Source organism: Pseudomonas sp. PA1(2017), from assembly GCF_001945375.1.
Classification (GTDB): Bacteria; Pseudomonadota; Gammaproteobacteria; order Pseudomonadales; family Pseudomonadaceae; genus Aquipseudomonas.
The window spans coordinates 169,309-255,866 of sequence record NZ_MSXU01000015.1 but is presented as its reverse complement, the minus strand read 5'-3'; the positions used below and the strand labels follow the sequence as shown (position 1 = coordinate 255,866).

71 protein-coding genes and 1 pseudogene (1 of these 72 running past the window's edge) are annotated in these 86,558 nt (G+C 64.5%); 37 read left to right on the top strand and 35 right to left on the bottom strand.

The window, feature by feature from the left end:
• Positions 1–232 precede the first annotated feature (232 nt).
• The 5 genes from BVH01_RS21795 to BVH01_RS21775 form a co-directional block, all read right to left on the bottom strand.
• Positions 233–691 carry a MarR family winged helix-turn-helix transcriptional regulator gene (locus BVH01_RS21795; protein WP_139317901.1) on the bottom strand — a complete coding sequence of 153 codons (459 nt, stop codon included), beginning with the start codon at positions 689–691 and terminating at the stop codon, positions 233–235.
• Positions 692–797: 106 nt separating this feature from the next.
• Positions 798–1,034 (bottom strand): ribosome modulation factor, encoded by a 237-nt coding sequence (gene rmf, locus BVH01_RS21790; RefSeq protein ID WP_075932328.1) that lies wholly within the window; start codon positions 1,032–1,034, stop codon positions 798–800.
• A gap of 126 nt (positions 1,035–1,160) precedes the next feature.
• Positions 1,161–2,741: a glutamate--cysteine ligase gene (gene gshA / locus BVH01_RS21785; protein ID WP_075932327.1), complete on the bottom strand. Its 1,581-nt coding sequence runs from the start codon at positions 2,739–2,741 to the stop codon at positions 1,161–1,163.
• Between the two features lie 354 nt (positions 2,742–3,095).
• Positions 3,096–3,485 carry a PaaI family thioesterase gene (locus BVH01_RS21780; RefSeq protein ID WP_075932326.1) on the bottom strand — a complete coding sequence of 130 codons (390 nt, stop codon included), beginning with the start codon at positions 3,483–3,485 and terminating at the stop codon, positions 3,096–3,098.
• A gap of 3 nt (positions 3,486–3,488) precedes the next feature.
• The gene (locus tag BVH01_RS21775) at positions 3,489–5,816 is read right to left on the bottom strand and encodes a Tex family protein (protein ID WP_075932325.1); all 2,328 of its coding nucleotides are present in this window, start codon (positions 5,814–5,816) and stop codon (positions 3,489–3,491) included.
• Between the two features lie 265 nt (positions 5,817–6,081).
• Between BVH01_RS21775 and ompR the strand changes: the two genes are divergently transcribed.
• From ompR to BVH01_RS21760, 3 genes are all read left to right on the top strand, one after another.
• Entirely contained in the window at positions 6,082–6,819 is a 738-nt protein-coding gene (gene ompR, locus BVH01_RS21770; RefSeq protein ID WP_073267397.1) for a two-component system response regulator OmpR, read from the top strand.
• Between the two features lie 90 nt (positions 6,820–6,909).
• Positions 6,910–8,223: an ATP-binding protein gene (locus tag BVH01_RS21765; RefSeq protein ID WP_075932324.1), complete on the top strand. Its 1,314-nt coding sequence runs from the start codon at positions 6,910–6,912 to the stop codon at positions 8,221–8,223.
• A gap of 90 nt (positions 8,224–8,313) precedes the next feature.
• Entirely contained in the window at positions 8,314–12,102 is a 3,789-nt protein-coding gene (locus tag BVH01_RS21760; RefSeq protein WP_075932323.1) for an EAL domain-containing protein, read from the top strand.
• Between the two features lie 4 nt (positions 12,103–12,106).
• Here the strand turns inward: BVH01_RS21760 and BVH01_RS21755 are convergent, their stop codons facing one another.
• The 4 genes from BVH01_RS21755 to BVH01_RS21740 form a co-directional block, all read right to left on the bottom strand.
• Positions 12,107–13,003: an LD-carboxypeptidase gene (locus tag BVH01_RS21755; RefSeq protein WP_075932322.1), complete on the bottom strand. Its 897-nt coding sequence runs from the start codon at positions 13,001–13,003 to the stop codon at positions 12,107–12,109.
• On the bottom strand, positions 13,000–13,905 hold the full coding sequence (rimK, locus tag BVH01_RS21750) for a 30S ribosomal protein S6--L-glutamate ligase (RefSeq protein ID WP_070884623.1): 906 nt from the start codon (positions 13,903–13,905) through the stop codon (positions 13,000–13,002). The genes BVH01_RS21755 and rimK overlap by 4 nt, the downstream gene beginning before the upstream one ends.
• The gene (locus tag BVH01_RS21745) at positions 13,902–14,336 is read right to left on the bottom strand and encodes an ATP-dependent zinc protease (protein WP_168172937.1); all 435 of its coding nucleotides are present in this window, start codon (positions 14,334–14,336) and stop codon (positions 13,902–13,904) included. Before BVH01_RS21745 ends, rimK begins: the two co-directional genes overlap by 4 nt.
• A gap of 106 nt (positions 14,337–14,442) precedes the next feature.
• Positions 14,443–15,234: an EAL domain-containing protein gene (locus BVH01_RS21740; protein ID WP_075932321.1), complete on the bottom strand. Its 792-nt coding sequence runs from the start codon at positions 15,232–15,234 to the stop codon at positions 14,443–14,445.
• Between the two features lie 90 nt (positions 15,235–15,324).
• On the opposite strand from BVH01_RS21740, the gene BVH01_RS21735 reads away from it, so the two are divergent.
• Positions 15,325–15,750, top strand: coding sequence for an RNA-binding S4 domain-containing protein (locus BVH01_RS21735; protein ID WP_075932320.1), 426 nt, complete (start codon positions 15,325–15,327; stop codon positions 15,748–15,750).
• A gap of 34 nt (positions 15,751–15,784) precedes the next feature.
• Here the strand turns inward: BVH01_RS21735 and BVH01_RS21730 are convergent, their stop codons facing one another.
• Complete coding sequence (locus tag BVH01_RS21730) at positions 15,785–16,576, bottom strand: phosphatase PAP2 family protein (protein WP_075932319.1); 792 nt, start codon at positions 16,574–16,576, stop codon at positions 15,785–15,787.
• Between the two features lie 212 nt (positions 16,577–16,788).
• Between BVH01_RS21730 and hslO the strand changes: the two genes are divergently transcribed.
• The 4 genes from hslO to BVH01_RS21710 all read left to right on the top strand — a co-directional run bounded on the left by hslO (position 16,789) and on the right by BVH01_RS21710 (position 22,919).
• Positions 16,789–17,676, top strand: a complete 888-nt coding sequence (gene hslO, locus BVH01_RS21725; protein WP_075932318.1) for an Hsp33 family molecular chaperone HslO — start codon at positions 16,789–16,791, stop codon at positions 17,674–17,676.
• A 153-nt stretch (positions 17,677–17,829) separates the two neighbouring features.
• Complete coding sequence (locus tag BVH01_RS21720; RefSeq protein ID WP_075932317.1) at positions 17,830–19,371, top strand: phosphoenolpyruvate carboxykinase; 1,542 nt, start codon at positions 17,830–17,832, stop codon at positions 19,369–19,371.
• A 229-nt stretch (positions 19,372–19,600) separates the two neighbouring features.
• The gene (locus BVH01_RS21715) at positions 19,601–21,526 is read left to right on the top strand and encodes an ATP-dependent DNA helicase RecQ (RefSeq protein ID WP_075932316.1); all 1,926 of its coding nucleotides are present in this window, start codon (positions 19,601–19,603) and stop codon (positions 21,524–21,526) included.
• Positions 21,527–21,596: 70 nt separating this feature from the next.
• The gene (locus BVH01_RS21710; protein WP_075932315.1) at positions 21,597–22,919 is read left to right on the top strand and encodes an NTP/NDP exchange transporter; all 1,323 of its coding nucleotides are present in this window, start codon (positions 21,597–21,599) and stop codon (positions 22,917–22,919) included.
• On the opposite strand, the gene BVH01_RS21705 is transcribed toward BVH01_RS21710, so the two are convergent.
• The 15 genes from BVH01_RS21705 to BVH01_RS21635 form a co-directional block, all read right to left on the bottom strand.
• Positions 22,909–23,793: a LysR family transcriptional regulator gene (locus BVH01_RS21705; protein ID WP_075932314.1), complete on the bottom strand. Its 885-nt coding sequence runs from the start codon at positions 23,791–23,793 to the stop codon at positions 22,909–22,911. The genes BVH01_RS21710 and BVH01_RS21705 overlap by 11 nt on opposite strands.
• 57 nt (positions 23,794–23,850) lie before the next feature.
• Entirely contained in the window at positions 23,851–26,637 is a 2,787-nt protein-coding gene (locus tag BVH01_RS21700; RefSeq protein WP_075932313.1) for a hybrid sensor histidine kinase/response regulator, read from the bottom strand.
• Positions 26,638–26,796: 159 nt separating this feature from the next.
• Positions 26,797–28,086 (bottom strand): phosphoribosylamine--glycine ligase, encoded by a 1,290-nt coding sequence (purD, locus tag BVH01_RS21695; protein ID WP_075932312.1) that lies wholly within the window; start codon positions 28,084–28,086, stop codon positions 26,797–26,799.
• A gap of 198 nt (positions 28,087–28,284) precedes the next feature.
• Positions 28,285–29,889 (bottom strand): bifunctional phosphoribosylaminoimidazolecarboxamide formyltransferase/IMP cyclohydrolase, encoded by a 1,605-nt coding sequence (gene purH / locus BVH01_RS21690; protein ID WP_075932311.1) that lies wholly within the window; start codon positions 29,887–29,889, stop codon positions 28,285–28,287.
• A gap of 75 nt (positions 29,890–29,964) precedes the next feature.
• Entirely contained in the window at positions 29,965–30,285 is a 321-nt protein-coding gene (gene fis, locus BVH01_RS21685; protein WP_070884611.1) for a DNA-binding transcriptional regulator Fis, read from the bottom strand.
• Positions 30,282–31,280, bottom strand: coding sequence for a tRNA dihydrouridine synthase DusB (gene dusB, locus BVH01_RS21680; RefSeq protein WP_075932310.1), 999 nt, complete (start codon positions 31,278–31,280; stop codon positions 30,282–30,284). The genes fis and dusB overlap by 4 nt, the downstream gene beginning before the upstream one ends.
• A 201-nt stretch (positions 31,281–31,481) precedes the next feature.
• On the bottom strand, positions 31,482–32,864 hold the full coding sequence (locus BVH01_RS21675; RefSeq protein ID WP_075932309.1) for a DUF3426 domain-containing protein: 1,383 nt from the start codon (positions 32,862–32,864) through the stop codon (positions 31,482–31,484).
• A 115-nt stretch (positions 32,865–32,979) separates the two neighbouring features.
• Entirely contained in the window at positions 32,980–33,858 is an 879-nt protein-coding gene (gene prmA, locus BVH01_RS21670; protein ID WP_075932308.1) for a 50S ribosomal protein L11 methyltransferase, read from the bottom strand.
• 66 nt (positions 33,859–33,924) lie between these two features.
• Positions 33,925–34,611 carry a DUF4272 domain-containing protein gene (locus BVH01_RS21665; protein ID WP_075932307.1) on the bottom strand — a complete coding sequence of 229 codons (687 nt, stop codon included), beginning with the start codon at positions 34,609–34,611 and terminating at the stop codon, positions 33,925–33,927.
• Positions 34,612–34,687: 76 nt separating this feature from the next.
• A complete protein-coding gene (gene accC / locus BVH01_RS21660) occupies positions 34,688–36,043 on the bottom strand; it encodes an acetyl-CoA carboxylase biotin carboxylase subunit (RefSeq protein WP_075932306.1) in 1,356 nt (451 codons plus the stop codon).
• Between the two features lie 17 nt (positions 36,044–36,060).
• Positions 36,061–36,516 carry an acetyl-CoA carboxylase biotin carboxyl carrier protein gene (gene accB, locus BVH01_RS21655; protein WP_075932305.1) on the bottom strand — a complete coding sequence of 152 codons (456 nt, stop codon included), beginning with the start codon at positions 36,514–36,516 and terminating at the stop codon, positions 36,061–36,063.
• A gap of 232 nt (positions 36,517–36,748) precedes the next feature.
• Positions 36,749–37,198, bottom strand: coding sequence for a type II 3-dehydroquinate dehydratase (aroQ, locus tag BVH01_RS21650; protein ID WP_027904932.1), 450 nt, complete (start codon positions 37,196–37,198; stop codon positions 36,749–36,751).
• A gap of 120 nt (positions 37,199–37,318) precedes the next feature.
• Positions 37,319–39,094 carry a protein-disulfide reductase DsbD gene (locus BVH01_RS21645; RefSeq protein ID WP_083659520.1) on the bottom strand — a complete coding sequence of 592 codons (1,776 nt, stop codon included), beginning with the start codon at positions 39,092–39,094 and terminating at the stop codon, positions 37,319–37,321.
• Positions 39,095–39,363: 269 nt separating this feature from the next.
• The gene (locus BVH01_RS21640; protein ID WP_075932304.1) at positions 39,364–41,325 is read right to left on the bottom strand and encodes a methyl-accepting chemotaxis protein; all 1,962 of its coding nucleotides are present in this window, start codon (positions 41,323–41,325) and stop codon (positions 39,364–39,366) included.
• A gap of 157 nt (positions 41,326–41,482) precedes the next feature.
• Positions 41,483–43,096: a PleD family two-component system response regulator gene (locus BVH01_RS21635; RefSeq protein ID WP_075932303.1), complete on the bottom strand. Its 1,614-nt coding sequence runs from the start codon at positions 43,094–43,096 to the stop codon at positions 41,483–41,485.
• 322 nt (positions 43,097–43,418) lie between these two features.
• On the opposite strand from BVH01_RS21635, the gene BVH01_RS21630 reads away from it, so the two are divergent.
• The 8 genes from BVH01_RS21630 to BVH01_RS21595 all read left to right on the top strand — a co-directional run bounded on the left by BVH01_RS21630 (position 43,419) and on the right by BVH01_RS21595 (position 49,620).
• Positions 43,419–44,486: a DUF2333 family protein gene (locus BVH01_RS21630; RefSeq protein WP_075932302.1), complete on the top strand. Its 1,068-nt coding sequence runs from the start codon at positions 43,419–43,421 to the stop codon at positions 44,484–44,486.
• A 3-nt stretch (positions 44,487–44,489) separates the two neighbouring features.
• A complete protein-coding gene (locus tag BVH01_RS21625; RefSeq protein WP_075932301.1) occupies positions 44,490–45,023 on the top strand; it encodes an NUDIX hydrolase in 534 nt (177 codons plus the stop codon).
• A gap of 109 nt (positions 45,024–45,132) precedes the next feature.
• The gene (locus tag BVH01_RS21620; RefSeq protein WP_075932300.1) at positions 45,133–45,504 is read left to right on the top strand and encodes a translation initiation factor Sui1; all 372 of its coding nucleotides are present in this window, start codon (positions 45,133–45,135) and stop codon (positions 45,502–45,504) included.
• Between the two features lie 133 nt (positions 45,505–45,637).
• On the top strand, positions 45,638–47,551 hold the full coding sequence (speA, locus tag BVH01_RS21615) for an arginine decarboxylase (protein WP_075932299.1): 1,914 nt from the start codon (positions 45,638–45,640) through the stop codon (positions 47,549–47,551).
• Positions 47,552–47,602: 51 nt separating this feature from the next.
• Complete coding sequence (locus tag BVH01_RS21610; RefSeq protein WP_075932298.1) at positions 47,603–48,022, top strand: DUF4174 domain-containing protein; 420 nt, start codon at positions 47,603–47,605, stop codon at positions 48,020–48,022.
• 100 nt (positions 48,023–48,122) lie between these two features.
• A complete protein-coding gene (locus BVH01_RS21605; protein WP_075932297.1) occupies positions 48,123–48,572 on the top strand; it encodes a GNAT family N-acetyltransferase in 450 nt (149 codons plus the stop codon).
• On the top strand, positions 48,569–49,192 hold the full coding sequence (locus BVH01_RS21600) for an FMN-dependent NADH-azoreductase (protein WP_075932296.1): 624 nt from the start codon (positions 48,569–48,571) through the stop codon (positions 49,190–49,192). Before BVH01_RS21605 ends, BVH01_RS21600 begins: the two co-directional genes overlap by 4 nt.
• A complete protein-coding gene (locus BVH01_RS21595; protein WP_075932295.1) occupies positions 49,189–49,620 on the top strand; it encodes a carboxymuconolactone decarboxylase family protein in 432 nt (143 codons plus the stop codon). The genes BVH01_RS21600 and BVH01_RS21595 overlap by 4 nt, the downstream gene beginning before the upstream one ends.
• Positions 49,621–49,710: 90 nt before the next feature.
• Here the strand turns inward: BVH01_RS21595 and BVH01_RS21590 are convergent, their stop codons facing one another.
• A complete protein-coding gene (locus BVH01_RS21590; protein ID WP_075932294.1) occupies positions 49,711–50,421 on the bottom strand; it encodes an NUDIX domain-containing protein in 711 nt (236 codons plus the stop codon).
• The gene (locus BVH01_RS21585; protein ID WP_075932293.1) at positions 50,418–50,999 is read right to left on the bottom strand and encodes an adenylyltransferase/cytidyltransferase family protein; all 582 of its coding nucleotides are present in this window, start codon (positions 50,997–50,999) and stop codon (positions 50,418–50,420) included. Before BVH01_RS21585 ends, BVH01_RS21590 begins: the two co-directional genes overlap by 4 nt.
• Positions 51,000–51,098: 99 nt before the next feature.
• Between BVH01_RS21585 and BVH01_RS21580 the strand changes: the two genes are divergently transcribed.
• The 3 genes from BVH01_RS21580 to nadE are packed head-to-tail and all read left to right on the top strand — an operon-like array spanning position 51,099 to position 53,789.
• The gene (locus BVH01_RS21580; protein WP_075932292.1) at positions 51,099–51,752 is read left to right on the top strand and encodes an isochorismatase family protein; all 654 of its coding nucleotides are present in this window, start codon (positions 51,099–51,101) and stop codon (positions 51,750–51,752) included.
• On the top strand, positions 51,745–52,965 hold the full coding sequence (gene pncB, locus BVH01_RS21575; protein WP_075932291.1) for a nicotinate phosphoribosyltransferase: 1,221 nt from the start codon (positions 51,745–51,747) through the stop codon (positions 52,963–52,965). Before BVH01_RS21580 ends, pncB begins: the two co-directional genes overlap by 8 nt.
• Positions 52,962–53,789, top strand: coding sequence for an ammonia-dependent NAD(+) synthetase (gene nadE / locus BVH01_RS21570; protein ID WP_075932290.1), 828 nt, complete (start codon positions 52,962–52,964; stop codon positions 53,787–53,789). Before pncB ends, nadE begins: the two co-directional genes overlap by 4 nt.
• A gap of 21 nt (positions 53,790–53,810) precedes the next feature.
• On the opposite strand, the gene BVH01_RS21565 is transcribed toward nadE, so the two are convergent.
• Positions 53,811–54,740, bottom strand: a complete 930-nt coding sequence (locus tag BVH01_RS21565) for a LysR family transcriptional regulator (protein WP_075932289.1) — start codon at positions 54,738–54,740, stop codon at positions 53,811–53,813.
• Between the two features lie 299 nt (positions 54,741–55,039).
• Between BVH01_RS21565 and BVH01_RS21560 the strand changes: the two are divergent.
• The 4 genes and pseudogenes from BVH01_RS21560 (at position 55,040) to BVH01_RS21545 (ending at position 59,971) form a co-directional block, all read left to right on the top strand.
• Positions 55,040–56,372: pseudogene (locus tag BVH01_RS21560) on the top strand (DUF3100 domain-containing protein).
• A 13-nt stretch (positions 56,373–56,385) separates the two neighbouring features.
• Entirely contained in the window at positions 56,386–57,276 is an 891-nt protein-coding gene (locus BVH01_RS21555) for an NAD(P)-dependent oxidoreductase (RefSeq protein WP_218189122.1), read from the top strand.
• Entirely contained in the window at positions 57,273–58,778 is a 1,506-nt protein-coding gene (locus tag BVH01_RS21550) for an aldehyde dehydrogenase family protein (protein WP_075932288.1), read from the top strand. The genes BVH01_RS21555 and BVH01_RS21550 overlap by 4 nt, the downstream gene beginning before the upstream one ends.
• 20 nt (positions 58,779–58,798) lie before the next feature.
• The gene (locus BVH01_RS21545; RefSeq protein ID WP_139317889.1) at positions 58,799–59,971 is read left to right on the top strand and encodes a M20 aminoacylase family protein; all 1,173 of its coding nucleotides are present in this window, start codon (positions 58,799–58,801) and stop codon (positions 59,969–59,971) included.
• Positions 59,972–60,032: 61 nt separating this feature from the next.
• Here BVH01_RS21545 and BVH01_RS21540 read toward each other — a convergent pair whose 3' ends face one another.
• Positions 60,033–61,376 (bottom strand): MATE family efflux transporter, encoded by a 1,344-nt coding sequence (locus BVH01_RS21540; protein ID WP_075932287.1) that lies wholly within the window; start codon positions 61,374–61,376, stop codon positions 60,033–60,035.
• Positions 61,377–61,522: 146 nt separating this feature from the next.
• Between BVH01_RS21540 and BVH01_RS21535 the strand changes: the two genes are divergently transcribed.
• From BVH01_RS21535 to BVH01_RS21525, 3 genes are all read left to right on the top strand, one after another.
• Entirely contained in the window at positions 61,523–62,026 is a 504-nt protein-coding gene (locus BVH01_RS21535) for an RNA polymerase sigma factor (protein WP_256562819.1), read from the top strand.
• Positions 62,023–62,970, top strand: a complete 948-nt coding sequence (locus BVH01_RS21530) for a FecR domain-containing protein (protein WP_083659519.1) — start codon at positions 62,023–62,025, stop codon at positions 62,968–62,970. The genes BVH01_RS21535 and BVH01_RS21530 overlap by 4 nt, the downstream gene beginning before the upstream one ends.
• 141 nt (positions 62,971–63,111) lie before the next feature.
• Entirely contained in the window at positions 63,112–65,514 is a 2,403-nt protein-coding gene (locus BVH01_RS21525; RefSeq protein ID WP_075932285.1) for a TonB-dependent receptor, read from the top strand.
• 60 nt (positions 65,515–65,574) lie between these two features.
• Here BVH01_RS21525 and BVH01_RS24870 read toward each other — a convergent pair whose 3' ends face one another.
• The 4 genes from BVH01_RS24870 to BVH01_RS21505 all read right to left on the bottom strand — a co-directional run bounded on the left by BVH01_RS24870 (position 65,575) and on the right by BVH01_RS21505 (position 71,813).
• Positions 65,575–67,956: a TonB-dependent siderophore receptor gene (locus BVH01_RS24870; protein WP_083659518.1), complete on the bottom strand. Its 2,382-nt coding sequence runs from the start codon at positions 67,954–67,956 to the stop codon at positions 65,575–65,577.
• Between the two features lie 87 nt (positions 67,957–68,043).
• Complete coding sequence (locus BVH01_RS21515) at positions 68,044–68,973, bottom strand: FecR domain-containing protein (RefSeq protein WP_075932284.1); 930 nt, start codon at positions 68,971–68,973, stop codon at positions 68,044–68,046.
• Positions 68,970–69,524: an RNA polymerase sigma factor gene (locus tag BVH01_RS21510; protein ID WP_218189121.1), complete on the bottom strand. Its 555-nt coding sequence runs from the start codon at positions 69,522–69,524 to the stop codon at positions 68,970–68,972. The genes BVH01_RS21515 and BVH01_RS21510 overlap by 4 nt, the downstream gene beginning before the upstream one ends.
• Positions 69,525–69,638: 114 nt before the next feature.
• Complete coding sequence (locus BVH01_RS21505; RefSeq protein WP_075932283.1) at positions 69,639–71,813, bottom strand: TonB-dependent receptor domain-containing protein; 2,175 nt, start codon at positions 71,811–71,813, stop codon at positions 69,639–69,641.
• A gap of 301 nt (positions 71,814–72,114) precedes the next feature.
• Here BVH01_RS21505 and BVH01_RS21500 point away from each other — a divergent pair, with 301 nt between their 5' ends.
• The 10 genes from BVH01_RS21500 to BVH01_RS21455 all read left to right on the top strand — a co-directional run bounded on the left by BVH01_RS21500 (position 72,115) and on the right by BVH01_RS21455 (position 82,972).
• A complete protein-coding gene (locus BVH01_RS21500; protein ID WP_075932282.1) occupies positions 72,115–73,194 on the top strand; it encodes an ABC transporter substrate-binding protein in 1,080 nt (359 codons plus the stop codon).
• The gene (locus BVH01_RS21495) at positions 73,175–74,170 is read left to right on the top strand and encodes an ABC transporter permease (RefSeq protein ID WP_075932281.1); all 996 of its coding nucleotides are present in this window, start codon (positions 73,175–73,177) and stop codon (positions 74,168–74,170) included. Before BVH01_RS21500 ends, BVH01_RS21495 begins: the two co-directional genes overlap by 20 nt.
• Positions 74,164–74,955, top strand: a complete 792-nt coding sequence (locus BVH01_RS21490; protein WP_075932280.1) for an ABC transporter ATP-binding protein — start codon at positions 74,164–74,166, stop codon at positions 74,953–74,955. The genes BVH01_RS21495 and BVH01_RS21490 overlap by 7 nt, the downstream gene beginning before the upstream one ends.
• A gap of 31 nt (positions 74,956–74,986) precedes the next feature.
• Positions 74,987–75,907: an aliphatic sulfonate ABC transporter substrate-binding protein gene (locus BVH01_RS21485; RefSeq protein ID WP_075932279.1), complete on the top strand. Its 921-nt coding sequence runs from the start codon at positions 74,987–74,989 to the stop codon at positions 75,905–75,907.
• Positions 75,904–77,223, top strand: a complete 1,320-nt coding sequence (locus tag BVH01_RS21480) for an LLM class flavin-dependent oxidoreductase (RefSeq protein ID WP_218189120.1) — start codon at positions 75,904–75,906, stop codon at positions 77,221–77,223. Before BVH01_RS21485 ends, BVH01_RS21480 begins: the two co-directional genes overlap by 4 nt.
• Positions 77,224–77,548: 325 nt before the next feature.
• Positions 77,549–78,994, top strand: coding sequence for a cytochrome ubiquinol oxidase subunit I (locus tag BVH01_RS21475; protein WP_075932278.1), 1,446 nt, complete (start codon positions 77,549–77,551; stop codon positions 78,992–78,994).
• A gap of 2 nt (positions 78,995–78,996) precedes the next feature.
• Positions 78,997–80,004: a cytochrome d ubiquinol oxidase subunit II gene (cydB, locus tag BVH01_RS21470; protein ID WP_075932277.1), complete on the top strand. Its 1,008-nt coding sequence runs from the start codon at positions 78,997–78,999 to the stop codon at positions 80,002–80,004.
• A complete protein-coding gene (locus BVH01_RS21465) occupies positions 80,004–80,150 on the top strand; it encodes a DUF2474 domain-containing protein (protein WP_075932276.1) in 147 nt (48 codons plus the stop codon). Before cydB ends, BVH01_RS21465 begins: the two co-directional genes overlap by 1 nt.
• Before the next feature lie 104 nt (positions 80,151–80,254).
• Positions 80,255–80,635 (top strand): DUF2946 family protein, encoded by a 381-nt coding sequence (locus tag BVH01_RS21460; protein ID WP_075932275.1) that lies wholly within the window; start codon positions 80,255–80,257, stop codon positions 80,633–80,635.
• Positions 80,636–80,857: 222 nt separating this feature from the next.
• Entirely contained in the window at positions 80,858–82,972 is a 2,115-nt protein-coding gene (locus BVH01_RS21455) for a TonB-dependent copper receptor (RefSeq protein ID WP_075932274.1), read from the top strand.
• Positions 82,973–83,016: 44 nt separating this feature from the next.
• Here BVH01_RS21455 and BVH01_RS21450 read toward each other — a convergent pair whose 3' ends face one another.
• On the bottom strand, positions 83,017–83,805 hold the full coding sequence (locus tag BVH01_RS21450; RefSeq protein WP_075932273.1) for a transporter substrate-binding domain-containing protein: 789 nt from the start codon (positions 83,803–83,805) through the stop codon (positions 83,017–83,019).
• Positions 83,806–83,978: 173 nt separating this feature from the next.
• On the bottom strand, positions 83,979–84,932 hold the full coding sequence (locus BVH01_RS24570; protein WP_075932272.1) for a DUF6602 domain-containing protein: 954 nt from the start codon (positions 84,930–84,932) through the stop codon (positions 83,979–83,981).
• 309 nt (positions 84,933–85,241) lie between these two features.
• Here BVH01_RS24570 and BVH01_RS21440 point away from each other — a divergent pair, with 309 nt between their 5' ends.
• A protein-coding gene (locus BVH01_RS21440; RefSeq protein WP_075932271.1) for a TldD/PmbA family protein crosses the window boundary here: on the top strand, positions 85,242–86,558 show its 5' portion. Its footprint extends 126 nt past the window's final position; the window shows 1,317 of its 1,443 coding nt (coding positions 1–1,317); it begins with the start codon at positions 85,242–85,244; the stop codon falls past the right edge of the window.

Sequence of the window (86,558 nt, the reverse complement as noted above, 5' to 3'; positions counted from 1 at the left end):
TGCTCGCGACTCACATCGCTCGGGTAACGGTGCTTTCTCATACCCATAGTGTGCAGGAAAAGATCCGAGACAGGTTCTGAGAACTTGGCCCGTTTTTGTGGGAGCCGCGACCTCGCGGCGAATTAGTCAGGCACCGCCGATAGGCGGTCAGGCTGCAATCGTTTCGCCCCGAGGTCGGGGCTCCCACAGGTTGGTTTGAGTTGCCGCTTCAAGCGGCCTCTACCAAGCCGCCTTAGCCGTTGACCTTATGCAGCAACCGCAGCAGCTGGTTACGTTCGTCGTCGTCAAGGGCGGCGGTAGCCGCTTCGTCGCTGGCCACGGCGATGGCCTTGAGCTGGCCGAGCAGGGCGATGCCTGCCTTGGTGAGGAACACGCCATAGGCGCGCTTGTCCTGCACGCCGCGAACACGCTGGGCCAAGCCACGGCTTTCCAGCTTGTTGAGCAGCGGTACCAATTGTGGCGGCTCGATGGCCAGTTGGCGGGCCAGGTCGGCCTGCATCAGGCCCGGCTCGTTGTCGATGATCACCATCGCGGTGAACTGTGCCGGGCGCAGGTCATGCTGGGCCAGGTTGCCGACCAGGTGCTGGAATACCTTCAGTTGGGCGCGACGCAGCGCATAACCCACCAGGGTGTCCAGCCAGCTGTCAGGCAGCGCGTCACCAGGAGCGCTGGTCGCGGGCGAAGTGTCCATCTGGCTGGAAACGTTGCTCATGGCTTGGCTTCTTCAGTTAAGCGAATTAAGCATTTTGCACCGTGGTGCGCTGGCTGACCAGCGTCGAGGAGGCAGGCGCGTCGACTCAGGCCCGCTTCTTGGCACCAGGTGCACTGCCTGGAGAGCGGTTGAGCTTCTCTGCGCTTAGCCGCCGCTGGCCTTCGCCATCGACCCAGCCGGCCTCCCAGGCAGCAGCAGGAATGCTGTCGGCGAAGGGCAGGGTGTCGGCAGCGTGACCGGCGAGGCCCGCCATATAGCCCTGCTGGTACGCCTTGGTGAGGCTTTCCAGGCTCCAGTGTTGCTTGTTGTCGCGGTGGCTCATGAGAGGGATTCGCAAAGAGGCTTGCAAACCATGCTAGCCAAATCCGTCTGGTCAAACCGGGCCACCTGTCCCGGATTTATGACCATTGGTTTTTTTTGTGACGCAGTCGTCGCGGGCCTGGCCGTTTTACACGGCCAGGGCGAGGATGCTGGCCTGGTAGGCGGCGGCGAAGCTGTCGAAGTCGCCTTCCTCGTGAGCTTCGAGCTCGGCCTGTTCCTGCAGTGAGCGCTGGGCGGCCTGCTCGAATTCGGCTTGCTGCTCGGCGTTCAATGGCTGGCCGCGGAAATGCTCGGCGTGACGCTTGCTCTGGCGCAGGGAAAACGCCGCGAAGCTTTCGCCTTTCTGCAGTTCGGCGAGCACCTGGGCCGACGGCGTCAGGCTGGCATCGTCGATTTTCGCGCGTTGGGCCTGCAGGGCGGCGCCATGGGCGTCCGTCCCCTGGCTGCGGTCGAGCAGCCTGGTGATCGCTTCGATGCCGTCGAGCAGTTCGTGGGCCCAGCTCTGCAGGACCACGGGCGCACCATGGCGCTGCAGGTGCAGGCCAGGACGGCGACCTTCCTTGACCACCTTGAGGAAGTTATCCGAGCAACTGCCGCATTCGCCGTTGCTCAGCTGCGGGCTGTCCTGCAGGGCGCAGTAGAGCAGGAAGGCATCGAGGAAGCGCGACTCGGCGAGGTCGATGCCCATCGGCAGGAACGGATTGATGTCCAGGCAGCGCGCCTCGACGTACTGCACGCCACGGGCCATCAGCGCCTGGATCGGCCGCTCGCCGCTGTAGGTCACGCGCTTCGGGCGAATGTTGGAGTAGTACTCGTTCTCGATCTGCAGCACATTGGTGTTGAGCTGCAGCCACTCGCCGTCCTTCTTGGTGCCGATGTCGACGTAGGGCGGATACGGCGTACCGACGGCCTGGCGCAGGCTGTCGGTGTAGCTGGCCAGGTCGTTGTAGCAGGGCGTCAGCCCGGCTTGGGCCTCGCTCTGGTAACCCAGGTCGCTCATGCGCAGGCTGGTGGCGTAGGGCAGGTACAGGGTGTCGGCGTCCAGCTCCTGGAGCTGGTGCGAGCGGCCGCGCATGAAATTCTTGTCCAGTGCCGGCGAGGCGCCGAACAGGTACATCAGCAGCCAACTGTAGCGGCGGAAGTTGCGGATCAACGCGATGTAGCGCGAGGACTGATAGTCGCGCGCGCTGCGCCCGTCGCCTTCGGCTTCCTGCAGCACGGCCCACAGCTGCTCGGGCAGGGAGAAGTTGTAGTGGATACCGGCGATGCACTGCATGGTCTTGCCGTAACGCAGGGCCAGGCCCTTACGGTACACGTACTTGAGCTGGCCGATATGCGAACTGCCGTATCGGGCGATCGGGATGACCTCTTCTTCGGGCAGCGGGCCTGGCATCGAGGGGCTCCACAGGTACTCGCCGTCCAGCTTGCTGTACACGAAGCGGTGGATGCGATCGAGCTCGGCCAGGGTCTCGCCGGGGTCGACCGCCGTGGCGGTGATGAACTCGAGCAGGGATTCGGAATAGTCCGTGGTGATCTGCCCGTTGGTCAGCGCCGAGCCCAGCGCAGTGGAATGGCCGCTCAGCGCCAGCTGGCCACTTTCATCGACGCGCAGGCATTCACGCTCGATGCCATGCAGGCACTGGGAGAGCAGGGACAGGTTGGCGTGCTCGCCGAGCAGGGCCAGACGGCGGGAGAACAGGTCGCTCAAGATTGCATTCCTTCACGCAGCGGTCGCCCCAATATGGGGGTGGACGCTGGACTCTACAAGGGGCGAATTGCTGACGTTGGTCGTCTGGCGAAAGGGATGTACGTTTTAGCGACACGTGCAGGCAGCTTTCAAGCTCTGCCGCGCGTGACCTGGGCCTCAGAGCCTGTTCACGATCTGTATGCGCATGAGGCGGCAGCTACAAGGCAGGAACAGACGGAGGGTGGATCGGGGCGCGTAACTGACGCTCTTTTCATCCACCGTTGCGATCACGGGGCGGTGGACGGATCGGGCCGCGTAGGTGAAACGTCGTCTACGCGACCCGGTCCACCCTACGAACTGTGCTTGAGTCGGGCCTCAGAGGCAGGCGAAGGTGGCCTGGGCCTTGGCCACCAGCTTGTCGTGCTGGTGCACCTCGGCTTCGATCACCTGGGTGCGGCGGCCAGCGTGGATGACCCAGGCGCGGCAGCTCAGGTCACCTTCGGTGACGCCGCGGATGTAGTTGACCTTGCACTCCAGGGTCACGCTGCTCGGCTCGCCGTCGGTGAGGCTGTGGCTGGCCTGGCCCATGGCAGTGTCGATCAGCGAGAACAGCGCGCCGCCGTGCAGCTTGCCATGAAGGTTGCGCAGGCCATCGTGCATGCTCAGGGCGATGATCGCCTCGCCGGCCTCGGCCTTGACGATCTGCAAGCCGAGCAGGCGCCCGAAGGCGCTGCTTTTGCCGATCTCGTCTGCGGATTGGCTCATCGCTTATTTCCTCAGTTGTTTGGCGTTGGCGAACAGAGAAGCCATGGCGGCATTGGCCGGAGCGGGTTTGTCCTGGCCGGAGTGGCGCTCGCTGCGCGGCGTCTGGCCGCCCTTGCCCGCGCCCTGGCGACCGCCGCCTCGGGGGCCATCGACCTTCTCGCCCGGGGTGTCGCTCATGCGCATCGACAGGGCGATGCGATTGCGCGGGATGTCCACTTCCATGACCTTGACTTTGACCACGTCGCCGGCTTTGACGGCCTCGTGCGGGTCCTTGATGAATTTCTCGGAGAGCGCCGAGATGTGCACCAGGCCGTCCTGGTGTACGCCGATGTCGACGAAGGCGCCGAAGTTGGTCACGTTGGTAACCACGCCTTCCAGGATCATCCCCAATTCGAGGTCTTTGAGGGTTTCCACGCCTTCTTGGAACTCGGCGGTCTTGAACTCGGGGCGTGGGTCGCGGCCGGGTTTTTCCAGCTCGCTGAGGATGTCGCTGACCGTCACCTGGCCGAAGGTCTCGTCTGTGAATTTCTTCGGATCCAGGCGCTTGAGAAAGCCAGCATCGCCGATCAGCGAGCGGATGTCGCGGCCAGTGTCGGCGGCGATGCGCTGCACCAGCGGGTAGGTTTCCGGGTGCACGGCGGAGGCGTCCAGCGGGTTGTCGCCATTCATCACGCGCAGGAAGCCGGCGGCCTGTTCGAAGGTCTTGTCGCCCAGGCGCGGGACCTTCTTCAGGGCGTCACGGGTCTTGAAGGCGCCATGAGCGTCGCGATGGGCGACGATATTCTGCGCAAGGGTCGCGTTGAGGCCAGAAATCCGCGCCAGCAGGGCGCTAGAGGCGGTGTTGACGTCCACGCCCACGGCGTTCACGCAGTCTTCCACCACGGCGTCCAGGCTGCGCGCCAGCTTCAGTTGGGACACATCGTGCTGGTACTGGCCCACGCCAATGGATTTCGGGTCGATCTTCACCAGCTCGGCCAGCGGGTCCTGCAGGCGGCGAGCGATGCTCACTGCGCCGCGCAGGGATACGTCCAGATCGGGGAATTCCCTGGCCGCCAGCTCCGAGGCCGAATACACCGAGGCGCCGGCCTCGCTGACCATGATCTTGGTCATTTTCAGGCCCGGGTACTTCTTGATCAGCTCGATGGCCAGCTTGTCGGTCTCACGGCTAGCGGTGCCATTGCCGATGGCGATCAGGTCGACGCCGTGCTTGGCGCACAGCTTGGCCAGCACGTTGAGGGTGCCGTCCCAGTCATTGCGAGGGGCGTGCGGGTAGACGGTGGCGGTGTCGAGCAGCTTGCCGGTGGCGTCGACCACGGCCACCTTGCAACCGGTGCGCAGGCCCGGGTCGAGGCCCAGGGTCGCGCGCGGGCCTGCGGGTGCGGCCAGCAGCAGATCGTGCAGGTTGCGGGCGAACACGCTGATCGCCTCGTCCTCGGCGCCTTCACGCAGTTCGCCGAGCAGATCGGTTTCCAGGTGGGTGTAGAGCTTGACCTTCCAGGTCCAGCGCACCACTTCCCCCAGCCACTTGTCGCCGGCACGACCCTGGTTGGCGATGCCGAAACGCTCGGCGATCATGCCCTCGCACGGGTGCAGGGTGCCGGGAAGCTCTTCGCCGACCTTGAGACTGGCAGTGAGAATGCCCTCGTTGCGCCCGCGGAAAATCGCCAGGGCGCGGTGCGACGGGGCGCCCTTGAGCTTTTCGTCATGCTCGAAGTAGTCACGGAACTTGGCGCCCTCGGTTTCCTTGCTGGCGATTACCCTGGCGCTCAGGGTGGCGTTGTCCTTGAGGAAGCTGCGCAGGCTGCTGAGCAGGCTGGCGTCTTCGGCGAAGCGTTCCATTAGAATGTACTTGGCGCCTTCGAGCACCGCCTTGGTGTCGGCGAAGCCTTTCTCGGCATCGATGAAGCGCGCCGCTTCGCTCTCCGGGGTCAGGTTCGGGTCATTGAACAGTGCGTCGGCCAGCTCGCCGAGGCCGGCTTCCAGGGCAATCTGGCCCTTGGTGCGGCGCTTCTGCTTATAGGGCAGGTAAAGGTCTTCGAGGCGCGTCTTGGTGTCGGCGAGGTTGATCTCGCGGGTCAGTTCGGGGGTCAGCTTGCCCTGTTCCTCGATGCTGGCGAGGATGCTCGCGCGGCGATCATCGAGTTCGCGCAGATAACGCAGGCGCTCTTCCAGATTGCGCAGCTGGGTATCGTCGAGGCTGCCGGTGACTTCCTTGCGGTAACGGGCGATGAACGGCACGGTGGAACCTTCATCCAGCAGCTGTACGGCGGCGGCGACCTGTTGCGGGCGTACGCCCAGTTCTTCGGCGATACGGTTGTTGATGCTGAGCATAGAAAGAAGAATCCACCTTGAAACGACTAAAACCGGCCTCGCTCGTGATGAGCCGGACTATAAAACGGCGCATTATAGCCACGCCCGCAGGGGCACAGGCCACTCGCCATTGGCGGCTGTCAGACCATGAATCGGCGCGAAGTGCGCGAACGACAGCGAAAAATCTGCTAACAATGGACAATACGTGGTCTACACGGCCTCTGAGCCATAATGCCGCCGGTCAGCCGGACGCAACGCGTCGCGGACTCTCGGTCAAGGAGCCTCTATGAGCAGCACTGCAGTACAACCGGTCGAAGGCGAAAAGATCCTGATTGTCGATGACGACGCCCGTCTGCGTCGCCTGCTCGAGCGTTTCTTCGACGAGCAGGGCTATCGCGTACGCGCCGTGGAGAACGTCGAGCAAATGGACCGCCTGCTATCGCGCGAGCTGTTCAACCTGGTGGTGCTCGACCTGATGCTGCCGGGCGAAGACGGCATGAGCGCCTGCCGTCGCCTGCGCGCCTCCAACAACCAGGTGCCGATCATCATGCTCACCGCCAAGGGCGACGAAGGTAGCCGCATCCAGGGCCTGGAAATCGGTGCCGACGATTACCTGGCCAAGCCGTTCAACCCACGCGAACTGCTGGCCCGCATCAAGGCCGTACTGCGCCGCCAGGCGCCGGTAGTGCCGGGCGCGCCGGGCAGCGAAGACGAGAGCGTCACCTTCGGTGATTACGAGCTGTCCCTGGCCACTCGTGAACTGAAGAAGGGCGACGAGGTGCACATGCTCACCACCGGTGAGTTCGCGGTGCTCAAGGCGCTGGTGCAGCACGCCCGCGAGCCGCTTACCCGCGACAAGCTGATGAATCTGGCCCGCGGTCGTGAGTGGGACGCCCTGGAGCGCTCCATCGACGTGCAGATTTCCCGTCTGCGCCGGCTGATCGAGCCTGATCCGTCCAAGCCGCGCTATATCCAGACCGTCTGGGGCGTGGGGTATGTGTTCGTACCGGACGGCAACAAGTAAAACGGATACATAGCGCTGGAGGGCTGGCGATCGATGCCAGCCCTCGTTCGTTCAGCCCCGCCCTCAGCGTTTTGCCCGGCTCCTGTTTCTATGAAAGCTCCACTCTGGTTTCCGCAAAGTTTCTTCTCGCGCACCCTCTGGCTGGTGCTGATCGTCGTGCTGTTTTCCAAAGCGCTGACCCTCGTTTACCTGATGATGAACGAGGACGTGCTGGTCGACCGTCAATACAGCCACGGCGCCGCGTTGACCCTGCGCGCCTACTGGGCGGCGAATCCCGAGGATCGTGGCGATATCGCCGAGGCTGCCGGCCTCAAGCGGGTGACGCGTGCCGAAGTGCCCGCCAGCGAGGAGCACTGGCCCTACAGCGAGATCTTCCAGCGGCAGATGCAGTCCGAACTCGGCCCCGACACCGAAACCCGCGTACGGGCCAAGAGCCCGCCAGCGCTCTGGGTGCACGCGCCAACGCTGGGTGAAGACTGGATTCGCGTGCCGCTCTACCCGCATCCGTTGCGTGGCCAGCGGATCTGGAGCGTGCTGGGCTGGTTCCTGGGTATCGGCCTGCTGTCCACGGCGGCGGCATGGATCTTCGTGCGTCAGCTCAGCGCGCCACTCAAGCGCCTGGTGATCGCTGCCCGCCAGTTTGGCCAGGGCCGCAGCGTGCGATTGCCGGTCGGCGATACGCCGAGTGAAATGGCCGAGGTGTACCGCGCATTCAACCAGATGGCCGAGGACGTCGAGCAGGCCGGGCGCGAGCGCGAGCTGATGCTCGCCGGGGTGTCCCATGACCTGCGTACGCCGCTGACGCGGTTGAGGCTGTCCCTGGAGTTTCTCGACCATGACTCCGAGCTGACCGATGACATGGTGCGCGATATCGAGGACATGGACGCCATTCTCGATCAGTTCCTGGCCTTCATCCGTGACGGTCGTGACGAGCCTGTCGAAGACCTGGTGCTGCCCGAGCTGATTCGTGAGGTGGTCGCCCCTTACAATCAGAAGAGCGAACAGGTGCGCCTGTTCCTCGAGCCGATTCCGGCCTTTCCGCTGCGCCGGGTGTCGATCAAGCGACTGATCGTCAACCTGATCGAGAACGCCTTGCGTTATGGCGGCAGCCCGGTGGAAATCGTTCTGTCGGTGGCTGGTGACCACAGCGCGCCCTATGTGGTGCTAAGCGTGATGGACCGTGGCGCCGGCATCGATCCGAGCGAGCTGAGCAACATCGTCAACCCGTTCATCCGTGGCGACAGCGCCCGCGGTGGAAAGGGAGCCGGGCTGGGGCTGGCCATCGTCAAGCGCATCGCTTCGCTACATGGCGGTAGCGTGGAACTGCGCAATCGTACAGGTGGTGGGCTGGAGGCCCGTATCTGTCTGCCTCTGGGGTTATTGTTGCCACGCGACGCGGCCTGATTCTCGACTAGGCTGTTAACTCGATGCAGGCACCTGTACAGCCCCGATAGGCTGCTTCATGCTGTGCTGGCATAGCGATATGAGGTTCGTATGCCCCGCACTGCCGAACGCTTGCCGTTCTGGACCTGGTGGCTACCACTGCCGGTCTTTCATCTGGCGACACAGCTATCTCTGATCACCCAGTTCGAGGGTGGGCTGGGTATCCTCTATCTGCCATTCGCCCTCGGGCTGGTACTGGTGCTCTGGTGGGGGCCGCGAGTGCTGTGGGCGCTTTACGCCAATGCGGTGTTGTCCACGCCGCTGTGGGGGCTGGACTGGCACCAGGCGCCCCTGCACGCGGCGCCGGAAACCCTGGGCGTCGCCTGCTGTTACCTGCTGCTGCGCTGGCGGCCGTTCGACGTCGCCCTGCCGGACATCAGCCACGTGTTGCGCTTCATCCTTCTCGGTGTGCTGATACCGGCAGCAGTCACCTGCCTGCTGTTGATCGGCTGCCGGTTGCTGCTCGACGAACTGATCGTGGCGCAGGTACCGCAGTTGGTGCTGACGCTCTGGCTGGTCGACAGCCTCACCGCGCTGGTGATTTCCATCCCCTTGCTGACCTACCTCAGCCCCTGGTTGCGCCGGCGCGGCTGGCTGATGCCGGCCGGGGGCATCGCGTCGCCCCTGTTGCAAGTTCCCATGGCCCTGCGCACGTTGCCCTCGCTATACGTACTGTTGCCGGTGCTGGTATGTCTGCCGGTGCTGCTGGAACTGTTGCCGACACCCTTGAAGATGCCGGCCGTGGGCCTGGTCATGCTGGGGCTGGCGCTGGTCTGGGGGTTTTCCGGGGCGGTGTGCGGGGCCGCGATCAGCGCCATCGCCATCCTGGTGTTGCCCTGGTTTCACGCGGTCACCGCTGGCGGCAGCTGGATCGATCCGCAGCGTGTCGAGCTGCACTTCGGCATCCTGCTGTTCGTCCTGGCGGCGCTGCTGATCGGCCGCAGCCTCACCGACCTGCGCCTGGCCCTCGGCCATAGCGCGGCGGTACAACGCCAGCTGAACCTAGCGCATTCGGCATTGGACGCCAGCCCATTGGGTGTCTTGATTGCAGATGCGCGGCGGGCCGAATTGCCGCTGATCTACTGCAACCCGGCCTTCGAACAGATCACCGGGCGCGAGGCCGATGCAACCCTCGGCCTGAGCCTGTTCGAGCTGCTGCGCGGCGAGAAACGCCACGAAGGCCTGCATGTACTGGAAACCGCGATCCGCCGCGAGGTACCTGGCAACGCGGTGTTGCGCCTGCAGCGCCAGGACGGCGAGGCCTTCTGGGGCGAGGTGATTCTGGCGCCGATGCGCGACGAAGAAGGCGTCAGCCACTTCATCGTCATGCAGCAGGACGTCAGCACCCGCGAGCAACTGGCCCAGGACATGGTGCGCCAGAGCGAGACCCTGCAGCAGCAGAGCCACCTGTTCACCCAGACCGAAAACATCGCCGATCTGGGCGGCTGGTCGCTGAACATGCGCGACATGAGCATGTACTGGAGCGCCGGCTGCTTTGCCATCTACGAGCTGGATCCGAAAAGCGGCGCGCCGTCTTTCGAGGAATCGCTGAACCAGTTCGACGTCTCTGGCCGCGAGCTGATCGGCCGTACCCTGCAGAAAATGTACAAGGGCGACGACCAGTTCGATATCGAGGTGCGTGGCAGTACCGCCAAGGGCCGCACGCGCTGGGTCAGGCTACTTGGCGTGGCCGAGCGCGACGGTGGCGAGCTGGTGCGCATCTATGGCGCCGCTCAGGACATCACTGCGCGGCGCCGTACCGAGCAGCAACTGCGAGAGCGCGATGATCGACTGCGCCTGTTCTTCGAGGCACCGCTGATCGGCATGGCGCTGATCACCCCGACCTTCGGCTGGTCGGAAGTCAACCTCAAACTGTGCAGCATCCTTGGCCTGAGCCGGGAGCAACTGATGGAATCCAGTTGGGCCAGCATCAGCAGCCCCGAGGATCTTGAGGCCGAGCAGCCCCTGCTCGACGACGTGCGCAGCGGTAGTCGCGAGGGCTTCGAGCGCGATCGCAACTTCCTGCGCGCCGACGGCAGCCCGGTGCAGACGCGCCTGCACCTGCGTGCGGTGCGACGCACCAATGGCGGCGTCAGCATGTTCCTGCTGCTGGTCGAGGACATCAGCGCTCGCTACGAAGCTGAGGCCCGCTATCGCACCGTCGTCGAGCATGCGCCCGAGGCAATCATGCTCTACAGCGAAGAGGGCGGCATGGTCGATTTCAACGGCAACGCCCTGCGCCTGTTCGGCTATCGACGTGAAGAACTGCTCAGCCGCCGGCCTTTCGAGCTGAGCCCGGAGGTTCAGGCCGACGGCAGGCCGTCCTCCGAGGCTGCCAAACACTATCTCAAGGCCGCCCTGCGCGGCGAAGTGCCGGTGTTCGAATGGTTGCATCAGGACAGCAGCGGCCGGCAATTCCCTTGCGAGGTGCGCCTGGTGCGGTTGCCGGGCGAGCCGGTGTTGATTCGCTGCAGCGTCACCGATATTTCCGAGCGCCAGCGTTACCAGCGGGAGATCGAGCGCCTGGCCTACAGCGACGAGCTGACCGGCCTGCCAAACCGCCGGCTGATGCTCGACCGCCTGCAGCATGCCATGGATCGTGAGATACGCCAGGGCAGCCTGGGCGCGCTGCTGTTCATCGACCTCGACCATTTCAAGACGGTCAACGACAGCCTCGGCCACCTGGTCGGTGACAGCCTGCTGCGTGAAGTGACTGCCCGCTTGGAAGGGCAACTGCGTACCGAAGACACCCTGGCACGCATGGGCGGTGATGAGTTCGTAGTGCTGCTAGAGGGCCTGGATGCCAATGCCCAGCTGGCGGGCGAGCAGGCTGCGATGGTCGGCGAGCGCCTGCTCAAGAGCCTGGAACGGCCCTGCGTGATCGACGGTCATGAGTTATCCATGAGCGCCAGCATCGGTATCGCCCTGCATCCGTTCGGTGAGCAGAACGCCGCCGATGTGCTCAAGCAGGCCGACACCGCCATGTATCGCGCCAAGCAGGGTGGTCGCAACGCCCTGCATTTCTTCGCGCCCGCCATGCAGGCGGCCATCGACCAGCGCCTGCAGCTTCAGGGCGAGCTGCGCCAGGCGATTGCCCGGGATCAGCTTTACCTGGTGTTCCAGCCGCAACTGCAGCTGGATGATGGCCAGCTGATCGGTGCCGAGGTGCTGGTGCGCTGGGCGCACCCGGAAAAGGGCGAGATCCTGCCGGGCCATTTCATTCCCCTGGCCGAAGAGACAGGCTTGATCCAGGAAATTGGCAATTGGGTGCTCGAGCGTGCCTGCGCCACCCTGCAGGCTTGGCTGGCGGAGCACCCGGACGTGGTGCTGGCGGTGAACCTCAGCCCGCGCGAGCTGCGCAGCCGCGAGTGCGTCGAACGGGTGCGCGGCTGCCTGGAGCGCTACGGCGTGCCGGCCGCGGCCTTGGAGCTGGAACTCACCGAAGGCGTGCTGCTCGAGGACGTCGAGCAGTGCATCGCCAACATGCGCGCGCTCAAGCAACTCGGCGTACGTTTCTCGATCGACGACTTCGGCACCGGCTATTCGTCCCTGACCTATCTCAAGCGCCTGCCGCTGGACCGGCTGAAGATCGACCGCAGTTTCACCCAGGACCTGGGGACCAGCGGCAACGGCAACAATGTCCTGCTGGTGGAAACCATTCTGATGATCGCCCGCAACCTGGGCCTGGAATGCGTGGCCGAGGGCATCGAAACCACCGACCAGCTCGAGCACTTGAAGCGCCTGGGTTGCGAGTTCGGCCAGGGTTATCTGCTGGGCAGGCCAATGGTCGAGGCGGAGTTCCTGAAGCGAATGGGCCCGCCGCGGCAGGCCCGTTCCTGAGCCTTCACCAGCTCAGTTCGTCACCCTGCAAGCGCGCCTTGCGGCCGTACGGCCAGGCGAAGTTGGCGTCGCCGTGGCCGCTGGGCAGCTCGCCATAGAGCGGGATGTCGAAGGGCGGCAGATACTCGCCGATGATTTCCTCGATGCTGTGCTGCACGCCGCGCCGTGGGCAGTCGGTGAAGCTGCCCAGGCACACGGCGGCCGGGCGGCGCTCGGCGAAACTTTCGAACAGCTGCCAGAAGCTGCGCTCCAGGCGGTAGTACGGCTCGCCGACGTCTTCGAGTATCAGGATGGCATCGTTCGGCAGCTGCATGCCCGCAACGGTGCCGCAGCCGCTGGCCAGGGCGGTGAGGTTGCCGCCGACCAGAGGGCCGTTCACGGCAGTTTTCGGGCCGCTGAGGTGGCGTACGGGTAGCGAGTGGCTGCGGTCCTGCAGCAGATCCCACAGCGAGCGCATCGACGCCAGCCGTTCGCGTTGGCCGGCTGGTGCGGACAGGGCCTGCAGGCCGAGCGCGGTGGCCACCGGGCCGTGGATGCCGGGCAGCTCATGGCGAGCGAAGGCGTCGAGCAGCACCGACAGGTCCGAGTAACCGATCAGCGGCCTTGGGCTGGCGCGCTGCAGCAGCGCCCAGTCGATGCCCGGCAGCAGTTGCGCGCTGCCGTAGCCGCCGCGCAGGCACCAGACGGCGTCGATATCCGGCAGGCAGAACGCTTCGTGCAGGTCTTCCAGGCGTTGCGCCGGCGTGCCCGCCAGATAACGATGCCGGGCGCGCACGTGGCGGCCCAGGTGGTAATCGATGCCCTGCACGTCGAGCTGCGCCAGGGTGGCATCGAAGATCTCGTTGGCGATTGCCGAGGCGGGGGCGATCAGGGCCACGCGGCCCTTGAAGGCTGTATTCATCCTTTACCCTTGGTACGTGTCAGGTTGGGGCCGCCGTTCTTTTCCAGGTAGCCGATGATCATCCCGGCAACGTCCTTGCCGGTAGTCACCTCGATGCCTTCCAGGCCGGGCGAGGAGTTCACCTCCATCACCAGCGGGCCGTGGTTGGAGCGCAGGATGTCGACGCCGGCCACCGACAGGCCCATCACCTTGGCGGCGCGAATGGCGGTCATGCGTTCTTCCGGGGTGATCTTGATCAGGCTGGCGGTGCCGCCGCGGTGCAGGTTGGAGCGGAACTCGCCGGGCTTGGCCTGGCGCTTCATCGCCGCGATGACCTTGTCGCCGACCACGAAGCAGCGGATGTCGGCGCCGCCGGCTTCCTTGATGTATTCCTGCACCATGATGTTTTGCTTGAGGCCCATGAAGGCCTCGATCACCGATTCGGCGGCCTTTTCGGTTTCGCACAGCACCACGCCGATGCCCTGGGTGCCTTCGAGCACCTTGATCACCAGTGGCGCGCCGTTGACCATCTGGATCAGGTCGGGAATGTCGTCCGGCGAGTGGGCGAAGCCGGTCACCGGCAGGCCGATGCCGCGCCGCGACAGCAACTGCAGCGAGCGCAGCTTGTCCCGCGAGCGGGCGATGGCCACCGATTCGTTGAGCGGTACCACGCCCATCATCTCGAACTGGCGTAGCACCGCGCAGCCGTAGAAGGTCACCGAGGCGCCGATGCGCGGGATCACCGCGTCGAAGCCTTCCAGCGGTTTACCGCGATAATGGATCTGCGGCTTGTGGCTGGCGATGTTCATGTAGGCGCGCAGGGTATCGATCACCACCATTTCATGGCCGCGCTGTTGCCCGGCTTCGACCAGGCGACGCGTGGAATACAGGCGCGGATTGCGCGACAGCACAGCGATTTTCATTGGGCACCGGTCGGGTCGGGAAGCACGGGTTTGTCTTGTACGTAAGTGAGCGCCGGGTTGACCACCAGTTGGCCGTCGACCAGGGCTTTGGAACCGAGCAACATGCGATAACGCATGGTCTTGCGGCTGGCCAGGGTGAACTCCACCGGCCACTGCAGATCGCCCAGCATCAGGCTGGTACGGATCACGTAGCGGCTCTGGGCCTGGCCGTTGGAACTCTTGATGGTCTTGAGCGCGACCAGGCGCGCCTCGCAGCGATGCCGGCGCTGCACCTGGGTGCCGATGTAGGCGGTGAAGCGCACCCAGCGTTCTCCGTCGCGCTCGAATGGCTGAATGTCGCTGGCGTGCAGGCTCGACGTGCTGGCGCCAGTGTCGATCTTGGCGCGCAGGCCGACGATGCCCAACTCCGGCAGGTTCACCCACTCGCGCAGGCCGATCACGTTGAGGTGGTCGAATGTCTTCAAGAACGCGTTCCGTCTCTACTAGGGCTGGCATCAGGCGCGCATGGTACTGAAAATCCGCCGTGCTGCACGCCTGTCAGTGGGTAATCGTGGCGGATGCCCACGCCGCTTCGGCGACTGTCGGCAAACCCCGGAATTGCGGCCTGGCGAACAGGAAACCCTGCATCAGTTCGATGCCGCTGGCGGCGAGGAAGTCGCGCTCGCCCGGCGTTTCGATCCCTTCGGCTATCACCCTTACACCCAGATCATTACAAATGCTGAGGATGCCGCGCACGATGGCCTGGCGGGCCTTGTCCTGGTCGACGTCGCGGATCAGCGCCATGTCCAGTTTGATCAGGTCGGGCTGGAAATCGGCCAGCAGAGTGAGACCGGAATGGCCGGCGCCGAAATCGTCGATGGCCGTCTTGAACCCGAATTCCTGATACTGGCGCAGGATATTGGTCAGGTGCCTGCTATCGACCATGTGATCGCTTTCCAGGGTCTCGAAAATCAGCCGGTCGAGGGGGAAGTCATGCTGGCGCGCCGCTTCCAGGGTGCTACGAATGCACAGCTCGGGGCGATATACGGCGTTGGGCAGGAAGTTGATCGACAGGTAGCTGGCCATGCCCAGTTGCTTGGCTTCGGCAATGGCCTGGGTGCGGCAGCGCTGGTCGAAACGGTAGCGATTGTCGTCGTTGATGCGCTCGAGCACGGACAGCGCCCCTTCGCCCGCCGGCCCGCGCACCAGCGCCTCATGGGCGAATACCTGGCGGCTGCGGATGTCGATGATCGGCTGGAAGGCGAAATGGAAGTCGAAGTCCAGCTCCGGGCTGCTCTGGCAGCCGCGGCATTTTTCGGGGTGGACGAGATCGCTGGGAAAGTGGGTCACCGCTGCTCCAGAATGAGGATCGCTCGAGCTTGCATGCATGGGACAATGCGTACAGGCTGGAGTGACAATGAATAGTGATGATAGCCAGCAATGAGTGAGGTAAGGGTGGCAAAGCAGGATGCCGATGACAAGGTTCGCTTGGACAAGTGGCTGTGGGCCGCGCGCTTCTACAAGACCCGTGCGCTGGCCAAGGCGGCGATCGAAGGCGGCAAGGTGCATTGCCGGGGCGAGCGCTGCAAGCCAGGCAAGGAACCTAGGGTCGGCGAAGAGTACGTGATCCGTACCGGTTTCGATGAACGCACCGTGGTGGTTCAGGCGCTGTCGGTGGTGCGTCGCGGAGCGCCCGAAGCGCAGACCCTGTACGCCGAAACCGGCGAAAGCATCGTGCGCCGCGAGCTGGCCGCCGAGCAGCGCAAGGCCGGCGCCCTGGGCGTGCAGACCGAAGGGCGGCCGAGCAAGAAGCAGCGCCGGCAGCTGTTCTACCTACGCGGTGGCTCCGGGGAGTGGGTGGAGTAGGGCGGCCTGCTCTGGGCGAGCCGGCCAGCCGTGATCAGCGCCCGCTGATCACGGCGAAGGCGCCGATCACCGGCACGCGGGCCAGAATCCGCATCAATGGTGCCGTCGCCCGCTCGATGGCGGCGCTGGCCCGGTAGGCCAATGGCGTATAGCAACTCCAGGCGATGCCCAGCACACTGAGCAGTACCCCACCGACGAAGGCGTCCGCCCCCCAATGGGCGCCGGCGACGAGCCGCGGCAGCATGCCGAGCACTGCCACCGCCCAGACCAGCAGGCGGCGCCAGCCGCTGACGAAGAAGCTGCAGAACATCGCCCAGATCAACAGCACCGAGGCGTGGTCACCCGGGAAACTGCGCGTGGCGCTGTCCTTCAGGTCCCAGCGCTCTTCCCAGGCAGGGAACATCTCGGTGAGCCGCGCGCTGCCTTCGATCTGCAGCGACGGGCTCGCATGTTGCCAGCCCATGTACTCGACCAGATCGGCAAAGCCCACGCGCATCAGCAACATGACGATCAGCGCGACCAAAAACGCATAGAGGCCGGTGCGCACCTGATTGGCTGGGAATATCAGGCCGGCACGCAGCATGATCGCCAGCATCACCACGCCGACGCCGGCATCCACCGGGCGCATGCTGCCGATCGCCCAGATATGCGCCCACAGGCCGGCGGCGTGCACGGGATCGTTGAGTAGATGGAACAGCCAGACGTCGAACTGATTCCAGTACACGCGGGTGACCGGCCACAGCCAACTGGCGAACAGCACGGCGACGAGCAGGTGGCTGATGAGCAGGGCGCGTGGGCGCCATTGGGCGTTAAGGGCGAGATGCATGATGGCGGCTCGAGGAAAACCGCCGATTCTAGGCAGATGGGTCGCCTCGCTGGGCGCTATCGCCGCTTTGTTCAGCCGGCGTTCAGCCGGCAGGCGGCTGCCGTTCTTCGCCTGCGGCTTGGTCGGCGCCGCGTTTGCGCCTAAAATTGCCGGCCCCCAGCCCAGCGGGTGCGCCCCTGGTCTGTCTTGCATCCTTGAGCAGGCGACTCGTTATGTCCGACTTCACCCAACGCTTTATTTTCGATGACACCGATGTGCGCGGTGAACTGGTCGGGCTGTCCGGCAGCTATCAGCAGGTGCTGGCCAAGCACGACTACCCACGCCCGGTGGCGCAACTGCTCGGTGAGCTGCTGGCTGCCGCCTCCCTGCTGGTCGGTACCCTGAAGTTCGACGGCCTGCTGGTGCTGCAGGTGCGCTCCGAAGGCCCGGTGCCGCTGTTGATGGTGGAGTGTTCCAGCGAAGGTGACGTACGCGGCATCGCCCGTTACGACGCCGAGCGCGTCGCCGAAGGTGACGGCCTGCGCCAGCTGATGCCCGAAGGCGTGATGGCGATGACCGTCGACCCCACGCAGGGCCAGCGTTACCAGGGCATCGTGTCGCTGGACGGCGCCACCCTGGCCGACTGCCTGACCAACTACTTCGCCACCTCCGAGCAACTGGCCACGCGTTTCTGGCTGTGCGCCGATGGCCTGCGCGCCCGTGGCTTCCTGCTCCAGCAACTGCCGCCCGATCGTCTGACCGACGACGAAGAGCGTGCCGCCAGCTGGGAGCACCTGGTGACCCTGGCCGACACCCTGCAGAACGAGGAATTGCTGGGCCTGGACAACGAGACCCTGCTGCATCGCCTGTACCACCAGGAGACGGTTCGCCTGTTCGATCCGCGTGGCATTCGCTTCCGTTGTAGCTGCTCTCGTGAACGCTCGGCCAAAGCGCTGGTCAGTTTAGGGCGGGCCGATGCCGAGCTGCTGCTCAGCGAGCATCATGGCCGCGTGGAAATCGACTGCCAGTTCTGCAACGAACGCTACGGCTTCGACGCCGCCGACATCGCTCAGCTGTTCGCTGGCGGCGGCAGTCAGCAGCCCTCCGACACCCGTCACTGAGGGCTGCCAGCAACGCGCAGGCTGTTCTGATTGGGGGCTGCACCCGCGGCCCGCTTTTCTGGCATAATCCGCGCACTTTTTTAGCTGTAGTCCTGCCCTCTGCATGACTACAAACGTTTGGAAGACTCGGCCGTTCGGCCGACGGGGACTCACATGACGCAAGCCAACAACGCTGTGTACACCGACATCAGCACTGCCCAACTGGTCGAAGAAGCCCTTCGTCGCGGTGAAGGCGAACTGGCGTCCACCGGTGCTCTGGTTGTACGCACCGGCCACCGTACCGGGCGTTCTCCGGTCGACCGCTTCATCGTCGACGAGCCGAGCACTTCGGCCGACATCGGCTGGGGCCCGATCAACCGCAAGTTTCCAGCCGACAAGTTCGATGCGCTGTGGGAGCGCGTTCAGGCGTTCTCCAACGCCCAGGACAGCTTCGTTTCCCACGTTCATGTAGGTTCTGCCGAAGACCACTACCTGCCCGTCAAGATGACCACTGCCACCGCCTGGCAGAACCTCTTCGGCCGCCAGCTGTTCATCGAGCCGACCCAGTACAACCCGTCCGGCAAGCAGGAGTGGCAGGTTCTCAACGTCGCCAACTTCGAGTGCGTGCCTGATCGCGACGGCACCAACTCCGACGGCTGCGTGATCATCAACTTCGCCCAGAAGAAGGTGCTGATCGCCGGCATGCGTTACGCCGGTGAAATGAAGAAAGCCATGTTCAGCGTGCAGAACTTCCTGCTGCCGGCCGCCGACGTGCTGCCGATGCACTGCGCTGCCAACATCGGTGAAGAAGGCGACGTGACCCTGTTCTTCGGTCTGTCCGGCACCGGCAAGACCACCCTGTCCGCCGACGAAAGCCGTTACCTGATCGGTGACGACGAGCACGGCTGGGGTGAGGGCGTGGTGTTCAACATCGAGGGCGGTTGCTATGCCAAGTGCATCGACCTGTCCGAGAAGAACGAGCCGGTGATCTGGAAAGCCATCAAGTTCGGTACCGTGCTGGAAAACGTGGTGCTCGACGAGCAGCGCAAGCCGGATTACACCGACGACAGTCTGACCCAGAACAGCCGCGCCGCCTACCCGCTGGAATTCGTCGAGAAGCGCAGCGAGAAGAACCTCGGTGGCGAGCCGAACGCGGTGATCTTCCTGACCTGCGACCTGACCGGCGTACTGCCGCCAGTGTCGATCCTCAACAACGAGCAGGCGGCCTACCACTTCCTGTCTGGCTACACCGCCCTGGTCGGTTCCACCGAAATGGGTTCGGGCAGCGGCATCAAGTCGACCTTCTCCACCTGCTTCGGCGCGCCGTTCTTCCCGCGCCCGGCTGGCGTCTACGCTGAGCTGCTGATCAAGCGCATCCAGGCCTTCGGCTCCAAGGTCTACCTGGTCAACACCGGCTGGACCGGCGGTGGCTACGGCGTCGGCAAGCGTTTCAACATCCCGACCACCCGTGGCGTGATCGCTGCGATCCAGAGCGGTGCGCTGATCGGTGCCGAAACCGAGCACCTGCCGATCATCAACCTGGATGTGCCGAAGTCGGTACCGGGCGTCGAGACCAACCTGCTCAACCCGCGCAACACCTGGGCTGATCAGAACGCCTACGACGAAGCCGCCAAAGGCCTGGCCAAGCTGTTCATCGACAACTTCACCAAGTTCGACGTGAGCGACGCCATCAAGAAGGCTGGCCCGCAGCTCTAAGCTGACCCGCGCTTGCTGACAAAGCCGCCCTCGGGCGGCTTTGTCGTTTCTGCGCAGCGTGCTTGTGAGGGAGAGTCATCTCGGGTCTCTGGATTGTTCGCCTGGGCGCCTAAGTCCAACCTGCGCCGCTTTGCGTCCCTCCCTCATCGAGCAACACATCCGTCATGACGTAGCCGGCATGGCCGCGTTATGGTTAGCGGCCGTTCAGCAGCCAACCGAGTGACCGTTCATGTCCACCCTCAAGCGCGTCTTCGGTTTCGACCGACTGCGTCCCGGCCAGGAAGCCGTGATCAGCGCCGTGCTCGCCGGTCGTTCGGCAGCGGCGATTTTTCCCACCGGCTCGGGCAAGTCCCTGTGCTACCAGTTGCCAGCCTTGCACCTGCCGCACCTGACGCTGGTGGTTTCGCCTTTGCTGGCGCTGATGCAGGACCAGCTCGCCTTCCTGCACCGCCACGGCATCAACGCGGCCAGCATCGATTCGGCGCAGAGCCGCGAGCAGGTCAGCGAGACCATGGCCAAAGCCAAGGCCGGCGAGCTGAAGATCCTGATGATCTCGGTCGAGCGCCTGAAGAACGAGCGCTTTCGCAACTTCATCGGCGAAGTGCCGATTTCCCTGCTGGTGGTCGATGAGGCCCATTGCATTTCCGAGTGGGGCCATAACTTCCGCCCGGATTATCTGAAACTGCCGGACTATCAGCGCCAGTTCGCCATCTCCCAAGTGCTGCTGCTCACCGCCACGGCGACGCCGCCGGTGATCGCCGACATGCAGAAGAAGTTCGCCATCGCCGCCGACGACGTGGTCACCACCGGTTTCTACCGTCCCAACCTGAATCTGCTGGTCGAGCCGGTGGCCGGCCGCGACAAGCAGCGGCGCCTCGAGCAATGGCTGGGTGCCAAGACTGGCGAGCCGAGCATCGTTTACGTCACCCAGCAGAAGACCGCCGAGCAGGTCGCCGAACAATTGAGCCGGCAGGGCTTGTCCGTCAGCGCCTACCACGCCGGTATGGGCCACGAGATGCGCGAGGCGATCCAGCGTCGTTTCATGGCCGGCGAGCTGAGCTGCATCGTCGCCACCATCGCCTTCGGCATGGGCATCGACAAGCGTGACATCCGCAACGTGGTGCATTTCGATCTGCCCAAGTCGGTGGAAAACTACAGCCAGGAGATCGGTCGTGCCGGCCGCGACGGCGAGGCTTCCGACTGCCTGGTGCTGGCCAACCGCGACAGCCTCAACGTGCTGGAAAATTTCGTGTACGGCGATACGCCAGAGCTGGGCGGTATCGTCCGGGTGCTCGAGGAGATCCGCGGCAACAGCCAGGGTGGGCAGTGGGAAATGACCATCAATGCCCTGAGCGATCACAGCAACATCCGCCAATTGCCGCTCAAGACCCTGCTGGTGCAGCTGGAGTTGCGCGGCATCATCGCGCCGCGCTACGCCTACTTCGCCGAGTATCGCTTCAAGTACCTGGTCGAGCCGGACGCCTTGCTGGCGCGCTTCGAGGGTGAGCGACGGCAGTTCGTCGAGGCCATCTTCAACGCGTCCACCCGGGCCCGCACCTGGTGTACCGTGGATTTCGACGCGCTCTATGGCCAGCATCAGGCCCAGCGCGCGCGGGTGGTCAAGGCGCTGGACTATCTGCAGGAGCGCGGCTGGATCGAGCTGGAAAGCAAACAGATGACCGATGTCTACGCCGTGCTCCAGGCGGACTTCGACGTACAGGGGCTGGCCAGTGAGCTGCATACCTATTTCGTGGCCCAGGAGGGCAGCGAGATCCGACGGATCCAGGCGATGCTCGCGCTGTTCGCCAGTGAGGAGTGCCTGAGCCATCGTCTGGCCCGCTACTTTGGTGACGATCAGGCGCCATCTCGCTGTGGGCATTGCTCGGTGTGCCGCGGTCAGGTCGCCCTCCTGCCCGAACCGCCACCGCTGCCGCCCCTGGCGGAGCATGATCGCAACGCGTTGTGCGCGCCATTCATCGCCGCCCACCAGGCTGCGCGAGGCGGTGAATTGCCTGGTAACGAATGCCTGGCACGCTTTCTCTGCGGCCTCAGCTCGCCACTGTTCACTCGCCTCAAGGCCCGGCAGATCAAGGGTTTCGCCGCGCTGGAGGATTATCCCTACGGCGAGATTCGTGTCTGGCTGGCCGACGCCTGACGGGCCGCGGTTGAGCTAGGCGTGGCGCGGTGAGCCATACTGCAAGGTTTCGAACGCAGGAAGCCACGCCATGACCCTTTCCCTGCCCCAGCGCCTGGCCCGCGCCATCAACGCGCAGCCCGGCGAGCTGGCCGCGGCGCTGGCCGGGTTCGCGCTGTTCTTCTGCCTGTTCAGCGGCTACTTCATGCTGCGGCCGATTCGCGAGTCGATGGGCATACAGGCTGGGGTGGAAAACCTGCAATGGTTGTTCACCGCCACCTTCGTGGTCATGTTGCTGGCGGTACCGCTGTTCGCCTGGCTCAACTCGCGGGTGCCGCGTATCCATTTCATCGACTGGGTCTACGGCTTTTTCTGCTTCAACCTGCTGGGTTTCGCCCTGGCGTTCAGCCTCATGGGCGAGAGTCTTTGGCTGGCGCGGGTGTTCTACGTGTGGATCTCGGTCTACAACCTGTTCGTGGTATCGGTGGCCTGGAGCCTGATGGCCGACGTGTTCGATTCGCCCCAGGCCAAGCGGCTGTTCGCCTTCATCGCCGCCGGCGCCAGCGTCGGCGGCCTCAGTGGCCCGGCGCTGAGCGCGCTGCTGGTCGGCAGCATCGGTGCCAGCGGCCTGGCGTTCCTGGCAGCCGTGCTGTTGGCCGGTGCACTGGCGCTCAAGCATTACCTGATGGCCTGGCGCGAGCGAGCCGGAGCAGGGCGCCCCGGTGCCAGCCAGACGGAAAACCCTCGGCGCCCGGTGGCGGGCAATCCATTCAGCGGCATGACGCGGGTGCTCACATCATCCTACCTGCTGGGTGTCTGCGCCTTCGTCATCCTGCTCGCCACGGTCACCACCTTTCTGTACTTCGAGCAGGCGCGATTGGTGGCCGAGCTGTTTCCTGATCGCGACGAGCAGGTGCGGGTGTTCGGGTTGATCGATTTCGTCGTGCAGGCCGGCGCGCTGCTGGCCCAGCTGTTCATCACCAGCCGCATAGCCCAGCGCCTCGGCGTGCGCACCCTGCTGGCCGCGGTGCCGATGCTGATGTGCGTGGGTTTTCTCACCCTGGCCCTGGCACCGACCTTCGCGGTACTGGCCGGGCTGATGATCGTGCGACGCATCGGCGAATACGCCTTCGTGCGGCCGGGGCGGGAAATGCTCTTCGCACCGCTGGATGCCGAGAGCAAGTACAAGGCCAAGAACTTCATCGATACCGTGGTCTATCGCGGCGGCGACGCGCTCAGCGGCTGGGCCAAGAGCCTGATCGATCTGCTCGGCTACGGTGTGGCGCTGATCGCGGTGATCGGCGCGGTCTGCGCCGCGCTCTGGGGGCTGCTGGGCTGGTACCTGGGTGGTCGCGCCGACCGAGGTGAAACCGATGGGCCGGTGGCCGAACCCGAAGCGGCGGTCAGGCGCTGATCAGCGTGCGCGCTTCGCTGAAGCAGGCCTCGGCCAGCGGCGAGCGGGGCGCGCCACGGCGCATGATCAGGCCCAGCGGGGCCAGGGTGTGGGCGTCCTCGATGGGGGTGAGGATCAGTTCGTTGGTGAACTCGGCCAGGCCGTTCTGCAGCGGCATGATCGAGCAGCACAGGCCGGCGCTGACCGCTTGCAGCAACTGGTGAACGGCATCGGTTTCCAGCTTGGGCAGCGGTGTCATTCCCCGTGAGCGGAAGCTGTGGTCGATGGACTGGCGAAAGTGCATGCCGGCCGACAGCAAACCCAGCGGCAGGTCGATCAGGTTCTCCCAGCGCAGTGTGGTTTCGCTGAACTGGAAATGCCGGCGGTCATACAGCAGGCCCATGCGCGTGGCAGCCAGTTCGAGGCTGTCGAAGTGCTCGCGGTCGAGGCGGTCGAGATACGACAGGCCCAGGTCCAGCTGGTTGCTGCCCAAGCGTTCGAGAATCTGGTCGCTGCTCAGGGCGAACAGCTGAAAGCGCAACCCCGGATGCTGCTCGGCGAACAGGCGCACCAGCTCCATCGGGTCGAAACCCGACAGCGGCACCACGCCCAGGCGCAAGGTGCCGACCAGTTGGCCGCGGCAGGCGGCGGCCTCGGCATACAGGCCATCGTGGGCGGCCATCAAGCTGCGGGCCCAGGCCAATACCCGCTCGCCTTCGGCGGTGAAACCCTCGAAGCGCTGGCCGCGGCGTACCAATTCCAGGCCCAGTTCGTTCTCCAGGTTGCGCAGGCGCATCGACAATGTCGGTTGGGTAACGTGGCAGCGAGCGGCTGCCTGGCCGAAATGGCGGGTTTCGTCGAGGGCGATGAGAAATTTGAGCTGCTTGATATCCATGGGCGCTCTATCGAGGGGGGGCTGGCGCGGGCTGCGTCGAAAATTCTAGCAGCCGGGTCAGGAGGCGACGGTATCGTCCTGTGTCTGGGTGTGGCGTTCACCGACCCAGTACTCGATCAGCTCCCTCAGCTGTGAGAGCTCCACGGGCTTGGCCATGTGGCCGTCCATGCCGACCTGGCGCGCACGCTCCTTGTGTTCGCTGAGAATGTGCGCGGTCAGCGCGACCACCGGCGTGCGCGGGCGGCGCTCGGCAATCTCCCAGGCACGTAGCTGCTCGGTGGCGGAGAAACCGTCCATCACCGGCATCTCGCAATCCATCAGCACCAGGTCGTAGCGCTGGGCTTTCATGGCGATGAGGGCTTCCTCGCCATTGCTCGCCGTGTCCGGCTTAAGGTTGAGCTTGCCGAGCATGCCGCGGATCACTTTGGTGGAAATGCTGTTGTCCTCGGCGACCAGAATGCGGAAATCCTCGGGTACTTCCAGTGCTGCCGGGCTGGCCTGGGCGGGGGCGTCCGGGCCGCGCTGGCGCTGGGCGAGCTCGTCGGCCAGGGTGGCCTTGAGGGTATAGCCGGCCACCGGCTTGGCGAGGATGCGCTTGATGCCGGCGTTGCGCGCGATGATCTTGCTCGGCGCGTGGCTGATGCCGGTGAGCATGATGATCAGGATGTCGTTGTTGAGGCTCGGGTCTTCCTTGATCTTGGCGGCCAATTGCATGCCGCTCATGCCCGGCATGTCCTGGTCGAGCAGCACCACGTCGAAGTACTCGCGCATGTGCGCACGGGTGCGCAGCAGCGCCAGCGCCTCCTTGCCGGACGGCACGCTGCTGACGTTCATGCCCCAGGCGTTGCATTGCTGCAGCAGCACCTTGCGACAGGTGTCGTTGTCGTCCACCACCAGCAGGCGGGTGCCCTGCAGGGTGCCGTCGATATCGGTGCTCGGCTGCTGCAGGCGGGCGTCGTCCAGCGGCAGGGTCAGCCACAGCGTGGAGCCCTGGTTGCCGCCACTCTGAATGCCGAACTCACCGCCCATCAGCAGGATCAGTTGGCGGGCGATGATCAGCCCCAGGCGGCTGCCCAGGCGGGTGGCCGACAGGAAGTCGCGGCTCTGCAGTTCGGTGTTGAGCAGCGCGTCGCGCTCGCTGGCATTGAGCGGGTGTCCGCTGTCCTGCACGGCGAAGCGCAGGCGCGGCTGCTCGCCGCTGGTGTCGAGGGCGACCACCAGGAGGATCTCGCCCTCGGTGGTCTGCTTGAAGGCGTTGTCGAGCAGGCTGAGCAGGATCTGCCGCAGGCGCGTCGGGTCGCCGCTGACGATGCGTGGCACCTGGGGCTGGATGAAGCTGATCAGCTCGATCTTTTGCAGCTCGGCCTTGGCGCGGAAAATGTCCAGGCAGTCCTCGGTCAGTGCATTGAGGTCGAATTGCACGTCATCCAGCTCGATCTGCCCGGATTCCAGCTTGGATATGTCGAGAATCTCGTTGATCAGGTTGAGCAGCTCGTTGCCGGAGCTGTGAATGGTCTGCACGTAATCGCGCTGCTTGGCCGACAGCGGCGTGCCGAGCAGCAGCTCGGTCATGCCCAGCACGCCGTTCATGGGCGTACGGATCTCATGGCTGATCTTGGCCAGGAATTCGGCCTTGGCCTTGAGTTCGGCGTCGTTGGCGGCCAGTGCAGTGCGTGCGCGCGACGCAGCGCGTTGCAACTGGCGCTGGTGCTCGGCCAGGGCGGCGCTGAGCACCACGCCGCTAAGGGTAGCGATGGTGAACACGCCGATGACCAGCCAGCCTGGATCGAGCTGGTCGAAGCCGAACAGAATGGGAATGAACAGGCCGAACCCGACGTTGAACACCACCATGGCCACGACCAGCAGACGCGCCGACTGGTAGCCGTTGTGCCAGTGCACGCCGCTGACCAGCAGCACCGCGAGAGTGCCGAGGAACACCAGCAGGTAGACCAGGGCGCTGTACCAGAGTAGCCCGGTCATGAGGATGGTCAGGCCCAGTAGCAATGTCACCAGAGCGTGGCCCTGCAGGATCAGATTGAGCTTGCTGCGCTGCATCGGCGTGTGGCGGAAGAAACCGAGCACGAAGGCCGACAGGCAGAATGCGGCGATCAATGCACTGGTATCGGCGATCAGCGACTGGTTGTAGCCAAGTCTCGGCACCCAGGCAGCCAGCAGGCCGAGGTTGGCGGCCGCACACACCGCCAGGCCGCCATGCAGGCCAGCGAGCCACAGGCTGCACGCCGAGCGCATGTAGGCGAAGCGGATCAGGTTGTAGACCACCACCAGCAGCAGGGCACCGAGCAGGGCGCCGAACAGGTAGGCCGGCTTCTCCAGGCTGACCAGCTCGGCCTCGTCGATGACCTTGAACCAGGCCATCAGCGGGTGGTTGGAGGTCATCCGGACATAGACTTCCCGTGCCTGCCCGTCGTTGGGCAGCGACATCAGGTAGGCGCGTGAAGGCAGCGGCCTCGAGCTCATTGGCATCGACTCGCCGCTGTGCACGGTCTGCTCGATCAGTGGGCCGTTGAGCAGGTAGTAATCGAGAAACTGTACCCGTGGCGCGAACAGCCACAGCCAGTAGGGTGCCTGGTGCTCAGGTACGTCGAAGCGCAGCCAGACGGCCTTGTCGCTGGGCGGGTAGGTGAAGGCGAGGTCATCGAGGGGCAGGAACTGGTTACGGCGGCTGCGTACGTCATCCAGGTTCAGCTGGGCACTGTCGTCGACGAACACCGACCAACCGGTGGCATAGGGCGTAACCACCCGCTGCGCCGCCGTGCTCGACAGGCAGACGCCGGCCAACAGCAGGCTGACGAGTAGACCTATGGCGATCCTGAGCCGTCGCACGTGGCAATCCCTTTTAGGTTATCCGGCTGAATTATAGCCAGCCGAGGTGGCACAGACTATGAAACTGAGACCCTATCCTGACAGCCAGGCCGCCCTGTTGAGCGGCTGCCTGCGGTATTGCCGATGGGCGGCATCGCGCGATGCCGCCATCTTGTTACATCACTTGTCGCCTTGCTCGCGGGCGATCGCCCGGTAACCGATGTCGTTGCGGTGGAACATGCCGTTCCAGCGGATCTTCGCGGCCAGGCGATAGGCCTGCTGCTGGGCATCCGCCACGCTGGCGCCGATGGCGGTGGCGCACAGGACGCGGCCGCCTGCGGTGACCACCTGGCCGTCCTGCAGGGCGGTGCCGGCGTGGAATACCTTGCCTTCCAGCTGCGCGGCGGCGTCCAGCCCTTCGATCACGTCACCCTTGGCGTAGTCGCCCGGATAACCGCCGGCAGCCAGCACCACGCCGACGGTCGGACGCGGGTCCCAGGTCGCTTCGACCTTGTCCAGCGCCTTGGCCAGTGCGGCTTCGACCAGCAGCACCAGGGAGCTTTCCAGGCGCACCATGATCGGCTGGGTTTCCGGGTCGCCGAAGCGGCAGTTGAACTCGATGACTTTCGGCGCGCCGCTCTTGTCGATCATCAGGCCGGCGTACAGGAAGCCGGTGTAGACGTTGCCTTCGGCCGCCATGCCGCGGACGGTCGGGTAGATGACTTCGTCCATCACTCGCTTGTGCACCTCGGCGGTCACCACCGGAGCCGGCGAGTAGGCGCCCATGCCACCGGTGTTCGGGCCGCTGTCGGCATCGCCAACACGTTTGTGATCCTGGCTGGTGGCCATCGGCAGCACGTTCTGGCCGTCGACCATGACGATGAAGCTGGCCTCCTCGCCGTCGAGGAACTCTTCGATCACAACGCGCGAGCCGGCGTCACCGAAAGCATTGCCGGCGAGCATGTCGCGCACGGCGTCTTCGGCTTCGGCCAGGGTCATGGCGACGATCACGCCCTTGCCTGCAGCCAGGCCGTCGGCCTTGATCACGATCGGTGCGCCTTTCTCGCGCAGGTAGGCCAGGGCCGGCTCGACTTCGGTGAAGTTCTGGTAGTCGGCGGTCGGGATGTTCTGGCGGGCCAGGAAATCCTTGGTGAAGGCCTTGGAGCCTTCCAGCTGGGCCGCGGCAGCGGTCGGGCCGAAGATGTCCAGGTCACGGGAACGGAACAGGTCGACCACGCCTTTCACCAGGGGTGCTTCCGGGCCGACGATGGTCAGCTGCACGTTCTTTTCGGCGAAATCGGCCAGTGCCTGGATGTCCAGTACGTCGATGGCGACGTTCTCGCACTTGGGCTCAAAGGCGGTGCCAGCGTTGCCGGGGGCTACGAATACCTTGGCGATGCGCTTGTCCTGCGCCACTTTCCAGGCCAGGGCGTGTTCACGACCGCCGCTGCCGATGATCAATACATTCATGTCTCTCTCCCGATGGAGGCGGGCCTTGGGCCCGTTTGGTGGATAGGAAAAGCGCTATCCACCCTACAAATTCCGAGGTCGCGATGAAGCCGGTAGATGCTAGGCGCCCCGGGTTTCGACAAGCGGAGTTGCCTATTGGCAATGAGCATTGGCGGAACCCGGGGCAACAACGCAGATGCCGGTTTCAGTGCGGCCGATTTAGTGCCTAAAGTGGCGCATGCCGGTGAAAACCATGGCAATCCCCGCTTCGTCGGCGGCGGCGATCACTTCGTTGTCGCGCATCGAACCGCCGGGCTGGATCACCGCGGTGATGCCGGCCTTGGCGGCATTGTCGATACCGTCGCGGAACGGGAAGAAAGCGTCCGAGGCCATGACCGCGCCCGGCACCGGCAGGCCGGCATGCTCGGCCTTGATGGCGGCGATACGCGCAGAGTTGACGCGGCTCATCTGGCCGGCGCCGACGCCGACGGTCTGGCGATTCTTGGCGTACACGATGGCGTTGGATTTGACGAACTTGGCCACTTTCCAGGCGAAGATCAGGTCATGGATCTCCTGTTCGCTCGGCGCGCGCTGGGTAACGATCTTCAGGTCTTCGGCCTTGATCATGCCGATGTCGCGGCTCTGAACCAGCAAGCCGCCGTTGACGCGCTTGTAATCCCAGCCCGGTGCACGTTCGGTCGGCCATTCGCCGCACGCGAGCAGGCGCACATTGGCCTTGGCGGCAACCACTTCACGGGCGGCGTCGCTGATTCTCGGTGCGATGATCACTTCGACGAACTGGCGCTCGACGATGGCCTTGGCGGTTTCGCCGTCCAGTTCGCGGTTGAAGGCGATGATGCCGCCGAACGCCGATTCGGTGTCGGTGGCGTAGGCCAGGTCGTAGGCCTTGCGGATGCCGCCTTCGTCTTCCGGAACCACGGCGACGCCGCACGGGTTGGCGTGCTTGACGATCACGCAAGCCGGTTTGACGAAGCTCTTCACGCATTCCAGCGCGGCGTCGGTGTCGGCCACGTTGTTGAACGACAGCTCCTTGCCTTGCAACTGCACGGCGGTGGCCACGCAGGCTTCGTCGGCATGCTCGACGTAGAACGCGGCTTTCTGATGCGGGTTCTCGCCGTAGCGCATTTCCTGCGCCTTGATGAACTGGGTGTTGAAGGTGCGCGGGAATTGGCCGCGGTCTTCGGTGGACAGGGTGTCGCGGCCCTGGTCGATGGTGCCCAGGTAGTTGGCGATCATGCCGTCGTAGGCCGCGGTGTGTTCGAAGGCCTTGAGGGCCAGGTCGAAGCGTTGGGCATAGCACAGGCCGCCAAGCTTCAGGGAGTCGATGACCGCGGTGTAGTCGCCGGCGTTGACCACGATGGCCACGTCTTTGTGGTTCTTGGCGGCCGAACGCACCATGGTCGGCCCGCCGATGTCGATGTTCTCGATGGCATCGGCCAGGTCACAGCCGGGCTTGGCGACGGTGGCCGCGAAGGGGTACAGGTTGACCGCTACCAGGTCGATAGGCTTGATGCCGTGCTCGTCCATCACCGCGCCGTCGAGGGCGCGGCGGCCGAGGATGCCGCCATGAATCTTCGGGTGCAGGGTCTTCACCCGGCCGTCCATCATTTCCGGGAAGCCGGTGTAGTCGGCCACTTCCACTGCTGCCACGCCGTTGTCCTTGAGCAGCTTGTAGGTGCCGCCGGTGGAGAGGATTTCCACGTTGAGGGCGACGAGCTCGCGGGCGAATTCGAGGATGCCGGTCTTGTCGGACACGCTGATCAGCGCACGGCGGACGGGGAGGCGGGTGGTCTGGTCGGTCATTACAGGATCCATCAGCAGGGGAATCAGTAAAAAGGGCGGCTCGTCGAGGCCGCCCTTCTTCAGGATTTTGGTGATTTACAGCAGATCGTACTGCTTGAGCTTCTTGCGCAGGGTGCCGCGGTTCAGGCCCAACAGCTCCGAGGCCTTGGTCTGGTTGCCCTTCACGTAGTTCATGACGGTCTCCAGCAGCGGGGCTTCCACTTCGGTGAGCACCAGGTTGTAGACGTCAGTGACGTCTGCGCCCTCAAGGTGAGCGAAGTAGTTGTGCAAGGCTTTCTCGACGCTGCCGCGCAGGGTCTGGCCTTCTTCGCTCGGTGTGTTGAGGTGCTGTTTCAAGCTGGTGTTGTCGCTCACGGGTGCAATCCCACTTCCTAAAGTCTCGTTCATCAGTGTCATGCGGCAGCCTCTTTTTCGTCGTTGTAGCGTTCACCGAAGAACTGGCGAACGCTTGCACATTGCGCCTCCTGGCTGTCCAGACGATTGAACTGGGCACGGAATTCGCGGGCGCCGGGCAGCGTCGCGAGGTACCAGCCCACATGCTTGCGAGCGATGCGCACACCCATGACATCACCGTAGAAGGCGTGCAGGGCGGCCAGGTGCTCGAGCAGAATGCGTTCGATCTCGGCCAGCGCAGGGGCCGGGCAATGGGCTCCGGTGCGCAGGTAATGCTCAATTTCTCTGAAAATCCATGGGCGGCCCTGGGCCGCCCGGCCGATCAGCAGGCCATCGGCACCGGTGGCGGCCAGCACATGGGCGGCCTTTTCCGGTGAATCGATGTCGCCATTGGCCAGTACCGGAATCGATACGGCCTGCTTGATCGCGGCGATGGTGTCGTACTCGGCCTCGCCGGTGTACAGGTCGGCGCGGGTGCGGCCATGCACGGCCAGGGCGACGATGCCGGACTGCTCGGCAATCCGCGCGACCTCGACGCCATTCTTGTTCTGACGGTCCCAGCCGGTGCGAATCTTCAGGGTGACCGGGACGTCCACGGCGGCGACCACCGCTTCGAGAATCGCCTGCACCAGCGGCTGGTCCTTGAGCAGGGCGGAACCAGCCGCCTTGTTGCAGACCTTCTTGGCCGGGCAGCCCATGTTGATGTCGATGATCTGGGCGCCCAGCTGCACATTGGCGCGGGCTGCCTCGGCGAGCATCTGCGGGTCGCCACCGGCGATCTGCACGGAGCGTGGCTCCGGATCGCCGCTGTGGATCATGCGCAGGCTCGACTTGCGCGTGTTCCACAGGCGTACATCGCTGGTGACCATCTCCGAGACCACCATGCCGGCGCCGAGGCGCCGGCACAGTTGCCGGAATGGCTGATCGGTGACGCCGGCCATGGGGGCCAGGATCAGTCGATTGGGCAATGTATAGGGGCCGATGCTTAGCGCCGACATAGGGCTTCCCTGCTCAAGAGACGTGCTGTTGAGACCAGTAGGAGAGTGCGAAAAGGGGGGAGATCATACCCGCTCTGAATGACCGGATAAAGGTGGTTTTGAACAAAATCTGAACAGCTGGGCGGTGGTGCCCCGGCGCATCGGCGGTCGGCCCCGATGCAGACGGCTGCCCGCCGGCTGCCGTCTATCGGCTGCTCGGGGCTACTCCGGCGAGTGGAAGTTGAGGCTGTAGTTCACCGCCCGGGCGCCCGGATCGAGGATGTCCAAGGCGATATGGATCGGCGTCTGCGGCGGCATTTCCGCCTGGCCGGCCAGTTCGCCCGCCAAGTATTCGCTGGGCTTGAAGCGACGACTGGCGATCAGCTGGCCGTTGATGTCCGCGAAACGCATCTCCAGGAGCGGAAATGGCTGGGAGAACGACGCACGATTGTAGAGGATCGCATCCACGACCAGGGCGCCGCTGAATTCCGGGTGGCTGCGTACCACCAGGTTGCTGCTCTTGATCTGGTCGATGTCGACCTTGGAGGGCAAGATGCAGCCGAGGGTCGGGCAGATCTGTTCGAACCAGGGCCGGTATTGATCCTGGCGGGCCAGTTCGGCGTAGTGATAGATCACGTATTGCCCGGCCAGCGCGGCGGCCGCCAGGAGATTGAGCAGGCCCCAGCCGATCCAGCGGCCCCAAGGCTTGCGTGGTGGTCGCCAGTCGAGCTGCAGCGGTTCCTCTTCCAGCTCGAACAGGGCTTCGCCGCGCAGGTTCGGCTCGCTGCGCGGCCGCGCCTTTGCGCCCTTGGGCGCGGGCACTGGCGTTTGCGGCTCATCGTCGTCGAGTGGCGCGGGCTCAGCCAGGTCGTCGCGCTGGGCGCTGAGGCTGAACGCAGGCTCGGGCTCCACTTCCTCGCGGCTTGGCGCAGCAGGCTTCGCGGGGGGGAGGACGTCGCGCAGGCCCGGCGTTCTGGGCAACGGCGGCACGGCCTCGGGGGCTTTGGGCGGCGGTGGTTGGCCGAAATCGATGCTCGGTGTCGTGCGCTCGCCCAGCGGCTCGAGCTCCAGCTTGCTGACGGGCGGGTCGTCGCGCAGCAGGGCTTCGGCCCAGCGTTCGTCTTCGGCAGGCTCGTCGTCGTCCTGATCATCGAAGCGCGGCGTTTGCCGGGTCGGCAGGTCGAGCTCGAGGAATTGGCGTGACAGCTGCTGTTCCTGGGCCTCGAGCTTGGCCAGCTCCTCGTCGAGGTCGAGGTCATCGAGATCGAGGTCGTCGTGGATCCACAGCGTACCGTCTTCGGTCTTGCCCTGCGGCTTGGCAGTGGCAGGCGGCACGGCTGCAATGCTCGGTGCGGGTGCGGGTGCGGGTGCGGGTGCGGGTGCGGGTGCTGGGGGCTTGGGCGTTGCCGCGGGTGCGGGTGTGGCGGGCGCCGCGGCACGCATGTCCGGAATGTGATGGCCCTGCTCGCGCAACTGCCGCGCGGCATTGAATACCTGCAGGCAGGCGCCGCAGCGTACCGAGCCCTGGGCAACGGCGAGCTGGGCCAGGTTCACGCGGAAACTGGTGCTGCAGTTCGGGCATTGGGTCACGAAGCTTTCGGTCATGCGTCATCCGACGGCCGCGGGGCGGCAAAAACGGGGCGATAGTCTACCCCAACAGATTGCAAAAGCAGCATTAAGTGCCGTGCCCCGTCAGCACGGGCACGGCACGGGCGACTGCTTAATGGCGAACGCCGCTGATGCGCACCCAGCCGTCCTGGACGGCGGTCGGGTCGAGGTCGAAGTCGGCGGCGTAGGCGGCGCGCACCTCGTCGGCCTGTTCGGCGAGAATGCCCGACAGCGCCAGGCGGCCGCCTGGCTTGACCAGGCTGGTGATCTGCGGCGCCAGGCTGACCAATGGGCCGGCAAGGATGTTGGCGACCACCACGTCAGCCGGCTCCTGGGGCAGGTCGGCCGGCAGGTAGACGGGAAAGCGCTCGTCGGCGATGCCGTTGCGTTGCGCGTTGTCGCGCGACGCTTCCAGGGCTTGCGGGTCGATGTCGGTGCCGGCCGCCCGCGGCGCGCCGAGCAGCAGGGCGGCGATGGCCAGGATGCCCGAGCCGCAACCGAAATCCAGCACGCTGCAGCCTTCCAGCGGCTGGGCGTCGAGCCACTGCAGGCACAGCGAGGTGGTCGGGTGGGTGCCGGTGCCGAACGCCAGGCCCGGGTCGAGCAGCAGGTTCACGGCGTCCGGCTGCGGCGCCTCGTGCCAGCTCGGCACGATCCACAGGCGCTGGCCGAAACGCATTGGCGCGAAGCCGTCCATCCAGCTGCGCTCCCAGTCCTGGTCCTCGATACGCTCGATCTGGTGTTCTGGCAACGCGCCGTCGGTCAGCAGTTGCAGGTGGGCAACCAGCGCGTCGGCGTCGGTATCGGCCTCGAACAGGGCCAGCAGATGGGTGTGGCTCCACAGCGGCGTGGTGCCCAGGTCGGGCTCGAAGATCGGCTGATCTTCGGCGTCCATGAAAGTGACGGACACCGCGCCGACGTCCAGCAGGGCGTCTTCATAAGTGGGCGCCTGCTCAGGGGTGATGGCGAGGCGCAGTTGTAGCCAGGGCATGGGGGGCTCCGGTGGGGCGGCCGCGAGCGCAGGGCTGGCGGCGGCAGATAATGGTCTCGGGCGGGTTCAGGTGCTGACGTCCGGGTTGTCCCAGTCGTCCTGGCCATCGTTGTCGATGAGCCAGTTTAAGGCCGCGTGACGCTCCATGACTACGCTGGGATTGAGGCCGGCGGGCATCGGCGCCTGCTTGAGGCGGGCGTCCACGCAGGCCCAGTGGTAGCGGTAGATCAGGTCGGCTTCGTCGAGGATGCTGGTGATGTCGCGCAGTTTCGCCTGCGCCATGAACGTGGCGAAATCGGGGTGTTGCGCCACGGCCTGGATGGCGAAGTCGCAATCGATGGCATGGTCGGGGAAATCCAGCTCCTCCACCACGCCCAGCGCCCACAGCAGCACCCAGTAGGCTTCGTACTTCCAGACCATGTTGACGACATCCTGCTCGCTGCCCTCGTTACCGAGAATGCGCGCTTCCTGATGCGTCAGCTCGTCGATGCCGTACTGCTCCAGCAGCTCCTGGCACCACCGGGCGGTGTCCGGCGTGTATTGACCGGCCTGGCGATCGCAGGCGGCCTGGATGGCGACCAGGCAGGCGATGGCGCGGCGGGCGATTTCCTCGGTGCTGCGCACGCGCACCTCGCTGGCATCCTCGATCATCGGCAGGTGCTCGATATAGGGGATGCCGGCTGCCTCGAGGCGGGCGATGGAGGCTTGCTTGCGCGCCTCGGGCGTCAGGCTGGTTTGGGAAGATCCGTTCATGTCACCATCCTTTTTGACGTTGAAATGCAAAAGGGGAGCGGCCTTGGCCGCTCCCCTTCTGTGGTGCCGGACGCGCTCAGTGCTTGTCCATGCCCAGTTTCTTTTCCAGGTAATGGATGTTGATCCCACCCTGGCAGAACCCCTTGTCGCGAACCAGGTCGCGGTGCAGCGGCACGTTGGTCTTGATACCGTCGACGACGATCTCGTCCAGGGCGTTGCGCATGCGGGCCAAGGCCTCGTCGCGGGTCACGCCGTAGGTGATCAGCTTGCCGATCAGCGAGTCGTAGTTCGGCGGTACCGAGTAACCGCTGTACAGGTGCGAGTCGACACGCACACCGAAACCGCCCGGGGCATGGAAGTGCTTCACCTTGCCGGGGCAAGGCATGAAGTTATCCGGGTCTTCGGCGTTGATGCGGCACTCCAGGGCGTGGCCCAGGAGCTTGATGTCTTCCTGCTTGTAGGACAGCTTGTTGCCCGCGGCGATGCTGAGCATCTCCTTGACGATGTCGATGCCGGTGACCATTTCAGTAACCGGGTGCTCGACCTGAACGCGGGTGTTCATCTCGATGAAGTAGAAACGACCGTCTTCATAGAGGAACTCGAAGGTACCGGCACCGCGGTAGCCGATCTCGATGCAGGCATCGACGCAGCGCTTGAGCACTTCGGCGCGGGCCTTCTCGTCGATCAGCGGCGCCGGGGCTTCTTCCAGCACTTTCTGGTGACGGCGCTGCAGCGAGCAGTCGCGGTCGTACAGGTGGATGGCGTTGCCCTGGCCGTCGGACAGCACCTGGACTTCCACGTGACGCGGGTTGCCGAGGAACTTCTCCAGGTAGACCATCGGGTTGCCGAACGCGGCACCGGCTTCGGTGCGGGTCAGCTTGGCCGACTTGATCAGGTCTTCTTCCTTCCACACCACGCGCATGCCGCGACCACCACCGCCGCCAGCGGCCTTGATGATCACCGGGTAGCCGACCTCACGGGCAATGCGCAGGGCTTGAGCTTCGTCTTCCGGCAGCGGGCCGTCGGAGCCAGGAACCACCGGCACGCCGGCCTTGATCATGGCGTCCTTGGCGGACACCTTGTCACCCATCAGGCGGATGGTGTCGGCTTTCGGGCCAATGAAGGCGAACCCGGAGTTTTCCACCTGCTCGGCGAAGTCGGCATTTTCCGCAAGGAAGCCGTAGCCGGGGTGGATGGCGGTGGCACCGGTAACTTCCGCGGCGCTGATGATGGCCGGGATGTTCAGGTACGACAGGTTGCCCGGCGCCGGGCCGATGCACACGGATTCGTCAGCCAGGGCCAGGTGCATCAGCTCGCGGTCGGCAGTGGAGTGCACGGCCACGGTCTTGATGCCCAGCTCCTTGCAGGCACGCAGGATGCGCAGGGCGATCTCGCCGCGGTTGGCGATCAGAACTTTTTCCAGCTTCTGCATTACGGGTTCCCCGTGCATCAGACGATGGTGAACAGCGGTTGATCGTATTCCACCGGCTGGCCGTTCTCGCCCAGGATGGATTCGATCGTGCCGCTGGTTTCGGCCTCGATGTGGTTCATCATCTTCATCGCTTCGACGATGCAGAGGATGTCGCCTTTCTTCACGGTCGAACCGACTTCAACGAAGTTGGCCGAAGTTGGCGAAGCGGCGCGGTAGAAGGTACCGACCATTGGCGAGCGCACCACGGTGCCGTTCAGCTTGGCGGCGGCCGGAGCAGCTTCAGCGGCAGCGGCTACTGGAGCAGCGGCGGCAGCGACCGGAGCGGGCGCCGGTGCGTAGGTCGGTTGTGCGTAAGCCGGTTGCTTGCCATGACGGCTGATGCGTACGGACTCTTCGCCCTCTTTGATTTCCAGCTCGTCGATGCCGGACTCTTCCAGCAGCTCGATCAGTTTTTTGACTTTGCGAATATCCATAGGTGTTCAACTCCCAGTCTGGTCAGGGTCGTTCAAGTTGTGTAAATGAACCGCCGCTTGAGCAGATTATGCGAAAGCTACTGCGCTCGGTCATGCTGCGTTAAAAACCGGCTCGGATGCGAGTCCAATCAAAAAGCTCATTTACAACTCGTAAACTGCGCTTTTTCGCCGCTTTTTGCCTTGCCTGACCTTCGCTCGCTACGCTTTCACATGATCTGTCATGGCGTCGGTTTCAGGTGTTTTTGCTCGCCAGGTTTTCCAGGGCCGCGTCGAGGGCCAGCCGATAACCGCTGGCGCCGAGACCGCAGATCACGCCTACCGCCACGTCGGAGAAGTAGGAGTGGTGCCGGAAAGGCTCGCGCTTGTGCACGTTGGACAGGTGCACTTCGATGAATGGGATGCTCACCGCCAGCAATGCGTCACGTAATGCGACGCTGGTGTGGGTGAAGGCTGCCGGGTTGATGATGATGAAGTCGACGCCCTCGCCGCGGGCGGCGTGGATGCGTTCGATCAGTTCGTACTCGGCGTTGCTCTGCAGGTGCAGCAGATGGTGGCCGGCTTCGCGGGCGCGTTGTTCCAGGTCGAGGTTGATCTGTTCCAGCGTGGTGGCGCCATAGGTGCCTGGCTCTCGGGTGCCGAGCAGGTTCAAATTGGGGCCGTGCAAAACCAGCAGGGTCGACATGATCCGGGCTTCCTTCTTTTTAGCTGCGCGGACTCTGCCAGAAGTGCCGTAGGGCTGTCCAGTTTTTGGGAGTAGTCAGCACGATCCGTGCAGGGTTGGCCGAATATGTGACCGAATTGCCTAGAATCGTTCTCGCGCGCTTCGCAGACGCTCGGAAAAGCCCTGTGCATCGATTTCCCCGACTACCCGCAATTCCTGCATTTCCTGCCCGTTGGCGGCGAACAACTGGATCGCCGGTGGCCCGAACAGGCCATAGCGATCCAGCAGCGCGCGCTGGGCGGCGGTGCTGTCGGTCATGTCGAAACGCAGCAGGCGATAGTCGGTCAATTGCGGGCCAATCTGCGGAGAATGGAACACTTCGCGCTCGATCTTTTTGCAACTGATGCACCAGTCGGCGTACCAGTCGAGCAATAGCGGCTGGCCGCTGCTCTTGGCCTCGGTTAACGCGGCGTCCAGCTCGGCAGGCGTGCTGACCGTCTGCCAGCTACCGGCGGTTTTCGATTGAGTGCTGGCGATATCGCCGGCGAGGGGCTGCAACGGATCGTCGTTGCCCTTCAGAGCGCCCGTCCAGGCCGCCAGTGCGTAGACCAGCAGTGCCAGCCCGAGCAGTTGGGCGAGCTTGCCGCGTCCATCTTTGGCGGTGAATTCCAGGGCGCCGAGGAACAGCGCGACGCCGGCGGCCAGCAGCCCCCACAGCGCCAGGGAAATCTGCCCCGGCAGCACCCGTTCGAGTAGCCATACCGAGACGCCCAGCAGCATCACGCCAAAGGCGTTGCGCACGGCGACCATCCAGGTGCCGGATTTGGGCAGCAGGGTGCCTCCACCTGCGGCGAAGATCACCAGCGGCGTGCCCATGCCCAGGCCCAGAGCGAACAATTGCAGGGCGCCGCCTGCGGCATCGCCGGTGCTGCTGATATAGAGGAGCAGCGCAGTGAACGGCGCGGTGATGCACGGTGAAACGATCAGGCTGGACAGCACGCCCAGCGTCGCCGCGCCGGCGATGGTGCCGCCTTGGGTCTGCGCGGCCTTGCGGTCCAGGCGTTCACGAACGAACGCCGGCAGGCGCAGTTCGAAGACGCCGAACATGGCCACCGCGAACAGCGCGAAGAACAGTGCGAAGGGCACCAGAATCCACGGCGACTGCAGCATGGCCTGCAGGTTGAGCTTGGCGCCGAACAACCCCATCAGCGCGCCGAGCGCGGCGTAGCAGGCGGCCATTGGCAGCACGTAGGCCAGCGATAACACCAGGCCGCGGCTCTTGCTCGGCTGGCCGCGTAGCACCACGCCGGAGAGAATCGGCAGCATGGGCAGCACACAAGGCGTGAAGGTCAGCGTCAGGCCGGCGGCGAACATCAGCGCCAGGTCGGTCCAGCTCCAGGTGGTTTTGCCGGTTGCGGGCGTACCTGCGCCATCGACCTGGGCGGCAGCAACGCCGCCATTGATGGCCAGCGTCTCGGTTTCCGGTGGATAGCACAGGCCCTTGTCCGCACAGCCCTGATAGGTGACGGCGAGGTTTAGCGGCTTGTCGTCCGGGTTGTTAAGTGGGATGTCGACATCCAGCACTTCATAGAACACCTGCACATCGCCGAAGTACTGATCGTTCTTGTGCAGACCTTCCGGCACCTCGACGGGCGCACCGGCCAGCGCGGCCGGTTCGATCTTGAATTTGAACTGGTGGCGATACAGGTAATAGCCCTCGGCCGCAACGAAACGCACTTTCGCAGACGTCGGCGAGCTGCTGACCAGGCTGAGTTTGAAGGCCTCGCGTACCGGCAGGAAGTCGTCGCTGTTGTTCAGTGCCTGGCCCAGCGGCGCGGCATTCGGGCGGCTGTCGAACACCCCAGCGCCGGCAGGCAGGACGACGAGCAACAGCAGCAGGCAGATAAGACGTGGCATGGGCATCTCGTGGGGCATTGATCGCGCCATGATAACGGAGCCAGCGATCCCTGCCATGGGGCGAGCTGCAACTGACGGTTGCGCCTGGCTTGAGGACGCCTGCCCTTGGGAGGAGCTGTGCGGCATAAGGCCGCGCAGGTGGCGGGTTCGTGGCGGGAACGGACGGCCGACCGACACTTGTGGGAGCGGGCCATGCCCGTGATTTTTCGCGCGCATGGCGCGCTCCCACAGTGGATCGGCAGAACGGCTGCTTCTGCCTTTTTCTTCGCTTACACGCGAAACGCCTGCACCGCCTGATCCAGCTGACCGCTCAGCGTCTGCAACTCTACGCTCTGCGCGCGGCCCTGGCCGATGCGTTGCAGGTTGTCGCCACCCAGCTGGTGAATGCGCTCGCTGTGGTCACGAATCTCGCTGACGGCGCTGCCCTGGTAGGCCGTTGCCTCGGCGATGCGCGCAGCCTTGCTGGCGATGGTGCCGATGGCGCCGACGATCTCGTCCAGCGCGCCATCGGCGGTGCGGGCCTGTTCGGCGGTCGCCTCGGCATGTTCGACCTGGCTTCTCATGGCCTGCACCGAGTCATTGGCGGCTTGCTGCAGGCGACCGATCACCTCCTGAATCTGCGCGGTGGCCGAGGTGGTGCGCAGCGATAGCGAGCGCACCTCGTCGGCGACCACGGCGAAACCGCGCCCGGCTTCACCGGCGCGCGCCGCCTCGATGGCTGCGTTGAGGGCCAACAGGTTGGTCTGTTCGGCGATGCTGCGGATCACCGTCAGCACGCTGCCGATGGTGGCGGTTTCCGTGGCCAGGTGCTCGATGGCCTGGGCATTGCCCTGCACCTCCTCGACCAGCGCATGCAGGCCGAAGAGGCTATTGCCGATTACCTTCTGGCCCTGGGCGAGGGCGCGGTCGGCATCGCGGCCGGCGGTGGCCGTCTGGCTGGCGTCGTCGGCCACTTGCAGGATGGTCGCCTCCAGCTCGCCCAATGCGTCGCGAATCTGCGCGGTATCGCTGGCCTGGCGCTCGGCACCCTCGTGCAGGCCGCTGCTCAGGTCGGCCAGGGTTCGGCTGGAGGCCGACACGTTGGCCGCGTGCTGATGAATGGTGCCGACCAGTTCGACCAGATAACGGCGCAGGCGATTGAGCGACTCTTCGATATCACGCAGTTCTCGGGTGTTGGTGGCCAGGTGGACCTCGCTGGCGAAATCCCCCTCCGCCCAGGCCGAGAGCGCCGGCACCAGGCGTTCGAGCAGGCGGCTGAGGCGGCGCTGCAGGGTATCGATGATCAGCGCGATGAGCAGGATCATCGCCACCATGATGCCGAGCATCAGCCGCACTTCGCCCTGGATGCGAGCATGCTCGGCGCGCACCTGAGGCTCCAGGGCGGTGAATGATTGCTGCACTGCATCCAGCCGGGCGCGGGTGGTGGCTGACAATTGTGCGCGCTGTTCGATCAGTGCCTGGGTGCGCGCCAGTTCACCCGGGTAGCGTGCCAGCAGGCTGTCGAGCTCACGTTTGAGGGCGATACCGCGATCTTGCGCTTGGTTCTCCTGGCTGTCGCTCGCCAGCTCCATCAACGAGGCGAAGGCATCGCTGGAGGCCGCTTGCTCCGTCACGCCGAGCAGCGACAGCCCGTTGATCCTGCCGGCCTGGGCCAGCAGCGCCTGCACTTCGCGTTCCACGTCGGCGGCCAGTTCGGCGCGCCCACTGCTGACCAGCTTGGTACGCGCCAGGGCCAGGCGGCTCAGATGCTGTGAGGCCTCGAACAGCGGCGCACGATAGGCGTTGGCGGTTTCGCCCTGGCCCTCGTCGGCGTAGCGCGCGAGCCCTGCCAAGGTATCGGCCATTTCCCGTTCGGCCTGGATCAGCAGCCCCTGTGGGTCGCCGGACAGTTTTCCGGCGGCGAGCAGTTGCTCGGCAGCGAATGCCTTCAGCTCGCCCAGGCTGCTGCCCAGGTCACCGGCAAGGCTGGTCGGCAGTTCATCGACATTGGCCTGTAACGCGTCGAGGTTCTGCAGGGCGGCGCTGTGGCGCAGGGCGTCGCCGCTGTCCAGATAGCCGAGAATGTTGCCGGCGGCCTCGCGCTGGAATTGTTGCGAGAGTTCCAGGTACTGCTCCATCAGCACGTAAGGGCGCTCCAATGCCCGCTGCGACCACCACAATGTGCAGGCCAGGGCAATGCCGATGCCGACCAGCAAGAGGGTGTTGAGGTTGGTGAGGGATTTGAGGCGCATGGGGCTGATTTGACGTCCGATCGATGCTGGCACTGCGCTATGCAGTGCGGCGATGCTCGGTACGTTATGGCGCCTTCATGACAGCGTGGTTACGCTTCAAGGTGCGTCGTGTTAATGACGCCATGCAACCGACATGCGGTTGCGCGTCAAGAGTAGCTCAGCCATAGGTTTCGACGCGGTTGCGACCGCCATTCTTGGCGCGGTACAGCGCCTCGTCGGCGCGTTGCGACAGGTGCTTGCTGTCCAGGTCATCGCCCAGTTCGGCGATACCGCAGCTGAAGGTGCAGCTCAGGTCATGGGGGTGCGCCGGGTAGTGGATCTCGGCAAAACGTGCGCGCACTTCGTCCAGCACCTTGGCGGCAGTCCTTGCATCGGTGTTGGGCATCACCACCGCGAACTCCTCGCCGCCGTAGCGGCCGATGCAGTCGCTCTTGCGCAAACGCTGTTTGAGAAACAGCGCCAGGCTCTTGATCACCCGGTCGCCCATGGGGTGGCCGTAGTTGTCGTTGACCTTCTTGAAGTAATCGATATCGATCATCGCGAAGCTCAGCGGTTGCTCATCGCGCTGGGCGCGAAAGCGAGCGTCTTCGAGCAGTTGCAGGGTGTGAGTATGGTTGAACAGCCCGGTGAGGCTGTCGCGTACCATTCGCGCCTTGAGGCTGCGGGCCCGGTCGGCGCGGTTGCGCACCGTGGCGATCAGGTGGCGCGGCTTGATCGGCTTGGTGAGGAAGTCGTCACCACCCTCGCTCATCGCGTCGAGCTGCTTGTCGAGGTCGTCTTCGGCGGACAGGTAGATGATCGGCACGCTGACGTAGCGATCGTTGTGGCGGATCACCTGGGCCAGTTCGGTGCCGTTGCAGGCCGGCATATACATGTCGAGGATGATCAGGTCCGGCTGGAACTCGGCCAGCTCGTCCATCGCCTGGATCGGCTCGGTGAGCGTGCGCGTGACGATGCCGGCGCTGTTGAGCACCCGCTCGGTATGGGTGGCCTGGGCGCGGGAGTCGTCGACGATCAGCACGCGGTAGGGCTCGTACTGTGCGACGTGGGTCAACACCTCGATGCGCTCCAGCAGGCTCGAGGCATCCATCGAGCCGGTGAAGAATTCGCGCCCGCCAGCGCGAACCGCGGCCAGGCGTGTCGGCGTGTCGGTGTCTTCGTGGCTGTAGAACAGCACCGGAATCTTTTCCTGCAGGCCTTCCTGAACGGCCTGGGCCAGTTGCAGGCCATTACCGGCGCCGGCGAAGTCGATTTCCATGACGATGGCCGCCGGGTGGCGCTCGAGCATCGCTGCGCGAAAGGCGTTGGCGGTGTCCAGCGGCTTGGCGTTCATGCCGAAGAATTCCAGTTGCTGCGCCAGGCGCTCGGCGCGCTCCAGATGCTGCAGGGCCAGATAAACGGGTTTGCGCAGGGGCGGCAGCGTGGTGTGCTCGAAACGGTCGCCGTGACGCAGGCCGGTGCGCGACAGGCGCTGCATCAGTTGGTTGAGCTCGCTGATCACTTCGCTGTTGAGGCGGCCCCGGTTGGCGTCCACCACGCCCAGGCAGGCGACGATGCGCTTGCCCAGTTCGCGGTGCTCGACCTGGTCGAAACGCTCGGCATAGCGCTGCAGCAGTTGCGCCGCTTCCTGCAGTTCCTGCATGCCAGCGTCGTTCCATTCGCCACGCTGCAGGCGCTGCCAGACTTCCAGAACCTGACGGGCCTGGTGGATCACCCGCTGGGCGAAGTGCTGTTTGAGTCGGTCGCGGCTGGGGTCTTCTTGCTCGGTCATGGCCTGTCAATCTGCATGTGGTGGCGTGGGCCTAGCGGTGATGGCCTCATGCTATCACTGGCCGGTTATTTTGCCATTCTCTTGACGCCATTGTTGTGAATCGTCCCGCAGCCTTGGCCATGGCATTTGCAGACTCTCGTCAAAGCGGCTGGTTCCGTACCGTTACGTCGTGAACAGCTTACTGCGCTGCGCAGCAGGGCAGCCTTCCCTTATAGTGGCAGCGTAGCCTCGATGCAGGCCATGGGGCGCTCAAGTATTAGCGCAACCCTCCCATGGGCCTGTGGTCGAAGCCCTGTACGTCGTTGATCAAAGGATAATCGCCATGCTCGATTGGAAGAACCGCACCACCGGCACCGCCCATGCCGATGACGGTGCCAGCTCTGGATCTCGCCGTCGCCTGGGCGGCGGGTTCGGCCGTGTCGTCATCGGTTTGCTGGGTATCTATCTGCTGGTGGCGCTGGTCGTCGGCTGGTACTGGAGCCAGGAGCCGGACCTGTTCCCGGTGCAACAGCGCGTGCAGGCCGCGGCTGAAAGCAGCCAGCGCCAGGTGGTCAACGGCTACACCACGGTGGAAACCCTCAAACAGGTCGCCCAGACCCTGCTCGACAAGCCGGGCGGCTACCTGTCCAACGACTTGGCGCCGCCGGGCCTGTGGCTCGACAACATGCCGAGCTGGGAATACGGCGTGTTGGTGCAGGTGCGCGATTTCTCCCGCGCGCTGCGCAAGGACTTCGCCCGTTCGCAATCGCAATCCACCGAGGACGGCGACCTGGCCCGTGCCGAGCCGCGTTTCAACTTCGACCATCGCAGTTGGGCGCTGCCGGCTGCCGAGTCCGAGTACCGCGAAGGCATCAACTCCCTGGACCGCTACCTCGCTCGCCTGTCCGAGCCGGGCCAGGGCGGCGCACGCTTCTACACCCGTGCCGACAACCTCAACAACTGGTTCGGCGACGTCGCTACCCGCCTGGGCTCGCTGTCCCAGCGCCTGTCGGCCAGCGTCGGCCAGGTGCGCCTGAACACCGAGGTGACCGAGACCACCGAACTGGCCGAAGGCCAGGTGCCAGAGGTGACCGAGCGCACCTACGAAACCCCATGGCTGCAGATCGACAACGTGTTCTACGAAGCACGCGGTCAGGCCTGGGCACTGTCGCACCTGCTGCGCGCCATCGAAGTCGATTTCGCCGACGTGCTGGCCAAGAAGAATGCCACCGTCAGCGTACGGCAGATCATTCGTGAGCTGGAGGCCGCCCAGGCCACGCTGTGGAGTCCTATGGTGCTCAATGGCAGCGGCTACGGCATCCTCGCCAATCACTCGCTGGTCATGGCGAACTACATCTCGCGGGCCAACGCTGCGGTGATCGACCTGCGTCAGCTGCTGTCCCAGGGCTGATCGATGGCTGCTGCCAACGCCGAGGTGGCGCACCGCGCCGCCTCGGACGCCGAGCTGATCGCCTGGGTCGACGAACATGACGACGTGCTCGGCGCGCTGCCCCGGGCGGAACTGCGTCAGCGCGGCCTGATCGGTCGCGGCACCTTCATCCTGCTGTTCAATGCTGCCGGTGAGCTGTGCGTGCACCGGCGCACCCTGAGCAAGGCGGTCTATCCCGGGTTCTGGGATATTGCCGCCGGCGGTATGGTGGCGGCGGGCGAAGGCTACGCGCAGTCGGCCGAGCGCGAGCTAGCCGAAGAGTTGGGCATCCGCGATGCGGTGCTGCGCGACCATGGCCGCTTCTTCTTCGACCAGCCGGAGAACCGTATCTGGTGCGCAGTTTTCTCGGCCGTCTCCGACGCGCCGCTGGTGCTACAGCCCGAAGAGGTTCTGGAGGCGCGCTTCATGACCCTCGAAGCGGCGCAGCGCGATACCGAGCTCAAGCCCTATTGCCCCGACTCGCTGCAGGCGCTGCAGCACTATCTCGCCAATCGCTGATCACCCCGTGGAGTCGCCAATCCATCAGGGGTTGGCGCATTTCGCTTCTTAGCATTGCCGGCCTTTGTCGTTACACTGCGCCGCTCCCATCCACTGAGGAAAAAACGCGGTGGCCAAGAAAGCCTCTTCATTCGCCGGCCTCGGTGGCCTGGTGTTTTCCACGGACGCAGGCCGGCATTGCCCGGATTGCTCGCAGCCGGTGGACGCCTGTACCTGTTCGCGCACGGCGATTCCCGAGGGCGACGGCATTGCCCGGGTGCGCCGTGAGACCAAAGGCCGCGGCGGCAAAACGGTGACTACCGTCACGGGCGTGCCCCTGGCCGAAGAGCCGCTCAAGGAGCTGGCCTCTGCGCTGAAGAAACGCTGTGGTTGCGGTGGTGCGCTGAAAGATGGCGTTATCGAAATCCAGGGCGACCATGTCGAACTGCTGCTCGCCGAGTTGATCAAGCGCGGTTTCAAAGCCAAGAAGTCCGGCGGCTGAATGCCGCTACCCGTGACTATCTAAACTTACTCACTGCTCGGCCAGTCCACTGCCGAGCAATCGTCATTTCCAGGCTCTATGCTCGCCCGACCGTATCGACAGCATCAGCCTATCTGCTACAGGGGAACCCTCGATGGCCGCACGACGCACACGCAAGGACGATGGAAGCCAATGGACGGTGGCCGACAGCCGCAGTGTCTATGGCATCCGCCATTGGGGCGCGGGTTACTTCTCGATCAACGACGCCGGCCGCGTCGAAGTGCGCCCCAACGGCCCGGGCAGCACGCCCATCGATCTCCATGAGCAGGTCGAGGAGCTGCGCCAGAGCGGCCTGTCGCTGCCGTTGCTGGTGCGTTTCCCCGACATCCTGCAGGACCGCGTACGCAAGCTCACTGGCGCTTTCGACGCCAGCATCGCGCGCCTGGAGTACGGCAATCGCTACACCGCGCTGTACCCGATCAAGGTCAACCAGCAGGAAGCGGTGGTGGAGAACATCATCGCCACCGAGAACGTTTCAATCGGCCTGGAAGCCGGCTCCAAGCCCGAGCTGCTGGCCGTCCTGGCGCTGGCGCCGAAGGGCGGCACCATCGTCTGCAACGGCTACAAGGATCGCGAGTTCATCCGCCTGGCGCTGATGGGCCAGAAGCTTGGCCACAACGTGTTCATCGTCATCGAGAAGGAGTCGGAAGTCGCCCTGGTGATCGACGAGGCCGCCGAGCTCAAGGTAGCCCCGCAGATCGGTCTGCGCGTGCGTCTGTCGTCCCTGGCATCGAGCAAGTGGGCGGATACCGGAGGCGAGAAGTCCAAGTTCGGCCTGTCCGCCGCGCAGTTGCTGTCGGTGGTCGAGCGTTTCCGCAAGGCCGGCCTGGATCAGGGCATCCGCCTGCTGCACTTCCATATGGGCTCGCAGATCGCCAACATCGCCGACTACCGCAAGGGCTTTCGCGAAGCCATCCGCTATTACGGCGAACTGCGCGCGCTGGGCCTGCCGGTCGACCATATCGATGTGGGCGGCGGCCTGGGCGTGGACTACGACGGCACCCACTCGCGCAACGCCAGCTCGATCAACTACGACATGGAAGACTACGCCGACGCGGTGGTCGACATGCTCAAGGAATTCTGCGACCGCCAGGAAATCCCCCACCCGCACATCTTCTCCGAGAGCGGCCGGGCGATGACCGCGCACCATGCCGTGCTGCTGGTGCAGGTCACGGACGTCGAGCGCCACAACGACGACGTGCCGGAAATCGACCGCAGCATCGAACAGCCCGAAGTGCTGCAGGTGCTGATCGATCTGCTCGACGACAGCGACCCGGAAATGGTCGCCGAAACCTACTGGCGCGCCACCCACTACGTCAGTGAAGCTGCCGGGCAATACTCCGCCGGCAAGCTCGACCTGCCGCAGAAGGCCCTGGCCGAGCAGTGCTATTTCTCGATCTGCCGCCGCCTGTACAACCAGCTCAAGGCCCGCCAGCGTTCCCATCGTCAGGTGCTCGACGAGCTCAACGACAAGCTGGCCGACAAGTACATCTGTAACTTCTCGGTATTCCAGAGCCTGCCGGACACCTGGGCCATCGGCCAGATCCTGCCGATCCTGCCGCTCAACCGCCTGGACGAGGAGCCGCTGCGCCGCGCGGTGCTGCAGGACCTGACCTGCGACTCGGACGGCAAGATCAACCAGTACGTCGACGAGCAGTCCATCGAAACCAGCCTGCCGGTGCACGAGCTGCGTGATGGCGAGGATTACGTGCTGGGCATCTTCCTGGTCGGCGCCTATCAGGAAATTCTCGGCGACATGCACAACCTGTTCGGTGACACCGACTCGGTGAACATCTACCAGAACGCCGACGGCAGCATCTGCCACGCCGGTATCGAGACCCACGACACCATCGAGGACATGCTGCGTTACGTGCACCTGTCGCCCGAGGAACTGATGACCCACTACCGTGACAAGGTCGCCAGCGCGCGCATCAGCGCCCGTGAGCGTACCCAGTTCCTGGATGCTCTGCGCCTGGGGCTGACGCGCTCTTCGTACCTGTCGTACTGAAGGCATCCGCATCGCTGAACGGCGGGAGCGATCCCGCCGGGGAGAACGGCCATGAAGCGTTTCGCGACCCTGCTGCTCTCGGCGCTGCCGCTGCTGGCCCATGCCAGCGAGGATCCGCTTGAGGCTGAGCGCTGGAAGACCCGGCCGCTGATCGTACTGGCCCCCAGCGCCGATGATCCCCTGCTGATGCGGGTGCAGGCCGCGTTGCGTGAGCCGGCCAACCGCGAGGCGTTCGTCGAGCGCGACATGGTGCTCTATACCGTGATCGGCAAGCAGGGGCAGCGTAACGAGCAGCCGCTGGATGCCATCGCCACCAAGCGCCTGCTGCTGGCGCTGGACGCCGGCAATGCCCGGCCCCAGGTGATTCTAGTCGGCAAGGATGGTGGCAAGAAGATCCAGCAGGGCGCCGATGCCGATCTGCAGGCGATCTTCCGCACCATCGACCGCATGCCCATGCGGCAAGGCGAATGACTCGCTGAAAGATGGACCAATGACTTTAAGTCATCTTGGTTCTATTGAGTGGGCTATGTGCTGAGTAATCTGGCGTCCATCCGATACCGAGGATGCCACCATGTCTCATCCCATTACCCTGCGCGCCGTGCAGGATCCCGTCCAGTGTCTGGCCTGCTTTGCGCTGATGCGTGAGCTACGTCCCCATCTCGTCGATGCTCAGGCCTTCGTCGCCCAGGTACAGCGCCAGGCCAGTCAGGGCTATCGGCTGCTGGCCGCCTGGCAAGGCGATCAGGTGGTCGGTCTGGCCGGCTACCGGCTGCAGGAAAATACCCTGTACGGACGCTTCGTCTATGTCGATGACCTGATCGTGTTGCCCACCGAGCAGCGCAGCGGCGTCGGTGGCCTGTTGATCGAGGCGGTGCGCCGCGAAGCGATCGACAGCCGCCACGCTCATCTGGTGCTCGACACGGCCCTGGGCAACGCGTTCGGCCAGCGCTTCTACTACCGTCAGGGCTTGCTGGCGCGGGGCCTGCACTTCGTCGAAGTGCTGCCGCAGGTGGCCGCATGAAGCGCATCCTGCTGCTCGAATGCAGCCCTCATCGGCAAAACGCCTGCGGTAGCCACTTGGCGCGCCGGCTGATCGCCACGCGCTGGCCCGAGGCCGAATTGTTGGAGCGCGATCTGGTTGGCGAACCGCTGCCACCGCTAGGCGCCGACTATGCAACCGCATTGACCGGCAACGCGGCCTTCGATGCGCCGGGCTTCGCCTGCTCGGAAACGCTGATCGCCGAGCTGGAGGCCTGCGACTGCCTGATCATCGTCACGCCGATGCACAACTTCACGGTGCCGGCCGCGCTCAAGCTGTGGATCGATTACGTGCTGCGCATTCACCGCAGCTTCGCCGCCACGCCCCAGGGCAAGGTCGGCCTGCTGCAGGACCGGCCGACCCTGGTGCTGGTCAGTGCCGGTGGCTTCTATCAGGGGCCGCGAGCCCGGCAGCCGGATTTTCTCACGGCCTACCTGCGCCACGTGCTGAGCACCCTGGGCATTACCGAGGTGGCTTTCGTTCACCTGCAAGGCCTGGCCCATGGCCGCGACGCGATACAGGCGGCCCTCGACGACGCGATACCGCAACTGCAACGCACCACCCGTTTCTATTTCGACTCTGCTACGGAGATTGCCCCATGAGTACCTTACGCCTGCCCTACAGCCAACTCTCGCCAGACATTTACAAGGGCCTGTTGGCCGCCAAGAAAGCCCTGGCCGGCAGCAGCCTGGGCCTGCCGCTGATCGAGCTGGTTTACCTGCGCATCTCGCAGATCAACGGCTGCGCCTTCTGCCTGGAGATGCACGCCAAGGCGCTGCGCGACGGCGGCACGCCCCAGGCGAAGCTCGACAGCCTGGCGGGCTGGCATATCAGTGGGCACTTCAGTGAGGCCGAGCGGGCTGCACTGGCCTGGGCCGAATCGCTCACCGACATCGCCCGCACCCATGCGCCGGATGAAGTCTTCGAGCCGCTCAAGGCGCATTTCGATGACGTGCAGATCAGTGACCTGTCCTATGCCATTTCGCTGATGAATGCCTTCAATCGTTTGGCCATCGGCATGCGGCAGTAAAGAAGATAGGTAGCCCAAGTCGAGCGAAGCGACACCCGGGAAAGCCAACCTGGGTATCGCTTCGCTCAACCCAGGCTACGGGATTGCTGGTCAACTGCTTGCCCGATCCGCCAACAAACTCCGGTCGAACACGAACACACCCTCGGCCTGTTCGGTCAGCTCCCACAATTGCTGGGGGCGGCCCATTTTCGGAAAGTTCTTCTCGCCGGTGTCGCGGATCCAGCCGGCGTCCTTCATCTTTTCCAGGCGCTTGCGCAGCGAGGTGTTGTTGATCGTCGTGCCCAGGCAGGCCTGGGCGGCGTTCAGGGCATCGAGCACGGTGAAGCGTGGCGGCGCCAGGTACAGCGGCAGGCTGGTGTAGACGGATTTGCCCGCCAGGCGCTCGACGCTCAGGCGCACCAGTTGGCGGTGATCGAAGGGCAGGGCGAGGCGCCCGTCCAGCAACTCGTCGAGTGGCACGAAGCGCAGGCCGTCGTCAGCGGTCTCGGTATCCGGTGCCAGCAGGGCCAGGTAATAGGTGCTCATCGACCAGCCACGGGGATCACGCTCGGCACTGCCCTCGGTGCCGACCTGTTCGAGGTGGCGCGGCAACACCTGGGCCTTGTCGCGCAGCACGCGGTGGGCGGCGGCTTCGAGGTTGGCGTCGCGGGTGCTGCCATTGACGATCACCCCCGGCAGCGCCCATTGGCCCAGAAACGGTTCGCGCTCGCGGCGGTGCAGCAGCACATGCAGCCCGCGGCTCTCGGCATCCAGGCGCAGGGCGATCAGATCCACGCTTGCCAATACCTCAACAGAACTCAAACGGACCTCCTGTAAATCGTCATCTCGCTGTGGATCTCCGGCAACTGCCAGGCCTCGGGGATCGCTTGCCCGGCGGCGATCATCGCCCGAATCGCGCTGCTGTGCACGGTCATCTCCTCACCGGCGACCAACAGGCCGAAGCGCTGGCGCAGCTCGGCGGCGCGGTAAAAGGTCGTTAGCCGCGTGCAGTTGTCTTCGCCAATCACCAGCGCCAGGCGCTCGGTGGGTAGCCCATGGCGTTCGGCCAGGCAACTGAGCAGGTCATAGCTGTAGATCACCCGGCCATCGGCGCCCAGCTCGCGTTCCAGGCTGCAGCAGCGTACCCGATCACCGAAACGCGCGGCCAGGCGCTCGACCCAGGCGCAGCGCAGGTCGAAGTCTGCCATGCGCTTGGCGTCGGCATGGCGATAGCTGGGCACCACCAGTACCTGCTCGCTGGTTTCCAATACCCGGCGGATCACGCTGGCATGGCCCGCGTGGGGCGGGTCGAAGGCGCCGCCGTAGACGGCCAACGCGAAGCGTTGCGGCGCTGGTTCATCGTGGCTTGCCGCGAAGCACTGCAGAGGCGAGGGCTGCATGGTGATTCTCCTTGCAGGTGGGTGTTGACATACATAATACACCTGGTGGAATATGTGTCCACCCCGCAGCGATGCGGCTCCATGTAGAGGAGGTGCCAGATGAAGATCGCCACGTTCGATGTCGATGCGCAAAAGGGCTTCACCAGCCTGTGCCCCGATGAGTTGCCGGTGGCCGGCGGCCATGAGATCGCCGCGCCGCTCAACGACATGGCGCGTCGTGGCACCCTGCGCCTGGGCAGCAAGGACGCCCATGCCCCCAACGCCCTGTGGGTGGTCGACAGCCACGACCAGATGCTGCAGCCCCTGAGCCACGCCAACGCCGATCTGACCTGGGTCAGCCACTGCGTGCCGGGTACGCCTGGCTTCGAGCTGCTCGATGAGCTGCCGGCGCCAATCGACTATGACTTCTTCGTGTGGAAGGGTGTCGAACCTGATCTGCACCCTTACGGCGCCTGCTTCCACGATCTGGCCGGCAAGCGCAGCACGGGCGCCATCGAGTACCTGAAGGTGGCCGGTGTCGAGGCCGTGGTGGTCGGCGGGCTGGCCCTGGACTTCTGCGTGAAGAACACCGCGCTGCAACTGCGTAGCGCCGGCCTCGAGGTGTTGCTGTATCTTCCGGCGTGCCGGGCCATTTCCGAAGCCGGCGCGACGCAAGCCATCGATCAGATGCGCGCGCAGGGCATCATCATCTGCGCCGATTGCGGAGCGCTCGACAACGAGCTGGCCCGCCTCGAGGAGAGTGACCATGAGTGAGAGCGTATTCGCCCCCAGCATCATCCAGAACCTGCTGGACACCGATTTCTACAAGCTGACCATGATGCAGGCGGTGCTGCACAACTACCCCAACGCCGAAGTGGAGTGGGAGTTTCGCTGCCGCAGCAACGAGGACCTGACGCCCTACCTGGCCGAGATCCGCTACCAGATCGAACAGTTGGTCAACACCTCGATCACCCCGGATCAATTGGCCTACCTGGAGAAGATCCCGTTCATCAAGGCCGACTTCATCCGCTTCCTCAGCCTGTTCCGCTTCAACATGCGCTACGTGCATGTCGGCACCGACGACGCCGGCCAACTGGCGATCCGCGTGCGCGGCCCATGGCTGCACGTGATCCTCTACGAGATCCCGCTGCTGGCGATCATCTCCGAGGTACGCAACCGCTATCGCTACCGCGAAGTGGTGATCGAGCAGGTGCGCGAGCAGCTGTATCGCAAGCTCGACTGGCTCAAGGGCGAAGCCACTGCCGATGAACTGGCGGGCTTCCAGGTGGCCGATTTCGGTACCCGCCGGCGCTTCTCCTACCGTGTGCAGGAGGAAGTGGTGAACATCCTCAAGCATGATTTTCCGGGCCGTTTCGTCGGCACCAGCAACGTGCACCTGGCCCGCGAGCTGGAGCTGCGGCCTCTGGGCACCATGGCCCACGAATGGTTCATGGCTCACCAGCAGCTCGGCCCGCGGCTGATCGACAGCCAGAAGGTGGCGCTGGAGTGCTGGGTCAAGGAGTACCGCGGCCTGCTCGGGGTTGCCCTGACCGACACCATCGGCATGGACAGCTTCCTCGGCGACTTCGATCTGTACTTCGCCAAGCTGTTCGACGGCCTGCGCCACGACTCCGGCGACCCGCTGCTGTGGGCCGAAAAAGCCATCGCCCACTACGAGAAGCTGGGCATCGACCCGATGAGCAAGACGCTGATCTTCTCCGACGGCCTGACCCTGCCCAAGGCGCTTGAACTGTACCGCGCGCTGCATGATCGCATTCATGTGAGCTTCGGCATCGGCACCAACCTGACCTGCGACATCCCCGGTGTCGAGCCGATGAATATCGTCATCAAGATGATCGACTGCAACGGCCAGCCGGTGGCGAAGATCTCCGACACGCCGGGCAAGACCCAGTGTCGCGACCCGAACTTCGTCACCTACCTCAAACACGTTTTTCGTATCGACGCGAATCAGGGAGCTTCCTCATGAGCAATCGCCAAGCTGAAATCGCCAACGCCCTGGGCGTGATCGCGCCCTTCACCTCGGACGCCGACGTTGACGCCGAGATCGTCAAGCGCATCGCCTTCATCAAGAACACCCTGACCGCCTCGCGCACCAAGGTGCTGGTGCTCGGCATCAGCGGTGGTGTGGACTCCTCGGCGGCTGGCCGCCTGGCGCAGCTGAGCGTCGAGCAACTGCGCAGCGAGACGGGCGATCAGGCCTACCGCTTCGTCGCCATCCGCCTGCCGCACAACGTGCAGCACGACGAGTCCGACGCCCAGGCCGCGTTGGCCTTCATCGCCGCCGACGAAGTGCAGACCATCGACATCGCCCCGGCGGTCTCCGGCCTGGCCAAGCAGATCGGCGAGCTGGGTGAGCTGACCTCGGCGCGCCGCGACTTCGTGCTCGGCAACACCAAGGCGCGCATGCGCATGCTGGCCCAATACACCGTAGCCAACGCCCGCAACGGCCTGGTGATCGGCACCGACCACGCCGCCGAAGCGGTGATGGGCTTCTTCACCAAGTTCGGCGACGGCGCCTGCGACCTCGCGCCGCTCAGCGGCCTGGTCAAGGGCCAGGTACGGCGCATCGCCGAACGCCTGGGCGCGCCGGCGTCGGTGTTCTCGAAAGTGCCGACCGCCGACCTGGAAGACGAACGCCCCGGCATCCCGGACGAGCAGGTGCACGGCGTCAGCTACGAAGACATCGACGCCTTCCTGCAGGGCAAGCCGGTCAGCGACACCGCCTACCAGGCGATCGTGCAGACCTACGACAAGACCCAGCACAAGCGCGAGCTACCCTTGGTGCCCTAAGTGCATACCAATGCGCCTCTTTCACTGGGGCGCGTCTGCTGCGGGTGGGCGAAACGCCGTCATATCGCGCAAGCAGAACGCAACGAATTGATTTGCAGCCGGAGACAGATGACGGCCCGCGCGGGTGATCAGGTGAGCTTCGGCACTTTTCAGGGTGTCGTCGAGAATGGGTATGGCATGCAGCTCCCCCAGTGAAAGCTCGTGGGATATCGAGAAGGGGGGAAGCAGCGTGATGCCTTGGCCTGTGGCGACGAAGGCCTTGAGCACGGAAATCTGATTGGTGGTCAGGACTGCATCGAGGCGAACTTTCCGTGAATATTCCACATGGCCCAGTAGCTGACGAATCCCGTAGCTTCCATTCATCAGTGCAACTGGCCAGCGAGTCAGCTCCTCGAATTGCAAATGGGGAGCGTTGCGTAGCGCGTGGCTGTTGCCGACGACGGCGCACATCGGCTGTACGCAAGCGCCGCGCGTGACAATGCGTGAGTCCGCAGGGGCGTTGTAGACGAGCCCCAATTCGGCATCGTCTTCGCTGATGCGCCGCAGGATTTCGGTGGTGCCGGTAATATCCACCGACACCGTGATTTCCGGATACTGCTGACGAAATCGCCTCAGTGGCCCGCGCACCAGGTCCTGTACGAAACCTTCTCCGGTGACCACCGAAACCGACCCACTACGCAGGCCGCGCATGAGGTCGATCTTCGACAGCATATCGGAGCGGTGGGCCTGTTGTTGCCGTGCGTAGTCGATCAGCAGAAGCCCCGCAGGCGTGGGCACGATTCCCCTTCGATTTCGCTCGAGCAGAGCAACGCTCAATTCCTCCTCAAGTAACGCAATCTGCCGGCTGACTGCCGAAGGCGCAATGGCCATCTTCTCGGCTGCGGCGCGAATGGTGCCGCACTTCACCGCCTCGTAGAGGTAGATCAGCCGCTGTTCGTGAAAGGACTGCATGGATTATTCCTCCACCTGGTTACCGGGCGAGCGGCCGCTGAAAAACTCTGGTCAAGCCGCAGACGGCGAGGGACAGCCTTCGCTCTGTGTTCTAAAAAACAGAACAAAATACATCAAATGCGATATTTCATCGTTGCTAAATTCCGCTCAAGCGTTGCCGGGATACCGCGACGCCGCATGCAGGCCTGGCCGAAAGGTTCGCTCTGCATGACAACAATAAATGCGATTGAACAATTCAATTCCTGCCATTTCGATCACTTGGCCAGTGCCCATGCGCTGGCGCGTCAAGGGGAACGCCTATGCCTCCTATTTCTGCTTGTTCGCAGCAAAACGTCAGTCAGTTGCGGCTGTATGTGCTGGCTATCGTCATTGTTCTGATCGCGGAAGCGCTCGGGCCACTGTCTATCCCACTCGGTATTGGCAAGGTGGTTCTTTTGCCGATGATATGGGCGTTGCTCATGGGCTTGGCATTGGGGATCTGGCATAGCCGCTTGCCTGGCGTCGCCCGTGTCGATCTGCCCATGCAGTTCCAGGCGTCCGCCATTTTGCAGCCGGCGCTGCTGATCTTCATCGCTAAGCTGGGGCTGCTGGTCGGCGGGGCCTTACCGAAGTTGGCCGAAGCGGGCTGGGGCCTTGCTGCTCCAGGAGTTCGGCAATCTGTTCGGTTGCGTGCTGCTGGGCATGCCGGTGGCATTGCTGCTGGGCATCAAGCGCGAAGCCGTCGGTGCGACTTTTTCCATCGGCCGTGAACCGGGCCTGGCGATTATTGGCGAGAAGTTCGGCATGGATTCGGCCGAGGGCCGTGGCGTACTCGCCGAGTACGTGACCGGCACGCTGATCGGCGCCATCTTCATCTCGATCTTCGCCGGCTTCGTCACCAGCCTCAATGTGTTCCATCCCCTGGCCCTGGCCATGGGCGCCGGGGTTGGGTCGGGCAGCATGACGGCCGCCGCAGTGGGCGCCATCGCCGCGCAACAGACGCCCGAGATGGCCAAGGACGTGGCGGCTTTCGCCGCTGCCAGCAATCTGATTGCCACGACGCTGGGCACCTACCTGACGTTGTTCGTCTCCCTGCCGTTCGCTGTCTGGGCCTACCGCGTGCTGGAACCAGTGCTGGGGCGCCGGCATAGCGGTGAAGTCGCCACGGCCCCGAGCGAGATGGAGCGTGCCGCCGCCGGCATGAGTGTGCCCGATCTCAAGTGGCTGGAGCGTCTGCTCGCCTGGGCCGTAGTCGGGGCCATGGTGCTGTTGGGCAATTGGGTCGGTTTCGGTGTACCGATTCTGGAGGCCCTTCCGGGTGTGGCGCTGATGATCGGCGCAGTGATCATCGGTGATCTCGTCTACCGCGGTCTGGGCCGCAAGATTCCAGCCGTGTGCTGGGTATCGCTGGTGGCCATGGGCATGACCTTTCCTGGTTTCCCGTTGGCCGGCGTGGTCAGCGAACTGACCGGCAAGGTGAGCTTCCTGGCATTGATTACACCGATGCTGACCTTCGCCGGCCTGTCGCTGGCCAAGGACCTGCCTGCATTCCGCCGTCTGGGCTGGCGCATCGTGGTCGTGTCGCTGCTCGCCAATGCCGGCGTGTTCCTCGGCGCCGCGTTCATCGCGCAGTTCTTCGTGCATACGCTTTAAACCAGGAGAGATCATGAACCAAGCATTTCCAGACATTCAGCGCGTTGCCGTCATCGGCCTGGGCAACATGGGCGCCGGCATGGCGCTGAGCCTGCAGCGCGCCGGTTTCTCCGTCAGCGGCTTCGACCCGTCACAGGCCGCCCGCGAGAGGCTGGCCGGCAAGGGCGTCACGCTGTTCGATTCGCTGGCCGAGTTGGTGGCGCAGGCGCAGGTGATCGTGCTGTCGCTGCCGACGTCCGACATCATCGAACGTGTGGTGCTGGGCGAGGAGGGAATCGTCGCCCACGTTCGCCAGCCGACCATCCTGCTCGACACCTCCACCGCCGATCCGACCAGCACGCGGCGCATTGCCGAGGCGCTGGTGAACAGCGTGATGACGCTGGTCGACGGCCCCGTCAGTGGTGGGCCTAAGGCGGCCCATGGCGGCACCATGACCATGCTGTTGGGCGGCGATGAAGCGGTGCTGGCACAGCTCTCGCCGGTGCTCGATGCGCTGACCGGCAAACGCGTGCGGGTCGGTGAGGTGGGCGCCGGGCATTCGGCCAAACTGCTCAATAACCTGCTGTGCGGCATGCACCTGCTTGCCGCTGGCGAGGCCATGCGCATCGCCCGTGGAGCCGGTCTGGAGCCCGAGGAAATCCTCAAGGGCATCAACGCCGGTTCGGGCCGCAGCGGCGTGACAGAAGTGAACTACCCCACCTGGATACTCAACGACGCCTTTGATTCGGGGTTCACCATGAAGCTGATGCGCAAGGACCTGCGCCTGGCGGCCGACCTGATCGCCCGATCCGGCGCCGGCGTGCCGCTGGCCGAGGAGGCGTTGCGCCTCTGGCAAACATCGTCGCCGGCGATCGCCGATGCCGACGACTTCAATTGCATCGTCAACTACGAGGAACAGCGATGAACAGCGCCGAGCAGAAAATCACCGAGGCTTTTGGGGTGTTCTTCACCGAAGGGCAGTCGGTGGGATCCTACATCGCCGGGCACCTGCACGCTGGTAGTGCGCAGCCCATCGCCCTCAAGCAAGCCGCTAGCGGTCAGGACAGCCTGACCTATGCCGACGGTGGTGCCGAGGCTGCCGAAGCCGCCGTGACCGCTGCCCGTGACGGGCAGGCACGCTGGTGGGCGATGACTCACGCCCAGCGCGGGCGCCTGATGTTCGCGGTCGGCCAGCGTGTTCGCGCCAGCGCCGAACAGCTGGCGCGCCTGGAGTCGGTCAGCTCTGGCAAACCGATCCGTGACTGCCGCGGCGAGGCCATGAAAGTGGCGGAAATGTTCGAGTATTACGCCGGCTGGACCGACAAGCTGCATGGCGAGGTCATCCCGGTACCGACCTCGCACCTCAATTACACGCGGCGTGAGCCCATAGGTGTGGTGCTGCAGGTCACCCCCTGGAATGCGCCGTTGTTTACCGCCGGCTGGCAGATTGCTCCGGCCATCGCCATGGGTAACGCGGTTGTGCTCAAACCCTCCGAGCTGACGCCGTTCACCTCGCTAGCACTGGCGCGACTCGCCGAAGAGGCCGGCATCCCGACGGGCGTCATCAACGTGCTGGCCGGTTACGGTCACAGTATGGTGCCGGCTGCCCTGGCTACCGGGCAGATCGACAAGCTGGTCTTCGTCGGCTCGGTGCCGACCGGCGCCAAGGTCGCCGAGGCGGCGGCACGTCATTTGGTACCGTGCGTACTGGAGCTGGGCGGCAAGTCGGCAAATATCGTCTTCGCGGATGCCGATCTAGACCGTGCCGTGCTCGGTGCTCAGGCGGCGATCTTCGCCGGGGCCGGGCAGAGTTGCGTGGCTGGCTCGCGCCTGCTGGTGGAGCGCAGCATCCATGACGCCTTCGTCGAGCGCTTCGCCGCTGGCGCCGCGCGCATCCGCGTCGGTGATCCCGAGAGCGACGGCACCGAGATCGGCCCTATCTGCAACCAGGCCCAGTATCAACAGGTGCGCGAGCTGATCGAGCAGGCGCAACGCGAGGGCGCGCGGCTGGTGGGCACGCCACCCCAGGCCGGACAGGGCTACTTCGTGCATCCCACCGTGCTGGCTGATGTGCGCAACGACATGAGCATCGCACGCACTGAAGTGTTCGGGCCGGTGGTCGCGGTGATTCCCTTCGACGACGAGGAGCAAGCCATCGCCATCGCCAACGACACTCCGTTCGGCCTGGCGGGGGCCGTGTGGACGCGCGACGTTGGCCGCGCCCACCGCTTGGCCAATGCCGTGCGCGCCGGGACTTTTTGGATCAACGGCTACAAGACGATCAACGTGGCGTCGCCGTTCGGTGGTTATAAGCACAGCGGCTACGGTCGCTCCAGTGGCGTCGATGCGCTGCGCGAATACACCCAGATCAAGAGCGTGTGGGTGGAAACCGACAAGGAGCCGGCGACGGCCTTCGGTTACCTGTGATGCCAGGAGAGAGGACGATCATGAGCACTATCGATACGCTGGATACCGGGCAACTGCAAAGCTGGCGGCACGACTTTCACCGCCATCCGGAAACCGCCTTCGAAGAACATCGCACCAGTTCCCGGGTCGCCGAACTGCTGCGCCAGTGGGGCCTGAGCGTCGAGACCGGCATTGCCGGTACCGGCGTGGTGGCCACGCTGCAGGGCACACGTGGCGAGGGCCCGGCCATCGGCCTGCGCGCCGACATGGATGCCCTCCACGTGGAGGAGCTCAACGCTTTCGCCCATGCTTCCAGCCACCCCGGCCGCATGCACGCCTGTGGCCACGACGGACACACCACCATGCTGCTGGGGGCGGCCCAGGCGTTGGCCGCGCAGGCGGATTTCGCCGGGCGCGTCCACTTCATCTTCCAGCCGGCCGAGGAAAACGAGGGCGGCGCGCGGGCGATGATCGAGGCCGGCCTGTTCCAGCGCTATCCGCTACAGGCCGTATACGCCTTGCACAACTGGCCGGGCTTGCCGGTCGGCGAGGCAGCCGTGCATGCGGGGCCAGTGATGGCGGCGTTCGACATCTTCACCCTGACCCTGCGTGGCCAGGGTTGCCATGCCGCCATGCCCCATCTGGGCAAGGACACGCTGCTGGCCGGCTGCCAACTGGTGACCCAGCTGCCGGCGCTGATCGCACGGGAGAACCAGGCGCACCAGCCCGCGGTGCTCAGCGTCACCAGCTTCCATGCCGGCGACACCTACAACGTGATGCCCGAGCAGGTGCAACTGCGCGGTACCCTGCGCTGTTTCGACATGGGCCAGCGTGCCACGATCGAGCAACGGCTGCGCGACGTGATCGCCTCGGTGGCCACCTTGCACGGCCTGAGCGCCGAGCTGGACTACCGTGTCAGTTACCCGGCGACCGTCAATCACCCGGCCCATGCGGCTCGGTGCGCGGCTGTGCTGGAAGGCGTACTGGGCAGCGGCCGGGTGCACCGCGACCTGCCGCCGAGCATGGCCTCGGAAGACTTTTCGTTCATGTCCCAGGCGTGCGCCGGTGCCTACATCTGGCTGGGTAACGGGCAGGACAGCGCGTCGCTGCATAACCCGCGCTACGACTTCAACGACGCCTTGCTGCCACTGGGCGTGCAGTACTGGACGGCGCTGGTGCGCTCGCTCTTGGGCGCCGATGGCGTGCCGGGCTGACGGCTGAACCGGTCATCTTATCGCTCAGGTGCTAAGCGCCCCAGTGCAGGTCAATCTCCTGTTAACTGCCCGGCGCCGCCAGCCACTGATCACGCTGCGCCAACCGCCAAGCCAGCACGCCAAGGGCCAGGCCGCGCAAGGCCATGAAGGCCAGAAAGGCTATCCACAAACCATGGTTGCCGAACCCCTGCAGCGCCAGGGCGATCGGCAGGCCGATGGCCAGGGCCACGAGCATCGCGTTGCGCATTTCGCGGGCGCGGGTGGCGCCGATAAACAGCCCGTCGAGCAGGTAGCTCCACACCGCGAACAATGGCAGCAGGGCAAGATACGGCAGATAGTGGCCGGCGGTCTCGCGCACCGCGGCGATATCCGTTTGCAGGTTGACGAACAGGTGGCCGCCGACGGCGAATGCCACGGCGAACACCAGGCTGGCCAGCAGCGACCAGATACCGGCGACGATGAGGCTGCGCTTGAGGGCCAGGCGATCCCGTGCGCCGATGGCATGGCCGCACAGCGCCTCGACCGCATGGGCCAGGCCATCCAGTGCATAGGCGGTGATCAACAGGCCGTTGAGCAGCAGAGCGTTGGCCGCCACCGTGGCGTCGCCCAGCCGCGCGCCCTGGATGGTGATCAGCAGGAACACCGCCTGCAGCGCCAGCGAGCGCAGGAAGATATCGCGGTTCACCGCCAGCAGCGCGCGCCAGCTCTGCCACTGGGCCATCGCCGCCCAACGGGTGTTGCCCGGGTGGCGACGCAGGGCGCGCCGCGCCAGCGTCAGGCCGACCAGCAAACCGCCCCATTCGGCCAGCACCGCAGCGCGGGCGGCGCCGACCACTTCCCAGTGCAGCCCGAGCACGAACCACAGCGACAGCACGATGTTCAGCAGGTTGGTGACCAGCAGCATCACCAGTGGTGCGCGGGCGTTCTGGGCGCCGAGCAGCCAGCCGATCAGCGCGTAGTTGGCCAGTGCTGCGGGCAGGCCGAGCAGCCGCGTATGCAGGAAATCCCGGGTCAGGCCGTCGAGCTCGGCGGATGGGTTCATCAGGCCCAGCGCCAGGCCGCTGAAGGGAACCGCCAGTGCGCCGAGCAAGAGTGCCAGCAGGGCGGCGAGCAGCAGGCCCTGCACCAGCACCTGGCGCAGCGCACCGCCATCGCCGCGCCCGCAGGCCTGGGCAGCGAAGCCGGTGGTGCCCATGCGCAGAAAACCCAGCACCCCGACGATCAGGATGTACAGGCTGCTGCCCACCGCCACGGCGCCCAATTGATGGGCGTGGGGCAGGTGGCCGACCACCGCGGTATCGACCAGCGCCACCAGGGGTACGGACAGGTTGGAAAGGATCATCGGCGCCGCCAGCGCCCAGACCTTGCGGTGGGTTGGCGCATGGCGCCAGGCATCACGGAACATGGGTCACTCCCTGCAGGCTGCGCAGTATAAGGGCGTTACCGATTCCAGGCGCGTGACTGCGGTAGAAGGCTGCCCGTCGCATCGCATTGAAAATTGTTCGCAGCGGATATATGTTCGCAACCCTTTCCCGGCACGAGATCCCCCGAGTGCGCCCGCCCCGCGACAGCGATGCCCAAGACGGCCAGTTCCAGCGCCATGCCGGCGAGCTGCTGCGTTTCTTCACGCGGCAGGTCAAGTGCAGCGAGTTGGCGGCCGACCTGCGCCAGGAAACCTGGCTGCGCTTCCAGCGCCGTGGCAGTGACGAAGTGGGCAACCTGCGGGCCTTTCTGTATCGCATCGCCCGCAACCTGATCATCGATCACCTGCGCCAGCAGCAGGCGCGGCCCGTGCAGGAAGACGTCCCGGTGGAGCTCGCTTGCGAGCAGCCCGGCCCCGAACAGATCGTGGGTGACGGGCAGCAGCTCGGCCGGCTGCAGGGTATCCTTGAGGACTTGCCGCCCCACCTGCGCCAGGCGCTGCTGTGGAATCGCCTCGACGGCCTGACGCAAAAGGAGATCGGCCAGCGCCTCGGAGTTTCCGAAAGCATGGCCGGGCGCTATATCCTCAAGGCCCTCGAACACTGCCAGCAGAAAATGGATTGGATGCCGTGACCGCCGACGCTTCGCTTCTCGCCCAGGCCAGGGAATGGCAGGTACTGCTGCATTCCGGGCGCGCCACGGTGGCCGATCACCTGGCTGCCAAAGCCTGGCGCGAACGCTCGCCGGCTCACGAGCAGGCTGCCCGCGACGTTGATCGGCTTTGGGCATTGCTGGGCCAGGTGCAGCAGCCTGCGACCGTGCAGCCCGTTGCCGCGCCAGCCCGGCGGCCGGCGCGCCGACGCCGCGCGCTGCGCTGGAGCGTACCGATGGCCAGTGCCGCGCTGTTGCTGCTGGCCCTGTGGCTACCCCAGGGCGCCTGGCTCGGCTGGTACGCCGACGTGGCGACGGCGCCCGGCGAAGTACGCACCCTGGAACTGGACGATGGTTCGATCCTCACCCTCAATGGCGCCACGGCGCTGGACTGGACGCTCGGCAAAGGACGACGGGAAGTACGCCTGTACCGCGGCGAGGTGGATTTGCAGGTCGCCAAGGACGCCAGCCGGCCGTTCATCGTCGAGGCGGGGCCGGCGCGCATTCGGGTCACCGGCACGCGTTTCGATGTCGACTACGATGGCCGCGATGTGGTGTTGGCCGTGACCGAGGGGCAGGTACAGGCCAGCGATGCAAAGGATCAGCCGCTGCCGGTAGGCGCCAACCAGCAGGTGCGCTGGAGCGGCGATCATCTGCAGGCGGTGCAGCCACTGGATGCCCGTCAGCAGTTGGCCTGGCAGCGGGGCAAGCTGGTGTTCCGCGCCCAGCCGCTGAGCGAGGTGTTCGCCGCGCTGGAGCGCAGCCAGCGCCAGCGGGTGATCTTTCTCGATGACAGCGTGCGCGAGCTCAAGGTTACCGGCGTGTTCGCCCATGACGACCCGCAGGCCGTGCTGCGCGCCATCGAGAGTGCTCTCCCGGTACGCCTGGTGCGCCTGCCCGGATTATTGCTGGTCAGCCGGGCCTGAGCCGCCGCCGCGTAATTCGCGGCACTGGCGCGCGCTGGAAAATAATCGTGGTTGCGGTTCAGAAATGTGCGGGTGCTTCGTCTTCCTCTCTGCAAATGCGACTTCTTCGCATGACCTTATGCAGAACACAGGAAATTCAGCATGCGCCTGACGCGTACTCCTCTCTGGCAAGCCATCGCCACCGCCCACCTGCTGCTCGCCGCCACCAGCGCCTCGGCCCTGGAGTTCGACCTTCCAGCCCAGCCGCTCGACGCGGCGCTGACCGACTTCGCCGAGCAGGCCAACGTGCGCCTGCTCTACGATGCCAGCCTGACCCCCGGCGATCGTCAGGCGCCAGCTCTCAAGGGCGACTACTCGGTGGACGAGGGCCTGCAGCGGCTGTTGCAGGGCAGCGGCCTGAGTTATCTGATCGGCGCCGACGGCACGGTCAGCCTGGTGCCGCTGAGCAGTGACGCCGGCTCGCTGCAACTCGACGCCACCACCGTCAGCGGCCAGGCCGATGGACGCCTGGATCTGCCAGTCGAGTACGCCGGTGGCCAGGTCGCCCGCGGCGCGCGGATCGGCATGCTGGGTAACCAGGATATGCAGGATGTGCCGTTCAGCTTCAGCAGCTATACCTCCGACCTGATCAAGAATCGCCAGGCGCAGAGCCTGGGTGACGTCCTCAACAGCGATTCGGCTGTGCGACAGTCCTACGGCTTCGGCAACTTTTCGCAAGTGTTCGTGATTCGCGGTTTCCAGCTGTATAGCGACGATATCGCCTTCAACGGCCTGTACGGCATCCTGCCGCGGCAGATCATTTCGGCCGAGTCCGTCGAGCGGGTCGAAGTGTTCAAGGGCGCCAATGCCTTTCTCAATGGCTTTGCGCCCGGAGGGAGCGGCATCGGTGGGGCGATCAATGTCGTGTCCAAACATGCCGAGGACACACCGACCCGAAGCGTGACCGTGGACTACGGCAGCGACAGCCGGGTCGGTACGCACATCGACCTTGGCCAGCGTTTCGGCGAGGACAATCGTTTTGGCATTCGCGTCAACCTGGCCAAGCGGGATGGCGAGAGCGCCATCGACGACGAAAGCAAACACTTCACTCTGGCGGCGGTCGGCCTCGACTACCGCGGTGACAGGCTGCGGGTCTCGACCGATTTCGGCTACCAGAAACAACGGGTCAACGAAGGGCGTTCTCCGGTGTATCTGGATACGACGTTGACCAGCAGGCTTGGCGGCAAAACGCCCAAGGCCCCGGACTCCAAGAGTAACTATGCACAGCCCTGGAGCTGGTCACAGCTGGAAGATACCTACGGGATGCTCAATGCCGAGTACGACCTCAGTGATCACTGGACGGCGTACATGGCAGCCGGCGGCAAGTACACCCGCGAGAATGGCATTTATGGATCAACCTACGTGAATGCGCTCGATGGGTCGGCGCGTGTCGGACGGCTGTATTCGCCGCTCGATCAGGAGAATCTCAGTGCGCTGGCTGGGCTGCGCGGCAGCTTCAATACGGGCTCCGTGAGCCACCAGCTCAACCTGGCAGTAAACGGCCTGTGGACGGAAAAGAGAAATGCCTACGAGTCCACGGCTGCAGGCAGCCGGCGTTTCGGTAACCTCTATGATCCGGTCGATGTAGCCGAGCCGGTTGCCACCACCCGTGCAGGTGACATCCATGATCCGAAGACCACGGCCAAGGTGCAGAACCGTAGCCTGGCAGTCTCCGAAACACTGGGCTTTCTCGATGACCGTGTGCTGTTGACGCTGGGCGCTCGCCGACAGTCGATCGGCTCGGATGCCTGGAGCGCGGTTGATCGGTCACGTACAGCCAACTATCAGGAAAGCATCACCACGCCGGCCTATGGCGTAGTGGTGAAACCAACCGAATACCTCTCGCTCTATGCCAACCGCATCGAGTCGCTGCAGCAAGGGCAGACGGCGCCGTCTACTGCCAATAATCGCAATGAGGTGTTCGCACCCTATCGAGCCAAGCAGACCGAGGCTGGCATTAAGTTGGACTGGGGCCTCTACGGTGGAAGCCTCGGTGTCTATCGCATCGAGTTGCCGCAGGGCGTATTGGGTGGCGATGGCAACTACCGGGTGGACGCACAACAGCGTAACCAGGGCGTTGAATTGAGCGTGTTTGGTGAGCCGATGCCAGGCCTGCGTTTACTGGCCGGAGGTACCTGGATCGATTCTGAGTTGAGCGGTGGCGTCAGTGGCACAGAGGGTAACCGCGCTGTCGGCGTGCCCGAGTTTCAGTTCAACCTGAGCGCGGATTGGGACGTTCCGGGAGTTCCCGGTCTCGCGCTCAACGGCTTGCTGCTGCGCACCGGCGGGCAGTTCTACGATTCTGCCAATAACTACAGCATCCCGGCCTGGACGCGTGTCGATCTTGGCGCCCGCTACGCCTTCAAGGTCGAGCAGCGTGGCGTGACGCTGCGTGCTGGCGTGGAAAACGTGGCAGGCAAGGACTACTGGGCATCCACCAACGGTGGCTACCTGACCCAGGGCGAGCCACGTACGCTCAAGGTATCGGCCACCCTGGATTTCTAACTCCTGCTCATCGCGACGAATCGTGACGCCCGAGGACTGCTGTCCTCGGGCTCGTGCCAACTAGAACGTCAACCGCAGCCCCAGCGTCGCGTTGCGCGGTGTGCCGTAGTAGGCCGTGGACGTGCCGGTGTAGTACTCCTTGTCGAGCAGGTTGTTGACGTTGAGCGTCGCGCTGAGCTGTTCGGTGATGGGGTAACGGGCCATCAGGTCCACGACGGCATAGCTGTCCTGAGTGAAGCGCACGCCGTTCGGGCCGGAGCCGTCCGTATAGGCCGCGTTCTGCCAGTTCACTCCGCCGCCCAGGGTCAGGCCGTTGCCGATGTTTTCCAGCAGGTAGCTGGTAAACAGCTTGGCGGTGTTCTGCGGGATGTTGGTGTTGAGCGCGCGGCCGTCGGAGTCCTGCACGATATTGCGAGAGAAGCTGGTGCTCAGTTGCCAGTTCGGTAGCAGCTCGCCGGTCAACTCCACCTCGAAACCGCGGGTCTTGGTGCCGGATTCGGCGCGGTAGGCCTGGTCACCATTGGGGGCCGTCTGCCCGTCTATGGCGACGGCAAGATTGTCCTGCTCGATCTGGTAGATCGCCGTGGAGAAATTCAGGCGGTCTTCGAAGAACCCGGCCTTGATGCCGGCCTCGTAGCCTTTGCCTTCCAGTGGGTCGATGAACGCCCCGCTCGCCGTACGCCGATTCTGCGGTTTGAAGATGCTGGTGTAGCTGGTGTAGACCGACCAGGTATCGTCGAGGTCGTAGACCAGGCCGGCGAAGGGCGTGAACACACCAGTTTCTGTCCGCCTGCTGGTCTCGTCAGTGGCATTGTAGTTATCGGTCTTCTGCACGCTCTGCCAGTCGGTGACCCGGCCACCGAGAATCAGCGAGAGCTTGTCGGTAGCACGCAGGCGAACGCTGCCGTAGGTGGATTCCTGGCGCTCGTTGTAATCGGTGCGCCCGGTCACTTCGAAGTCCGGCTTGGCTGGTGTCTTGCCGTCCCACCCGTAATAGCTGGGGATCGAGCCCATGTACCAGAGCCGGTAGTTATCCGCCTTGTAGTGGGTTTGCTGACGTGCGTGGCCGATGATCAGGTCATGGCGCTGGCCGAAGGCCTCGAAGGCGCCGCTCAGATTGAGGTCGAGGCTGTCCTGTACCGGTGTAGCCGCCCAGCGTCCGCCGTAGGTCTCTCCACCGCTGCCCGTTTGCCGATCCGGATAGGACCAGGCCGACGCATGGCCGATCACCTCGTCGTAGTCGTAACGCCCGCGGTTGAAGGTGGCCATGGCTTTCCAGTTCTCGTTCAACTGGTGTTCCAGGGAGGCGAAACCGTTGGTGTAGTGCCGCTCGGAGTAGCCCCAGGCGGTGGCGGCCGAATCCGATCGAGACCAGTCGGTACGCGAGCCATCGCTGTAAAAGAGCGGCAGGCCGAGGCGCGCGTGATTGTTGGCGTCGTGGTGCTGCACGTCGGCCCCTACGCTGAGCAGCGTATCCGGCGTCAGATCGGCCTCGACGATGCCGTAGAGCACCTTGTGGCGCTCGTTGAGGCGGTCGATATGCGAGCCGGCGTCGCGGTAGGCGGCGACCATACGCGCTCGTACGGTACCGCTTTCGTTGAGCGGGCCGCCGCTGTCCAGTTCGATCGAATTGTTGTCCCAGGAGCCGGCCTTCAGGCCGATGCTGCTTTTCCATTCGCTGGTGGGGCGTTTGCGCACCAGGTTGATGGTCGCGCCGGGCGTGCCGACGCCATTGGTCAAACCGGTGGCACCGCGGATCACTTCGATACGGTCGTAGATCGCCAGGTCACTGCTCTGGAAGATCGAGGCATAGCTGCTGTTGAGCAGTTGCACGCCATCGATCTGGTAGTTCTCCACCTCGAAGCCGCGGGAGTAGATCGGGCTGCTGTCCGAGCCGCTGTTGCCGCCCTGATGCAGGCTCAGCCCCGGCGCCTGGCGCACCGCGTCGGTGAGCTGCGTGAGGTTCTGGTCATCGAGGCGCTGGCGACTGATCACACTTACCGACTGTGGCGTTTCGCGCAGTGTCAGCGGCAGCTTGGTCGCCGTGCTGGTCGAGCCGGTGGTGTAGGAACCGGTGCCGTCGGTGGTGTCGCCCAGGCCCGTGCCGGTGATGCTGGTGGCGTCCAGTTGCAGCGAGCTGCCGAGGTCGTCACGGGTGATGATCAGGGTGTTGCCAGCGTGCTGGTAACTCAGGCCGCTGCCGGCCAGCAGCCGTTGCAGCGCCACCGTTGGCTCCAGCGTGCCATTCACGGCGGGCGCCTGCAGGTGGCCGGTCAGGCTGCTGTCTGCCGCGATGCTCAGGCCAGCGGCTTCGCCCAGTTGGCGCAGGGACACGCTCAGTGGCTGGGCCGGCAGGTTGAGCTCGACCGGCGCGGCCAATGCAGGCGCCACCAGCGCGACGCTGACGACGGCCAGCAGGTTGCGCAGGGAGGAGTGGGGCATCAGGACATCCTTTTCAGAGTCGGGAGTGGGATGCCTGACTGACGGCGCTCGGTGGATTTCCCCTGATGCGTGGCCGACGAACGGTCGTCAGCGCGGGCGCAGTTCGGTGTGCTGCGCGCCCTCGCTGACCCGCACCGGGGCGATGTTCGGCAGGGCACGGATGAAGTCCTCGACATCGCTCAGTTGCAGCACGGCGCTGATGCGCGGCTGTGGATAAGTCGTCTGGGTCGCCACCGAGCGTTCGCGGTAGCGCGACAGGCTGGCGGCGATTTCGCCGAGGTCGGCGTTCTCGAACACCAGGTTGCCGCGGGTGAAGGCCAGGGCATTGCTGGCGGCCAGGTCGACCCTATGCAGATGGCCTGCGCCATCGACCTCGATCACCTGGCCGGCGCCGACCTGCCAGACTTCATCGGGCTGGCGGCTGCTGGCTACTTCGACCAGGCCGTGGTCGACGCTGACCCGCAGGCGGTCCGGCAGGCGGTTGACCACGAAGCGGGTGCCGCGCACGGTGATCTGCGCCAGGCCGCTGTCGATCACGAACGGCCGGTACGGGTTGCGCGTTACGTCGAACAGTGCCTCACCCTGGCGCAGATCGACCTGGCGCTGGCGCCAGCTGTAGCGCACGTTGATTTCGGTGGCGGCATTGAGCTGCAGCTCGCTGCCATCACGCAGGGTGATCTGCTGGCGCTCGCCGATCGGTGTCCGCAGTGCCATTTCCTGGGGGCTCAGCCGGTAACCGAGCCAGCCGGCAGCGGCGGCCAGCATCAGCAGCAGCGCACAGGCGCCGCGGCGCAGGTAGCCTGGCCGTTCGCGTTGCTGGTGCTCCATGGCCTGGGCGAGGGCTTCGGTTCGGCTGGTGCTGCCGAAGTCATTCCACAGCGCTTCGAAGGCGCTGTACTCCTCGGCATGTTCGGGGTTCGCCGCCAGCCAGCTGCGAAAGGCCGGTTGCTGCGCCAGGCTGGCGTCACCGCGGATGCGCAGGAACCAGGCGGCCGCCTGGGTGGTGGCGTCACTCATGGCTGCAGCAGGTCGCGGGCGCGACGCAGATCGATCAGCGCGCGCATCATGTGGCGCTCGACCATGTTCAGGCTGATGCCCAGGCGCGTGGCGATGTCGGGCTGCGTGTAGCCTTCGATGCGCGCCATCCAGAATACCTGGGCGCAGCGCTCCGGCAGGCAGTCGAGGATGCGCTGCAGGGCCTGCAGGCGTTGCTGGATATCGAGCAGGTGCTCGCACGAGGGCGCCACCTGGCCTGGTGCCACGTCTTCGGGGTTCTGATCTTCGAGCGATTCCAGGCGCGATTCGCTGCGGTAGCAATCGATCAGCACCGAATGCGCAACTCGGCGCAGGTAGGCGTTGGGCTGCTCGACGGGCCGGCGGTGCTGGGCCAGGGCGAAGCGCAGCAGGGCGTCGTGCAGCACATCGTAGGCGCGCTGCACGCAGCGGGTACGTCGGCTAAGGCTGATCAGCAGGTCGCTATAGGCCCAGCCCAGGTCGATGCCTTGCCAGTTGACCTGGGCAGGCTCGCGAACAGCGGCAATGTTGGCCTGGAACGCGGCAGTCGACACGGTGAATCCTCTGGCTGGCGGAAGCGGCCAGAGGATAGGCATTTGTCAATGATTCGTAAATAACAATTATTGCTATTTGAGTGCGAGCCGTTCGGCGTGCCGTCGAGCAATCGGTCAGTTGAAGCTGTAGGAAACCCCGACGAACGCCCCGAAGCCTTCGCCCGGAGTCGAGCGGGCGGCGTCGGCGCCGTTGTCGTCGTAGCCCGGTGTGACGGTGGCGGCGTAGCGCTTGTCGGTCAGGTTGCGCAGGTCCAGCCAGGTTTGCCAGTCGTCTTTCGGCGAGGCGTAGCCCAGGGTCGCGCCAAAGATCGCGTAGGCATCGGCGTAATAGGAATTGGCGTAATCCACCGCCACCTTGGAGGCGTACTGGGTGTTGAGCCCGGCGTAGAAGCCGCTCGGGTGGTCGTAGCGCAGCTCGGTCTGGTAGTAGTGGCGGGGCAGGCCAGGCAGGCGATTGTCGCCAAAGGCGCCGTCGTCGCGGTAGTGGAAGTCGCTGAACGTGTAGGCCTGGCGCAGGGCCAGGGCGCCAGTTGCGCCACCGTTCCACAGCGGGCTATCGAGGCCCAGCTCGATGCCCTGGTGCACGGTGGGGCTGGCGTTTGCCTCGGAGAACACGTTGCTCTCCACTGGTACGGTCAGCAGTTCGTGGCGCACTAGCGAGTAGTAATAGGCCACATCCCACTGGCCCAGGGCCGAGTCGCCACGGCCGCCGATTTCGACGCTGGTGGCGGTCTGGTTATCCAGCGAGATCGGCGCGCGCTGGCGGGCACTGTACGGCTGGTTGCTGTTGGGGAAACGCAGCGGCGAACTCCAGAGCATCGACCAGGCGTGGGGCGGTTCGACCGAGCGGCTGACATTGCCGTAGAGCTGCACGTCCGGGTTGAGCTGGTAGCGCAGGCCGATACGCGGCGCGTAATCCCAGGTGTGCTCGCTGAGCTTGTCATCGGTGGCTGGCCAGGTCACCTCTACTTCACGGCGGGTATAGATCAGCGCCAGACCGCTGGTCAGCCACAGGTCGGGGGCCAGTTCGGTTTCGTTGCCGATATGCAGCACGTTGTCCGAACCCAGGTGCTCGTAGGCGCGCATCAGCGTTCCAGCCGGGTAAGTGGTTGTCGGACCACCGCTCGGGCCAACCGTGATCGGCAGCGCCGCATTTTCCCTGGACTTGCTGCTCGGCAGGTTGGTGGTGCTGCGAAAGCCGATGGTGGTGGTGCTGTCGAGCCCGAACAGGCTGTGGCGACGGGTGTAGTTCAGGGTGCCGCTCACGTCGCTGTAGTCCACGCGCACCCGATAGGTGTTGCCGTTGGGCGAGCTGTTCTCGACGATATCCATCGGGTAATGGTGATAGGCCAGGCCAGCCACCAGGGTGGAATCGTCATCGATCTGCCAGGTGGTCTTGTTGGCCAACCAGGTGCTGCCGGGTTGATCGCGGTGCGCATCGATGCGCAGGTTGTTGGCGGCGGCAGCCCGTGGGTCGTGCTCGATCTGCGCTTTGCTCAGGCGCCCCGGCACCTGGTGCTCGGTCTCGCGATAACGCAGGTAGAAGCGCGTTTCCAGATTCTCGTTGAGGCGATAGCCGATGTTGGCGGCCACGCCCTGGCCCTTGCCTGATGCGTGATCCTGATAACCGTCGTAACGGCTGTCGGTGACGTTGACGTAGTAATCGAAATCGCCCAGCACCTGGCCGGAGCTGACGCTGCGCTTCTGGTAACCGTGGCTGCCGGCTTCATAGCGCAGTTGCAACTTGTCGGCATCACGGCCTGTGCGCGTGATGTAGTCGATGGCGCCACCCAGGGCCAGGGAGCCCTTGTCGAAACCATTGGCACCGCGCAGCACTTCGGCGCGGCTTATCCACAGGGGTTCGAGCAGCTCGTAGGGCGTGCCGCCGGAACCGGTCAGCGGCAGGCCGTCGAGCATGATGTGGTTGCCGGAGGCATGGGAGCCGGGGCCACGGTTGATGCCCGAGCCACGGATGGCGATCTTGATGCCCTCGTTACCCGGCGACTGCGCATACACGCCCGGCTGGTAGGCCAGCACATCGGCATTGCCGGCCACGCGGCCTCTTTCGACGCGAGCCATATCAACCAGATTGGTGCCGCCGGGTACTCGCTCGAGTTGCTCCGCGGCCGCCTGCTGCTCGGTCAGCGCCTGCTCGGTGATCTGTACGCCTTCGAGCTGCAGGCTGCCCTTCGCGGTTTCGGCATGGGCGGCAGGCAGCGCCGCCCAACCTAGCAGGCTGGCAGCCAGCAGGTGACGTGGGCGCAGGGCGTACGGGGGCAGGCAAGGCATTCGGCAGGTTCTCCGTGGAGCGGCATTTGGAATAGCGCGGGGTAGGACGGTGGCTCGTTGCGATAAGCCACGTCTGGCAGTTGGCAATCCGCTAATGGTGCCGGGGTTCTCGGGATAGAGGATGGGTTAACTTTCTCGTTTAGCATATTAGGTTATGCCTAAATTGAATTTCCCTGTGGATCGTCAAGCCGATACCGTCTAAGGCCTTCCCTGTGACGCTGGCTGCAAAAGCCCGCCGAAGCACCTTATCCGCACGCTACCCGACCACGCGGCGCATGCACGACTCTCTTATGGAGGCGCCATGCCCATCTCTGTGCTCAACCGTCGTCAGTTGCTTGCCCTGGCGGGTACCGCCACCGCGGCGGCGTTCGCCAGCCGCTTCGCCTGGGCCGATGCCGGTCATGCTGGCCACGGTGCCCATGCCGGCCACGGCACGCAACCGGTTGGCAGCGGTCTGGATCTTGAGAGCGATCGCTGGGTCTTGCCCGAGCCGCGCAAGATCAAGCTGGCCACCAACCTCAATGCCGTGTGCCTGGCGCCCGTGGCGGTCGCCGACAGCCAGGGCATCTTCAAGCGCCATAATCTGGAGGTCGAGTTCGTCAACTTCGGCAACTCCACCGAGGTGCTGCTCGAATCCATGGCCACCGGCAAAGCCGATGCCGCCACAGGCATGGCGCTGCGCTGGCTCAAGGCGCTGGAGCAGGGCTTCGACGTCAAGCTGACCGCCGGCACCCACGGCGGTTGCCTGCGCTTGCTGACCCTGGACGACGGCCCGAAAAGTTTCGAGGCGCTGAAGGGCACCACGATCGGCGTCACCGACATGGCCGCGGCGGACAAGAACTTCTTCTCGCTGATGCTCAAACGCCATGGTGTCGACCCGGTGCGCGACGTGACCTGGCGGGTGTACCCCATCGACCTGCTCAGCGTCGCCCTGGAGAAGGGCGAGATCCAGGCCGCCAGCGGCTCCGACCCGCTGATGTACCGGGTCAAGCAGCAACCAGGCTTCGCCGAGCTGGCGACCAACATGATCGAGGAGTACGCCAACATGAGCTGCTGCGTGGTCGGGGTCAGCGGTGAGCTGGCGCGCAACGACACGCCGGTGGCGGCGGCCATTACCCATTCGATCCTGCAGGCCCATGCCTGGGCGTCGCGCAACCCCGATGCGGTGGCCGAGGAGTTTCTCAAGTTCGCCATCAACACCTCCAAGGAAGAGGTGCACGCCATCCTCACGGAGCACACCCACGGCTACTACTCGGTGGGAAATACCTTCGTGAAGGAGATTGCGGTGTACGCCCGCGACCTGAAGAACGTCGAGGTGCTGCGCCCGCGTACCGATCCCCTGGAATTCGCGGAGAGTATCCATGCCGACGTATTCGCTTGAGCAACGCCAGGCGCAGCCGCGCGTTGCCACGCCACTCTGGCGCGGCGGCCTGCTGGCAGCGCTGGCGTGGATAGGCTTCGCCCTGTTCACCGCGTTCTACCCCGATGGTGGCAAACCCTGGCCCTTCACCCGGGAGCTGGCTTATGTCGGCGCTGGTGTGGGCGGGCTGCTGGCGCTGCTCGGCATTCTGCCGGGTCCGTTGGGCCGGTTGGTGGAGCGCCTGCGCCCGGCAGGCGCCTGGTTGGCGGCGCTACCCGTGCTGCTTGGCGTGTGGTTGCTGGTCACCGCCAAGGTGGTGCTGCTGCCGGTGCCGTTCTTCGCGCCGCCCCAGGCGCTGATCGAAGTGTTCGTCGATGACTGGTTTCGCCTTGGCGAAAGCCTGCTGCATTCGTTGTGGCTGCTGGTCAACGGCGTGGTGGTGGGCGGCATCGCCGGTTTCATCGCGGGTGTGGCGATTGGCTGGTCGCATCGCATCGGCTATTGGGTTCATCCGGTGCTGCGCATCCTCGGACCGATTCCCTCCACCGCACTGCTGCCGATCTGCTTCTTCTTTTTCCCTACCAGCTGGAGTGCCAGCGTGTTCCTGATCGCCCTGGCGACCTGGTTCCCGGTCACGGTATTGACCTGGTCCGGCGTGGCCAGCGTCGACAAGGCGTACTACGAGGTGGCCCGAACCCTGGGTGCCAATTCGCGCTTTCTGGTCTGGCGGGTGGCGATTCCGGCTGCATTGCCCCACGTGTTCGTCGGCCTGTTCATGGGCCTCGGCGCTTCGTTCTCGGTGCTGGTGGTGGCCGAGATGATGGGCGTCAAGGCCGGCCTCGGCTGGTACCTGCAGTGGGCCCAGGGCTGGGCCGCCTACGCCAACATGTATGCGGCGCTGCTGGTGATGGCGCTGCTTTGCTCAGGGCTGATCACCCTGTTGTTCATCGTTCGTGACCGGGTGTTGTCCTGGCAGAAGGGGGCGGTGAAATGGTGAACGTCGCAACCGCTCACACGCCTCAGGCTGCTGGCATGAGCCTGGATGTCCGCGGCCTCAGCCATGCCTTCGATCTGGGCGACAGCCGCCTGCCGGTGCTCGACAAGGTCGACCTGCGTCTGGCACCCGGCGAAAGCGTCGGCCTGCTCGGGCCGTCCGGCTGTGGCAAGTCGACCCTGCTGCGTCTGGTCGCCGGCCTGGAGAGCTTGCAGAGCGGCAGCCTGCTGGCCGACGGCGCCGCGCTTGCCGGGCCGCATCACTCGCGGGTGCTGGTGTTTCAGGACCCGACGCTCTACCCCTGGCGCAGTGTGTGGAACAACGTCGCCCTTGGCTTGCAGGCGCGCGGCCAGCTCCGGGAGCAGCAGCATCGGGTCGACGAAACGCTGCGCAAGGTTGGCTTGCTGGAATTTCGCGAGGCATACCCGCGCCAACTCTCCGGCGGCATGGCGCAGCGTGTGGCGCTGGCCCGCGCACTGATCAACGAGCCGCGCCTGCTGTTGCTCGACGAGCCACTGGGCAAGCTCGACTCGCTGACCCGCATCGCCATGCAGAGCGAGCTGATTCGCCTCTGGCAGCAGCAGGCCTACAGCTCGCTGCTGGTAACCCACGACGTCGAGGAGGCGCTGCTGCTCTGCGACCGCGTGCTGGTGTTCTCGGCGCGCCCGGCGCGGGTGCTGGCCGAGCTCGAGGTCGAGCGCCCCTATCCGCGTCGCCGCGACGATCCGCGTCTGCTCGAGTTGCGTCATCACGCCTTGCAATTGCTGGGGCAGGGCAGCGACTGGTGAGCATCCACTTATTTCCTGTTGGAGCCGTTCAATGAAGATCCGCACCGGCCTGTCGGCCCTGTTGCTGTCCACCCTGTCGCTGGCAGTCTCCGCCGCTGAGCTGACCATCGGCGACCAGCGAGGCAATGCGCGCGCCGTCATGGAGGCGGCCGGCGTACTCGATGGCCTGGATTATCAGATCCAGTGGCGCGAGTTTCCCAACGCCGCCCCGCTGCTCGAAGCCTTGCGCGCCGGCCACCTCGATGGAGGCCTGGTCGGCGAAGCGCCGCTGACCTTCGCCGCAGCGGCCGGGCTGGAGGCCAAGGCGATTCAGGCGGCGAGCTACCTGGGCAACGCGCTGATCATCGGCGGTAATGCCGGTATCGTCTCGGTCGCCGACCTCAAGGGCAAGAAGATCGCCGCGGTCAAAGGTTCATCGGGCCAGGCGCTGGCGCTCAATGCCCTGGCGCGTGTCGGGCTGAAACCAGGCGACGTGACCTTCGTCAACACCACGCCCTCGGAGGCGACCCTGGCCTTGAGCAACGGCAGCGTCGATGCCGTCGCCACCTGGGAGCCCTACGTTTCCTTCGCCGTACAGCAGAGCGGCGCAAAGATTCTCGCCGACGGCAAGGACTACCCGAGCCTGAATTACCTGGTGGCCGCCAATACGGCGTTGCAAAGCAAAAGCGCCGAACTCGAGGATTTCTCCGCACGGCTGGCCCAGGCGCGGGTCTGGGGTGCGGCACATCCCGAGCCCTACGCCAAGGCCATTGCCAGCCTGCTCAAGCTGCCTCAGGCGGTGGCGCTGGGCAAGGTGCAGCGTGAGGTCAACACGCCGCAGACCGACCTCGCCGCCGTGCGCGCGCTACAGCAGGCGACCATCGACCTGTATCAGCGTGAAGGCTTGATCCCGCGGAGCTTCCCGGCGGACAGCGTGATCGAGGCGAGCTTCTTCGCGGAGCGAGCGCCATGATGCACCTGGCGCTGTACCTGGAGGCCGGTACCCACCAGGGTGGCTGGAGGCACCCGCATTCGGCCTCCACCGGCTCGGTCGACTGGCCGTTGTACAAGACCATCGCCCGACGCGCCGAAGCGGCCTGCCTGGACATGCTGTTCGTGGCCGACAAACTGTCGATCGACGACAACTATGGCGGTCACTTCGCCGAAACGGTGCGCTACCGCCCGGTGGTGCGGCCCGAGCCGCTGACCCTGCTGTCCGCTCTGGCAGCGGTGACCGATCGCATCGGCGTGGGCGGCACGGTGTCGTCGTCCTATGCGCTGCCTTACAGCGCGGCGCGCATGCTGGCCAATATCGACCACATCAGCGGCGGTCGTGCGGCCTGGAATCTGGTGACCTCGGTCAGCGATGGCGAGGCGCGCAATTTCGGCCGTCAACAGCACTACGGCCATGCCGAGCGGTATGCCCGTGCCGGCGAGTTCATCGATGTGGTGCAGAAACTCTGGGACAGTTGGGGCGACGAGGCGCTGCTGCTCGACGCACAGCGGGGTGTGTTCGCCGACCCGGATGCCTTCCATTACCTGCACCACCGCGGCGAGTTCTTCGATATCAAGGGGCCGATCAATATTCCGCGTCCGCCCCAGGGCCAGCCGGTGCTGATCCAGGCCGGGGTGTCCGAGGCGTTTCTCGATCTGGCGGCGAAGAACGCCGAAGTGGTGTTCGTGGTGCATCCGCAACTGGAGCGCGCCAAGGCGTTCTACCGTCTGCTCAAGGACAAGGCGCGCAGCCATGGCCGTGACCCGGACACGCTGAAGATCCTGCCCGGCATCGTGCCGGTGGTGGGCGAAACCCATGCAGCGGCGCTGGCCAAGGATCGTCTGCTCAAGGAGCTGATTCGCCCCGAGGCGGGGTTGAGCTTCATGTCCGCCAGCATGAACCACGACCTGGCGCAGTACCCGCAGGAGGGGCCCTTTCCGGATATCCGCGAGGCCATCACCGGCAGCAAGGGGCGTTTTCAGTACGTGATCGAACAGGCTATCGAGCTGGGCCTGACGGTCGGGCAAACGGGCAAGCGCTACGCCGAGAGCCTCAGCTTCTTCTCACCGGTCGGCTCGCCCGAAGGCGTCGCCGAACAGCTCGCCGAGTGGTACCGCGCGGGTGCCTGCGACGGCTTCGTGATCCTGCCGCCGTATCTGGAAGCGCAGGGCGATCTGTTCCTCGAAGGCGTGGTGCCGGCTTTGCAGGCCTCGGGGTTATTCCGTACCGAATATCCTGGTCAGACTCTGCGCGACACCCTCGGCCTGGCCCGGCCGGCGAGTCGGTTCGCCTGAGCGGGCCAACAACCTCGGCCATCTCCCGGCGGTGGCGATTCGCCGCCGCGCTCGCCTTCTTTCGCCGCGCCGTTGCTCCCTGATGCAGCAAGTGCCTGCTAGCCCTTCATCCGATGACGCGCACGTTGTGCCGAGCGCGCGGAACTAAGTCAGAACGCCGCAGCGACAGCCTGTCGCGCGGCATCCAGCCACGCTGGTAAGTGGCGTGGCGAGGCGTAATCTGAAAGCGGTCCATTGATCCAGATCAAGGCGCCATTCGCCTTGGCTATCTTCGGTACACGCATAACAAGAAGTCGATAACTAAACCTGATCGAGGGGCACGTCCATGTTCGGCCTAGAGGCTTTGGATCTTGCGCGCATCCAGTTCGCCTTCACCATTTCCTTTCACATCATCTTTCCCGCCATCACCATCGGCCTGGCCAGTTACCTGGCGGTGCTCGAAGGCCTGTGGCTGAAAACCGGGCAGACGGTCTATCGTGACCTCTACCACTTCTGGGTGAAGATCTTCGCGGTCAACTTCGGCATGGGTGTGGTCTCCGGCCTGGTGATGGCCTACCAGTTCGGCACCAACTGGAGCGCCTTCTCGGATTTCGCCGGCTCGGTCACTGGGCCTCTGCTGGCCTACGAAGTGCTCACCGCGTTCTTCCTCGAGGCGGGCTTTCTCGGCGTCATGCTGTTCGGCTGGAACCGCGTGGGCCCGGGCCTGCACTTCTTCTCGACGGTGATGGTGGCGGTCGGCACGCTGATCTCGACCTTCTGGATTCTCGCCTCCAACAGCTGGATGCAGACGCCCCAGGGCTTCGAGATCGTCGACGGTCGGGTGATCCCGGTGGACTGGTTCGCCGTGGTGTTCAACCCGTCGTTCCCGTATCGCCTGGCCCATATGGCCACTGCCGCATTCCTGGCCACCGCGTTCTTCGTCGGCGCCTCGGCGGCCTGGCACCTGCTGCGCGGGCGCGACACCCCGGCGATGCGCAAGATGTTCTCCATGGCGCTGTGGATGGCCCTGCTGGTGGCGCCGATCCAGGCGGTGATCGGCGACTTCCACGGCCTCAATACCCTGGAGCATCAACCAGCGAAGATCGCCGCCATCGAAGGCCACTGGGACAACAGCTCCGGCGAGCCGACGCCGCTGATCCTGTTCGGCTGGCCGGACATGGAGCGCGAGGAGACTCGCTTCAAGATCGAGGTGCCGTACCTGGGCAGCCTGATCCTCACCCACAGCCTGGACAAACAGGTGCCAGCGCTCAAGGAGTTCGCCAGGGAGGATCGGCCCAACTCGACCATCGTGTTCTGGTCGTTCCGGGTGATGGTCGCCATGGGCCTGCTGATGATCCTCGCCGGCGTGTGGAGCCTGTGGCTGCGCTGGCGCGGCAGCCTCTACCGGTCGCGCCCGTTCCTGTACTTCTGCCTGTGGATGGGCCCGTCCGGGCTGATCGCCATCCTCGCCGGCTGGTTCACCACCGAGATCGGCCGTCAGCCGTGGGTGGTCTACGGCATCATGCGCACCGCCGATGGCGTGTCGGCCCACAGCGCCGCGCAGCTGGGCGTGACCCTGGTGCTATTCGTGGTGGTGTACTTCGCGGTGTTCGGCGCCGGCTTCGGCTACGTGATGCGCCTGGTGCGCAAAGGGCCGGTCACCGGCGAGGGCGATCATCAGGACGACGGCGGGCCGGGCACCCGGCACACCCCGGCACGGCCACTGTCGGCGCCCAAGGAGGGCCTGCACGACGGTGATCATGGCGGCGCTGCTGCGAACGGGAGGGCATGAGCATGGGTATCGATCTGTCGGTCATCTGGGCGGTGATCATCGTGTTTGGCGTGATGATGTACGTAATCATGGACGGCTTCGATCTGGGCATCGGCATCCTCTTTCCGTTCGTGCCCGACAAGGGCGAGCGCGACGTGATGATGAACACCGTGGCCCCCGTGTGGGACGGCAACGAAACCTGGCTGGTGCTTGGCGGCGCCGGGCTGTTCGCGGCCTTTCCGCTGGCCTACTCGGTGGTGCTCAGCGCCCTGTATCTACCGCTGATGTTCATGCTGCTGGGCCTGGTGTTTCGTGGCGTGGCCTTCGAGTTTCGCTTCAAGGCCAAGGACCACAAGCGGCATATCTGGGACAAGGCGTTCATTGGCGGCTCGGTGGCGGCGACCTTCTTCCAGGGCGTGGCGCTGGGCGCGTTCATCGAAGGCATCCCGGTCGAGGGCCGGGCATTCTCAGGTGGCTCGCTGGACTGGCTGGCGCCGTTTCCGCTGTTCAGCGGCCTGGGCCTGATCGCGGCGTATGCGCTGCTCGGTTGCACCTGGCTGATCATGAAGACCGAAGGTCGTCTGCAAAAGCAGATGCACGACCTGGCCCGGCCACTGGCCCTCGCGCTGCTGTCGGTGATTGGCATCGTCAGCCTGTGGACGCCGCTGTCCCAGGCGAGTATCGCCGAGCGCTGGTTCACCTTCCCCAACCTGCTGTGGTTCGCCCCGGTGCCGCTGCTGGTGCTGGCGAGCTTCTTCTATCTGCTGCGCTCGGTGGCCAACCACGACAACAGCAAGCCGTTCGTGCTGACCCTGGTGCTGATCTTCCTCGGCTACAGCGGCCTGGGCATCAGCCTGTGGCCGAACATCGTGCCCGGCTCGCTGACCATCTGGCAGGCGGCCGCACCGCCGCAAAGTCAGGGCTTCGCGCTGGTCGGCGCGTTGCTGATCATCCCGATCATCCTCGTCTACACCGCCTGGAGCTACTACGTGTTCCGCGGTAAGGTCACGCCGGATCAGGGGTACCACTGATGAACAACACCAGCGAAAAGAAACCCCTCTGGCAACGCATCGCCTGGCTGGCCGGCATCTGGACGGTCAGCGTGCTGAGCCTGGGGCTGCTGTCCTATCTGCTGCGTTTGTTCATGAACGCAGCAGGCTTGAGCACGCCGTCGTAGTGATCGTGTCGGGGCAGCTTCGCACATCATGTGCAACGACCGCAGGCGGCGGTGCGGCAATTGATCGCGCCGCGGAGCGGGCGGGTTAGCGTAAAGTCGCCGCCATGAAAATCGCCCGCCAGGATCGCTCGCTGATCGCCTGGGTGCTGTACGCCAGCATCCTGTTCGCGATGCTCGCCTGTGCCATTCACCACGGCCAGGGGGCCGGCCTGCAGTTGAGCGGGTTGGGTGGTGAATTCTGCTCCCTGCATGGCGATGCCACCGATGCCTCCACCGTGGTGCCGGCCGACGCACTGATGAGCACCGTCCAGTGCCCGTTGTGCTCGGCAGCGGTGATGGGCCTTGCCCTGCTGTTCGCGCTGGCCTGGCTGCCGCGTGCCAAGCGAGCGTTGCGCCTCGCACGTGCGCCGCAGGGCAAGGCACCGCCGCGTTTCGTATGGCCGTCGGCCAATCCCCGCGCCTCTCCGGTCTTCCTGATCGCCTGAGTCTGTTGACGAAACGGCTGTGGCTTTGCCTAGGGTGGACGACGCCTTATCCGACCACCATTTGGACGTTGGCGGGTGGATGAAAGAGCGTCAGCTACGCGCTCCAATCCACCCGACAAGGGCCGCGTGCCCGCCTGCCCGTCAACAAACTCCTGATCCCATACCAGCGCAACGCCCTTCCGGCGCCGCGTTTCGTACCGTTTGCATCAGGAATGCCTGAACATGACAACCATTTCCAATCGCTGCAACGCTTTTCAGCTCCACCCCATGAGCCTACGTTTGCGCCAGGCCCTGAGCCTTGGCACCTTGCTCGGTTTCGCTGGCACCGCCCTGGCTGGCGAGCCGCACCAGCATCACGAGCTGCAAGCCACCGTCATTACCGCCGTGCAGCAGGACTCACCGCTAAAGGTAGTCACCGATCCCAAGGCGCCGCGCCAGCCAGTACCCGCCACCGATGCCACCGACTACCTGAAGACCATTCCCGGCTTCTCCGCCATTCGCAGCGGCGGCAGCAATGGCGATCCGGTGCTGCGCGGCATGTTCGGCTCGCGCCTGAACATGCTTGCCAACGGTGGCCAGATGATCGGTGCCTGCCCCTCGCGCATGGACGCGCCGAGCTCGTACATCGTGCCTGCCACCTATGACCAACTGACGGTCATCAAAGGCCCGCAGACCGTGCTGTGGGGGCCTGGCGCTTCGGCAGGCACCGTGCGTTTCGAGCGTGAGCCGGAGCGCTTCGCCGAACCGGGCAGCCGCCTGGATGCCAGCCTGCTGGTCGGCTCCCGTGGGCGCCTCGACAAGCTGGTCGATGGCGCCGTGGGCAGCGAGCAGGGCTATATGCGGGTAATCGGCAGCCAGGCGCGCGCCGACGACTACCGCGATGGCAACGGCGACACCCTGCCGTCACGCTGGGAGAAGTGGAGTGGCGACGTCGCCCTCGGCTGGACGCCGGATGCCGACACCCTGATCGAAGTCAGTGCTGGCCGTGGCGACGGCGAGTCGCGCTATGCCGGGCGTGGCATGGATGCCAGCAAGCTGGCGCGCGAAAGCCTCGGCCTGCGTTTTCACCGTGAAAACCTGGGTGGCCTGCTCAGCAAGGTCGAAGGCAACCTCTACTACAACTATGCCGACCACGTGATGGACAACTACAGCCTGCGCACGCCGGATGCCACCGGCAGCATGCCCATGCCAATGGCGTCGAACGTCGACCGCCGTACCCTGGGCGGTCGCCTTGCTGCGACGCTCACCTGGCAGGACGTGGAGTTGATCGCCGGCGTCGATGCCCAGCGCAGCGAGCGCCGTGCCAGACGCTCCAGCTACGACATGATGAGCGCCACCCTCACGCCTGCCAGTGCCTTCGCCTGGAACAAGGACGCCGGCTTCCACAACTACGGGGCTTTCGCCGAAGCCACCTGGCACGTGGCCGAGGGGGATCGCGTGATTGCTGGCGGGCGCCTCGATCGCGCCTGGGCCAAGGACTACCGGCAAAGCATCCGCGGCATGATGGGCAGCCGGCCCAATCCAACGGCTGGCGTCAGCCGTGCCGAAACCCTGCCCAGCGGCTTCGCTCGCTACGAGCACGACCTGAGCGGCTGGCCTGCCACCCTGTACGCAGGGCTCGGTCATGTGCAGCGCATGCCCGACTACTGGGAGCTGTTCTCGCCCACCATGGGGCCCCAAGGTGCGGCGAATGCCTTCGAGGGTATCCAGCCGGAAAAAACCACCCAGCTGGACGTTGGCCTGCAGTATCGGAGCGAGCGTCTGGACGCCTGGGTTTCCGGTTACGTCGGGCAGGTTCGCGACTACATCCTCTACACCTACACCACGGGGATGATGGGCAGCACCTCGCGGGCCGACAACGTCGATACGCGGATCATGGGCGGTGAGCTGGGAACCCGCTACCAGTGGACCGATCACTGGACGAGCGACGCGACCCTGGCCTATGCCTGGGGCAAGAACAGCAGCAGCGGTGCTGCGTTGGCGCAGATGCCGCCGCTCGAGGCGCGTCTGGGGCTGGCCTACGAACAGCCGCGTTGGAGCGCCGGCGCCCTGTGGCGCGTGGTCGCCGCTCAGCATCGGGTCAGCGAGGGGCAGGGCAACGTGGTGGGCAAGGACTTCGGCGACAGCAGCGGCTTCGCGGTATTTTCCCTCAACGCGGCCTACCGGTTCAGCGACACGCTGAAGGTCAGCACCGGCCTCGATAACCTGTTCGACAAGACCTACAGCGAGCACCTTAACCTGGCCGGTAACTCCGGTTTCGGTTTCCTGGCCGATGATCCGCAACGGATCAACGAACCGGGGCGCACGCTGTGGGCCAAGGTGGACGTGAGCTTCTAACCTGCCATCTGATCGCACCTGCGCGCTGCGCAGGCGCGATCCAATCACTGACCCGGCACGGCCAGCCAGTGACCGAGGGTTTTCTGATACGCGCCGGTGGCCTTGCTCAAATGCAACCACTGATCCACATAGCTCTTCCAAGTCATGTCGTCGCGCGGTAGCAGATAGGCCTTCTCACCGTATTGCATGTAGGCGGTCGGGTTGACTGCGCACAGGCCGGGCATGCGTTTCTGTTGGTACAGGGCTTCGGACGAGTCGGTGATCATCACGTCGGCGCGCTTGTCCAGCAGCTCCTGGAAGATGGTCTTATTGTCGTGGAAGTTCAGCTGCGCCTTGGGCAGATAGGCCCGCGCGAAAGCTTCATTGGTACCGCCGGCCGGCTCGATGAGGCGCACCTCTGGCTTGTTGATCTGCTCGACGGTCTGGTAGCGCGACACGTCTTCACAGCGCACCAGGGGAATCTTGCCATCCACATCCAGAGTGCCGCTGAAAAACGCCTTCTTCTGGCGCTCCAGCGTCACCGAAATGCCGCCCATGCCGATATCGCACTTGCCCGCCACCATATCCGGCATCAGGGTTTTCCAGGTGGTCGGCACCCACTGCACCTTCACACCGAGGCTCTGCGCAAGCGACTGGGCCATCTCGATATCGATGCCTTCGTAACCGCCGTCCTGGCGCAGAAAGGTATAAGGCTTGTAATCGCCGGTGGTGCACACCGCCAGCTGTCCCTTCTCCAGCACTTTGTCCAGGTGCGATGGCGTTTCCTGAGCCTGGGCAAAACCTGACAGGCCGATAAGCAAGGTGGTGATGGCGCTGATTTTTGGATTTTTCATGGTGGGTCGAACTCGCGGTTGAAGACAGGTAAAGGCGAGCGGACAAGGTAAGGAGAAGGGCTTGGTGGGGCAAGGCTTGGGTCAGGGGGGAGGTGATTTAATTCTGGTCAGGTGCTTTGAATGCGGTGGACAAGCTTCGCGTTGTCCACCCTACTTGCCCAGATATAGGCGTATTAATAGTGAGTTGAACGTAGCGACCATTTGTTTTCATCGGTTCCTACTGTCCTTAACTCGTTTAGTACATGATCGGTAAATACTGCATCTGATTTCCAGAGGTCTGGGCAAGAAATGCCGCCTGTATCTAAGTCGGACATTACATAGAATTCGGCCATCGGACGAAGGGAAGGGTCTTCATAAGCCATTCGCTCCATTAAATAGCACACAAGCCGGCCCAGGGTCGTTCCATACCAAGGTTTGCTAGATTCATCCCAGCCGCATGTATATCCTACGCCGACTCCGTCGGTGAGATCGCTATCACTAAAAAATCCATTCTGGAATTCTTGTTCTGGAATGCTCGGTCCGATTAACACCTCCTTGTTTAGTTTGTAAGTGGCTGTGTCGGCAATGGCAATGATGTCAAGCATCTCTCTAGGATGTTCAATATCTTGGTATTGGTTTTTCAATATGCTTCGGAGGATTGTGAATGCACATCCTTCTTTCCCTTTTTTCCAACTGTGCGAGTGCGCTAGGACACCGTATATGATTGGTTGGTGAAGCTCGTGATATGGGGTGCCGGTTCGAGGTTTGTATAGGCGCTTTATCTTTGATGCATTGCTGAATATTTTTTTCAGATGGGCTGTTTTTAGCGTGAGCTTGCATTCAAATGCCGCCACTACTCCGCCTGCTAAATAGTATTTTTTCTCCATTAAGTGACGAGGATATGCTGGATGTAATACTAATACATCGACTTGTGGGCTTGCCTCGCCCGTATGGTTGATTATTCGGCCTTTGGTAACAACTTGATAGTTGGATGGGAGCCAGGATCTAAGTAGTTCTGCCCAGTTATTTTCACCTTCGTCCCCCGCAGTCCCTGGGTCTTCTTTTGCCCGAATTTGTATGCGGCGATACTCGCTAGTTAATTGGGTTTTTAATTGGTTCATGAATTCATATAGTTCGTTGCTTTGCATTTGGCTGCCTTAGCGTTTTTTGGTTGCTGTTTGATTGTGGAATCTAGGTAGAAGTCATTGATTGCCATGGTCTGCCAGCCTTGCCAGCAAGTAGGGAGGATGACGCTTTTCTCATCCACCATAGCGATAACAGGTAGACCGTCGTTACAAGGCGCGAACTATTGTTAATCGAACTGAATACAAAGTCGGCTCTGACACTAAGCCATCAAATAGCCATCTGTCTACGCCGCTCCCGCTTTCTCCCTGGTTGCCCCATACTGCCAATCCTTCCCATACTGCCTCCCTATGTCGCCCACCAAGGGAGCCACCATGTTCGCCTTCAGCGAAACCCTAGTACGCCGCTTCGCCACCCTGCACTCCACCGCCGATTTCTGGTCGCTGCGCCATGTGCGGGAGACCACCGAGCGCTATTGGGTGCGTCGCAATGTGGCGCGGGCGCCGTCGTTTTCGGACGATGCGGGGGCCATGCTCAGTGTGCGGGTGGCCGGGGTGGAGGCCTATGCGGCGACCAGTGATCTCAGCCAGACCGGGTTGCAAGCGGCGCTCGACAAGGCCGAGCGGCTGGCGCGGCAGTTGGCAGGGCGCAATCTGCTCGATCTGCATGAGCTGGCGGTGCCTCATCAGCAGGCCGATGACGTGATGCCCGGCTATGAGCGCAGCCTGGCCAGCCCGGCGCACTGGTACGAGCTGCTGGCGGCGGAGTCGGCGCGGGTACCGCGGGATGAGCGGCTGGTGGACTGGTACGCCGGGCTGACCTTCACCGCCACCGAGCAGATTTACCTGAACAACGTTGGCGCCCGTTTGCGCCGCGCCCAGCACTACGTCTTCCCGCAGCTGGCCGTTACCGCCAGCGATGGCGCCGACAGCCAGAGCCGCAGCTTTGGCGGCACCCACCTGGCGCGCCAGGGCGGTGCCGAGGTGATCGACGAGCTGGGCGTGGTCGGCACCGCCAGCCGTATCGCCGACGAGGCGCTGCAATTGCTGCTGGCGCCCAATACGCCGAGCGGTCACCGCGACCTGCTGTTGATGCCGGACCAGATGATCCTGCAGATCCACGAGTCCATCGGCCATCCGCTGGAGCTGGATCGCATCCTCGGTGACGAGCGCAATTTTGCCGGCACCAGTTTTATCCACCAGGAGGATTTCGGCAGTTACCAATACGGCTCGTCGCTGCTCAACGTGACCTTCGACCCAACGGTATCGGGCGAGCTGGCCAGCTATCGCCATGACGACGACGGCACCCCGGCGCAGCGCCAATACCTGATCCGCGAGGGCATCCTCCAGCGGCCGCTCGGTGGCGCGCTGTCGCAGTGGCGCAGCGGGCTGGAGGGCGTCGCCAACAGCCGCGCCTGCAGTTGGAACCGCCCGACCCTGGACCGCATGGCCAACCTCAATGTCGAGCCCGGCAACCAGCGCCTGGAGCAGCTGATCGGCGGCATCGAACGCGGCATTCTGATGAGCAACAACCGCTCCTGGTCGATCGATGACGCGCGCAACAAATTCCAGTTCGGCTGCGAGTGGGGCCGGCTGATCGACAACGGCGAGCTCAAGGGCGTGGTGAAGAACCCCAACTACCGCGGCATCTCCGCGCAGTTCTGGCGCAACCTCAAGGCGGTCGGCGACGCC

Excerpts from the sequence above, each read along its gene's own strand:
- BVH01_RS21580 (WP_075932292.1), top strand. The coding sequence starts at position 51,099 with ATGAAGATCGCCACGTTCGATGTCGATGCGCAAAAGGGCTTCACCAGC.
- accC (WP_075932306.1), bottom strand. The coding sequence starts at position 36,043 with ATGCAGAAGCTGGAAAAAGTTCTGATCGCCAACCGCGGCGAGATCGCC.
- BVH01_RS21555 (WP_218189122.1), top strand. The coding sequence starts at position 56,386 with ATGAACCAAGCATTTCCAGACATTCAGCGCGTTGCCGTCATCGGCCTG.
- BVH01_RS21705 (WP_075932314.1), bottom strand. The coding sequence starts at position 23,793 with ATGGATATCAAGCAGCTCAAATTTCTCATCGCCCTCGACGAAACCCGC.
- BVH01_RS21605 (WP_075932297.1), top strand. The coding sequence starts at position 48,123 with ATGTCTCATCCCATTACCCTGCGCGCCGTGCAGGATCCCGTCCAGTGT.
- BVH01_RS21485 (WP_075932279.1), top strand. The coding sequence starts at position 74,987 with ATGAAGATCCGCACCGGCCTGTCGGCCCTGTTGCTGTCCACCCTGTCG.
- pncB (WP_075932291.1), top strand. The coding sequence starts at position 51,745 with ATGAGTGAGAGCGTATTCGCCCCCAGCATCATCCAGAACCTGCTGGAC.
- BVH01_RS21600 (WP_075932296.1), top strand. The coding sequence starts at position 48,569 with ATGAAGCGCATCCTGCTGCTCGAATGCAGCCCTCATCGGCAAAACGCC.
- BVH01_RS21545 (WP_139317889.1), top strand. The coding sequence starts at position 58,799 with ATGAGCACTATCGATACGCTGGATACCGGGCAACTGCAAAGCTGGCGG.
- BVH01_RS21475 (WP_075932278.1), top strand. The coding sequence starts at position 77,549 with ATGTTCGGCCTAGAGGCTTTGGATCTTGCGCGCATCCAGTTCGCCTTC.
- purD (WP_075932312.1), bottom strand. The coding sequence starts at position 28,086 with ATGAATGTATTGATCATCGGCAGCGGCGGTCGTGAACACGCCCTGGCC.
- hslO (WP_075932318.1), top strand. The coding sequence starts at position 16,789 with ATGTCCGACTTCACCCAACGCTTTATTTTCGATGACACCGATGTGCGC.
- BVH01_RS21500 (WP_075932282.1), top strand. The coding sequence starts at position 72,115 with ATGCCCATCTCTGTGCTCAACCGTCGTCAGTTGCTTGCCCTGGCGGGT.
- BVH01_RS21610 (WP_075932298.1), top strand. The coding sequence starts at position 47,603 with ATGAAGCGTTTCGCGACCCTGCTGCTCTCGGCGCTGCCGCTGCTGGCC.
- speA (WP_075932299.1), top strand. The coding sequence starts at position 45,638 with ATGGCCGCACGACGCACACGCAAGGACGATGGAAGCCAATGGACGGTG.
- BVH01_RS21645 (WP_083659520.1), bottom strand. The coding sequence starts at position 39,094 with ATGCCACGTCTTATCTGCCTGCTGCTGTTGCTCGTCGTCCTGCCTGCC.
- rimK (WP_070884623.1), bottom strand. The coding sequence starts at position 13,905 with ATGAAAATCGCTGTGCTGTCGCGCAATCCGCGCCTGTATTCCACGCGT.
- rmf (WP_075932328.1), bottom strand. The coding sequence starts at position 1,034 with ATGAGCCACCGCGACAACAAGCAACACTGGAGCCTGGAAAGCCTCACC.
- BVH01_RS21775 (WP_075932325.1), bottom strand. The coding sequence starts at position 5,816 with ATGCTCAGCATCAACAACCGTATCGCCGAAGAACTGGGCGTACGCCCG.
- BVH01_RS21715 (WP_075932316.1), top strand. The coding sequence starts at position 19,601 with ATGTCCACCCTCAAGCGCGTCTTCGGTTTCGACCGACTGCGTCCCGGC.
- BVH01_RS21540 (WP_075932287.1), bottom strand. The coding sequence starts at position 61,376 with ATGTTCCGTGATGCCTGGCGCCATGCGCCAACCCACCGCAAGGTCTGG.
- BVH01_RS21675 (WP_075932309.1), bottom strand. The coding sequence starts at position 32,864 with ATGACCGAAAGCTTCGTGACCCAATGCCCGAACTGCAGCACCAGTTTC.
- BVH01_RS24870 (WP_083659518.1), bottom strand. The coding sequence starts at position 67,956 with ATGCCCCACTCCTCCCTGCGCAACCTGCTGGCCGTCGTCAGCGTCGCG.
- BVH01_RS21515 (WP_075932284.1), bottom strand. The coding sequence starts at position 68,973 with ATGAGTGACGCCACCACCCAGGCGGCCGCCTGGTTCCTGCGCATCCGC.
- nadE (WP_075932290.1), top strand. The coding sequence starts at position 52,962 with ATGAGCAATCGCCAAGCTGAAATCGCCAACGCCCTGGGCGTGATCGCG.
- BVH01_RS21795 (WP_139317901.1), bottom strand. The coding sequence starts at position 691 with ATGGACACTTCGCCCGCGACCAGCGCTCCTGGTGACGCGCTGCCTGAC.
- BVH01_RS21595 (WP_075932295.1), top strand. The coding sequence starts at position 49,189 with ATGAGTACCTTACGCCTGCCCTACAGCCAACTCTCGCCAGACATTTAC.
- BVH01_RS21565 (WP_075932289.1), bottom strand. The coding sequence starts at position 54,740 with ATGCAGTCCTTTCACGAACAGCGGCTGATCTACCTCTACGAGGCGGTG.
- BVH01_RS24570 (WP_075932272.1), bottom strand. The coding sequence starts at position 84,932 with ATGCAAAGCAACGAACTATATGAATTCATGAACCAATTAAAAACCCAA.
- BVH01_RS21710 (WP_075932315.1), top strand. The coding sequence starts at position 21,597 with ATGACCCTTTCCCTGCCCCAGCGCCTGGCCCGCGCCATCAACGCGCAG.
- BVH01_RS21665 (WP_075932307.1), bottom strand. The coding sequence starts at position 34,611 with ATGAACGGATCTTCCCAAACCAGCCTGACGCCCGAGGCGCGCAAGCAA.
- BVH01_RS21525 (WP_075932285.1), top strand. The coding sequence starts at position 63,112 with ATGCGCCTGACGCGTACTCCTCTCTGGCAAGCCATCGCCACCGCCCAC.
- BVH01_RS21585 (WP_075932293.1), bottom strand. The coding sequence starts at position 50,999 with ATGCAGCCCTCGCCTCTGCAGTGCTTCGCGGCAAGCCACGATGAACCA.
- BVH01_RS21455 (WP_075932274.1), top strand. The coding sequence starts at position 80,858 with ATGACAACCATTTCCAATCGCTGCAACGCTTTTCAGCTCCACCCCATG.
- BVH01_RS21505 (WP_075932283.1), bottom strand. The coding sequence starts at position 71,813 with ATGCCTTGCCTGCCCCCGTACGCCCTGCGCCCACGTCACCTGCTGGCT.
- fis (WP_070884611.1), bottom strand. The coding sequence starts at position 30,285 with ATGACACTGATGAACGAGACTTTAGGAAGTGGGATTGCACCCGTGAGC.
- dusB (WP_075932310.1), bottom strand. The coding sequence starts at position 31,280 with ATGTCGGCGCTAAGCATCGGCCCCTATACATTGCCCAATCGACTGATC.
- accB (WP_075932305.1), bottom strand. The coding sequence starts at position 36,516 with ATGGATATTCGCAAAGTCAAAAAACTGATCGAGCTGCTGGAAGAGTCC.
- BVH01_RS21780 (WP_075932326.1), bottom strand. The coding sequence starts at position 3,485 with ATGAGCCAATCCGCAGACGAGATCGGCAAAAGCAGCGCCTTCGGGCGC.
- prmA (WP_075932308.1), bottom strand. The coding sequence starts at position 33,858 with ATGCCCTGGCTACAACTGCGCCTCGCCATCACCCCTGAGCAGGCGCCC.
- BVH01_RS21465 (WP_075932276.1), top strand. The coding sequence starts at position 80,004 with ATGAACAACACCAGCGAAAAGAAACCCCTCTGGCAACGCATCGCCTGG.
- aroQ (WP_027904932.1), bottom strand. The coding sequence starts at position 37,198 with ATGTCGACCCTGCTGGTTTTGCACGGCCCCAATTTGAACCTGCTCGGC.
- BVH01_RS21490 (WP_075932280.1), top strand. The coding sequence starts at position 74,164 with ATGGTGAACGTCGCAACCGCTCACACGCCTCAGGCTGCTGGCATGAGC.
- BVH01_RS21640 (WP_075932304.1), bottom strand. The coding sequence starts at position 41,325 with ATGCGCCTCAAATCCCTCACCAACCTCAACACCCTCTTGCTGGTCGGC.
- BVH01_RS21755 (WP_075932322.1), bottom strand. The coding sequence starts at position 13,003 with ATGAATACAGCCTTCAAGGGCCGCGTGGCCCTGATCGCCCCCGCCTCG.
- BVH01_RS21550 (WP_075932288.1), top strand. The coding sequence starts at position 57,273 with ATGAACAGCGCCGAGCAGAAAATCACCGAGGCTTTTGGGGTGTTCTTC.
- BVH01_RS21720 (WP_075932317.1), top strand. The coding sequence starts at position 17,830 with ATGACGCAAGCCAACAACGCTGTGTACACCGACATCAGCACTGCCCAA.
- purH (WP_075932311.1), bottom strand. The coding sequence starts at position 29,889 with ATGACCGACCAGACCACCCGCCTCCCCGTCCGCCGTGCGCTGATCAGC.
- BVH01_RS21460 (WP_075932275.1), top strand. The coding sequence starts at position 80,255 with ATGAAAATCGCCCGCCAGGATCGCTCGCTGATCGCCTGGGTGCTGTAC.
- BVH01_RS21730 (WP_075932319.1), bottom strand. The coding sequence starts at position 16,576 with ATGCATCTCGCCCTTAACGCCCAATGGCGCCCACGCGCCCTGCTCATC.
- BVH01_RS21450 (WP_075932273.1), bottom strand. The coding sequence starts at position 83,805 with ATGAAAAATCCAAAAATCAGCGCCATCACCACCTTGCTTATCGGCCTG.
- BVH01_RS21760 (WP_075932323.1), top strand. The coding sequence starts at position 8,314 with ATGCCCCGCACTGCCGAACGCTTGCCGTTCTGGACCTGGTGGCTACCA.
- BVH01_RS21635 (WP_075932303.1), bottom strand. The coding sequence starts at position 43,096 with ATGACCGAGCAAGAAGACCCCAGCCGCGACCGACTCAAACAGCACTTC.
- cydB (WP_075932277.1), top strand. The coding sequence starts at position 78,997 with ATGGGTATCGATCTGTCGGTCATCTGGGCGGTGATCATCGTGTTTGGC.
- BVH01_RS21765 (WP_075932324.1), top strand. The coding sequence starts at position 6,910 with ATGAAAGCTCCACTCTGGTTTCCGCAAAGTTTCTTCTCGCGCACCCTC.
- BVH01_RS21480 (WP_218189120.1), top strand. The coding sequence starts at position 75,904 with ATGATGCACCTGGCGCTGTACCTGGAGGCCGGTACCCACCAGGGTGGC.
- BVH01_RS21495 (WP_075932281.1), top strand. The coding sequence starts at position 73,175 with ATGCCGACGTATTCGCTTGAGCAACGCCAGGCGCAGCCGCGCGTTGCC.
- BVH01_RS21630 (WP_075932302.1), top strand. The coding sequence starts at position 43,419 with ATGCTCGATTGGAAGAACCGCACCACCGGCACCGCCCATGCCGATGAC.
- ompR (WP_073267397.1), top strand. The coding sequence starts at position 6,082 with ATGAGCAGCACTGCAGTACAACCGGTCGAAGGCGAAAAGATCCTGATT.
- BVH01_RS21735 (WP_075932320.1), top strand. The coding sequence starts at position 15,325 with ATGAGTGAGGTAAGGGTGGCAAAGCAGGATGCCGATGACAAGGTTCGC.
- BVH01_RS21625 (WP_075932301.1), top strand. The coding sequence starts at position 44,490 with ATGGCTGCTGCCAACGCCGAGGTGGCGCACCGCGCCGCCTCGGACGCC.